The sequence below is a fragment of the Streptomyces dioscori genome (assembly GCF_003024195.1).
In the GTDB taxonomy this organism is placed as follows: Bacteria; Actinomycetota; Actinomycetes; order Streptomycetales; family Streptomycetaceae; genus Streptomyces; species Streptomyces dioscori.
The window spans coordinates 1-114,523 of record NZ_KZ679051.1; the positions used below are offsets into that span (position 1 = coordinate 1).

The following is a 114,523-nucleotide window of genomic DNA, read 5'->3' on the forward strand; positions in this document are numbered from 1 at the left end:
GGGGAACTGCGCAGCTTTTCAGGGGCGCGGGGAACTGCGCGGCCAGCCACAACCGACCCGCACCCGACAACCGCCCCGCCCCGCCTCACCCCACCCCCACCCCCTCTCCACAACCCCAGCCCTATAGCCGCACCCCCCGGAGCGGTACCGTTCCCCCATGCCCGACTATCGCGATGACCTGCGCCTAGCCCACGTCCTGGCGGACGCCGCCGACGCCGCGACGATGGACCGGTTCAAGGCCCTCGACCTCAAGGTCGAGACCAAGCCGGACATGACCCCGGTCAGCGAGGCCGACAAGGCCGCCGAGGAACTGATCCGCGGCCACCTCGGACGGGCACGGCCACGGGACGCGATCCTGGGCGAGGAGTACGGGGTCGAGGGCACGGGCCCCCGCCGCTGGGTGATCGACCCGATCGACGGCACCAAGAACTACGTACGCGGAGTCCCCGTCTGGGCCACCCTGATCGCGCTGATGGAGGCGGGCGAGGGCGGCTACCAGCCGGTCGTCGGCGTGGTCTCCGCACCCGCGCTCGCCCGCCGCTGGTGGGCCTCGAAGGGCCACGGCGCCTTCACCGGCCGCAGCCTGTCGTCCGCGTCCCGCCTGAAGGTCTCCCAGGTCTCGCAGATGAAGGACGCCTCTTTCGCGTACTCCTCGCTGAGCGGCTGGGAGGAACGCAGCCTGCTGGACGGCTTCCTGGACCTGTCCCGGGAGGTGTGGCGCACGCGCGCGTACGGCGACTTCTGGCCCTACATGATGGTCGCCGAGGGCTCGGTCGACATCTGCGCGGAGCCCGAACTCTCGCTCTGGGACATGGCGGCCACCGCGATCGTGGTGACCGAGGCGGGCGGCTCCTTCACGGGACTCGACGGCCGCCCGGGCCCGCACAGCGGCAACGCGGCGGCCTCGAACGGCATCCTCCACGACGAACTGCTGGGCTACTTGAACCAGCGGTACTAGCGGTACTGGCAGTACTGGCAGTACTGGCAGTACTGGCAGTACCGGCAGTACCGGCAGTACCGGCAGTACTGGCAGTACCGGCAGTACTGGTCGACGTACCCGCTCGGCGCTCGTGGGGCGCGTGGGATCGTCCGGGTCACGGAGGGCCCGCCACGCGCCCCGAACCGGCCCCGTACGCCCTCTTGTTGACCCTCCCTTTAACTGCGACTCTGAGAGTCCCCCCACTTGTGAACTTGTGAATTCGTTAACGAACGGATTCGTAGGAGGTGGCTCCGTCCATGCTCGTCCGCGACGCCATGAGCACGGTGGTCCTCACCATCGGCCCCGCCCACACCCTCCGGAAGGCCTCCACCCTGATGGCCGCGCGCCGCATCGGGGCGGCCGTGGTCCTCGATCCCGACGGCATCGGGATCGGCATCCTCACCGAGCGCGACATCCTCAACTCCGTAGGCCTGGGCCAGAACCCGGACACCGAGCGGGCGCACGCGCACACGACCACCGACGTGGTCTTCGCGGCCCCGACCTGGACGCTGGACGAGGCCGCCAGGGCGATGGCCCACGGCGGCTTCCGTCACCTCATCGTCCTCGACCGGGGCGAACCGGTCGGCATCGTGTCGGTCCGCGACATCATCCGCTGCTGGGCACCACTGCGTCAGCCCGCTCCCGCCTGAGAAAAGGTGAGCGGGCCGGCTCCCCGGTACGAGGGAATCCGGCCCGCTCTCTACGGCAAGCGATCCAGTGCTGGTGTCAGCCGCGCAGGGCCTGGACCGCGGCGTCCAGCCGCTTGCCGAAGTCTTCGTCGGCCTGCCGGAAGTTGCCGATCGCCCGCGCGGCGATGTCGTCGCGCGAGACCTGGGCGATGAAGCCCGCCAGGTTGCCGATCAGCCGCTCCTGCTCGCCCTCGGACATCAGACGGTAGAGGTTGCCCGCCTGTACGAAGTCGTTGTCCTCGGCGTGGACGGGCGCCTCGCCGTTGCCGGTGACGCCGGTGACGGGGAGGGGCTGCCACAGCGGCCGGTCCGTCTGGACGGGCCCGCCGAAGCTGTTCGGCTCGTAGTTCTTCGCCCCCTTGTGACGGCCGTCGTACAGGAAGCCGTCACGGGAGTTGGTACGCGCCTCGGTGGCGTGCGGACGGTTCACCGGCAGGTGGTCGGCGTTGACGCCGACGCGGTAGCGGTGGGCGTCCCCGTACGCGAAGAGGCGGCCTTGGAGCATCTTGTCGGGCGAGGGCCCGATGCCCGGCACGAAGTGCGCGGGGCTGAAGACGCTCTGCTCGACCTCGGCGAAGATGTTCTCCGGGTTGCGGTCGAGCTCCAGCTTCCCGATCTCGATCGGCGGGTAGTCCTCGTGCGGCCACACCTTGGTGAGGTCGAACGGGTTGAAGCGGTAGCCCGCCGCGTCGGCCGCCGGCATGATCTGCACCTGCACGGTCCAGGACGGGAAGTCGCCGCGCTCGATCGACTCGCGCAGGTCACGCTGGTGCGAGTCGGGGTCGAGCCCCGAGACCTTCACCGCTTCCTCTGTGGTCAGGTTCTTGATGCCCTGGTCGGTCTTGAAGTGGTACTTGACCCAGAAGACCTCGCCGGCCTCGTTGTTCCACTGGTAGGTGTGCGAGCCGTACCCGTTCATGTGACGGTACGAGGCCGGGATGCCGCGGTCACCGAAAAGCCAGGTCACCTGATGTGTGCTCTCGGGGCTCAGCCCCCAGAAGTCCCACACGTTGTCGGCTTCCTGCGAGCCCGTGTAGGGGTCGCGCTTCTGCGTGTGGATGAAGTCGGGGAACTTGATGGCGTCCTTGACGAAGAACACCGGGGTGTTGTTGCCGACGAGGTCGTAGTTGCCCTCCTCGGTGTAGAACTTCAGCGCCCAGCCGCGCGGGTCACGGACGGCGTCGGCCGAGCCGAGGTTGCCGGCCACGGTGGAGAAGCGCAGGAAGGTCTCGGTCTGCTTGCCGACCTCCGAGAGGAACCCGGCGCGCGTGTACCCGGTGACATCGGCGGTGACGGTGAACGTGCCGTAGGCGCCGGCGCCACGGGCGTGCACGACCCGCTCCGGGATGCGCTCGCGGTTGAAGTGCGCGAGCTTCTCCAGCAGGAGCTGGTCCTGGACGAGGACCGGGCCGCCGATGCCCGCGGTCTCGCTGTTCTGGTTGTCGGCCACCGGCGCGCCGGCCTCCGTCGTAAGCGGTCCCTGCGTCACGTGCGCCTCCTGCGTCATTCCTTGCCAGTCCTGTCTCTCGGCCCGACCCTGAGCCAGAGCCGAGCTCGATCCTACAATAGACTTTGTCTAAGTCAATCCAAGCTCCAAAGTCACACCTGTTCGGGTTCTGGTCCAGCAGGCTGTTAAGCTGTGCGTATGAGCGACCTGTTGGAACGACTGCGCGGACGCGGCTGGCGCATGACCGCGCAGCGGCGCGTCGTGGCCGAGGTCCTGAACGGGGACCACGTCCACCTGACGGCCGACGAGGTACACGCGCGCGCCGTGGTGCGGCTCCCGGAGATCTCCCGGGCGACCGTCTACAACACCCTGGGCGAGCTGGTCTCGCTCGGCGAGGTGCTGGAGGTCGCCACGGACAAGCGCGCCAAGCGGTACGACCCGAACGCCCACCGGCCGCACCACCACCTGGTCTGCGCCCAGTGCGGAGCGATCAAGGACGTGCACCCGGACGGCAACCCGCTGGCGGACCTCCCCGACTCCGAGCGCTTCGGCTTCACGGTCTCGAACGTAGAGGTGACATACCGAGGCCTCTGCCCGAACTGCGCGGCAGCCGCCTGACGACTCCGTCCTCCGCGTGACTCCCGGAGCCACGCACAACACCGAGGGCCCGGAACCAATGATCTGGTTCCGGGCCCTCGGTCTTCAGTAGCGGGGACAGGATTTGAACCTGCGACCTCTGGGTTATGAGCCCAGCGAGCTACCGAGCTGCTCCACCCCGCGGCGATGACTGAACAGTACGTCACCCCACCCGACCAGCGCAAATCACTATTCCAACGACTCCCCACCAGGCCACCGGCACCCTTTCAGCCCGCCCGCGAACCTTCCAGCCCGTCCGCGAGTCTTCAGCCCGTCCGGCGCTTGAGGACGAGCGCGAAGCGCGATACGGGGGCGAGGGGCGCAGCCCCCTACATGGACGGGAACGGGTAGGGGCGGCCGGGGCGAAACCCCACCACCCCACCCGCCCCCTCCCCCGCCCCCCCGGAGGGTTACGCCGACAACTCCTGCCGCAAAGCGTCCCGCAACCGAGCAGCCCGCTCAGAAACCTCCCCCGGCCCGAGGGACACCGCCCGATCGGCCCACCGCTGCCCCTCCGCCAGCTCCCCCCGACGCGCGTAGACAAGGGCGAGCCGCAACGCCGCCCGCCCATGCCCCGCATCGGCGGCCCGGGTCCACCACAGCGCGGCCTCGGGCTCACTCCCCTCCCGCGCCAGCAGCAGCCCCAGGTTGAACGCCCCGTTCCGTGACCCCGCCTCCGCCGCCTCCCGGTACCACCTGGCCGCTTCCACGACGTCCCCGCGCGCGGACGCGAGCATGCCCACCCGCACCTGGGCCCGCCGGTGCCCCTGGGACGCGGCCCGCTCGTACCACTCCTCGCACTCGCTCTTCTCGGTGGCCGGCTCGCCCAGCTCGTGTTCGGGCGCGGGCGGGCGCCGCGCGTCGAGCACGGTCGCCAGCCGGTACGCCCCTTCCGCGCTGCCGCCTCCCGCGGCGCACCGCAGGTGCCGCTCGGCGGCCGACTCGTCGCCGTCCCGCAGCCTGGCGATGCCGACCTGGAGCGCGGCCTCGGTGTGACCGGCCGCGGCGGCCCGCTCGTAGCACCGCAGCGCCGCCGCGTCCTCACCTCGGCCGGCGTGCAGGATGCCGAGGTTGAACGCCGCGTCGACGCTGCCGGCCTCCGCGGCCTTGGAGAACCACGGCTCGGCCCCGGCGGCGTCACCGACCTGCAGCAGCAGGATGGCCAGGGCGTTCGACGCCTCGCGGTGCCCCGCGTACGCAGCCCGCCGGTACCACTGCTCGGCCTGGGCGGTCCGCGACTGCTCGGAGCAGAGCAGCCCGAGGTTGTACGCGCCGTTCACGTCGCCCGCGTCCATCGCGGCCCGGTACCACCGCTCGGCGGTCTGCGTCTCGCCACGCTCGGCGTGCAGCGCGCCCAGGGCGTTGGCGGCGTTCCCGTCGCCGTCCTGGGCTGCGCGCAGCCACCACACGGCCGCGCTCTCGGTGTCGCCCGCGTCCCGCAGCAGGAATCCCAGCGCGCAGGCGGCCCGCGCCTCGCCGTCCTTGGCGGAGGTGAGATACCAGCGCCCCGCCTCCTTGAGCTCGCCGCGCCTCTCCAGGATCGCCCCGAGGTGCAGCGCGGCCCGGCGGTGACCGCGCGCGGCGGCCTGCCTGTACCACTGTTCGGCGGCTTCACCCGCGGACCCCACGGTCTCGGCGACACCGCTGCCGGGAGCGGCCCCGTCCGCCTGCCCGGCCGTACGGTCCAGTGCCCGCGCGAGCCGGTAGGCGGCCTCGCGGTGTCCTCGCTCGGCGGCGGCCCGCATCCAGTCCGCGGCGCGGGGGTCGCCACGGTGCTCCAGGAGGTCGGCGAGCGCGTAGGCGCCCAGGGCGTGGCCCTGCTCGGCGGACTGGCGCAGCCAGTACTCGGCGGCGGGCTCGTCGCCGCGCTCACGGTGGTGGCGGCCCAGTGCGTGCGCGGCGGCCGCGGAGCCGGCGACGGCGGCGATCCGCCACCATCCGGCGGCCTCCTCCGCGTAGCCGCGCTGGTGCAGGAGGACACCGAGGTTGTTGGCGGCGGCCCGGTCACCGGCCGCGGTGGCAGCGCGCAGCTGCGGCTCGGCTCCGTCAAGATCACCACGGCGGAGCAGCATGGCTCCGAGGACACTCATCGCCTCGGCGTCGCCCTGTTCCGCGGCGAGCCGTTGACGAGCCTCCTCCACAGCCTCACCGGTCTCGTCCCGGTCGGAAGGCTGCACAAACCGCCCTGTATCCAACAGAGTTGCCTTGTCCCCCATAACGTCCATCGTCGCACCACCTGCAACCTGGGTACACCTGGTATACCGCAGCCAGTGAGGTCACTTCAGCGTTTTGTCGACATGCCCACAGAGAGACAAGTGAAACACAGTTCACCCAACTCCCTCCGTCCGGCGCGGCCTTCACCGCGGCAGCACTGGTGAACGAGGGGCGTCTTCGCACACCGGGCTGACCGTCCGCACACGCAGAAGGACCCGGATCCTGTGAGGATCCGGGTCCTTCGACATCAGTAGCGGGGACAGGATTTGAACCTGCGACCTCTGGGTTATGAGCCCAGCGAGCTACCGAGCTGCTCCACCCCGCGCCGTTGTGTTCAAACCGTACCACGGCGCGAGGGTGGCTCCTGACTCACCTCTGCTCAGCTGCTGTCCGGACTCTTGCTGCTGCTCGGACTGCTGCTGGGCTTGGCGCTCTCCTCGGTCTTCTTGTCGCCCGAGTCGCCGGCCTTGTCGCTGCCGCCCGCCTTCTTGTCGGCCGCGGCCTGTGCGTCCTCAGCCTTCTTGAGCGCGTCCTCCAGGTCCTTCTGCGCCGTTCCGTACGCCTCCCAGTCGCCCTTCTTGAGGGCTTCCTGGCCGTCGTCGAAGGCCTTCTGGGCGTCGTCGAGCGCTTCCTGGACCGTCGGATCACTGGATGTCGGCGGCGGTTTCGTCTCGTCCTCGTCCGGCGGTTCGACGGTCGAACCCTCCGCTCCGAAGACCTTGTCGAGCGCCTCACCCAGCGTGTCCTCGAAGGCCGTCGCGCCTCCGTAGGTCACCAGCACCTTCCGCAGCAGCGGGTACTTCAGTCCACCACCGCGTACGTAGACCGGCTCCACATAGAGCAGTCCGCCGTCGAGCGGCACCGTCAGCAGGTTGCCGTACTCGACTTCCGAGTCACCACCTCTGAGGAGCCTGATGGACTCGGCGATGGACGGTTCGGAGTTGAACTGGCTCTGCACCCGTTTCGGCCCGTCGACCGTTCTGCCGGTCGGCAGCTTCAGGATGTTGATCTTGCCGTAGTCGCTCGTGCCGGCTTCGGCGTTGACCGACATGAAGGCGCTGAGGTTGTCCCGGCCGTTCGGAGTGAGCGTCGTCGTCAGGGAGAACGCCTGCGACTGCTCACCCGGCATCTTCATGCTGAGGTAGTACGGCGGTACCGCGTTGCCCGACTTGTTGGTCGGGTCGTCCGGCACCTGCCACACCTCGCTGCCGCTGAGGAACGTCTCGGCGTCCTTCACGTGGTAGCGGGTCAGCAGCTCGCGCTGGACCTTGAACAGGTCCTGCGGGTACCGCAGATGGTCCATGAGGGCCTGCGGGATGTCGCCCTTCGGCTTCACCGTCCCGGGGAAGGCCTTCTTCCAGGTCTTCAGGACCGGGTCCTTGGTGTCCCACTCGTAGAGCGTGACCTTGCCGGTGTACGCGTCGACGGTCGCCTTCACCGAGTTGCGGATGTAGTTGACCTGGTTCTGCTGGGCCACCACCGCCCGCTGGTTGTTGGCCGCGGTGAGCGAGTCGGCCGTCGTGTCCCCGAGCGTGGTGCGCGAGGCGTACGGGTAGCCGTTCGTCGTCGTGTACGCGTCGACGATCCACTCGATCTTGTCGCCGACGACCGCGGGATAGGCGTCGCCGTCGATGGTCAGCCAGGGGGCCACCGCCTCGACGCGCTCCTTGGGCGTGCGGTTGTAGAGGATCCGCGAGCCCTCACCGATCGCGCCGGAGTAGAGGATCTGCGGCTCGCTGAACGCCACCGCGTACGCCGCCCGGTTGACCGGGCTGGAGAGGTTGACGCCGCTCTTGCCCTTGTAACTGGTCGTCTTCTCACCGGTGTCGTCGGAGTAGTCGATCTCCTTCTGGGGACCGCCGACGATCGAGTACTGGCTGGTCTTCTCGCCGTAGTAGATCCGCTGCTGGTACTCGCCGAGGTCGCCCTTGGACGGCAGGTCGTACTCGGTGAACTCCGGGCGTCCCTCGGCGTCGGCGTTGGTGCCCTTGGCCGCGACCACTCCGAAGCCGTGCGTGTAACGGAAGTGGTTGTTGATCCAGTTGCTCTTCGGGATGCCCTGCAGGTTCAGCTCGCGCAGACCGATGACGGTGTCCTGGTCCTTGCCGTCCTTGCTGTAGCGGTCGACGTCGAGGTTCGACGGGAACGCGTAGTAATTACGGACCTGCTGGAGCTGCTGGAACGTGGGCGAGACGACGTTCGGGTCCAGGAGCCTGATGCTCGCGGCGCCGTCGGCGTCGTCGCGCAACTTGGTCTTGTCCTTGGTCGTGCTCGTGCCCGCGTACTCGGTGACCTCGGTGCCCGTGATGCCGTACGCGTCGCGGGTCGCCTTGAGGTTCTTCTCGACGTACGGCGCTTCCTTGGCCTGCTCGTTCGGCTGGACCTGGAACTTCTGCACGATCGCCGGGTACAGACCGCCGATGAGGATCGCGGAGAGCACCATCAGGCCGAAGCCGATGACGGGCAGCTGCCAGGTGCGCCGCCACAGGGTGGCGAAGAACAGCAGGGCGCAGATGACCGCGATGCAGAAGAGGATCGTCTTGGCCGGCAGGTAGGCGTTGGCGTCGACGTACCTCAGGCCCGTCCAGTTGCCGGTCGCCTTGAAGTCACTGGACTTCACCGCGAGGCCGTACCGGTCGAGCCAGTACGCCACCGCCTTCAGTGCGACGAAGATGCCCAGCAGCACCGACAGATGGCCGGTGGCCGCCGCCGTGGCGCGCGCTCCGGGACTGGTGACGCGCAGTCCGCCGTACAGGTAGTGCGTCAGCGCCGCGGCGATCAGGGAGAGGATCGCGGCCGCGAAGCCGAAGCCCAGCATGAAGCGGTACCAGGGCAGGTCGAACGCGTAGAAGGACACGTCGAGGTGGAACTGGGGGTCCTTCTGGTTGAAGGGCACTCCGTTCACCCACATGAGCCACGTACGCCACTGGCCGGCCGCGGAGGCTCCCGCGATCAGCCCGACCAGCGAGGTGATCCCGAGAAGAATCCACTTCTTGTACGGGGCCACGCTCATCCGGTACCGGTCGAGGCTCTGCTGCTCCATCGACATGGCGCTGAGCGGCGGCCTCAGACGGTGGGCCAGCCAGATGTTCACACCGACGGCCACGGCCATCAGCAGTCCGAAGACGAAGAACAGACCGATCTTGGTCCACAGCGTGGTCGTGAAGACCGACGAGTACTTCACCGACCGGTACCAGAGCCAGTCCGTCCAGAACCCCGCGAACATGACGAAGGCCATGGCCAGCACGGCCAGTACGCCCAGTGTCATGAGCAGGGTCCGGACGCGCCGGGACGGTCGGCCCACTCTCATCCGCGGCCCTGTCGGGCCTCCGCCGCGGTCCGGCATCTGGAAAGCCAAGGTGCGCACCTCGAAGTTCGCTGTTGGAATCCGGGGGCCCTGCAAACGCCGGACCCCATCTATGCAACTTACTAATGCTTTACTCGGTTCCCGGTTCGGGGGCCGAACGAGGCAGGATTGTGACCATGTCCAACACCGCCTCCTCAGGCACCCCCATGGCGGCCGGTCCGCTCACCCGCGCCGCACTCGAAATCGACGAGTACGTCGCGGGCCTCGGCTGGGATCAGCCCGCCCGGCTCTTCGCCCTCGTCGACACCGGCCGTCTGCGTTCTCAGGAACCCGGACTCGCCGAGCGGCTGGGTCTGACCGAAGACGTGCCCGACGGCACCCTCACCCCTATCGAGCAGGAGGAGATTCCCGCGGGCAGCCCGCTGGACGAGTTCCTGGGCACCATCGCCTGGCCGGACTCGGTGGTCGGCTGCGCGCTGTCCGTGGAGCGGCTGATGCTGCCGCCGTCCGCGGAGGCGTCCGTACCGGACGGCCTCGACGAGAAGCGGCTGGCCAAATGGGTCGCCGAGCACCCCGAGCGCCAGGAGGTCCGGATGACCGTCGCGGTACTGCGGGGCGGGAAGCGTGATTCAGCACTGCGGCTGCGCGAGAAGGACTCGGCGAACGACGTGCTCACCGGCTCCGACCTGGTGCCGGGGCTGGCCGACGCGCTCACGGCGACGTTCGCGGAGTAGTCCGGGCGTGCACGGCCTGCCGGTGCGCCCGGACCTGGTGTCCTAGGCGCATTTCGGCAGGTCGTCCGTGTCGCCGGCACGGATGTCCTTGAGGGCGCCCACCGCGTCGTCGATGGTGTCGACCTTGACGAGCGTGAGCCCGTCGGGGATGTCACGGGCGGCGGCCGCGCAGTTGTCCTTCGGCGTCAGGAAGTACTGGGCCCCCTTGGCGCGGGCGCCGACGGTCTTCATCTCGATACCGCCGATCGGGCCCACCTTGCCCTCGTCGGTGATCGTGCCGGTGCCGGCGACGAACTTGCCGCCGGTGAGGGTCCCCGGGGTCAGTTTGTCGACGATGCCGAGGGCGAACATCAGACCGGCGCTGGGGCCGCCGACGTCGGCGAGCTTGATGTCGATGGTGAACGGGAAGCTGTGGTCGGTCCCCGCCTCGATGCCGACGATCGCGCGGTCCTCGCCGCTGTCGTGGGACTTGGCGGTGGTGAGCGTGATCTCCTCGGTCCTGGTCGCCGTCTTCTTCTCTTTCAGAGCGGCGGCCTGTTCCTTGGCGGGCACTATCGTGAAGACGACCTTTTCGCCGGCCTTGTGCTTGGTGACCAGCTTCGCGACGTCGCCGAACGCCTTCACCTGCGTGCCGTCGACGGCCTTGATCACGTCACCGGCGTGCAGCCTGCCCTCGGCGGGGGTGTCCTTGACGACGGTGGAGACGATCACCCAGGACTTCACCGGGATGCCGACCTCCTTGAGCGCGGCGACCTTGGCGCTCTCCTGGGACTGGCTGAACTCCTCGGCGTTCTCCTGCGTCGACTGCTCCTCCGTCTTGCCGTCGGGGTAGAGCGTGTCGTGCGGAACCACCTTGTTGTCGTGTGCCAGCCAGCCGTACACGGCTTCGACGAGGTTCATGTTGTAGTCGGCGCTGGTGACCCGGACGGTGGTCATGTTCAGATGACCGCTCGTCGGGTAGGTCTTTCGGCCGGTGATCCGGAGCACAGGCTCGCCGTCGTGCTCGCCGAGCGTGTTCACCGTCGGACCCGGTGACATCTCCGAATACGGCACATTGATGAAGACTCCCGCGCACAGGAGCGCGATCAGCATCAGGGTGGAGGCGAGCATCGTCGCGGTGCGGCGTGGCATGGAACGACAGTACGGGACAGCACTGTCAACGGACCGTCGGGGCCGCCCGTCCGGGGGCCCGACGGCCGGTCAGGCGTCGGAGTGCGACTTCTCCATGGCCTCGCGGAAGCGGGTGTAGCCGGCGAGCTCGTGGCCGTCACCGATGGTCTTGCGGTTCCGTCCCGCCCAACTGCCCCAGGCTCCGGCACCGATCGCGGCGAAAAGCGGAATCAGCAACCAGGCGAGCGCTGCCATGCCGACCTCCCAACCCCATGAACCACCACAACTGACTGATCAGCAGATTAACCATCCGCTTGTCCAACGCTCACGGCAGGGGTCGGGTTACGCAACCGGAGCGGTCAGCAGGCCCCGACCCATTCCTCCGTGCCGTCGGAGAACTTCTGGTGCTTCCAGATCGGGACTTCGTGCTTCAGGTCGTCGATCAGCTTCCGGCAGGCCTCGAAGGCCTCACCCCGGTGCGGGCAGGAGACGGCGACGACCACGGCGAGATCACCCACCCGCAGGTCACCGACGCGGTGGACCGCGGCGAGCGCCCGCACGGGGTACTCCGCGACGACCTTCTCCGCGACCCGCCTCATCTCGGCCTCGGCGCTCGGGTGGCTGGAGTATCCGAGGGCGTCGACGTCCGCTCCCCCGTCGTGGTTGCGCACGGTCCCCACGAAGAGCGCGGTCCCTCCGGAGGCGTCGTCACCGACGGCCCGGAAGACCTCGTCCAGGGAGAGGTCGGTCTCCCGGATCGCCAGAAGCTTGATGGGGTCCTGCGCCGCCTGCTCACCGGGATGGTCGCTCATGGGTGCCATGCCCCCATCGTGCCCCACCCCGTCGGCCCCGTGAAACGGCTCTTTCACACGTACACGCGCGCAGGCGGTCGGAGCCTTCCACAAGACCGCACACGAGCTGCCGGCCGCAACGCCTCCCGTTGCGGCACCACCTAGGAACCGGCACCGGTACCGGTTCGCGTCCGGCAGCGCCGTCGCCCCGGCAGGTGCCGCGGATCCGGCACCAGGTCAGATCCGCCGCCGGGCCTTCCGCGCCCGCCGCACCAGCGCGGCCGTGCCCAGCAGGGCGACCGTCGCTCCCGCGGCTCCCGCCGCCGTGGCGTCCTTGCGGCCCAGCCGCCGTCCGGCGAGGGTGTGCCGCCCAGCGACCTCGCCCAGGAGCTCGGCGAGAACCTCCTCGTTGGTCCACCGGGGGCGCCACCCGGCATCGTGCAGCCGGCTCCCGCTGACCACCCAGGGATACATCGTGTAGGCGAGGTCCCCGGCCGGCGACGGGGTGAGCCCGATGCGGTGGAGCCGGGCCGCCGCGCCCAGGGCGACGGCGGACGGCAGTTCCATGCGCCGGATCCCACTGAGCTCCTCGACCTCCTCCTGCTCCAGCCAACCGTCGCACCCGACGGCAAGCTCTCCGTCGACCTTCTCCAGGGCCGCGTACTCCAGAGCGGCGCACAGGTCCTCGACGTGGCAGAACTGCCAGACCGGCCGGGAACCAGCGACGACCAGGAGGCGAGGAGACTCGAAGTACCTGGTCAGCGCGGTATCGGTGCCTCCGACGAGCACGGCGGGGCGTACGACGGTGACATTGAGCCCGGGATGCGCGCGGGGCGCCCGCCGGGCGAGCCGCTCGACCTCCAGCAGGTCCCCGACCCCCGTGGCCTCGGCGGTCGCCCGCAGTTCGGCGTCCTCGGAGAGGGGCAGTTCGTTGTCGGGCAGCGCTCCGTAGACCATGGCCGACGTGCACAGCACGACGCGGTGGACCCCGGCAGCGGCGGCGGCCGTGAGCACGGTCTGGGTACCCCGCACGTTGTACGCCGTACGTGCCGCCGGATCCGTCTCAAGATCGAGGTCGAGGGCCAGGTGCACCACGACGTCCGCCCCGCGCAGCTTCTCGGCGATGGCCGGGTCCCGGACGTCGAGGATGTGCCACTGCGCGCCCGCGCACTCGCCGCGCCGCTCGTCGATGGCGATGACCTGCTTGATCTCGTCGCAGGCGACGAGCCGCTCGGTGAGCATCGCGCCGATCCCGGCCGCGGCACCGGTGATCGCCACGACGGGGCCGCGCACGGCGGATGTCCCGTCGGCGCGCTGCGACGCAGGTGAGGGCCGATGTTCGGGTGACGGGTGGGTTGAGAGGTTTCGCGCTGCGCGAACCTGTGGATCTGGGGAACTCACCAGGCGTCTCCAGCGGTTGTCTTCAGTAAGAACGCGAGTGACGCGTACGTACCAGGTGGCATCCATCCTGCCGCAGCCGTCGAGTCGGCGACGCACCGAGGCCCGAACCGGTTGTGGTGTCTACGCTGGGTGGTGATGCAGGGCAGCCGCCGTCGGAGCGAACCGGCGGCCTTAACAGCCGAGGAATCCCGTGAGTGACACCCCATTCGGATTCGGCCTTCCGCCGGAGGAGCCGGACGACGGCGACGAGGGCAAGAAGAAGGACCAGCAGAGCGGTGGTGGTCAGGGACCTGCCAACCCGTTCGGTTTCGGGCCCGGCGGCCCTGGAGGCGACAACCCGCTCGCCGCCATGTTCGGTTCGCTGAACCCCAACGACCTGGGCGCCGCGTTCCAGCAACTGGGCCAGATGCTCTCGTACGAGGGCGGCCCGGTGAACTGGGACATGGCCAAGCAGATCGCCCGCCAGACGGTCTCCCAGGGCACCTCCGACGGCACGAAGGACGCCAGCGTCGGCCCCTCCGAGCGTGCCGCGGTCCTGGACGCGGTGCGGCTGGCCGACCTGTGGCTGGACGACGCGACGTCACTGCCGTCCGGCGCCACCTCCGCGGTGGCCTGGAGCCGCGCGGAGTGGGTCGAGGCGACCCTGCCGGTGTGGAAGGAGCTCGTCGACCCGGTCGCCGAGCGCGTCGGCGCGGCCATGGGCGACGTCCTGCCCGAGGAGATGCAGGCTATGGCGGGCCCGCTGCTCGGCATGATGCGCTCCATGGGCGGCGCCATGTTCGGTACGCAGATCGGCCAGGCCGTCGGCGTGCTCGCGGGCGAGGTCGTCGGCTCGTCCGACGTCGGCCTGCCGCTCGGCCCGGCCGGCAAGGCCGCGCTGCTCCCGCTGAACATCGAGGCCTTCGGCAAGGACCTGGGGATCGCCCAGGACGAGGTGCGCCTCTACATCGCCCTGCGCGAGGCCGCCCACCAGCGGCTCTTCGCCCACGTGCCGTGGCTGCGCTCGCATCTGTTCGGCGCGGTCGAGGGGTACGCACGCGGGATCAAGGTCGACACGGCGAAGCTGGAGGACGTGGTCGGCCAGTTCGACCCGCAGAACCCCGAGGAGCTGCAGCAGGCCCTCCAGCAGGGCATGTTCCAGCCGGAGGACACGCCGGAGCAGAAGGCCGCGCTGGCCCGTCTGGAGACCGCTCTCGCGCTCGTCGAGGGCTGGGTCGACGCGGTGGTCCACTCGGCCGCCAAGCCTCGTCTGTCGTCCGCCGACGCGCTGCGCGAGACGCTGCGCCGCCGCCGCGCCACGGGCGGTCCGGCCGAGCAGACCTTCGCCACGCTGATCGGCCTGGAGCTGCGTCCGCGCCGACTGCGGGACGCCTCGCGCCTGTGGGCCTCGCTCACGGACGCGCGCGGGGTCGACGGCCGGGACAACCTGTGGGAGCACCCGGACATGCTGCCGACCGCCTCCGACCTGGACGACCCGGACGGCTTCGTGCACCGGGAGCAGCTGGACTTCTCCGAACTCGACAAGATGCTCGGCGAGGCAGCGGGCGGTTCACCCGAAAAGCCCAACCTCACCAAGGACGAGAGCGAGCCCCGCGACAAGAACGACGAGGACAAGAACGACGACAAGGGCGACAGCGACAAGTGAGCCTGTACGACGACGCCGTCCTGGTCCTGAAGGACATCGAGGGCCAGGAGGAACTGCGCCAGGCCTACCTCGACCATCTCCAGGCCCATCCGGACGGCATGTGGAAGGCCTGCACGGCAGGACACGTCACGGCGAGCGCCCTCGTGATCGACCCCGAGCAGGGCAGGGTGCTGCTGACGCTCCACAGGAAGCTGCGGATGTGGCTCCAGATGGGCGGCCACTGCGAGCCCGGGGACACCACCCTGGAGGCCGCGGCCCTGCGTGAGGCCGCGGAGGAGTCGGGCATCGCGGGTCTGAAGCCGCTCCCGGGCGGACCCGTCCGGCTCGACCGGCATCCCATCCCGGCGCCCTGCCACTGGCATTTCGACGTCCAGTACGCGGCCGTGGCCGAGCCGGGCGCCGTCCAGGAGATCAGCGACGAGTCCCTGGACCTGCGCTGGTTCGCCTACGACGAGGTGACACAGGTGGCGGACGACTCGGTCGTACGTCTCCTCGACGCGACACGGGCGAGGCTCTGAAGATGGACGGGTAAGGGGCGGTTGCCGTGGCAACCGCCCCTTACACAGTGCCTCGTCAGGGGCGCGGGGAACTGCGCGACAAGCCCCCACCGGACCGGCACCCGTCCACCGGCCCCTCCCCGCGCCCCCCGGAGGGCCTAGCTCCAGACATTCCCCTGATTCTGCCCCCGAGCGCCTTGCTGCCCCACTCCGTACTGGGCCCCGATCCCGGACCCGATGACGGCGTTCTGCGGCGGCAGCATCTCGCTGGGCTGCACGAGCGCGTACCCCTGCCCCATGAAGCTGAGCTCCCAGCCCTCCCCCGTGTTGCCACGGCGGCGGAACACTCCGGAGGAATGCGTCTGGGCCTGCATCTGTACGCGCAGACTCGTCGACCAGGCGACGATCGCGTCCGCGTCGCAGTTGACGTACTTGTCCGGCGTGACCTGCAGCATCAGGGGCATGCCCGACGTCATCAGGGCGACCTTGCCGCGCCCGGTGATGTTGAGCTGGTACTTGCCGGAGCCGGAGATGCCGTACTGGCTGTCCACGGCGATCACCTCGTGGTGCAGCGCGGAGTCCATCGCCAGGACGTAACTGCTGTCCACGGTGAGGCCGTCCTGGTCGACGTCCACCACATGGATGTGCTGGGCGAGGTTGGCCAGGAAGACGGTGCCCTGTCCGTGGCAGCGCATCAGGTCGAGGCCCTCACCGGTGTGGGCACGCGACCGCTGCTGGCCGGAGTTCTGGTACTCGGCGTCGAACTCCACGAGGCCCTGGTAGGCGACCATGGTGCCCTTGCGGGCGAGCACGTCGTCGTGGCCCTCCAGAAGGACGCGCAGCATCTGCTTGTTCTGCAGGCTGTAGCGGTCCTGGGACTGCTGGTCGTTGTAGGCGAAAAGCGAACTCTGCATGGTGTGTGTCCCCCCTCAGCCCCGTACCCGGAGGCGGTCGGTGCTGTCCTCGCTGGGCTGGACGACGACGATGCCCTGTCCGGAGAAGGCCATCTGGAAGGCCTCGCCGCTGCCTCGCCCTATCAGCGACTGTGCCTTGAAGCTGCGCTTGCCCTTCACCTTGAGGTTCGGGGACCAGGCGACGAGCGCGTCCGGGTCGACGTACGTCTCGTCCTCGCCGCCGCCGCAGTCGACGACGATGGGCTTGCCCCGGGAGGTCAGCGCGACCCAGCCCTGTCCGGAGATCTTGGTGTTCCACAGGCCCTGGCCCGCGAACTTCGCCAGTCCCTTGACCCGCTCGACACCCCACGTGAGGTGGGCGTCGAAAGCGAGCAGGTTGGTGGCGTTGACGGAGATCGCGTCGCCGTTGAGGTTGATGACGACGACGTTCGCCCCGTAGTCGGAGAGGTAGAGCAGGCCGTCTCCGGAGCACTTCATCAGCGGAGCGCCCTCGCCGGTCATCCAGTCCTTGGCGATTTGGCGCACGGCCGGCGGATTGGGCTCGTACTGGACGAACCCTTCGTAGGCGACCATCGACCCCACGCGCGCGAGGAGGTCGTTTCCGGTCTGCATGGCGACCTTGAGCATGTGATTGCCGTGGTTCTCCATGCGCGCGGCAACGGGTGCCGGGGCGAAGCCCGCGAGTTGCTGAATCATGAAACGGGCTCCCTCAGACCTCGTACGGCTGGACGACGATGAAATTGCCTGGCGCACCGCGGAACTGCAGGTTCACGCTCTCCCCGGTGTCGCCCGGATAGGCGTTGCGGCGCATCCGCACCTGGCTGGAAACGATCACCTGGGAGGCGGCTGACCAGGCGACGACGGCGTTGCAGTCGGCGAACGTCGTCGGTGTCACGGGCAGGACCACGGGCACGCCACGCGTCTTGACGACGATCGTGCCGGTCCCCTGGAACTGCATCGTGAACAGGGCGCCTCCGGGAATGCCGTGCCCCTCGACGCGACGGACCTCGTACTGCAGCGTCTCGTCGAAGGCCAGGACGTTCTCCGCGGAGACGCAGACGGCGTCTCCCTGCAGCTCGATGGGGTGCAGCATGGCGCCGTTCTCCGCGAGGAAGACCTGGCCACGGCCCGAACAGCGCATGAGCTGCATCTCCTGGCCGGTCGCGTTGCCCACGAGCCGGCCGGCGAACCCGGCGCCCTTGTAGCTGAAGTCGACCTTGCCCTGGTAGAGCACCATGCTGCCCTGACGGGCCAGGACGGCCTGGTCGCCGCCCATGCCGAGGTCGACACGGACCATCTTCTTGTTCTGCTGGGTCCAGCGCTGCCCGGTGGGCGTCTCCTTGTAGGCCTGGAGCGCCGCGGTGACACCGGCAGCGCCCTGGGGAGCGCCCTGCGGCACTCCGTATCCACCGGGCGCGCCCGGTGCGCCGGGCGGACCCGGCACCTGACCGAACGGCGGCTGCTGTCCGTAGCCCGGAGGCGGAGCCGGCTGGCCGCCGTAGCCGGGTGGCGGGGCGGGCGCCTGAGGTGCCTGGGGCTGTCCGTAACCGGACGGCAGGGGTGCGGTCTGGCCGGGGGCCTGGCCGTACGGGGCCTGCTGGCCCGGCTGTCCGTACGGCGCCGGCGCGGGTGCCGGCGGCGGTACGGGGGCGCCACCGGGCGGAGTCAGGGGCGCGATGATGGTCGGCGCGGCGTGCACCGGAGGCGCGGGCGCCGGTGGCGGCGTCTGGCCCGGAGGTGGCGCGAAACCCTGAGCGGGCTGCGGCGCCGGAGGGGTGGGCGCGGGCGCGGCGTGGCCCGCGGGGGCACCGAACGCGGGCGGCGCGGCGGCCTGGGCCGGCGGCGCGAACGACGGGGCACCGGCCTGCGGCGCGGGCTCGGCGGCCGGCTCCTCCTCGGCGACCTCGCCGCCGAAGTTCAGCAGCAGCGCGTCGAGGCCGCCGTCGAAGCCCTGCCCGACCGCGGCGAACCGCCAGACGTCCTTCAGGTAGAAGTCACCCAGCATCACGGCACGCTCGGTGGAGAACTCGGCGCCGGTGAACGAGTACCGGGCCACCTCCTCGCCGCCCGCCACGATCCGGATGTACCCGGGCGCGGCCTGGGACATCTGCCCCACGCCGTCGACGGTCGCCGTGAACGACAGTTTCTGGATCCGCGGAGGGATCTTGTCGAGGGTGACGCGGAAGGACTCCGTGTCGCCCGCCTGCGCGCCGAGGAGCTGAATGGACTCCTCGGGGGACTTCGGCTGGTTGAAGAAGATGAAGTACCGGTCGTCCGAAAGCCGTTCGTCGGCGTCCAGACCGAAGCAGCTGATGTCGAAGGTCAGCCCCGGGCCGGTGATCTGCACACCCACGTACAGATCGGTGCCCGCGGTGAGGTCACTGATCCTGGCCTTGTGGCCGCGTTGGAATTCCCTGGCCATGCGTAACGACCGTCCCCCATCCCGAATACAAGTGCGTCGCGTTAGGCTAACGGCAAAATCCAGCCGTGGCGGAAGCCGGTACAGACCCGGTACACAAACCCGCTTCCGGTGGTCCGGGCAAGGGGTTCGACGCCGGGCCGTCGGACGTCTTCGGCGTCAGGCCGTCAGCCGTGCCTCATTCGCCGCGCGCCGCGGGCAGGTGGGGCAGCCGGTCGGCTGCCACGACTCCTTCGAGGTAGCCACGGGCCCGCTCGGTGCGCGGGTAGGCCTCCAGGAGCCGCCAGAAATCGGCTCCGTGGCCCGGTACGAGCAGATGCGCCAGCTCATGGACGAGTACGTAGTCGACCACGTACTCGGGCATGCCCTGCAGGCGGTGCGAGAGTCGGATACTGCCCTCGGCAGGGGTGCACGAACCCCAGCGCGTGTTCTGATTGGTGACCCAGCGCACCGACGTGGGCCGGGCCCGGCCGCCGAAGTACAGCTCGGAGAGCCGTGCGGCACGCTCGGACAGTTCCGTGTCGCCGAGCACCCGCTTGTTCTCCTGGGCGGCCAGCTTGTCGAGCATGACGGTGACCCAGCGCTGCTCCTCCGCCTCGGACATCCGGGCGGGAATGAGCACGACGGTGCGATCGCCCTCACGGTACGCGGAGACCGTTCTACGCCGTCGCGCGCTCCTGCGGACCTCGATCGCGCTCGCCCCCGAGCCGCTCGGCGGCTGGCTCGTCGTGCTGCGCTGTGGGTTTCCGGCACGGTGCAGTGGGTCGGCGGGCACGCCCCGACGTTACCGGTTGCGCATGGTGGAAGTCCCGTCTCCGGTACGCATCGATGCCGAACCGCACCCCACGCGCTCGATTTGTATGACGAACATCCACCACCTGTGGATAACTTTCGGCACGCCTCGGGCAATGCGGGCATCCTGGCATTCGACCGACGGAGCAGGACGAACTCCGCCGGCCTACCGCCACACCGGAGCACCGGGACACCGGGACACCGGGACACCAGAACGACCAATGGGGACGTACGGGGGGGCGCTGCATGCATCCGATGGTGAAGCCCGCGCTGCGGCGCGGCTGGCGGGATCTGAACACCGTGCAGTTCGGGATGGCGCCCGCGCACGCGATGGTGCTGAGCCCGGTGGACACGGCGACGGGCAGCTTTCTGACCTTGCTCGACGGAACCCGCGGGCTGCCTCTGCTGCGCGACGAGGGGCGCCGGATGGGACTGCCCGACGGCCATGTCGACGGTCTGGTGGAGCGGCTGTCCCGGGCCGGACTGCTGGACGACGCGACGGGCGGCGGCCCGGCCGCCGACGCCCTGCGCGGAAGACCGGCCGTCCTGGACCGGCTCCGGCCCGATGCCGCCTCCCTCTCCCTCGTCGCTCCCGATCCGGGCGACGCCATGCGCCGGCTTGCGGCCCGCCACGCACTGCGCGTACAGGTGCGGGGCGTGGGCAGAGTCGGAGCCGTCCTGGCCACGGCGCTGGCGGGCGCGGGCGTGGGCCGGGTCGACGTACAGGACGGCGGCTGCGTCGAGCCGTGGGACGTGGCGCCCGGCGGACTGCCCGTGGAGTCCGTCGGCGAGCGCAGGGACGAGGCCGCACGGCGCGCGGTGCGCAGAGCGGCCCCCGGTCGCCCGCCCCGCCATGGAGGCGCCCGGTCCGCTTCCGGGCACGACGACCCGGGTCTCTCACTGGTGATCGTCGCGCCCCGGGACGGCCTGGCCGTCCACGCGCCCGACCCAGCGGCCTTCGAGCCACTGATCCACTCCGGTACGCCGCATCTCTTCGCCGGGGTCGTGGAGGGGACGGGTGTCGTCGGCCCGCTGGTCCTGCCCGGAGAGACGGCCTGCGTGGGCTGTCTCGATCGCGGACGCACCGACCGGGACCCGGCCTGGCCCCGCCTTCTCGCACAGTGGCGCTCCGGGCGGCCCCGCCAGGTTCCGGCGTGCGATCTGACCCTGGCGGCCACGGTCGCGGGGCTGGCCGCGGGGCACGCGCTGGCCTTCCTGGACGGGGGGCTACCGTCGAGTGCGGGAACCCGCTGGGAGGTCTCGGTCCCCGGTTTCGACTGGCACGCCCGCCCGGTGTGGCAGCATCCCGCATGCCCCTGCGGGCCCGGGGAGAAAGGTAAGGGGGAGCAGACCTCGGAAGACGAAGGGCCGCACGAGACAATGGCCGGGCAACAGCCGCACGCGGCACGGCTGTCCGGTACTTGGAGGGCGCATGTCTGATCTTCCCCGGAAGGCGGTCACCCGGACCGCCAAGCTCGCCGCGCTACCGCTCGGCTTCGCCGGGCGCGCCACCTGGGGACTCGGCAAACGGATCGGCGGCAAGTCCGCGGAGCTCGTGGGCCGCGAGCTGCAGCAGCGCACGGCCGAGCAGCTGTTCAAGGTGCTCGGCGAGCTCAAGGGCGGCGCCATGAAGTTCGGGCAGGCCATGTCCGTCTTCGAGTCGGCTCTCCCCGAGGAGGTCGCGGGGCCCTATCGCGCCGCGCTCACCAAGCTCCAGGAAGCGGCCCCGCCGATGCCGACGCGCACGGTGCACACCGTGCTGGCCGAGCGGCTGGGCGAGGACTGGCAGGAGCTGTTCCTGGAATTCGAGGACAAACCCGCCGCAGCGGCCTCGATCGGACAGGTGCACCGGGCGGTCTGGCACGACGGCCGGCAGGTCGCGGTCAAGGTCCAGTACCCGGGGGCGGGCGAAGCCCTGCTGTCCGATCTGAACCAGCTGAGCCGTTTCGCCCGGCTGCTGGGGCCGCTGATCCCGGGCATGGACATCAAGCCGCTCATCGCGGAGCTGCGCGACCGGGTGTCCGAGGAGCTCGACTACGGCCTGGAGGCACAGGCGCAGCAGGCGCACGCGGAGGAGTTCGCGGACGACCCGGATGTGCTGGTGCCGGCGGTGGTCCACCAGCGCGAACAGGTGCTGGTGACGGAGTGGATCGACGGAACGCCGCTGTCCGAGGTGATAACCGACGGCACTCCGGAGGAGCGGGACCGGGCCGGTCAGCTCCTCGCCCGCTTCCTCTTCTCAGGCCCCTCCCGCACCGGCCTGCTGCACGCCGACCCGCATCCGGGGAACTTCCGCCTCGTGCCGGACGACAGTTCCGGCAGCTCCGACGACTCCGAGAGCCCCGCCGACAGGAGCGGCTGGCGGCTGGGTGTTCTGGACTTCGGCACGGTGGACCGCCTTCCGGACGGGCTGCCGTCGACGATCGGCGCATCTCTCCGCATGACCCTCGACGGCGAGGCGGAGGCCGTCTACGAACTGCTCCGCGAGGAGGGGTTCGTCAAGGAGTCCATAGAACTGGATCCGGACGCAGTCCTCGACTACCTGCTCCCCATCATCGAGCCGGCGCAGCTCGACGAGTTCACTTTCAGCCGGGGCTGGATGCGCAACCAGGCGGCCCGGGTCGCCGATCCCCGCTCACCCGCACACCAACTGGGCAAGCAGCTCAATCTGCCGCCGGCGTATCTGCTGATCCACCGGGTGACCCTGAGCACGATCGGTGTGCTGTGCCAGCTGGGAGCGACCGTCCGGCTACGGCAGGAACTGGAGGAATGGCTTCCTGGTTTCCTGCCGGACGACGCGGAGCCCGAACCGGAGCTGGAACTGGAACCGGACGAGAAGGACTCGGCCGCTGGAGCGTGAGGCACGACGCACCGCGGGGGCCGGTCCGATCGGACCGGCCCCCGCGATCAGCGGTTGTTCGTGTCGCCTGGGCCAGTGGGCCTTACTGCATGACCGCCATGGCCAGGGCGCGGCGGGCACGCAGCGACGCGCGCTCGGCCCGGCGCTGCATACGGCGGGCAGTCACCAGGCGCATGGCCCGGCGTTCCCTCTCCGCCTCCTGGATGCGCTCGTGCATATGCGCACGGGCGAGGGCTTCTGGAATGAGTTGCATCTCGCGGGTCCTGTTCTGACGCGAGTCGTTCGCGCCGGTGGCAGTGAAGTCTGGGGTCGCGGAGCCGGTGGGCTCGCCGGTGGACGGCTTCATCGGGGCCTGTTTCTTGGGGTCGTGCGTCAGGGGGCGATCGATCGTTCCTGTGATGTTCATGCCGCAACCGGGTTCTTGCGCGGGCGGCCACGCGGCCGCTTCCGGGCGACAACGACACCCTGGACGAAGAGCTCGCCGCCCCAGACACCCCAGGGCTCACGCCGCTCCTTGGCGCCGGCGAGGCAGGCCTCGATCAGCGGGCAGGTGCGGCAGAGGGACTTGGCGTACTCGACATCGGCCGGCGACTCGGCGAAGAAGACCTCCGGGTCGTACGAACGGCAGGGGACGGGCACGCCGAGGTTCTCGATGGCGTCGTCGAGCGCGGTCAGCGCAGTGAGCGGGGTCAAGGTGGAGTCCTCCGTGGAGCCGGGCGGGGTGATCGTTTCGGAAGGCGGTACGGACGGGGCGTGCGCTTCGAGTTGCACGGTTGGTCTTCCTCGTCTGGTCGTGCCGGCCGGGTCGGCCGGTTGGCGGCTGGTACCGGGGTTTTGTCTTGTCCCGAGGCCCCTTCACTCCGCCGTCCCCGGTCGGGGACAAACAGAAGGGCCGCGGATCCCGGGTGGGGTTCCGCGGCCCTGAAGGCGCCGGCCTGATCATCGGATCAGGCTGGATCACTCCAGGGGTCAGGCCCACGGAAGGCCCACATCGTGTGATGCGTCTGCTTTTCGGCTCCGGCACCGGCCGCCTCAAAGGCATAGGCCTTCGCCTGTGCCTCTACTGCTTCCAGTGCCTTCATCGGTCGCTCATTGCGCTCGCGGACAGGGAGTGCCGCGAGAGACACGGGGGACGCCGGCCGGATGGCAGCGATGCCGGACAGACCGGTGCCCAGGTTCGAGAAGCCGAGCAGGCAGGTGGAGACGACCGAGCGATCGGTCATTTTGGCGGTGCTGGCGGAGCTGGTGGTGATGCTGATCACTGGAATCGCCTCCTCTCGGCGTCTCTGGGACCGGGCGAGCCGGTCCGTCGGTTGTTAAGTACAGCACGAAACCTGGGCCTTCGAGAAGGCCGCCGTTTCCGTGCTCTAGAACTTATGGGGATTGCTGGGGCATGCGCAAACTATTTTCTCGACGAGTTTGAATCATTCCTCGTCTTCACCGGTATCAGGCTCTTGACCTGCACAGATGGCCAGTACGTCGGTTCCGTAGCGGTTGAGCTTGCGGGCTCGGACGCCGGGGATGCGAGCCAGCTCAACCGGAGTGGACGGCACCGCTTCCGCGATGGCCATCAGCGTCTTGTCCGTGAAGACGCAGAAATCCGGTTGCCCGCTCCCCTGGGCCTGGACCGCACGCCAGTCACGCAGCCGTTCGTAGAGCCCTTCGTCCATGTCGGAGGGGCAGTCCTCGCAGCGCATCAGCTTCATCTCGCCGGCGTCGTTGAGCGTGCGACCGCATACCCGGCAGCGGGCGGGGGTGCGGCTGGTCCGCCGGGGCGCGTCGGGGGCACTGCCCTGGGCTCCGCGCTCGATGCCGCCGGATCCGCCCGGGCCGGTCGCGCCCCTGCGGCCCGCGGTGGTGACGGAGCCGGGCCGCAGGCCGTCGAGAAAGCGGCTGGGCCGCCGGTTGGGGCGGCCGCCGGGTGAGCGGGACTGCGACCAGGAGACGTTCAGATGCTGTCTGGCGCGGGTGACACCGACGTAGAGGAGGCGGCGCTCCTCCTCGATCTGGTAGTCGGTCTTGGCGTAGGAGATCGGCATCATGCCCTCGGCGACGCCGACCAGGAAGACGACGTCCCACTCCAGGCCCTTGGCGGAGTGGAGGGAGGCGAGGGTGACGCCCTGGACGGTCGGGGCGTGCTGGGCGCCGGCGCGCTCTTCGAGTTCGGTTACGAGGTCGCCGAGGGTGGCGCCGGCTCTGGCGGCGGCGAAGTCCTGAGCGAGGTTCGCCAGGGCGGCGAGGGACTCCCAGCGCTCCCTGACGGCGCCGGAGCCGGCCGGCGGCTGGTGGGTCCAGCCGTCCCCGGACAGCACCGCCCGTACCTGCGAGGGCAGGTCGGGGGCGTCGTCGAGCAGTGAGTCGTTGCCCCCGAAACGGGCCGCGCCCCGCAGGGCGTGGATGGCCCGCTTGACCTCGGGGCGGTCGAAGAAGCGCTCGGCTCCGCGCAACTGATAGGGCACGGCGACATCGGCAAGGGCCTGTTCGTAGATCTCGGACTGCGAGTTCGTACGGAAGAGGATCGCGATCTCGCTCGCGGGCGTCCCGGAGGCCATGAGGTCGCGGATGCGGCGGGCGGCGCCTTCGGCCTCGGCGGGCTCGTCGGCGTACTCCGCGTAGCCGGGCTCGGGGCCTGCTGCGCGCTGGGAGATCAGCTCCAGCCGGTGGTCGGCGGCGCGGCCGCGGGCCTGGGCGAGCAGGCCGTTCGCGAGGTGGACGACCTGGGGGGTGGAGCGGTAGTCGCGGACGAGTTTGACGACTGTGGCGCCGGGGTGGCGGGTGCGGAAGTCGAGGAGGTGGTCGGGGGTGGCGCCGGTGAACGAGTAGATGGTCTGGCTGGCGTCACCGACGACGCAGAGGCTGTCACGTTCGCCCAGCCACAGCTCCAGGAGGCGTTGCTGCAGGGGGCTGACGTCCTGGTACTCGTCGACCACGAAGTGCTGGTACTGGGCGCGGACCGCTTCCGCGATGTGGTGCTGATCCTGAAGGATGCCGACGGTCAGCAGCAGGACGTCCTCGAAGTCGATGACGCCGCGGCCGCGTTTGATGTCCTCGTACGCGGCGTAGAGCTGTGCGATCTCGGCGCGGTCGCGGGGGGCCTCGCGGCCGGCCTTCACGGCCGCCGCCGCGTAGTCGGCGGGGATGGTCTGGGTGACCTTGGACCATTCGATCTCGGCGGTGACGTCCCGCAGTTCGCCGCGGTCGAGACGGATGCGGGAGGCGGCCGCGGCGTCGGCGACGAGCTGGATCTTGCGGTCGACGATGCGGGGCAGGCTGCCACCGACTGCTTTCGGCCAGAAGTACTGGAGCTGGCGCAGGGCCGCGGAGTGGAAGGTGCGGGCCTGGACCCCGGAGGCGCCGAGCTGGCGGAGACGGCCGCGCATCTCGCCCGCGGCCCGTGCGGTGAAGGTGACGGCGAGCACGCTGGAGGGCTGCAGGATCCCTGCCCGCACGCCGTAGGCGATGCGGTGGGTGATGGCGCGGGTCTTGCCCGTACCGGCTCCGGCGAGCACGCAGACCGGACCGTGCAGGGCGGTGGCGACCTCGCGCTGCTCGGGGTCGAGCCCTTCGAGCACCGCGTCGGCCCCACTCGGCGGTGCCGAATACTGAGAGCCGTGGGTGCCCTGCGGGAAAAGGGTGGAATGCGATGCTGCTGTCACCCCGCCATGCTGCCAGGTCGGCCGGGACGGATGCGCCGGTTGTCCACAGGGAGCCGCTTGCAGTCGTACTAATACGGCAGGCGCCGCCCGTCCTCGCGTCGCCCCCGCCCGCCCGCGCACGGGAATGGCAGCCCGGTCACATACGTTCCCCTCACTGCGAACACGCACCTCCCTGCAGCGAAGGAGCATGAGAGACATGCCGGGCACTGTGACGATGTACAGCACCACGTGGTGCGGCTACTGCCGTCGGCTCAAGAGCCAGATGGACCGTGAGGGCATCACGTACGACGAGATCAACATCGAGCACGACCCGGCGTCCGCGGCGTTCGTGGAGAAGGCGAACGGCGGAAACCAGACAGTTCCCACCGTCCTCTTCCCGGACGGTTCGACGCTGACGAACCCTTCGCTGGCCCAGGTGAAGCAGAAGATCGGCGCCTAGGACCCGTCCCCGGTCCCGGGCGGCGGCTGCCTCAGGTGGCCGCTCCGCGCGTCGGCAGGGGCTTGCCGTACCAGAGCTCGATCAGACGGGCCGCAATCGAGATGCCGTAGGGAGGCAGGACCTCCCCGGACTCGAAGGCGGCCCGCAGGTCTTCGCGGGAGAACCAGCGTGCTTCCTCGATCTCCTCGCCGTCGACGTTGATCTCCGCCGAGGTCGCGCGGGCCATGAAGCCCAGCATGAGGCTGGAGGGGAACGGCCAGGGCTGGCTGGCGACGTACTCGACCTCGCCGACGGTGATGCCGGCCTCCTCGAACACCTCGCGGCGGACCGACTGCTCGATGGACTCGCCGGGCTCGACGAAGCCCGCGAGGGTGGAGAAGCGGCCTTCGGGCCAGTGCACCTGGCGGCCGAGCAGGATGCGGTCCTCGTTGTCCGTCACGGCCATGATCACGGCCGGGTCGGTGCGGGGGTAGTGCTCTGCGCCGCAGGCGGGGCAGCGGCGGATGTGACCGGCGGCGGCGATCACCGTGCGTTCACCGCAGCGGGAGCAGAAGCGGTGCAGGCGCTGCCAGTTCTCCAGGGCGACCGCGTGCACCATGAGGCCCGCGTCGCGGGGTGACAGGAGCAGGCCGGCCTCGCGCAGACCCGCCGCGCGCGCGGACTGGTCCATGCGGCCGGGCAGGGTGTCCTTCTGGAGGGCGAAGTAGCTCACGCCGTCGTCGTCGGTACCGAGGAAGTAGCGGTGCGCCTCGGTGAGGGGCGCTTCGAAGGACGGGGTCATGACGAGTTCGGTGGTGCCGTCGGGCGTCTCGTCGATGAGGACCTGACCGCCGGAGACCACGAAGGCGCGGGTGGTGGGGTGGCTCCACGCCGCGGCGAGCCAGGCCTCGTCGAGCCGGTGGTGGGCGGCCCGGTCGATGCCGCTCGGGGCGGTGAGCGAGATGGGACGGTCGGCGGTGCGGTCGGTCCAGGTGGTCACGGGTGCTTCCAACTCCCCCGGTGAAACGGTTGGTTCGGCGGGCTGTTCAGCCGGATGTCCGGTTGTACGGCAGGACGTGTGCGGCGGGATCTCTTCAGTGTGCATCTCGCCAGTTCCGGGCCAGATCGCCCCACAGGTAGGCGGAGGTCTCGACGCCTTTGAGGAGGAGGTCGAGTTCGACCTTCTCGTTCGGGGCGTGCCAGCCGTCGGACGGGACCGAGATGCCGAGGAACAGCACCGGGGCGGCGAGGACGTCCTGGAGGTCCGCTGCGGGCCCCGATCCGCCTTCACGGGTGAACCGGATCTCCTTCTCGAAGGCGCGGCCCATGGCGCGCACGACGGACTGCAGGGCGGGGTGGTCGAGCGGTGTCAGACACGGGCGCGTGGCGGCGCCGAAGGTGATCTCGTGGCGGATTCCGGCGGGCAGCTGCTCGGCGGCCCAGGTGCGCACGGCCTTCTCGATGTGGTCGGGGTCCTGTCCGGCGACGAGCCGGAAGGAGAGTTTGACCATCGCCGAGGACGGGACGATCGTCTTGTTGCCGGGGCCCTGGTAGCCGCCGCCGATGCCGTTGACCTCGGCGGTCGGGCGGGCCCAGATGCGCTCCAGGGTGGTGTGGCCGCTCTCTCCGTAGGTGGCCGTGGACCGGGCGGTGCTCAGCCAGCGGTCCTCGTCGAAGGGCAGCTCCGCGAAGAGTTCCCGCTCCCGGTCGGTGAGTTCGGTGATGCCTTCGTAGAAGCCGGGGATCGCCACGCGCGCGTGCTCGTCGTGCAGGGCGGCGACGAGGCGGGCGACGGCGGTGGCCGGATTGGGCACGGCGCCGCCGAAGGAGCCGGAGTGGATGTCCTGGTCGGGCCCGTACAGCTGGATCTCGCACTCGGCGAGGCCGCGCATGCCCGTGCACACCGTGGGGGTGTCCTCGGACCACATGCCGGTGTCGGAGACGATGACCGCGTCGGCCGTCAGCCGGTCCCTGCGGGCTTCGACGAGGTCGCGGAAGTGCGGGGAGCCGGACTCCTCCTCGCCCTCGATCAGCAGCTTCAGGTGGACCGCGGGAGTGGTGCGGCCGGTCGCGGCGAGGTGGGCCCGGACGCCGAGTGTGTGGAAGAACACCTGCCCCTTGTCGTCGGCGGCCCCGCGCGCGTGGAGCCGGTTGCCGCGGACGACGGGTTCGAAGGGGTCGGTGTCCCAGCCGTCCTCGCGGGCGGCGGGCTGTACGTCGTGGTGGCCGTAGACGAGGACAGTGGGCGCCTGAGGGTCGTCCGAGGGCCATTCGGCGAAGACCGCGGGCGCGCCGGGGGTCGCCCAGACCTCGCAGGTCGGGAAGCCCGTCTCGCGCAGTTTCGCGGCGAGCCAGTCGGCGCTGCGCCGTACGTCCGCGGCGTGCTCGGGCTGGGCCGAGACGGACGGGATGCGCAGCCATTCGGCGAGGTCGTCGAGGAAGGCTGCGCGGTGCTGCTCGGTGTACGCGCGGACGGCGCTGTCCGGAGTCTTGCTCATGGTCACGAGCCTATCCGTCCACGCGCGCGTGCCGGTCCGGCGGTTCGTCGGGAACCCCTTCGGGTGGTTCTTCCAGGAGGAGGCGTTCCAGCGCGGCCCGGTCCGGGAGGTTCCTGGGACGTACGACCTCGCCGCTGCGCACGTACAGGAAAGCGGCCTGTACGGATTCCAGGGGGACGCCGCGCTGCTCGGCCCAGGCGAGCCGGTAGACCGCGAGCTGGAGGGGATCGGCGGTGCGGGTGCGGCTGGTCTTCCAGTCGACGATCTCGTACGTCGTCGTCGCCGACCCCTCTCCGTGCTCGTCGGCCCCCTCCTTGTGGACCCCTTCCGCGTGGACCTCTTCCTTGTAGACCGCGTCGATCCGGCCCCGTACGACACGGCCGGCGATGGCGAGCTGGAAGGGCGTCTCGACCCGGTAGGGCGTGCGATGGGCGTAGGGGGTGCGCTCGAAGGCGTCCTTGAGGGCTTCCAGGTCGCGTTCGTCGGCGATCTCGGCCTCGCTGCCGGGCAGGTCCTCCGGCTCCAGCATCGGGAGCCGCAGCTCTTCGAAGCGGGCTTCGACCCAGGCGTGGAAGCGGGTGCCCCGGCGGGCGGCGGGCTGGGGCGGGCGCGGCATGGGGCGCGCCAGTTCCTGGGCGAACCCTTCCGGGTCCGCGGCAAGACGCAGCAGCTGGGACGCGGTCAGGGAGGCCGGCAGAGGGACGTCCGTGACGCTCTCACGGGCACGCAGGAGTTCCCCGGTGAGGGCGTCCAGGTCGCGGTCCCAGGAGGCGAGGGTGCGGGCTTCCTCGGGAGTGAGGCGCGTGGTCTCAGGGGGGTGCGGACGGGCGTCCGGGGCGGGGCTGGGGTGCGGAACCGACGGGGGGTGCGGGGCCGGGCTGCCGGGGGTCTCCGGGCGGTTCGGCGTCCACGCGTCCCAGTCGTCCGGGGCCGCGTCCATGAAATCGGCCTCTTCGTAAGGAGGCTCGTCCTCCTCCGGCGGTGGCCAGTCCGGGTCGTCGTAAGAGCCCGGGTCGTCGGGGGCCGAGGGGTGGCCGGTCTCGTGGGAGTGGCCGGACTCCAGGTGGGCCAGTACCGTCTGTGCGGCCTCACGGCGGCGGGCCATCGCCAGGTCGTCGAGCGGGAGCGGCCAGGCGTGGTCGCCGCCGGCCGCCAGCAGCGCGGGGTTCTCCTCGTCCTCCGCGGGCTCGTCCTCCCAGGCCTCGATCTCTCCGTGCCCGGCCGCGCAGTGGTCGTACAGGGCGTGCAGGAAGTCGGAGGGGCCGCGGGGCTTCTTCTGGGAGGGGCCCCACCAGTGGCCGGAACCGAGCAGCAGGGAGCGGGGGCGGGTGAAGGTGACGTAGCCGAGGCGCAGTTCTTCGGTGTGCTGGTGCTCCTTCATGGCCTCGTGGAAGGCCTTCATGCTGCGGGAGTCCCAGGCGTCGATGTCAGGTAGCGTCTCGGCGTCGCCGCGCAGTTCGTGCGGGAGGACCTTGCCCTGGGCGGTCCATTTCTCGCGGCCCTGGCCGCTGGGGAACGTGCCGGTGACGAGCCCAGGGACCACGACGACGTCCCATTCGAGGCCCTTGGACTTGTGGGCGGTGAGCACCTTGACGGTGTTCTCGCCGCCCGGCAGGGCGTTGTCGAGGCCCTTCTCGTACTGGGCCGCGGTGCGCAGGAAGCCGAGGAAGGCGAGGAGGCTGGCCTCGCCCTCGTTAGCGGCGAAGGAGGCGGCGACGTCGAGGAAGTTGGACAGAGTCTCGCGGCGGCGGGCGGCCAGCGCGTGCGGGGACGCGGAGAGCTCCACCTCAAGGCCGGTGGTGGCCAGGACCCGGTGCAGGACGTCCATGAGCGGGTCGGCGAGCGAGCGGCGCAGATCGCGCAGTTCGGTGGCCAGGCGCGCGAACCGTACGCGCGCGTCGGCCGAGAAGGGCAGCCCGTCGTCGTCCCCGTCAGCGCCGAGGGGCGTCTCCAGGAAGGTGTCGAGCGCGTCCGCGAGGGAGATCACCTCCGCCGGGTCGACGCCTTCGACGGCTGCGGCGAGCCGCAGGTCGGGGTCGTCGTCGGCGTTCACGCGCGCGTGGGACACGAGCAGCCGGGCCCGGCGGCCCAGGAGGGCGAGGTCGCGGGGCCCGATGCGCCAGCGCGGGCCGGTGAGCAGACGGACCAGTGAGGCGTTGGCCCCGGGGTCCTGGAGGACCTCGCAGACGGCGACCAGGTCGGCGACCTCGGGCAGGTGCAGCAGCCCGGAGAGCCCGACGACCTCGACAGGTACGTCCCGGGCCACGAGCGCGCCCTGGATCTGGGCGAAGTCGGTCGCGGTACGGCACAGGACGGCGATCTCGCCGGGGGCCTTGCCGGTGCGTACGAGATGGGCGATGGAGTCGGCGAGCCAGTCCATCTCCTCGGCGTGGGTACGCAGCAGCGCGCAGCGGACCATGCCGTCGCGCTCGGCGCCGGGGGCGGGGCGCAGGGCCTCCACGCCCGCGTGCATGGCGCGCAGGGGCTCCGCGAGCCCGTTGGCGAGGTCGAGGAGGCGGCCGCCGCTGCGGCGGTTCTCGCTCAGCGACTGGCGGGTCGCCGGGCGGCCGTCGGCGTGCGCGAAGTGCTCGGGGAAGTCGTCGAGGTTGGCCACGGAGGCGCCGCGCCAGCCGTAGATGGCCTGGCAGGGGTCGCCGACGGCGGTCACCGGGTGGCCCGTGCCGCCGCCGAACAGGCCGGCCAGGAGGATGCGCTGGGCCACGGACGTGTCCTGGTACTCGTCCAGGAGGACCACCCGGAACTCGTCGCGCAGGATGCCGCCGACCTCGGATCGGGTGCGGGCGAGGGTCGCCGAGAGGGCGATCTGGTCGCCGAAGTCGAGGAGGTCGCGCTCGCGCTTGGCCTTCCGGTAGCGGCTCACCAGCTCGGTCAGTTCACGCCGGGCGGCGGCGGCCTCCGGCACCTTGCGCAGGTCGGCGTTGCTGAGCTTGGCGCCCTCCAGCTCGTGCAGCAGCCGGGCGTCGTACGCGCGCAGTTCCTCAGGCTGTACGAGGTGTTCCGCCAGCTCCGAGTCGAGGGTGAGGAGGTCGCCGACCAGGTCGGGGAAGGAACGGGTGAGCGCGGGGTAGGGGCCCGGTGCCTCGCGCAGGACCCGGGCGGCGAGCTGGTAGCGCGTGGCGTCGGCGAGGAGGCGCGCGGTGGGTTCGAGTCCGATGCGCAGCCCGTGATCGGTCAGGAGCCGGCCGGCGAAGGCGTGGTAGGTGGAGATCACCGGTTCGCCCGGCGGGTTGTCCGGGTCGATCACGTCCGGGTCGGTGACTCCGGCCTTGATCAGTGCCTTCCGGACGCGCTCGGCGAGCTCACCCGCCGCCTTGTTGGTGAACGTCAGGCCCAGGACCTGCTCGGGGGCGACCCGTCCGGTGCCGACCAGCCACACCACGCGCGCGGCCATCACCGTGGTCTTGCCGGAACCGGCTCCGGCCACGATCACCTGCGGGGCGGGCGGGGCGACGATGCAGGCCGTCTGCTCCGGGGTGAACGGGATGCCGAGGAGCTCCTTGAGCTGCTCGGGATCGGAGATACGGGCTGGCACGTCAGAGAGGCTAGCCTCGCCCACTGACAGTCGGTGCCGATTCGACGGCAGGGCCGAAGGATGCGCAGGTCAGCACACGTGGTGCTGTATGTCACTTCGCGCCGCTTCGTACCCGGCAGACATCTTTTGCCCCGCACCGCCGCACACGTGGCGGACGTGCGGCTGACGTGCGGCGGACACCTGGCGGACGGCTGCCCGGGGCGGTGCCAGGCCGTTCGTCGTGCCCGGTCATTCGACGACGTGACGTCCCTCCGGGCGGGCGCTGCACGAGGCCCGGAACGCGCAGTGCGTGCAGTGCTGGCCGGTCGTCGGCGTGAACCGTTCGTCGAGGACCTTGCCCGCGGCGGTGGCGAGGAGATCGCCGACCCACTCGCCCTCCAGCGGCTGCTGGGCCTGCACCTTGGGCAGGGTCTCGCCGCCGTCCTTCTTGGGGGCACCCTGGCGCAGCTGGACGAGTTCGGCCCCGCCGGGCTCGGGGCGTTCGCCGTCGAAGGCCTCGTCCACGGCGCCCTCGTTGACCGCGAGCTGGTAGACGGCGAGCTGCGGGTGATGCGCCACGTCGGCGGCGCTGGGTGCCTGCTTGCCGGTCTTGAAGTCGACCACGTAGGCGCGGCCTTCGGCGTCCCGCTCGACGCGGTCCATGGAGCCGCGGATGCGGACTTCGTAGGAGCCCGCTTCGAGGGTGACGTCGAAGTCGTGCTCGCTGGCCACCGGAGTGCGTTCGGCACGGTCCATGACATGCCACTTCAGGAAGCGTTCGAGCGCCACGCGCGCGTGCTCCTTCTCCTGGGCCGACTTCCAGGGCGCGTCGAAGGCGAGCGCCTCCCACACCGAGTCCAGGCGCTCCATGAGGACGGCGAGGTCGGCGGGCGTACGGCCGGAGGCGACCTCGTCCGCCAGGACGTGCACCACGTTGCCGAAGCCCTGGGCGGCGGTCGCGGGGGCGTCCGCCTTCACCTCGCGGCCCAGGAACCACTGCAGGGCGCAGGTGTTGGCGAGCTGGTCGAGGGCGCTGCCGGAGAGCACGACGGGATGGTCGCGGTCGCGCAGCGGCACCTTGCTCTCGGTGGGTTCGTACATGCCCCACCAGCGGTAGGGGTGCGCGGACGGCACCAGGGGGCGGCCGTCCTCGTCGCCGAGCGCGGCAAGTCTGCCCAGGCGGCGGGCCGCCGCCTCCCTGAGTGTCGCCGAGACGCGGGGGTCGACCGTGGTGGAGCGCAGTTCCGCGACGAGCGCGGCGACGGACAGGGGGCGGCGGGGGCGGCCCGTTATGTCCTTGGGCTCCGTGCCGAGTTCGGTGAGGAAGCGGGACGGCTGGTCGCCGTCGTCCGCGGGTGCCTTCACGGCGGTGACGACGAGCCGCTCACGCGCGCGCGTGGCGGCCACGTAGAACAGGCGGCGCTCTTCGGAGAGGAGCGCTCCGGGGGTGAGCGGCTCCGCGAGTCCGTCCCGTCCGATGCGGTCGGCCTCCAGAAGGGAGCCGCGACGGCGCAGGTCGGGCCACAGACCCTCCTGGACGCCCGCGACGACGACCAGGCGCCACTCCAGGCCCTTGGAGCGGTGCGCGGTCATCAGACGTACGGCGTCGGGGCGCACGGCCCTTCGGGTGAGCGTGTCGGCGGCGATGTCCTGGGCGTCGACCTCCTCCAGGAAGTTGAGGGCGCCGCGACCGCCGGTGCGTTCCTCTGCGCGGGCCGCGGTCGCGAACAGCGCGCACACGGCGTCGAGGTCGCGGTCCGCGTTGCGGCCGGCCGCGCCGCCGCGCCGGGCGGCCCGCTCCAGACGCTGGGGCCAGGGTGTGCCGTCCCACAGCTCCCAGAGCGCCTCCTCGGCCGTGCCGCCCCCTGCCAGGCGCTCCCGTGCCTTGCACAGGAGGGCGCCCAGGCGCTGGGCCCCGCGCGCGTACGAGGGGTCGTGGGCGACCAGCCGCTCCGGCTCGGCCAGGGCCCGTGCCAGCAACTCGTCGGAGGGCGGCGGCACGTGGTTGCCCGCGGCGCGCTCCTCCTCACGCAGGGCACGGCCCAGACGGCGCAGGTCCGCGGCGTCCATACCGGCCAGCGGGGACGCGAGGAGGGTGAGCGCGGTCTCGACATCGAGCCACGGCCTCTCCTCGACATGCGGCTCCCCCTGGACGCCCTGTTCTTCGACGGCGGACGGCTTGTCCGGGACGGCCCGTTCTTCCAGGACGGACGGCTTGTCCGCACCGGCCCGCTCCTCCTGTACGGACGGCTCCTCCTGAAGGGGCTGCTCCTCCTGGAGGGGCTGCTCCTGCGGAGCGGGTCGAGGCGCCTCACCCGAGGCGGGCTCCCCCAGTTCCGCCACGGCCACCGCCTTGAGAGCCGTCAGCAGAGGCGTCACCGCCGGCTCGTGGCGCAGTGGCAGGTCGTCGCCGTCGATGTCGAGGGGGACGCCGGCCGCGGTGAGCGTGCGGCGGATCGTCGGGATGGTGCGGGAGCCGGCACGTACCAGGACGGCCATGTCCTTCCACGGAACGCCGTCCTCCAGATGGGCGCGGCGCAGGATGTCCGCGATGTTGTCCAGCTCCGTGCCCGGGGTCGGGTACGTGTAGACCTCCACCTGGCCGCCGTCCCGTGCGGAGGCGAGTTCCCTGTGGGCGCGTACCTTCTCCGACGGAAGGCGGGTCAGGGGCATGCGCTGGGTCAGCAGCCTGGTGGCCGCCAGCAGGCCCGCGCCCGACCTGCGGGACGTCCTCAGGACCTCGACCGGCGCCGGTGTGCCGTCCACGCGCGGGAAGACGTCCGGGAACTCCAGGATGCCGTTCACGTCGGCGCCCCGGAACGCGTAGATCGACTGGTCGGGGTCGCCGAAGGCCACCAGGGTGCGGCCGCCGCCCGCGAGCGCGTCCAGGAGTCGCAGCTGCGCCGGGTCGGTGTCCTGGTACTCGTCGACGAAGACGGCGTCGTACCGCTGGGCGAGCCATTCGGCCACGTCAGGACGCCGGGCGAGCAGCACCGCGCGGTGCACCAGTTCCGCGTAGTCGAGCACTCCCTGCATGTCGAGCACGTCGAGGTACTCGGCGAGGAAGGCGGAGGCGGCCTGCCAGTCGGGGCGGCCGATGCGCCGGGCGAAGGTCTGCAGGGCGTCGGGGCCGAGGCCCAGTTCGCGGCTGCGGGCGAGGACCGCGCGGACCTCGTCCGCGAAGCCGCGCGTCGTCAGGCACGCGCGCAGTTCGTCCGGCCAGCGCACATGGGCGAGGCCGAGCCGCTCCAGGCCGGGCTGGCCCGCGAGCAGTTCCCGTACCGCCACGTCCTGTTCGGGGCCGGAGAGCAGCCGCATCGGTTCCACGAACAGGTCGGTGTCCTGGTGCGCCCGCACCAGGGCGTAGCAGAAGGAGTGGAAGGTCGTCGCCCGGGGCGCGCGGGCCGCTCCTATGCGCAGCGCCATGCGGTCGCGCAGTTCCACGGCGGCCTTGCGGCTGAACGTCAGTACCAGGATGCGCTCGGGGTCCGTGCCGCGGGCGATCCGGGCCGCCACGGACTCGACGAGCGTGGTCGTCTTGCCGGTCCCCGGACCTGCGAGGACGAGCAGCGGGCCGGCCTCGTGGTCAACCGCCGCGCGCTGGGCTGCGTCCAGCACAGGGGGAGCCACCCGCACCGGCGGGGTACGCACCAGCCGGTAAGCGCCACGGGTCCCCTGTCGACCCTGGGGGTACGACAGGCGCCTGGTGGAGGAAGAGGAGCTCACGTGGTTCGCCGGTCCTGGTGGGTGTGCTGGGGATTGTCACGGTCGGCGCGGGACGCCGTCGGTGAGGGATCGTGCTCGGGCGACGGGTGGGAGATCGGCGGCGCGGGACGGGCGGTGGCCGCGGGATGAACGGGACGCGTGCCGTCGACGCTACGCCGGTGGATGCCGTGGAAGCGGCGCTTCCCCGTGTTCCCTCCCGGCACCGGTGTCTCCCGCATCACGAACGTACGGCATGTCCCGGGAGTGCCCGCGTTCCCCCGTACGGGTCACCCGTCCCCCTCGTGGCGGTGCGATGCCGGAAGCTGTCGGGTGTGACCCTCCGTGCGATCACCGCCGTCCCATCTGGCCTGTTTCATGTCGATGCGCGGAACGTGACCCTCGGAGGCCCTGCTCGCCGCCTTGAGGGGCGTGCCTTCGGCCCGGTAGTTCTCCAGTGCCCGCAGTTCGTGGCCGGGGAGCAGCGCCCCGTCCGCGCGGACGACCCGCCACCACGGAACGGCTCCTCCGTAGAGGGCCATCACCCGTCCGACCTGTCGCGGACCGCCCTCCTCCAGCCATTCCGCGACATCTCCGTACGTCATGACGCGCCCGGGCGGGATCTGCTCGGCGACGTCGAGGACCCGCTCCGCGTACTCCGGCAAGGCGTCCGCCGGGAGGCTCTGCTCGCTCATCCGGTCCATCCTGCACCACCCCTCCGACAACGTGACGCGGCGGCGACTGTGTGTATCCCTCGCCCCGGAACAGCGCTTCGGGCAGACTGTGCGCCCCCGCATTGCACCCTGATGCCCCCCTGTGTCAGCGGGGCATGCCACCATCGTGCGGGCGGTTACTGGTGATACGAGACCAAGAAGAGACGATGAAACAGCAGGGTGTGCACCCCGAAGACGCGGAGGGCACCTCTGAGGTTTCGTCGCGCCCTGATTCCGGCGACGATACGGACGAGAGCCTTCCGGAGAAGACAGAGGCGTCCGTGACGCCAGGGACGGACGCCTCGCCCGAGACAGGCGTGACGTCCGGGAGTCCGGACACGTCCCGGAAGAAGGACATGCGCAAGGAGAGCGGAGCCGCGGAGACCGACGGCGTGGCCTGCGACGAAGCCCCGGCCGAGGCGGTCGAGGGCGACGAACCGCTGCTCCCCGCGCGCGTGCACCGTCCCTCCGACCTGATGCGCCTGCTGGTGGGCGTTCTCGCGGTCGCCGTGCTGCTGTCGATCGCCGCGTTCGCGCACGGCACGACGTCGGGGCTGGCGCAGGACATCAACAAGGGCACCGACGAGGCACCCGACCTGTTGATCAAGATCGCCGGGCTCGCGTCAAGCATCGCGATCCTCCTGGTGCCGGTCGCCTTCGCCATCGAGCGGCTGATCAAGCGGGACGGGCTGCGGATCGCCGACGGTGTGCTGGCCGCGGTCCTCGCCCACGGTGTGACGCTCGCCACTGACCTGTGGGTCGCCAAAGGCGCTCCGGACTCGATCCAGAAAGCCCTCACGCAGCCCTCCCCCGGAGACATCCACGCCCTGACCGACCCGGTGCACGGTTACCTCGCGCCGGTCATCGCCTACATGACGGCCGTCGGCATGTCGCGACGGCCGCGCTGGCGTGCGGTCCTGTGGGTCGTGCTGATGCTGGACGCCTTCTCCATGCTGGTCACCGGCTACACGACCCCGTTCTCGATCATCCTCACGGTGCTGATCGGCTGGAGCGTGGCCTACGGGACGCTGTACGCGGTCGGCTCACCGAACGTACGGCCCACCGGCCGCACCCTGATGGCCGGCCTGCGGCACGTCGGCTTCCACCCGGTGAGCGCGGCGCGGGACGAGACCCCGGAGGCCGCGGACGGCGACCGGGGCCGCCGGTACTTCGTGACGCTCCAGGACGGCGCCCCACTGGACGTCACGGTGGTGGACCGGGAACAGCAGGCGCAGGGGTTCTTCTATCGCGTGTGGCGCCGGCTGACCCTGCGCGGCATCACCACGCGCCGTAGCCTCCAGTCGCTGCGCCAGGCCCTGGAACAGGAAGCGCTCCTCGCGTACGCGGCCATCGCGGCCGGTGCCAACGCGCCGAAACTGATCGCGACCTCCGAGCTCGGTCCGGACGCCGTGATGCTGGTCTACGAGCACATCGGCGGGCGCACCCTCGACGCGCTGCCGGACGAGGAGATCACCGACGACCTGCTGCGCGAGACCTGGCACCAGGTGCAGGCGCTGCAGTCGCGGCGCATCGCGCACCGCAGGCTGGCCGGTGACGCCATTCTGGTGGATCGTTCCGGCACGGTGATCCTCACTGACCTGCGCAACGGCGAGATCGCGGCCGGCGAGCTGATGCTGCGCATGGACGTCGCCCAGTTGGTGACCACGCTCGGCCTGCGCGTCGGCGCGGAGCGCGCGGTGGCCTCGGCCGTCGGCGTGCTCGGCCCGGACGCGGTCGCCGACTGCCTGCCCATGCTGCAGCCCATCGCACTCACCCGCTCCCACCGCGCCACCTTGCGCAAACTGGCCCGGGAACGCGCGGAGCGCGAGCGCGAGGCGGTCCTGGAGGCCTCCCGGCAGGCCAAGCTGGCCCGCGCCGAGGAGCACGAGGCCACGCCCGAGGAGACCAGACCGGTCCTGGAGAAGCCCGACAAGAAAACCGTACGGGCCGAGCAGCGGGCCGAGAAGCGAGCGATCGACGAGGCGCTGGACGAGGCCCGTGAGGAGGACCTGCTCACCCAGATCCGGCACCAGGTGCTGCTGATCAGGCCGCAGGCACCGGTCGAGCCGGCCCGACTTGAGCGCATCCGTCCGCGCACGCTGATCAGTTTCATCGCGGGCGCGTTCGGCGCGTACTTCCTGCTGACACAGCTCACGCACATCGAGTTCGGCACGCTCTTCGAGAGCGCCCAGTGGGGCTGGGTCGCCGCGGCGGCGCTCTTCTCGATGCTGAGCTACTTCGCCGCGGCCATGAGCCTGCTGGGCTTCGTGCCCGAGCGGGTGCCGTTCATGCGGGCCGTGGCGGCACAGGTCGCCGGGTCCTTCGTGAAGATCGTGGCGCCTGCGGCGGTGGGCGGTGTCGCGCTCAACACGCGCTTCCTCCAGCGTGCGGGAGTACGGCCGGGACTCGCGGTGGCGAGCGTCGGCGCGTCGCAGCTGTTCGGGCTCGGCTGCCACATCCTGATGCTGCTGTCGTTCGGCTATCTGACCGGTACCGAGAAGACGCCCTCCTTGTCTCCGTCCCGGACCGTCATCGCGGGTCTGCTGACCGTCGCGGTCCTCGTCCTCGTCGTGACCTCGGTGCCGTTCCTGCGGAAATTCGTCGTCACGCGCGTGCGGTCACTTTTCGCGGGTGTCATCCCGCGCATGCTGGACGTCCTCCAGCGGCCGCAGAAGCTGATCACCGGCATCGGCGGCATGCTTCTGCTCACCGCCTGCTTCGTGATGTGCCTCGACGCGTCGATCCGGGCGTTCGGCAGCGAGGACATGCCCGCGATCAGCATCGCGAGTGTGGCCGTCGTCTTCCTCGCCGGGAACGCGCTCGGCTCCGCCGCGCCCACCCCGGGCGGGGTGGGCGCCGTCGAGGCCACCCTGACGGTCGGTCTGATCGCCGTCGGCCTCCCCAAAGAGGTCGCGGCGCCCGCCGTGCTCCTGTACCGCCTTCTCACGCTGTGGCTGCCCGTGCTGCCGGGATGGCTGTTCTTCAACCACCTGACACGCAAGGGCGCGCTCTAGGTCAGTTCCGGGACCTGTCCGGCGATCCACCGAGCGCCGGACGGGCGGCGACGGCCCACAGGGGCGGACGCGGGATCCTCACCCGCACGGCCCGCGCCCCGAGCGGCCCGTCCTGTACGACCTCAGGATGGGTCTATGCCGAACCCTTCCCCGCCGCGTGCCGCCGTTCTGACCGCCACCGCCCTCCTGCTGCTGGCGGCCCTCGCCGGATGCGGCGACGACGGCGGCTCCGCGGACGAGGACCTGTCGGCGCAGAAGCTCAGCTGGAAGGACTGCCCGGAACCGTCCGAGTCCGAGGGTGGCGGGGACGCGCCGTCGCCCCTGCCGGACGGCGACGACTGGAAGTGCGCGACCCTGAAGGCGCCCCTGGACTGGGAGAGGCCCAAGGGGGACACCATCGGTATCGCGCTGATCCGCGCGCAGGCGAGCGGCGCCGAGGACCGGCGCATCGGTTCGCTGCTCTTCAACTTCGGCGGTCCCGGCGGCTCGGGCGTCACCACGCTCCCCGCGTTCGGCAAGGACTACGACGGGCTGCGTACCCGCTACGACCTCGTCAGCTTCGACCCGCGCGGTGTCGGCCGCAGCGCCGGCGTGACATGCGAGGACAGCGAACAGCTCGACGAGTACTTCCAGCAGGACGCCACCCCGGACGACGAAGCCGAGCAGCGGACCCTGCTCGACAGCACGAAGGACTTCAACAAGGCCTGCGAGAAGAACTCCGGGAAGCTCCTCCCCCACGTACGCACCACCGACGCGGCCCGCGACATGGACCTGATCCGCCAGGTCCTCGGCGACGACGAGCTGCACTACTTCGGCATCTCGTACGGCACCGAACTGGGCGGCGTGTACGCGCATCTGTTCCCCGAAAAGGTCGGGCGGGCCGTCTTCGACGCGGTCGTGGACCCGACGCAGAACTCCGAACAGGGCTCCCTCGGGCAGGCCAAGGGCTTCCAGTTGGCGCTGGACAACTTCGCCGAGGACTGTGCGTCCAAAGCCGAGGAGTGCCCGCTCGGCGACAGCGCGCAGGACGTCAAGGACCGGATCGCCACACTGCTCAAGGACCTCGACGGCAAGCCGATCCCGGGCATCTTCCCGCGCCGGCTCACCCAGACCGCCGCCACGAGCGGCATCGCGCAGTCCCTGTACTCCAAGGAGTTCTGGGAGTACCTCACCGAAGGACTCCAGCAGGCGTACGACGGTGACGGCAAGGTTCTGATGCTGCTGTCCGACTCGATGAACGGGCGCAACCAGGACGGCGAGTACAGCAACATCAGCGCCGCCAACGTCTCCATCAACTGCGCCGACGACAAACCGCGTTACACCGCCGCCGACGTGACCGCGAAGCTCCCGGAGTTCCGGAAGGCCTCTGCCGTCTTCGGCGACTATCTGGCGTGGGGCATGGTCGGCTGCACCGACTGGGCGGTGGCGGGCGCCGCCGACCACCCCGATGTGAGCGCGCCCGGTTCCGCTCCGATCCTCGTGGTCGGGAACACCGGCGACCCGGCGACCCCGTACGAGGGCGCCCGGAAGATGGTGGATTCACTGGGCAAGGGGGTCGGTGTCGAGCTGACGTACAAAGGTCAGGGGCACGGGGCGTACGACAGCGGGAACACGTGCGTGCGCGACGCGGTGAACGGCTATCTGCTGAACGGAAAGGTCCCGCCGACCGGAACGGTCTGCTCCTGACGAACCTCACAAAGCAGCAGGTCAGAGGGTTATCCACAGGACTCCGCGGTGCTCGCGGAGATCTGCCTACTATGGCCTGACTGTCATCCGCGACATCGGCGGACGACGATGCGAGGGGGGAAGTTCATGGCGCGTATCGCACGGTGGACGGCACTGGCCGCCGCCGCGTTGCTGGTGGCCGGCTGCAGCGGCTCGTCCGGGGACGACGGAGGGAACGACAAGAACGACGACGCGGGCAGGACGCCGGGCGCGACCTCCTCCGACGTCATGCCGGGGCTGCCCGCCTCACTCACCTCGCAGAAGCTCGACTGGGGCAGGTGCAAGGCCACCGAAACCGGCCCAGCGCCGGGCGGGGACTGGCGCTGTTCGACGCTCAAGGTGCCACTGGACTGGGCCGAGCCGGCGGGCGAAACCATCGGACTGGCCCTGATCCGCAGCGAGTCGAGCGGCTCCTCGGACGACCGCATCGGCTCGCTGCTGTTCAACTTCGGCGGCCCCGGCGGCTCGGGCGTCGACTATCTGCCGCCGTACGGGCCGACGTTCGCGAAACTCCACGAGCGGTACGACCTGGTCAGCTGGGACCCGCGCGGGGTGGCCGCCAGTGAGGGCGTGCGCTGTCGCAGCGACAAGGAGGTCCAGGCGGCCGAGGCTGTCGACACCACACCGGACACCTCCGCCGAGGAGACCGCGTTCCTCAAGGACGCCACGGACTTCGGCAAGGGCTGCCAGAAGTCCGCGGGCAAGCTCCTGGGACATGTCTCGACGACCGACACGGCCCGGGACATGGACCTGATGCGGCATGTCCTCGGCGACCGGAAGATGCACTACTTCGGCATCTCGTACGGCACCGAACTGGGCGGCGTGTACGCCCACTTGTTCCCCAAGAACGCGGGGCGGCTGGTCCTGGACGCGGTCGTCGACCCGAGCGCCGGCACGGTGGGTCACGCGGAGAACCAGGCCAGGGGTTTCCAGCGCGCTCTGGAGGACTACCTCGAATCCACGGGCCAGGACCCCGAGGAGGGCTCCCGGGAGATCGCGGCCCTGCTCAAGCGGATCGACTCCAAGCCGCTGACGACCACGAGCGGCCGCGATCTGACACAGCAGCTCGCCCTCACCGGCATCGTCTACCCGCTCTACAGCAAGTCGTCCTGGCCTGCCCTCACCAGCGCGCTCGAAGCGGCCGAGGACGGCGACGGCACGGAACTGCTCGCACAGGCCGACAGCTACAACGACCGTGACGCCTCGGGCAGCTACGGCACGACCACGCATTCCCAACGGGTCATATCGTGCTTGGACGACAAGGAGCGGCCGACGCCGGCGGAGGCGAAGAAGCGGCTCCCCGAGTTCCGGAAGATCTCGCCCGTGTTCGGGGAGTCGATGGGCTGGGACACGGCCGGCTGGTGCCACGACTGGCCGGTGGCCGGGCAGTACGAGACACCGGAAGTGAGCGCGCCCGGCGCGGACCCCGTCCTGGTGGTGGGCAACACCGGCGACCCGGCGACGCCGTACGAGGGTGCGCGCAAGATGGCGGACGAGCTGGGCAAGGGCGTCGGTGTGCAGCTGACCTGGAAGGGCGAGGGACACGGGGCGTACGGGAGCGGGAGCGACTGCGTCGACACCACGGTGGACGACTACCTGCTGGACGGATCGGTACCGGACGACGGCAAGGTCTGCGGTTCGTAGCGGCCCCGGCCGCCCCCGCCCGGACGACGGGAAGGGGCCCGGCACACGCGGTGCCGAGCCCCTCTCCGTACCAGGTCCGTCCCTACGAGGTCTGTCTCTACGGGATCCGTCCCCACGGGGTGCGTCCCCAGGAGGTACGGCTAGTAGATCGGCTTCTGCGGCTCGATCTGGTTGACCCAGCCGATCACGCCGCCGCCCACGTGCACGGCGTCGGAGAATCCGGCCGACTTGAGGACCGCGAGGACCTCCGCACTGCGGACACCGGTCTTGCAGTGCAGGACGATCTTCTTGTCCTGCGGCAGCGTCGCCAGGGCGGTGCCCATGAGGAACTCGTTCTTCGGGATCAGCTTGGCGCCGGGGATCGAGACGATCTCGTACTCGTTGATCTCGCGGACGTCGATGATCTCGATGTTCTCGCCGTCGTCGATCCACTCCTTGAGCTGCTTGGGAGTGATCGTCGAGCCGGCGGCCGCCTCCTGCGCCTCTTCGGAGACGACGCCGCAGAAGGCTTCGTAGTCGATGAGCTCGGTGACGGTCGGGTTCTCGCCGCAGACCGCGCAGTTCGGGTCCTTGCGGACCTTGACCTGGCGGTACTGCATCTCCAGGGCGTCGTAGATCATCAGGCGGCCGAGGAGCGGCTCGCCGATGCCCGCGAGGAGCTTGATGGCCTCGTTGACCTGGATGGAGCCGATGGACGCGCACAGCACGCCCAGGACACCGCCCTCGGCGCAGGAGGGAACCATGCCGGGGGGCGGGGGCTCCGGGTAGAGGCAGCGGTAGCACGGCCCGTGCTCGGACCAGAAGACGGAGGCCTGGCCGTCGAAGCGGTAGATCGAGCCCCAGACGTACGGCTTGTTGAGCAGCACGCACGCGTCGTTGACCAGGTAGCGGGTCGCGAAGTTGTCCGTGCCGTCGACGATCAGGTCGTACTGGCTGAAGATGTCCATCACGTTCTCGGCTTCGAGCCGCTCTTCGTGAAGGACCACGTTCACATAGGGGTTGATGCCGAGCACGCTGTCGCGGGCCGACGCCGCCTTGGAGCGGCCGATGTCCGCCTGGCTGTGGATGATCTGGCGCTGCAGGTTCGACTCGTCGACCTCGTCGAACTCCACGATGCCGAGGGTGCCCACGCCCGCGGCGGCCAGGTACATCAGCGCCGGCGAGCCCAGGCCGCCGGCGCCCACACAGAGCACCTTGGCGTTCTTCAGCCGCTTCTGCCCGTCCATGCCCACGTCGGGGATGATCAGGTGGCGGGAGTACCTGCGGACCTCGTCTACGGTGAGCTCAGCAGCTGGCTCGACCAGGGGTGGCAGCGACACGGGGACTCCGTTGGTCGGTCAATCACTACAGTTGTTCTCCCCGTAACACTGCCACGCCCTTCTTCATTCCGAGACACCCGTTCCGATCCGCGAGACGAGTTCGTCCCAGTAGCCGGGCAGGCTCTCCCAGGGGTCGGCCGAACCTCCGCGGTCCGTGCGGTCGGTGAAGTAGATCGTCGAGGCCCCCTGCCAGCGGGCGATGCGCAGAGCCTCGTCGAGATGTCCTCGGGGCATGCCGTGGACGAAGTGGCAGAAGCGCTCCGGCGGGTATTCGGCGGTCCACTCCGCCACCTGCGACCAGCGGTAGTCGCTCCAGGGTCCGGAGAAGGTCACCAGCTGGTCGGCGGTCTCGGCGTACCCGGGATACGGGTGGGTGCCGTGGCCGAGGACGAGGTGGCCGTCGCCGAGGAGCGACCGCAGGGTGTCGGTGGTGCGCCGGATCTCCGGGAGCGCTGTCCGCTCCGTGGGACAGCGGTCCAGGAGGAAGCCGTCGACCTGGTACCAGTCGAGATAGCGGTGTGCCTCGGAGACGAGTTCACCGAAGGCGCGGGCGCCGTAGGTCACGTCCAGGTGGCCGAGCACGCGGACGCCCGCGTTGCGCAGGCGTCCGGCGGCCTCCAGGCAGTGGGGGTCGGGGCGGGCGCCGGGGCCGTCGGAGACGTTCAGGACGACCCAGTGCAGGGGGGTCCCGGGGCGGGTGAGGCCGCCCCATTCGACGGGGGCGACCAGGGGGTGCGCATAGCCGGGGATTCCGAAGCCGATCCTCAGGTCCGTGCTCGCGGTGCCCGTCGGTGTACTGGTCAGATACGGCATGCGGCCTCCATCCAGATGTCGGCGAGGGATTCCTCAAGGTTGATCCGGGGCCGCCAGCCGAGCCGGTCACGTGCGGTGCGCACGTCGGCCTGCTGCCAGCTGCCGCAGCCGTCCGGGTAGGGGTACGCGGCGGGGGCCGTGTGCTCTGTTTCGGAGCGGGGGTGGCCGATGGATGGCCGGGCGGGGCCGGGAACTCCGTCGAGTTCGTGGAGGGCTCCCCCGTAGCCGGCGACGCGTGCGAGGACGGAGGCGGCGTCGCGCAGACGTACGGCACGACCGGATCCGATGTTGATGACGCCCTGTGCGGCGGAGAGGGAGGCGGCATGGACGGCACGGGCGACATCGCGTACGTCGATGAAGTCGCGCTGGACACCGAGGCCGGCGAGTTTGAGGTCGCCGTCGCCGGACTGCATGGCGCGGCGCATGGCTTCGGCGAGGCGTCCGAGCGGGGAGCCCGCCGGGGTGCCGGGCCCGCACGGCGAGAACACCCGCAGGACGACGGCGTCCAGGCCGGAGCCGAGGACCAGCTCGGTGGCGGCGAGCTTGCTCACGCCGTAGGGGCCACCGGGGCGGGGGACGGCGTCCTCGGCCGTGGAGGAACCGGGCTGGCTGGGCCCGTACTCCGCGCCGCAGCCGATCTGTACGAGGCGTGCCCCGCACCCGCTGCGGCGCAGCGCCTCGCAGACGGTGGCGACGGCGACGGTGTTGTGCCGGGTGAGCTCGCGGGCGCCGCCGCGGGTGGCACCGGCGCAGTTGACGACGACCCCGGGGTGCACCGCGTCCAGGAAGCGGGTGAGCGCTCCCGGGCTGCCGCTGGCGAGGTCGAAGCGCACGTCCGCGTCGTCACCCCGGCCGAGCGCGGTGAGCTGCACGGCCGGGTCGGCGAGGAGACGGTCGGCGACGAAGCGGCCCAGGTATCCGTTGGCTCCGATCAGCAGCACCCTCATCGGGCGGCTCCCGGGGCGGACTCTCCGATGCGGAGGGTGATCATCTGGCGTTCTCCTTCAGGGTGGTGCCATGGGTCGTACGGAAGGCCCGCGGTGTCGGCCCCGCGGGAAGGGGTGCGCCCGGTGCGGAGATCCATCACGAACCTCCTGGGGCCGGGGGTCGGTGGCGGGTCACGGCGTGTCTCCGTGTGCCGCGTGGGCGGAGGCCCGGGTGAGGGTCCTGGTCGCGTGGAGCAGGAGGACGAGCGCCGCGGCCCCGCACACGAGAGCCGGGATCGCGCCCGCCCCCCAGGCGTCGGTCACGGTCTCGACGGGCACGGCCAGCGCCTCGCAGCCGGGGAGGCGGCTTCCGAAAACGCTCAGGAGGGCCGCCGCCTCGGCCACACCCGCGCCCGCGAGCATGACGGCGGGGGCGTGCCTGAAGCCGTGCACGGTGAGGAGCCGGGCGAGCAGGAGGAGCGCGCCGAGGGTGCCGGCCCCGGCGTAGGCGGGCTGCTCGTCCAGTACCGCTCCGCTCAGGGCGAGCAGGCCGCCGAGGACGCAGAGGAACAGGGCGAACACGCCCAGGAGCAGGGGTTTCACGGAGGACGCGAACTCCTCCAGGGCGCGGCTGGTGGCGAGGCGGCGGCGGGCGCGCACCGTGAAGAGGTGGGCGCACCAGGCCGCGGGTGCGCAGGCCGCGCTCAGAGCCAGGACGGACGCGAGGCCGATCGGCCAGGAGCTGCCGGAGCTGCCGGTGGGCGGTCCGTCGGGGCCGCCTTCGACGGCGGCGGCGAGCAGGCCGTCGCCGAGGAGGGCGTAGGCGACGAGCCAGTAGGTCCACGCGCGCGTGGACGGTGTCGGGGACCAGGGCCGCGTGGCGTGCAGGGGGCCGCGACTGCGGGCCGCGCGCACGGCGAGGGCCACGGCGAGTACGCCGACGACGGTCACCGCGAGGCGCGGCCGGCCCTCGGTGTACCGCAGTCCGGTGATGACCGCCGCGCACAGGGCGCCCGGCAGCAGGGTGAGTACGGCCCAGTCGGCGCGCGCCTTGGGGGTGCCGGGTGTCTCGGGCCGGGGTGCGGTGTCGCCGGCGCGGGGCACTCGCGCGTACATCTCCTCCGCGAGGGAGAAGACGTCCCGGTGCCGGAAGTGGGTGGCGGTCCGGTCGGTCACCCCGTGCGCCTCAAGGGCCGCCGCGATCTCCAGTGGGTCCACCGCGCGCTCGCACAGCTCCCGATGGCGGTGCATCAGGGCCTTCACCGGGTCGGCGGCGGCGCGAGGGGCAGGTGGCGTGCGGTCGTCGGCGACCGGCTCGTCGCGCTGTTCGCCGGCTCGGTCGTGGACCGGTCCGGAGGCCGGGCCGGGGGCCGCGCCGGTGTCCACCGGACCGGGAACCTGCCGGTCGGAGATCTGCCCGTCGGAAACCTGCCGGTCCGCAGCCGAGGAGGAAGCCTCCGCCGTGACCGTCACGGCGTCCCACGCCAGCCGGGCGTACGTCGCCGTCGAGGACCCTTGCTGCGGTCCTTGTCGCGAGCCCTGCGGCGGTCCCTGCTGGGACTCCGGCCGGGGCCCGGACCAGAACTCCTGCTGCGGTCCCTGCGGCGTACGCGCGACGCGTGTCCCGTCAGGCCCCGTGGCCGACGAGTCCTTCGCCCAACTGGGCCGCGAGAGTGCCGATTCCGGTTCGCCCGTGCGTGGGTGTGCGTCAGCGATGCGCGACTCGCCCAGCTGGACGTCGACCACGCGGGTCTCGCCGGGCTGGATGTCCACGACCTTGATCTCGCCCACCTCGGCGTTCATGTGCCGCGCGTCCCCGAGGTCCCCCGGCTGCCCGGCCTCCGTGTCCCCGACTGCGCCGGTGGCGCCGGTGGCGCCGGTGGTCCGGTCCGCCGCTCCGATCCGTCGCGCGCTCACCACGCCCCCTCCCCCGCGGGCACCGGCTCGCCCGGAGCGAGTCCCAGCGGGACGCCCCGTACCGGCGGTCCCGCCGCCCAGCCCGGGCCCGGTCTCGCGGCCACCGGCCGCGCCCCCGCCCCCGGTTCCGGCCACCGGCCCGGCATCTGCGCCTCGACGGGTATGGCGAACGGAAGGGGCTCGCCCGACGCGTCGACCACGTCCCGTCGTACCGGACAGTGCGAGACGATATCGAGGTAAATGCTGTGAAATGCCATGATGTTCTGCTCGACGGTGAACAGTTCGAGGGCCCTGGCGCGGGCCGCGGCGCCGAGGCGCGACCGGCGCTCGGGGTCGCGCAGCAGGGCGACGCAGGCCTCGGCGAGCGCGCGCGGATTACGCGGCGGGACCACGAGCCCCGTACCGCCGATGACCTCGACGACCGCGCCGACGTCCGTGGACACCGTGGCACGGCCGGCGAACATCGCTTCGACGAGGCTGATGGGAAAGCCCTCGACGACGCTGGACAGGACGACGAGGGCGCCCGCCGCGTAGGCCTCGGGAAGAGTGGGGACGTCCGCTCCCCCGATCTCCTCGAACGAGACCGGGTGGTCGCCGACGGCGCGCACACCGGCGGCCCCGTCGGGGAAGAGCTGGGCGGCCAGGGCCCTGCACTGCGCCAGGTAGGTCGCACCCTCCGGCCCCTCGGCGGGCGCACCGACGATCCGCAGCCGCGCCTTCGGTTCCTCCTTGCGGATCTCCGCGAAGGCGTGCAGAAGCGAGACCAGGTCCTTGGCGGGCTCGATGCGTCCGACCCACACGAGGGTGTACGGGTCGGCGTGGTCGGCACTCTCGCCCACCTCGGAGAAGCGGGACGCCTCCATGCCGGGGTAGACGGTACGGATCCTGGTCCGGTCGGCGCCGCAGCGCTCCTGCCAGCGGCGGGCGTGCGTGTTGCCGGGCGTGATGACCGTGGCCTGCCGGTAGGCCTCCGCGGCGAGCCGGCCGTGGAACGCAGCGAGCAGAGCCCGCGCCGGCGCCGACGCGGCGTGTCCCCGAAGATCCTCGCGCGGGCCGAGATAGTGCGCCCGCAGCTGCACTCCGTACTCCGTGACCAGCAGGGGTACGCCCGAGAAGTGGCGGGCGAGCAGCCCCGGCAGGGCCGCGGCGCCGCCGGACGTGGCGTGGCACAGGTCGACCGAGCCGAGCCCGTCGTCGCCGTACCAGTCGAGGGAGAGGGGGCGCAGCGCGCGTTCCACCTGGGCGGCGACGGTGAGCAGATCCGGCACGTGCGCGGTGCGCGCGGCGCGCAGGGCGCCGGGCGCGCGGCAGGCGCGTTCGAGGGCGCGCACCGCCACCTCGGAGCGCAGGGCGGCGACCATGCCGCCCTCGTCCCGGGCCAGTTCGGCGAGCCCGTACAACGCACTGCCGAAACGGTCCGCCGTACCGGCCGAGGCACCCTCGCCCTGGCCCTCGCCCCGACCCTCACCTCGCCCCTCGTCGGACCTCTTGGCTCCGGCGAAACCCCCGGACTCCGCACCGGATGCCGAATCGACCCCCGCACGGGACCCGGCACCGGCTCCGGCAACGGATCCCGCACCGGCTCCCGCACGGGACACCGCATCAGGTACGGCGCCGCCGAGCGCGTCGGGTGCGCACATGGCCGCCGCCAACTCGCCGTAGGCCTCGGCGAATCGGCGACGGGCCCGTCTCCCGTAGGCGACGCCGTCCTCGTTCGCCGTCCAGAGCGGGGCGGTGCGCACCCGGCTCACCTGGGAGGGGAGCTGGATCCAGCCCTCGTCCTCCTGCTGCTCACTGCGGCTCAGCGCGTAGATGTCGAACTCGTGCTGTCCGAGCCCGCGCACGAGCCGGTCGCACCAGAGCCTGGCCTCACCGCTCACATACGGATAGCCACCCTCCGTAAGCAGTCCTATGCGCACGACCGCACTCCCGATCTCCCGTGTGGGGAGCCGCCGTTGACCCGGCGGCTCGCAGCGGGACGAACGTATGCGGACATGGCGGTGGTGCGATGGACGGTTGTCCATCGCACCACCAAAAGGGGTGAACGGTCGTAACTTTCCCGTGCGGGTCGCGTTCCGTCGCGCTAAGAGATCAACCGAACACGTTTCGTCATACGGCGGCCAGTTGTTGGCGGGCGGCTCGGCGGGTCGCGCGACGGGCGGCGGCGACCGCCGGATCCAGCGCGGGGACGGCGGCCAGCAGCTGCCGGGTGTACGGGTTCCGCGGCGACTCGTAGACCTCGTCGACGGGTCCGTACTCGACGATCCGGCCGCCCCGCATCACCGCCACCCGGTCGCTGACCTGGCGTACGACGGCGAGGTCGTGGGCCACGAAGACCAGGGCGAGGCCGAGTTCGCGCCGCAGTTCGCCGAGCAGGGCGACCACCTGGGCCTGGGTGGTGACGTCCAGCGCGGAGACCGGTTCGTCGCACACGATGACCCGCGGGTCGGCTGCCAGGGCCCGCGCGATACCGACGCGCTGACGCTGGCCGCCGCTGAACTCGTGCGGGTAGCGGTCGTAGTGCGCCCCTTCGAGCCCCACGCGCTCCAACAGCTCCCGCACGCGCTCCCGTATGCCCCCTTCGTCCCGTTCGCCGCGCGCCCGAAGGGGGTCGGCGATCGACTCGCCCACGCTGCGGCGGGGGTTGAGGGAGGAGACGGGGTCCTGGAAGACCATCTGCACGTCGGGGCGTACCCCGCCGCCGGGGCTGATGCGCCCCGCCGTCGGTTCCAGCAGGCCGACCAGCATGCGGCCCAGCGTCGTCTTGCCGCTGCCGCTCTCGCCCACGATGCCGAGCGTCTCGCCCCGGTGGACCGTGAGCGACACGTCGTCGACGGCCGCGAACGCGCGTTTCCCACGCCCGAATTCGCGCCGCAGCCCGACCGCTTCCAGCACGACCTCGCCGGTCGCGGCGACCGGCGGTGTGTCCTTCGCCGTGAGCGGCAGGGCGCCGGACACACCGACCGATGACGCACTCCCGGCAGCCGCCGCGCCCGACACGTCCACCCCCAGCACCTTCCCGCCCGACACGTCCACCCGTGGCGCGTCCACCCTCGGCACCGCGCCCAGCAGTTCGCGCGTGTAGGGATGCGCGGGCGCTCCGAGAACCGTGGCGACGGGGCCGTGCTCGACCACGCGGCCGTGCCGCATGACCAGGATCTCGTCGACGCTCCCGGCGGCGACGCCCACGTCGTGCGTGACGAGCAGGAGACCCATTCCGGTCTCCTCCCGCAGCGTGTGGAGCAGGTCGAGGATCTGGGCCTGGACGGTCACGTCCAGCGCGGTGGTCGGCTCGTCGGCGATCAGCAGGTCGGGCTCGCAGGCCAGCGCCATCGCGATCAGGGCACGCTGACGCATCCCGCCGCTGAACTCGTGCGGGCGCGAACGGGACCGCCGGACCGCGTCCGGAATCCCGACACGGTCCAGCACCTCCACGGCACGCGCGCGTGCCGCCCGCCGCGACGCACGCGTGTGTACGCGGTACACCTCGGCGATCTGGTCCCCGATCGCGTAGTACGGGTCGAGCGACGACAGCGGGTCCTGGAAGACCATCGCGGCCCGCGCGCCGCGCAGCCGCCGCAGTTCGTCGTCCGACGCCTCCTGTACGTCGGTCCCGGCGACCACGACCGAACCGCCGACGTACGCGCCCGTGCCACGGTGCAGTCCCAGCAGGGCCGAGGCGACCGTGGACTTGCCCGAGCCGGACTCGCCGACCAGCGCGAGCGCGGCGCCCCGAGCAAGCCGGAAGGAGAGCCCGTCCACGGCCCGCAGTTCACCGAACCCGACGGTGAGACCGGTTACTTCGACCAGGCCCATGCCGATACCACCAGGCTCACGCCAATACCAGCCGTACTCATGCCAAGACCACCCATATGCCAAGACCACCCGTACTCATGCCAGTACCACCCGTCGGTCGGCCACCGCGTAGAGCACGTCCGCGAGGGCGTTGGCGATGACGACGAAGAAGCCGACGACCAGGACCATCCCGACGACCACGGGGAGGTCGACGACGTCGACGGCGTGGACCAGTTCCCTTCCGATGCCGGGCAGTCCGAAGAGCGTCTCGGTGAGGACCGCGCCGCCGACGGCCGATCCGACGTTGTTGGCGTTCAGCGCGATGACCGGCGCGAACGCCCCGCGCAACGCGTGCCGCCAGATGACCGAGCGCTCGCCGACGCCGTACGCGCGGAAGGTCCGGATGTGGTCCTCGGCCAGTGTCTCCAGCATCGACGACCTGGTCAGCCGGGCGAACGCGGCGGCCTCGATGAGCGCGAGGGAGAGCCAGGGCAGCAGCAGGTTCCACGCCCACTGCTCGGGGTCGTCGGTGAGCTTCACGTACTGCGGGAAGGGCAGAAGTTCCAGTTCTCCGCAGACGACGATCATCAGGACCAGGCCGATGACGAAGACGGGTGTGGCCACGCCCACGAGCGTGATGCCGGTCAGCACCCGCTCGGTGAGCCGCCCGCGCCGCCACGCCGAGAGCACGCCGGTGCCGACGCCGAGGATCAGCCAGATCACCATCGACCCGAACACGAGCGACAGGCTGACCGGCAGTTTCGTGAGGATCAGCTGGGTGACCTGCTGGTCGCTCTGGTACGACAGCCCGAGGCAGGGCGCCGGGCAGTGCTGCACCGCGGTGCCGGTCGAGTAGTCCTGGCCGGCGACGAGCCCTTCGAGGAAGTGCCAGTAGCGCACGTACAGCGGGTCGTCGAGGCGCAGTTGGTCGGCGACCTGCTGGACCTGGGCGGGCGAGCAGCGCGGGCCGCAGGTGATCTGGGCGACGTTGCCGGGGGTGACGTAGAAGACGACGTAGATGATCACCGAAATGGCGAGCAGGGTGATCAGGACGCCGACGACCCGGCGCAGGACGAACCCTGTGAACCCACTCACGAGACACCTCCCCGTCCGGACCCACCGGACACGCCGGACCCACCGGACCCACCGGAGCCAGCAGACCCACCAGGCCCACCAGGCCCACCAGAGCCTCCAACCCCCTCAGTCGCCGCCGCAAGCGACTGCCCCACCTTCGTCTCCCGTCTCCGCCCCGTCCCCACCCGCAGCCGTGAGGCCGCGCGCGGGTCGAGGGCCGTGCGCACGCCGTCGCCGAGGACGGTCAGCGCGAGGACGGTCAGGAAGAGCGCGCCCGCCGGCAGCAGCAGGTACTGCGGCGCGGCCTGGTACCAGACGTCGGCGGCGGTGAGCATCTGCCCCCACGACGGGGTCGGCGGCTTCACGCCGACGCCGAGGAAGGACAGGGCGGCCTCGACGGTGATGTTCTGCGGGATGAGGATCGCGGCGTACGTGATGACGGGCGCCGCGAGCCCCGGCAGGAGCTCGCGCCGGGCGATCCGCCAGGTGCCCCAGCCGCTGAGCCGGGCGGCGGAGACGTAGTCCAGCCCCTTGAGGGTGAGCGTCTGCGCGCGGACGATCTTCGCGATGTTGCCCCAGGCGATCAGGCCGATGACACCCGCGACCAGGACGGGCCGCGGGAAACCCGACGGCACGATCGCCAGCAGCGCGAGGGACATGATCATCAGTGGCAGGGCGACGATGATGTCGGTGAACCGGCTCAGCAACTGGTCCACCCAGCGCGTTCCGAGCGCGGCCGCGACACCGACCACCACCCCGATGACGATCTGCACGACGGTCGCGGCCAGCGCGACACCCAGCGAGACGCGGGCCCCGTACACGAGCCGTGCGAACAGGTCGCGGCCGGTCTGCGGCTCGACGCCGAGCCAGTGGTCACCGCTCATGCCACCGAACGATCCGACCGGCACACCGCCGCGCGCGGAATCGATCAGATCCGGGTGGTACGTGGTCGGATCCTGTCCTTCGATCGCGGTGAGCAGCGGAGCGGCGAGGGCGACCAGGACGAGCAGGGCGACGACGGCCGCCGCGGCGAGGGCGGCGCGCTGTGCGCGCAGCCGCCGCCAGAACTGACGAGCCCCCGAGGCCCCCGGCACAACGGAGAGGTCCGTTCCGCCGGGGGCCTGGGAGGCGACAAGTACGTCGCTCACGGCGCTACTTCACCGAGACCTGCGAGATGTCCAGCACCCCGGTCCAGTCGCTGATCACGATGTTCTTGATGTCCTTGCCGTACAGCCGCTTGTAGACCGGGTGGAACAGCGGCACGGTCAGCGCCTGCTCGCCGATCTTCTTGTCGAGGGCGCCCCAGCGGGTGGCGGCCTCGTCGAGGTCGGTCAGCTTGTTGATGGCGTCGATCTCGGCGTTGACCGACTTGTCGTCGAGGAAGCCGGTGTTGAAGTTGGCGCCGTCCTTGACGATCTGGCGGCCGTCGAAGATCGGGGCCAGGAAGGGACCGCCGGAGGGCCAGTCGGCACCCCAGTGCGCGAGGAAGAAGCCGGGCTCGGTCTTGGCACTGTGGATCTTGTCGCTGTAGTCGTTGTCCTCCAGGCCCTGGAGCTTGACGGTGATCCCGGCCTTCTTCAGGGCGTCCTGGATCGCGGTCGCTATCTCGGGGCTGGTCTCGAAGTCCTTGGCGTTGGAATGGGTGAGCGTGACGGTCAGGCCCTTCGCGTGCCCGGCCTCCTTCAGCAGTTCCTCGGCCTTGGCCGCGTTGCCGGACTTTCCGGCCGGGAAGTGGTCGTACGCGGTGTAGCCGAAGGACTTCTGGTTGGGCAGGTACGTCGTCGCGGCCTCGGCCAGCGAGGACCCGCCCGCCGCGTTGATCACGGAGCTGCGGTCGATGGCGTACGAGATCGCCTGGCGGACCTTCGGGTCGTCGAACGGCTTCACCTTCGGGTTGAAGGCGATGTAGTTCGTGTAGCCGAAGTGCCCGGTGCCGACCCGCGCGGCCAGCTCCTTGTCACCGCTGACCTTGGCGAGTTCGGCGGGTCCGAGGTTCGTGTCGGTGGTCACGGCGGCGGCGTCAGCGCCCTGCGAGGAGGACAGCCGCTGGTTGATGACGGACGAGTCGAGCCCGGAGCGTACGTCGATCGTGTCGGGGTAGGCCTTGCGCTCGGCGTCCGTCGACGCGGACCAGTGCGTATTGCGCTCCAGGGTCAGCCGCTCGCCGTCGTTCTCGTTCTTGACGACCTTGTACGGGCCGGACGAGACCGGGTGCTCCTCGTACTTCGTGCCGGTGTCCTTGGCCTTGGGCACGGGCGCGAACTGCGTCTGTGTGGCGAGGTACGGGAACTCGCCCTCGGGCTTGTTCAGGCGGAACACGATGGTCTGCTCGTCGGGCGTCTCGATGGAGTCGAGGCCCTTCTTGTCCTTGTAGGGCCCCTGGTAGTCGGCCCCGCCGATCAGCCAGTCCCGCAGGTAGGGCGCGCCACCGGAGAGTTCGGCCGCGAAGGACCGCTCGATGCCGTACTTGATGTCGGCCGAGGTGATCGCGCTGCCATCCTCGTAGTTGAGGCCCTTCTTCAGCGTGTACGTCCACACGGTCGCGTTCTTGCTGGGTCTGCCGGTGTCCGTGGCGAGGTCGGGGACGACCTTGGCGCCCTCGGCCCCGTCCTCACGGTTGCGCGTGGTGAGCGTACGGAAGACGAGCGAGGGGACGTTGCCGCCGCCGGAGGTGTAGAGCCGGGCGGGGTCGAAGTCCTGCTGCGGGTTGGAATTCAGGACGGTGAGGGTGCCGCCCTTGGCCGGCTTGGCGTCCGCGCCGCCGGACGTGGCCTTGGCATCGTTGTCCTCCGGCCCGCAGGCGACTGCACCCGCTGCCACGGCGAGGCTGACGGATACGGCGGCCAGACGGCGCGCTGTGACGGACGATTGACGCATGGGAGGAAACCCCTCGGAGAATTCGGCGAGCACCGCGCGCGAACAGGGCACGGCGTGAGGAAGTAATCGCGGAAATCGCCCCGAGGGCACACCGGCGCATCAGTACGAGGGCACTCCGGAGAACACCCGGCACCATTGTTCTGGTGCCGGTGAGATGACGAGAGAAGGCCGACGCGCGCCAGGGGCGAGGGTCAGCGACAGTGAATGTCGGCCACGCAGAGCGCGGTCACGCCGAACAGCGCCAGCTCAAGGGCTGCGCGTGCGGAGATGTGACGAGGCGACATGCGAGAAAATATGAACGAACTTTCCCCGCCTGTCAATGTGAGCCGTCCGTCCCCCGGCCGTCCCCGCGCCACGCCCGCGACACGCCCGCTCAACTCGACGGGAAGGGCCAGGGGTTGGGCAGGCACTTGATCCCGTCGTGGTTCAGGAACTTGGTCTGCTGCTGCATGACGGGGGCGAGCCCGCCGTCGACACTGCAGCTCACATGCCCGTACCCGAGCCGGTGCCCGACCTCGTGATTGATCAGCATCTGCCGGTACGAGTACATCTTGTCCCCGTATGTCTCCGAGCCCTGCGCCCAGCGGTACGCGTTGATCATCACGCGGTCGGTGGCGGCCGAGTCGCAGGAGACATTGTCCTGAGTGGTGTCGAGACCCGACTTGGCGCACCAGAACGCGGTGGTGCCGGGACTGGCGAGCGTGATGACGAAGTCGGGCTTTCCGGAGGAAATCCGCTCGAAGGTACGACCGCCGCCGTGCGCCCAACTCCGCTTGTCGTTCAGGGTCTTCTGCACCGCCTGCGCGAAGACCTTTCCGTCGAGGCCGAGGGATTTCTCCACATCGACGCGGTAGGTGAATTTCTGCCCGGTCCCCGGCGCCTTGTCGAAGCCGGTGATCGCGTCGAATTTCCCGCCGCCCTTGAGTTTGGCGTCCAGGGGGTATTTCGCCGCCATCTGCTGGGCGTACGACAGCGTCACCGCGCGCGGTTTCGTGGAGGGCGCGGGCCGCTTGTCGGTGCGCGACGCGGAGTCCTTGACCTCCCGGTCGGCGCCGCCGGCCGCCTGCGTGCCCGCGGAGTCGTCCTTGCCGCCGTCGGCGACCTGGCCCGCCACGACGACGGCGAGCACGGTGGTGACAGCCGCCGCCGCGATGCCGGTGAAGGCCCGGCCCTTGCCGCCCTTGGCCTTGTCCGGCGCGGTGTCCGGTGTCTTCGGCCCCCGGGGCGGCGGGGTCTTGTGCTCGACCTCCTCGTCCCGGTCGGCGGCCGGGGCGAAGGGGTCCGCGCGCAGCGCCGCCGCCGCGGGTGTGGCGGCACGCGGTGCGAACTGGTCGTCGCCACCCTTGCCACTTGCTCCGTCCGTGCCGAACGCGTCGACGTAGGCCTGGCGCGGGCCGCCGGCTCCCGCCGCGCCGGGCCCGTAACGCTGCCCGGGGATCGGCACTCCCGGCCGGTCTCGCGGCACGCCCTGGCCCGGACCGCGCAACGGCCCTTGCGGGGACCCCTGCGGTACGCCTACGCCTACGCCTGCGCCGGATCCGTACCCGGTGGCCGTCCTCGCCGCGCCCCAGCCGCCGCCCGCCTCGCGCTGTTCGGGGTGACCGCCGCGGACGCGGGGCATGCCGTGGGCCGGGGTACCGCCGGTGTCGAGCGGCGCGCCCTGCGCCGGACCGCCGCCGCTGCCGTCGCCGGGCAGCCGCGGAAAACCATGAGCCGGGGTCCCGTCCTGGAGACGCGGGAACCCGTGCGCCGGGGTGCCGTCCGGCAGTCGGGGGAATCCATGGGCGGGGGTGCCGTCCTGGAGACGCGGGAACCCGTGCGCGGGCGTCCCGTCGGGCAGCCGCGGGAATCCATGGGCCGGAGTCCCGTCGGGCAGCCGCGGCCCTCCGCCCTGCTGCGGCCCTCCACCCGGCTGCGGCCCGCCCCGGTACTGGTCCGCGTACGCGGGAGCCCCACCGGCGTACCGGGGGTCCCCGCCCGCGGCCGGCCGGCCGCCGGAACGCGGAACACCGGGTCCGGACGGGCCACCCTGACCAGGCAGACCCCCCTGCGGGGCTCCCTGCGGGCCGCCCTGTCCGGGCACGCCTCCGGGCCCTTGCGGAACCCATCCTTCAGGCAGCCGGGGCACGCCCCGAGCAGGTTGCGAGGCCTGCGGGTTCGCGGACTGCGGCCCGCCCGGGGGCCGTCGGCGCCCCGCCGCCTGTCCGGTGGTCCCCGTCTGCGGCCGGGCAGCCGGAGCAGCGGGAGGGTCGGCGGTCTCGCCCTTGGGGGCGGGCCCGCGCCGGCTGTGACGTCCCACGTCCCGCTTCAGCTCCTCGCGCCGGTAGCGCCGGTGTCGGTCAACTTGCCTGTGTCCGCGAGGAGTTCGCGGAAGGCCGTGGCCATGGTCTCCGGGTACTCCATCATCGCCACATGCCCCGCGTCAGGCAATGTCAGCAACCGCGAGTCCCTGAACGCACGCGCAGCGCGCTGGGCCATACGGTACGAGACGAGCTGATCGCGGCCTCCGTAGACGAGAAGTGTAGGGGCGAGCACCCGCTCGGCCTGGCGCCACAGTCCGTGCTGGCCGCCCAGCGTGTACGCGTTCACGATGCCGCGTGCCGAGCGTGCCATGACGTCCCAGAAGTAGGGAAGGGCGAGCCGCCGCTCCATCTCCTCGACCGCGTTGCGGAACCCTTCCGGCGTCACCATGCCGGGATCCCCGTAACAGAGCGCGGTGACCCCCTTCACCCGCTGCTCGGCGGTCCAGCCCTTGGTGAAACTGGTGAACAGGGCCGCCACCCCCGGCAGCGCGAGCAACGCCGTCGGCACCGCGCTGCGCTGCACCCGCAGTTCGGGGAGCGCCGGGGAGACGAGCGTGAGCGTGCGGACGAGATCGGGACGTACGGCGGCCACTCGCGTCGAGACGGCGCCGCCCAGCGAGTTCCCGAAGAGGTGCACGGGCCCGCGCTCGGCCGCGTCGAGATAGCGGATGACCGCACGGGCGTGTCCGGTCACCGAGTAGTCGCCGTCGTCTGGCGGCGGCGAGTCGCCGAAGCCCGGCAGGTCGAGGGCCTCACTGTCCACGAGGCCGTCCAGGAGCGGCATCAGCGCCGACCAGTTCTGCGAGGAACCGCCCAGCCCGTGCACGTACAGCGCGGGCGGCAGTCCCTCTCTGGCCGGCGGCCTCGAACGGACCGTCAGCGTGATCCCGGGGAGCCCGACCGTGCGCAGCCGCTCCCCCGCCGCCACCCTGACGGAACTGACCTTCGGCGCGACGGAGGTGGCCAGCACTGACGGCAGTTCGGTCGAAGACATGCAGCAATGTTACGAGACGATCACGCGCTGGATCGTGTGTTCGCCGTCACAGGAACAAGCCGCGGCCCAGCCGGATCGCGTAGCGCCCCCCTCCCAGGTCTCATAGGCTTCGTGAACGAGGGCACTCGTACCAGCGCAAGAGCGCACTCGCACCGCTCGGGAAGAGGACTCATGACTGTCGACCCCACCGACCCCGAGGCATTCGAGGACACGGACGACACCGGCGCGACCGAGATCGACGTGGAGGCCCCCGAGGCCGACGCCGCCGAGCAGCAGACGGATCTCGCGCCCCGGCGGGACGACCCGCTGACCGACGCGGATCCGGACAACGCCAGCGAGGGAGACCTCGCCGAACAGGCGAGAGTCGTGGAACTCGACGAGGACGACTATCGGTGAACCGGCCCCGGGCGGTCCCGACGACCGCCCGGACCCCCCGGACCCCCGGACTCCGGACCGCGACACCCGGACCGCCGCGCCAGGGACACTCGGACCGCCGTGCCAGGACACATGAGCACCCGCTCGCGGGCCCGGCACCGGGAACCCCACGAGCCCGCCATGACCCCCTATGGCGCGATCTGCACGGTTTCACCGGCGTCCGGTCCGTGAAATTCTCCGCTCGCACCGCGCACACCACGGTTACCGAAAAGTACGATGGCCGCGCGGCGCTCACCGCATGTGGACGACTTTGGGAGGCGGCGTGACAGCCATCGAGCAGACAGAGGCGGCACGCCCGCGGGGCACACGCCTGCCGCGCCGTGCCCGACGCAACCAGCTCCTCGGCGCCGCCCAGGAAGTGTTCGTTGCGCAGGGATATCACTCGGCCGCGATGGACGACATCGCCGAACGCGCGGGCGTCAGCAAGCCGGTTCTCTACCAGCACTTCCCCGGCAAGCTGGATCTGTATCTCGCACTGCTCGACCAGCACTGCGAGTCACTGCTGGTCTCCGTGCGGACCGCGCTGGCGTCCACCTCGGACAACAGCCTGCGCGTACGGGCCACCATGGACGCCTACTTCGCGTACGTGGAGGACGAGGGCGGCGCCTTCCGGCTGGTCTTCGAGTCGGACCTGACGAACGAGCCCGCGGTGCGCGAGCGGGTCGACAAGGTCACGTTCGAGTGCGCCGAGGCGATCTGCGAGGTGATCGCGGAGGACACCGGCCTGTCGAAGGCCGAGTCCATGCTGCTCGCCTCGGGTCTGGGCGGACTCGCCCAGGTGGTGGCCCGTTCCTGGCTGCACAGCGACCGCAGCGTGCCGCGCGAGCAGGCGGTGCAGCTGCTGACCTCGCTGGCGTGGCGGGGCATCGCGGGATTCCCCCTGCACGGCAGTGAGCACCACTGACCGCGGTGGGCCGGCCGCGGCCGACTGATCGCGGCGGCCTCGGCTCATCAGCGCGCCGACCGCCACTTTGTTCCCACAAGGTGTTCGCTCCTGGCGTTCTCGGGCGGAGCATGTACGTCCCCTCACCGGGCTAATGTGTGCTGCGTACGGCGCGGAGACACGCGCACATCAGTGACCGTCGGAGGGACATAGCCGTGGAGGTCAAGATCGGCGTGCAGCACGCGCCCCGCGAGATCGTTCTGGAGAGCGGTCAGACCCCGGAAGAGGTCGAGCGCGCGGTGTCCGAGGCGCTGGCAGGCAAGTCGCAGCTGCTCAGCCTCGTGGACGACCACGGCCGCAAGGTCCTGGTACCGGCGGACCGCCTCGCCTACGTGGAGCTCGGTGAGCCCACGACCCGCAAGGTGGGCTTCAGCGCGCTGTAGGTCGCAGGACGCCGCAGAACACGGAAGAGGGGCTCGGAGGCCGATGGCCGCCGGGCCCCTTTTTTCATGCCGTTCTCCCTGTCCGGGCCGCTTGTCCGCGTTTCACAGACGGAGCACAACTCATACACACGGGAGGGTTGCATTCCGCAGGTCACGGGTATGACGGGCTACGACCGAAGTGCACACAGCCGTGCGGAAGGGACCCCCCTCATGTTCTTGGAAGCGCTCGGCTCGGCCATCCTCGGTCTGGCACTCGCCCTGGCAGCGGCATACCGCCTGCCGCACCGCCTGCCGGTCCGCAGGATCGTCCTCCCGACGGGCATCGCGGGCAGCCTCTTCGGCGCCTTTCTGACCCACACCGCGCTGGGATCCGTCGGCTTCCTGCCGGTGATGCTGGGCGCCGCAGCGGTGGCCGCGGCCTCCCTCTCCCTGCTCCTGCGCCCCGCGGGAAGACTCCGTCACCACCACGGGGCGACGGTCTGAGCAACAGCCCGGACGACAGCTGAGGAGGCGCGGGCGCAGCCCCGCCTCCGAGGGGCGCGGGGAACGGCGCGACGGGCCCCCACCGAGCCGCAGCCGAACACAACAGGCCCGATGGGCCTTTCAGGGGCGCGGGGAACGGCGCGACCGGCCCCCACGGACCCGCGGCGACGACGAACCGTCACCACTCAAAGCTCAGGCGGCCAGCCCCAGCGCAGCCATCCTCTTCGTGTGCGCCTCGGTGATCCGCGAGAACATCCGCCCCACCTCCGCGAGATCGAACCCGTCCGCGACCCCGCCGACGAGCATCGTCGACAGCGCGTCCCGGTCGGCGACCACCCGCTGGGACTGCGACAGCGCCTCCCCCATCAGCCGCCGCGCCCACAGCGCGAGCCGCCCGCCCACACGCGGATCCGCGTCGATGGCGGCCCGCACCTTCTCGATGGCGAACGACGCGTGCCCCGTGTCGTCGAGGACGGCCAGCACGAGCTTGCGCGTATCGGCGTCGAGCCGCGCCGCGACCTCCCGGTAGAAGTCACTGGCGATCGAGTCGCCGACGTACGCCTTCACGAGGCCTTCCAGCCAGTCGGACGGCGCGGTCTGCTTGTGGAACCCGTCGAGCGCGGCGACGAACGGCTCCATCGCCTGCGTCGGCTCCGCCCCGATCTCGGTCAGCCGGGCCCGCAACTGCTCGAAGTGGTGGAACTCGGCCGAGGCCATCTTCGCCAACTCCGCCTTGTCCCCGAGCGTCGGCGCCAGTTTCGCGTCCTCCGCGAGCCGCTCGAACGCCGCCAGCTCCCCGTACGCGAGCGCGCCGATCAGATCCACGACCGCGGCACGGTACTGGGGGTCCACGGAGGCCGTGGCCCAGTCCTGGGCGGCGACTCCGGTGGGTTCGGCGGGTGCGTCGGAAGGTTTGGCAGGCGTCGTCATGAAGCGCACAATAGCCCGCTCGCCGCACGGCGTAAGGCCCTGGTCAATCAGTGTGACGACGACTACGTGACCAAATCGGCCATCGCATATGCGCGGATCCGGGGTATGGTGGTAATGCGCTCGCTGAGTTGATCTACGTAACCCGGCGGGTCCGCACGAATGAGGATGCCCGGTCGGTGGCCCGATCGGCTCCGACCCGACAGCCCTCTCAGCCCGTACGACACAGTGCGTACGGCATCCGGAGGGACCCTCAGCGGTACGAACGCTTGAGCGTCGGCAGTGGTCCCATGCCACCCCGGCCGCTGGTCAATAGCGGCCGACGTCCCCGGCACGGTCCCCGACACGACCCCCGCGCTCGCCTCGCACCGCGTACACAGAAGAGGCAGCACCCTGACTACTTTCCGAGACCTCGGGATCCTTCCCGAGACTGCCGAGGCCCTTGAGGCCGTCGGCATCACGAGTCCCTTTCCCATCCAGGAGATGACGCTCCCCGTCGCCCTCGCGGGCAACGACGTCATCGGCCAGGCCAAGACCGGCACCGGCAAGACGCTGGGCTTCGGTCTCCCGCTCCTTGAGCGGGTGACCGTCCCCGCGGACGTCGAGGCGGGCCGGGCGCAGCCCGAGCAGCTCACCGACGCCCCGCAGGCCCTCGTCGTCGTCCCGACGCGCGAGCTGTGCACCCAGGTCACCAACGACCTGCTGACGGCCGGCAAGGTCCGTAACGTGCGCGTGCTCGCCATCTACGGCGGCCGGGCGTACGAGCCGCAGGTCGAGGCCCTCAAGAAGGGCATCGACGTCGTCGTCGGCACCCCGGGCCGGCTCCTCGACCTCGCGGGCCAGAAGAAGCTCAACCTCAAGCACGTGCGCGCCCTCGTCCTCGACGAGGCCGACGAGATGCTCGACCTGGGCTTCCTGCCCGACGTCGAGAAGATCATGAACATGCTGCCGGTCCGCCGTCAGACGATGCTGTTCTCGGCGACCATGCCGGGCGCGGTCATCGGTCTCGCGCGCCGCTACATGTCGCAGCCCACGCACATCCGCGCCTCGGAGCCGGACGACGCGGGCGCGACCGTCAGGAACACCGCGCAGTTCATCTACCGCGCGCACAACATGGACAAGCCCGAGCTGGTCTCGCGGATACTGCAGGCCGACGGCCGCGGTCTCGCTATGGTCTTCTGCCGTACGAAGCGCACGGCGGCCGACCTGGCCGACCAGCTGCAGCAGCGCGGGTTCGCCTCCGGCGCGGTCCACGGCGACCTCGGCCAGGGCGCCCGCGAGCAGGCGCTGCGCGCGTTCCGCAACGGCAAGGTCGACGTGCTCGTCTGCACCGACGTGGCCGCGCGCGGCATCGACGTCGAGGGCGTGACGCACGTCATCAACTACCAGTCCCCCGAGGACGAGAAGACGTACCTGCACCGCATCGGCCGTACGGGCCGCGCGGGCGCCAAGGGCATCGCCGTCACGCTCGTCGACTGGGACGACATCCCGCGCTGGCAGCTGATCAACAAGGCGCTGGACCTCGGCTTCCCGGACCCGCCGGAGACGTACTCCACGTCCGCGCACCTCTTCGAGGAGCTGAACATCCCGGCCGGCACCAAGGGTGTCCTGCCGCGTTCCGAGCGCACCCGTGCCGGTCTGTCGGCCGAGGTCGTCGAGGACCTCGGCGAGACCGGTGGTCGTGGCGCACGCGGTGGCCGTGGTGGCCGTCCCGCGGCCGGTCCGGCCCCGGTCGCCGAGCGCGACCGGGATCGCGGTCGCGACCGTGATCGTGACCGTTCGGAGCGCACCCCGCGCCGCCGTCGACGTACGCGCAACGGCACGGCGCTCGACGCCGCGGAGCCGCAGAACACGTCGCAGAACACGTCGCAGACGGCAGCGCAGTCCGCGCCGGAGGCCGTGGCCGACAGCACCGAGCCGGGCCAGGCGACGGAGTCGCGCAGCGCCCGCCGGCGTCGTCGTACGCGTGCCGCGAGCGGGTCGGAGGCAGCCGCGAACGCGGTCACCACGGCCGAGGGCACGGCTGTCGAGATCCCCGAGCCGGCCCTCGTACCGGCTGCCGTACCGGCCGTCGCGCCCGTCGCCGAGCCGGTGGCGGACGCCGAGGCCAAGCCGCGCCGCCGTCGCACGCGTCGTACGGCGGAGGCCGCACAGCCCGAGGTCACCGTCGTCCCCGACATCACCGTCTTCGAGGAGGCTCCCAAGGCCGAGCCGACCGTCGAGACCGAGGCCGTCGAGGCGGCCGAGGCCGTGGTGACCAAGCCCCGCCGCCGCACCCGTAAGGCCTCGGCCACGGTCGCCGAGGCAGCCGTGACCGCGGTGGAAGCCGTGGCCGACCCGGTCGAGGCCGTCGAGGCCAAGCCGCGCCGCACCCGCAAGGTCGCGGCCACACCCGCCGCCGAGACGGTCCTCGACACCGCGGAGGCCGCTGAGGCCAAGCCGCGCCGCCGGACCCGTAAGGCCGCCGTGGCCACCGAGACCGCCGAGACCGCCGAGGTCACCGCGGTCGCCGAGGCCGGTATCCCGGCGCAGGCGACCGAGGAGCCCGAGGCCAAGCCGCGCCGCCGCACCCGCAAGGCCGCCGCGACCACCGAGACGGCTCCCGTCGCCCCGGTTGCCCCGGTGGAGGAGGCGCCCGTCGAGGAGGCCAAGCCGCGTCGGCGTACGCGCAAGGCCGCCGTCGCCGCCGAGACCGCGGTGGACACCGCCGAAGGCGCGTCGGTCGAGGCACCGGCGGCCGCGGTCACCAAGCCGCGTCGCACCCGCAAGGCCGCCGCGCCCGTGGAGGCGGCGGAGAGCACCGTGGACACGGCCGAGGCCACCGAGGCGAAGCCCCGCCGCCGCACCCGTAAGGCCGCGGTCGCCGAGGCCGACATCCCGGCCCAGGCCACCGAGGCCGTGGCGGACGCCGCCGAGGCGCCGGTCAAGCCGCGCCGCACCCGCAAGACGGCCGCCAAGGCGACCGCCGGCGACGTGGTGACGGACGCGGTCACGGAGTCGGCCGCGACCGAGGTCGCGTCCGAGACCAAGCCGCGTCGCCGGACGCGCAAGGCCGCTGCGGCCGTCGAGCCCACGGAGGGCTGAGTTCCGCACCCGGACGGCCCGGCTCCCCTCGTGGGGGCCGGGCCGTCGGCGTTCCCGCGAAAGCAGCGCGGTGCCATCGCCCGGTAGGCCGCTCGGTATGCCGCCCGGTATGCCGCCCGTCGGGCTGCCCGGATAGCCTCCTTCTCATGAGCAGGCCCTTCACCTTCGTCCCGCCCTCCGGAGCCCGCGCGTACCGCCTCGGCACCGCGCGCGGGGAGTTCGCCGTGATCGACGCGGGCAGCCCCGCGAAGGGAACCGTGCTGCTGCTGCCGGGGTTCACCGGCAGCAAGGAGGACTTCATCTCCCTGCACGAACCCCTGGCGGCGGCCGGCTACCGGACCGTCGCGGTGGACGGCCGGGGCCAGTACGAGTCACCGGGCCCCCGCGACGACGAAACCCCTTACGCACAGGGCGAGTTGGCACTGGACGTGCTCGCGCAACTCGACGCGCTCGCAGCCGGCTCCGGCATCGTTTCCGGCGTTTCCGGCGGCTCCGGCGGCTCCGGCGGCTCCGGCGGCTCCGGCGGCTCCGAGGAGCGGTTCCATCTCCTGGGCCATTCGTTCGGCGGACAGGTCGCCCGCGCGGCCGTTCTCCTGGCACCGGCCCGCTTCCGGTCCCTCACCCTGGTGTCCTCCGGGCCCGCGGAGATCTCCCCCGGTCAGCAGCAGCGGGTGAAGCTGCTGCGGGACGCGCTGGCCGTGATGGACATGGCGCAGGTGTGGGAGGCGATCCGGGCGCTGGACCCGCCGGAGGACGCCGAGGGCGAACTGGACGCCGGCTTGGACGACCAGCAGGACCTCAGACGACGCTGGCTGGGCAACAGCCCTGCTCAGCTCACCGCGGCGGGGCGGCAGCTGTGCGAGGAGTCCGACCGCGTGGCCGAACTGGCGGCCCTGCGCCTGCCCGTGCACGTCCTGTCGGGCGAGAGCGACGACACGTGGCCGGTCCCGCTCCTCGACGACATGGCGATACGCCTGGAGGCACACCGCACGATCGTCCACGGAGCCGAGCACTCCCCGAACGCGGACCGCCCTCTGGAGACGGCGAAGGCGCTGGCCGCTTTCTGGGACAGCCTGGGTCAGGAGGGCCCACTCCGCGGGCGCGGTGAGTGACCTGCGGGCCCGGTGGGGGCTGGTCGCGCAGTTCCCCGCGCCCCTTACGGGGCCCTGCGGCGGACCCCTCAGTACTGGCCCTGCAGGTGCTCCCAGAACCCGTCCCGCAACGCCCGCCGCAGATCCGCCTGCCCGCGCAGCGAGTACTGCAACAGCCCCTCGGACTCCACGAGCAGCTCCTGGTCGACGGGCCCGGGCAGATACGGATGACCGGGCAGCAGCTCGGCCAGGGACTCCCGCCCCCGTGCGGCCAGCCACTTCGCCGCGATCTGCGCCCCCACGAACCGCACGTCCTCCCGGCTCGGGCGGGCCACCGCCGACGTCTCGTAGGAGGCGGTCGTGCGCCGGGCCACGTACGGCTTGAAGAAGTCGAGGTCGAACGTGCGCTGGCTGTCGACCTCCCAGAGCAGCGGCTCCGCCTGGTTGCGGCCCTCCGGGGCCTCGATGCCCCAGAGGTGGACCCTGGCTCCGTACCCCTGCGCCGCCTCCACGGCCGAGACCAGGTCCTCGTCGCCGCCGATGAGCGCCGCGTCGCTGATGGCGCGGTGCCGGGCCAGTGACTCCAGGTCGGAACGGATCAGGGAGTCGACGCCCTTCTGCTGGTTGTTGGCGTTGAGGTTGCCGAGCCGGACCTTGACGTCGGGCAGCTCGGCGATGGACTGCTGCTCCGCGGTGTGGATGCGGCGCCGCGCCCCGTCGTACCAGTAGACGCGCAGCAGCCTGCTGTCCGCGAAGATCGTGCGCGCCCGGTCGATGAGCGCGTCGATGAGTCCCTCGGCGTCCAGCTCGAAGGCCCGGCGGTCCTCAGTGCCGGCCACGAGCCGTCCCGCGGCCGCGTAGAGGTACCCGGCGTCGACGAAGATCGCGTGCGTCGACGGCGTCTTCGCCACCTCGGCCAGCATGCGCTGCAGCAGCTCGTTGGAGCGGTCGATGCGCGCGGCGAGAGCGGCGAAGTCGTCGGAGCCCTCGGGGTCGTCGGGGTCGTCGGCTGCCGCGAAGTCGTCATTCATATGCGCCTCATTGTCGCAGGACGTCACTGTGTGTACACAGGTGGTCCCGATACTCACAAGTAATTAGACGTTCGAAAGTTTTCTTTAGCGTAGGGAATGTTCGTAACAAACATCCCGTTGACTCCTATGGGAACGCGGGACACAGATGACCCGCTCACCCACCTCACCAGTAGTTCTCCTTCAGGAGGATGACCAGACGAAGGGAGAAGCCCTTGCGCTTCGAAATCATGCGACTCGACGACGTCGACGGCACGCCCGTGGACAGCACCGTCGTGGACGCCGCCTCCGTCAACCGGATCGTTCAGCAGGCCGCCGCCATCGGGCAGCGCCTCTGGATCCGCCCGGCCGACACCTCGGCCTCATAACAGCGGTTGTTCGACAGTCTTCACAGACAGTCTTCGAAACCCCCGTCCGGCACGATGCCGGGCGGGGGTTTCGCGTTCGGTCACGCCCCTCCCAGCCGCACGTCAGCTGTTCCGGACGACCTGGGTGACGCCGTTGATGATCTGCTGCACGGCGATCGCGGAGAGCATCATGCCCGCGAGGCGCGTCACGAGCACGACTCCGCCGTCCTTGATGACCCGGATGATCAGCAGCGAGTACCGCATCACGATCCACAGCACAACGTGGATGGCGAGGATCGCCGTCCACACCGAGACCTGGGTCGTCACGCTGTCGGCCTTCTGCACGGCGAGGATGACGGACACGATCGCGCCGGGGCCCGCGAGCAACGGCATGCCCAGGGGTACGAGGGCGACGTTGACGTCCTTGGTCTGCTTGGGCTCGTCGGTCTTGCCGGTGAGCAGGTCGAGCGCGATGAGCAGGAGCAGGAGGCCGCCGGCGATCATCAGGGCGGGGACCGACACGTGCAGGTAGTTCAGGATCTGGTGCCCGAGCAGGCCGAAGACGGTGATGACGCCGCCGGCGACGCAGACGGCCTGGAGGGCCATGCGCTTCTGCACCTTGGCGGGGCGGCCGGAGGTGAGCGCGAGGAAGATCGGGGTGATCCCCGGGGGATCCATGATGACGAAGAGGGTGAGGAAGAGGGAGCCGAAGACGGCGAGGTCGAACATGAGCAGTTGAGCCTTGCTGGGTGTTGAGGGGGGTGAGGTGAGTGGGGGTGCACGTGAGTGTGCCGGGTGCGGGTGCGTCGTGGCTGGTCGCGCAGTTCCCCGCGCCCCTGACCAGTTGCGGTGAGCCGGGCCCTAAGGCGGGGCAAGTTACCGGGCCGTCGGCGAATACGACGACGCCCGGCCGACGGACGGGCGCCCGAGCGGGTCCGGCAGCGGTTGCCGGGAGCTAGGCGCTCGTCGGTCCACCCGCGCCCGGGACGGGGAACGCGCCCGTCGGTCCGCCCGTGCCCGGGACGGGAAACGCGCCCGTCGCACGGCGGGTGATCTCGGCGTAGATCTCGGGGTCCGTCGTGTACTCGCCGAGTTCGCACGCCTTGCGGTGGCCGTGGTAGTCGCTCGAACCGGTGGTCAGCAGTCCCAGTTCGCCCGCGAGTCCGCGCAGCCGGGCCCGGGTGGCCGCGTCGTGGTCCATGTGGTCGACCTCGATGCCGTCGAGCCCGGCCGCGGCCAGCTCGGCGATCGCGGACTCCGGTACGGTCCGGCCCCGCTTGGCGGCGGCGGGGTGCGCGAAGACGGTCACGCCGCCCGCGGCCTTGACCAGCCGGATCATCTCGAAGGGGTCGGACTCGTGCTTCTGGATGTGCGCCCGGCCGCCGTCGGCGAGCCACTCGCTCGTGAACGCGTCCGAGACGGTCGGCACCACACCCAGCTCGACCAGCGCGGTGGCGATGTGCGGGCGGCCCACGGACCCGCCGGAGGCGATCCGCTCCACGTGCTCCCAGGTGATGGGCACGCCCAGTTCGCGCAGGCTGCCGATCATCGCCTGGGCCCGGGGCACCCGGTCGTCGCGTACGAGCTCGCGCTCGCGCAGCAGGTCCGGCTCCTCGGGGTCGAAGAGGTACGCCAGCATGTGCAGGCCGACACCGTCGAGGCGGCAGGACAGCTCGGCGCCGGTCACGAGGGTGAGCCCGGCGGGCACGGCCGCGATGGCCTCGGCGTAGCCGCGGGTGGTGTCGTGGTCGGTCAGCGCGACGACGTCGAGACCGGCCGCGGCGGCGTTCCGGACGAGTTCAGCGGGGGTGTCCGTACCGTCGGATGCCTTGGAGTGGCAGTGCAGATCGATGCGCACGAACGGACTCCAGACAAGACCAGGACAAAGGGAACGGTCCAAGGATAACGGGCTCAGAACCAACGCCTGTCATACCCAGCGCCGACGGTCGCCCCCTACAGAACCTGGACCTGCCGACACGGGCCCACCCCCACCACCCAAGGGGCGCGGGGAACTGCGCGACCAGCCCCCACCGGCCCCGCACCCGACAACCCACGCCCCCCGGGAGGGGCTACGGCTCCAGGATCCGCGGCGACAACGCCCCGCAGGGCAACAGATCCGCCTCCGCACCGGCGTCCCGCAGATCCGTCAGCACCAGCTCGTCGTACATCATCATCCCCGACTGCTCCGGCCACACGACCGCCCACAGCCACAGTCCGAGCGCCTCACCGGCGAAGACGGCACGGTCGCCGGGCGCCACGGGGACGTGCCAGAGCGGCGTCGGCCGCCCCGCGGCCAGCACCTTCACCTGAGGGGGCTTGTCGACGTTCATGTACGGGCCCGGGTCGAGCCCCTCGATGCCCGCGTACCGCGCGCCGAGACCGACGCCCAGTTCCTCGGCGACGAGCATCAGCTCCCCGAATCCGCCGAGCGGTCCGGGCCCCGAGCAGGCGACGGCGGTCGCGCGACCGCCGCTGCGGTCGTCGCCGGCGAACGCCGCACCCGTGAAGAGCCAGCCGACGGGCAGCGGCCACGGCATCCACACCGGTACGCGCGCACGGTGCACGACGACACCGAGGGCTTCCACGCTGGGCGGGATCACGGGCTGCAGCGGATGCACGATGCCGTGCACATCGCACTGCCAGGAGTCGGCAAAGAGGCCGGGAGCCCTGACCCGGCCACCACACTTCGGGCAACTGGGTTCGCCCCTCATAAGGCACAACGGTCCTCCCCGTCGTTCGTCGCGTCAAGGACGATCACCCGTCCGGCGCGCGCCTGTCACCTCCCCGCCACGGCCCACCACCGGGGGAAACTAGATGTAGCTTGCATTCATTAGCCGATCTAACTTATTATGTGTATACGCCAACCATCTACGAGCATCTCTCCGCGAGCAGCGTGAAGGAGCGGGCATGAACAGCAGCACGGGAGGCCCCACCGAAGGGGACACCTTCGACGCGGGGGCCACGAGCCTCCTGCGTCAGCCGAAGGCGGTCTGGGCGACCGCCGGGGCATCCGTCGTCGCCTTCATGGGCATCGGCCTCGTCGACCCGATCCTGCCGTCCATCGCCAAGGGCCTGGACGCCACCGCCGGCCAGGTCTCGCTGCTCTTCACCTCGTACTTCCTGATCACCGCACTCGCGATGCTGGTCACGGGCTTCGTCTCCAGCCGGATCGGCGGCCGTCGCACCCTGCTGCTCGGCCTCGCGCTGGTCGTGGTCTTCGCCGGGCTCTCCGGCACCTCCGGCTCGGTCGGCGAACTCGTCGGCTTCCGCGCGGGCTGGGGACTCGGCAACGCCCTGTTCGTCTCCACCGCCCTCGCCGTCATCGTCGGCGCGGCGGCCGGCGGAAGCGCGGCGGCCATCCTGCTGTACGAGTCGGCCCTGGGCCTCGGCATGGCCTGCGGACCCCTGCTGGGCGCGCTGCTCGGTGACGCCAGCTGGCGCTACCCGTTCTTCGGCACCGCGTTCCTGATGGCGATCGGGTTCCTGTGCATCACCGCGTTCCTGAAGGAGCAGCCGAAGCCCGCGCGCAAGACGGGCCTGCTCGACCCGGTCAAGGCTCTCGGCCACGGCGGCCTCGCCTCGGTGGCGGGCTCGGCGTTCTTCTACAACTACACGTTCTTCACCGTGCTGGCCTTCACCCCGTTCGTGCTCGACATGAGCCCGTACAAGTCGGGCGCGGTCTTCTTCGCCTGGGGTGTGCTGCTCGCCGTGTTCTCGGTGCTCGTGGCACCGCGCATGCAGGCCCGGTTCGGCTCGCTGAAGGTGCTCGGCGGCTCGCTGGTGCTGCTCGCGGCCGACGTCCTCGTCCTCGGCTACGGCAGTCACACCACCGCCGTCGTCTGCACGATCCTCTCCGGTGCCTTCATCGGCGTGAACAACACCGTCTACACGGAGCTCGCCCTCGGCGTGTCGGACGCGCCGCGCCCGGTGGCGAGCGCCGGCTACAACTTCGTCCGCTGGTTCGCCGCCGCGGCGGCGCCCTTCTTCGCGCCGAGGATCGAGGAGTGGACCGACATCCACATCCCGTTCGTGGTCGCGGCGGTCACGGCGGCGCTGGGCGCGCTCGTGGTCCTCGTACGCCGGGACGCGCTGACGCACGAGGCCGAGGAACTGGAGGAGCGGCACGCGGCGGAGGACGGGGTCACCGTCTTCGCGAACTGACGCCCCGCCCCCCGGCCAGGAGGCCTCACCTCCCCGGCTGCCACTTCCCGGCCTCACGGAGTGTGAGATAGCCAACTGGCCGACCCGGGTCGGCTGTTGAGGGTCAGTCCAGGGAAACGGACTTGCGTGCGGGATCGCGCAGGTCCGTTCCGCTTGCCAGCCAGCGCTCCTGGAGCGCCCCCGCGCCGTGCACCCGCTTCCACGCGGCCTCGTTCGGCGTCATGGGCAGCAGCGGCAGGAAACGTACGGGATCCAGGGGTGCGTCGAGTTCCAGGTCCTCGACCAGGCCGCCCGGCTCGGCGACCAGGACGGAGGTGAAGGGGGCGCCCGGCCACAGCGGATCGCCCACGTCCAGCGAGGCGCCCGGGGCCACCATCAGACCCTCCACCTGCGGGGACGCGGCCAGTACGGCGAGAGGGCGGAGCACCTTGTCGGTGTCGGCGGTACCTGCCCGTACCGACAGGACCAGTTCGGCGCGCGGGCCCGCGACCGGGTCGGCGAGGACCGCCGTGGGGTCCGCCATCGGCTGGGCGGACATGCCGAGCGTGGCGTAACGGACGATGCCGGTGGGGGCCGTACCGGAAGTGTCCAGGTCCGTGAAACGGAGCACCTCGACGCGGTCCGTACCCAGGAACGTCACCGCGGCGCGCGCGTCCGGTTCGCCCAGGGCGGTACGCAAACGGGCTTCCACCAGAGCAAGAACATCAACCATGCGCCGAGCATAGAACTCGTCAGCAGCGGGCAAAGCGACGGCTTGACACTTCAGTCGGCTGATAGTCTTGGCCGCTGGCCGGGGCAGCACGCAGAAGCGTCGCTCTCAAGTCCCGGCCCACGTCTCGACGCATGAGACTCCCCTACGGGGGATGGACCTCCCCTACGGGGGACCGGCCGGAGGAGGTGGGGCTCCATGGATCGAAGTCGACCAGGCAGTACCACCCGCTCTTCCGGCTGCTGAGTTCCTCTCAGCTTCCCGAGCTCACGCTCCGCCGGCTGCCACCTCTCGCACACGCACTCGTTTTCCGCGCTCGCGTCGTGGCCGGTCCGGTACACAACGGAAGAGCACTTCGTTTTCCCTGATCTGTCTGAATTTTTCTGATCTGTATCAGTAGCGAAGCCGCCACCGTGACGGTGCGGTGCTCCCCGCTTTGTGGACGTGCCAAACATCCGCAGTCAGGACGTCCCCATTCCGGGCAGTTCCAGCCGTCGTCGGCGGCCTTCGTTCGCGAAGGAGCCACCCATGTCGATGATCCACAACCTGCGTGCCGCGGTCCGCCCCTCGCTCCGCAAGGACGGCGGCGCGTACGACACCACCCGCTCGGCCGCGGAGAGTTCGGCCGTCGTGGACTGCGCGGTCTACCGCGACGGCGTCCGCCTCCCGTCCGACGACAGCCTCACACCGCGCACGGCGATCCGTCAGGTGCGGCGCGACGGCGGATTCGCGTGGATCGGCCTGCACGAGCCCACCGAGGACGAATTCGCGGGCGTGGCAGCCGAGTTCGGGCTGCACCCGCTCGCCGTCGAGGACGCCGTCCACGCCCACCAGCGGCCCAAGCTAGAGCGGTACGACGACACGCTGTTCGCCGTCTTCAAGACCATCCACTACGTCGAGCACGACGAACTCACCGCCACCAGCGAAGTCGTGGAGACCGGCGAGGTGATGTGCTTCACCGGGCGGGACTTCTTCATCACCGTGCGGCACGGAGGGCAGGGCTCGCTGCGGGCGCTGCGGCACCGGCTGCAGGACGACCCGGAACTGCTCGCCAAAGGGCCCTCCGCCGTGCTGCACTCCATCGCCGACCATGTCGTGGACGGCTACATCGCGGTCGCGGACGCCATGCAGGACGACATCGACGACGTCGAGACCGAGGTGTTCTCGCCCGGCCGCCGGGGCGGGGTGTCGCGCGGTGTCGACTCGGCGCGGATCTACCAGCTCAAGCGTGAGGTACTGGAGTTCAAGCGTGCGGTGTCGCCGCTGCTGCGGCCCATGCAGCTGCTGAGCGAGCGGCCCATGCGGCTGGTCGACCCCGACATCCAGAAGTACTTCCGGGATGTCGCCGACCACCTGGCGCGGGTGCACGAGCAGGTCGTCGCCTTCGACGAGCTGCTCAACTCGATCCTGCAGGCCAACCTCGCGCAGGCGTCCGTCGCGCAGAACGAGGACATGCGCAAGATCACGTCCTGGGCCGCGATCATCGCCGTGCCGACGATGGTGTGCGGGGTGTACGGCATGAACTTCGAGCACATGCCGGAGCTGCACTGGCGGTACGGGTACCCCTCGATCATGGGCATCACGGTGGTGCTCTGCCTGGGGATCCACCGCACGCTCAAGCGCAACGGCTGGCTCTGAGGGGCCCTGCGAGGGCGGCGCTAGGGTGGCCCCCATGACGGATCAGGCTCTTGCCGAACAGGCCCTCGTCGAGGAGGCCACGAAGAAGTCCGGACTCATCTGGGTACGGGGCGCCTCTGTCCCGACGCTGGATCCCCAGGACGTCGGCGCGCCGACCCGCCCGCTGTGGCACGTGTGGCACGACGGGGCGGTGTACGTGGTCGGGGACGGGCCCGGTGAGCAGCCGCTGCCCGGGCTCGTGGACGGGCGGGAGGCGGCCGTCACGGTCCGCAGCAAGGACAAGGGCGGGCGGCTGGTGTCCTGGACTGCGTCCGTGGCGGAGCTGGCTCCGGGGTCCGAGGAGTGGGGGGTTGCCGTCGGCGAGCTGAAGGGGAAGCGGTTGAACGCGCCCGACGGTGAGGCGATGACGGAGCGGTGGGCTCGCGAGTGCCGGGTTGTACGGCTGGCGCCGACGGGGTCGACTGCGTCTTTGCCTTCGGGGTCGTTGGCGGCACCGCCTGTGCCTACGTCGGCGACTACGCGGTTGCCGGTGCCGGCGGCTTTGCCACACCTGCTCTTCCGTCGCCGTCGGCGTTCCTGAGTGCTCCGCGGGTCGAATATCACCTGCGGCCCCGGTGGGGGTCACCCGCGCAGTTCCCCGCACCCGACCGCCGACCTCCAGCCCCCAAGGGGCGCGGGGAACGGCGCAATCTTTTGTCTTTGAGGGGCGCGGGGAACTGCGCGGGCGACCCCCACCGGGGCCGCAGACGGTCGTGGGTGGGTCGCGTCAGGACGACGGGAGCTGCTGGCCGTAGTCGACCGTGTCCGCCTTGTCCGGGGCCCGCAACACGAAGTCGCGGCCCCAGTCCGTCAGACGGATCGTCCCCGCGTCCCCGGCCCGGACCAGGAGCAGTGGATACGGCTTCCCTTCGAGGGAGACGTCGATCCGCCCCCCGGACCCCTCGTCACTGGTGAGCCGGATCGTACGGACGCCGTTGAGTTCATGGTGGCCGTCCGTCGCCAGCTCACCCTGCAGGGACAGCAGCCCGTCCAGCAGCACGTCCTTGTCGGTGAAGACACTGAGCTGCTGGTACGCGGGGTCCCCCTTCGGAACCTTCACGTACATCCCCTCAAGCTTGCCCGCCGCAGCCGTGTCCGACGTACTGTCGTCGCTCTTGCCGTCCTGGTGGTTCCAGAAGTCCGCGTCGGCCTTGATGAACAGGTGCTCGTCCACCCGCAGCAGGCGGAACGTCACGCCGTCCGAGGTGACCGACCCCGTACCGCCGTCCTTCTTGAGCTGCATGTCCAGCTTGTAGGTGCGTTTGTTGCTGACCACGGCCCCGGACAGCCGTACCGTCCCGGCGGCCTCCGCGGCCGACTGCGTTCGGCTCTGGATCTTCGCGGGCGGAAGTTTCCCGACCCCGTTCGTCCCCGCGTCCGGGTCCTCACCGCCGCACCCCGTCACCCCTGCCCCCGCCACGAAGAGCGCGCACACGGCCCTCGCCAACGCGGCCTTACGGGTTCGTCCCCGGGGAATCGCAGTCACAGGTGGCGCTGCCTCTCGTGCGGTCGTCCTCAACGGCGTACCGCAGCGTACCGGGGCCCGCTACGCCACTCGGAGTCAGTCCGTCCGCACCGCTCACCAGGGCGTATCCGACCGGGACGGGCTAGCCTGAAGCCCACCCGAGCGGACATGACACTCCATAACGTCCGAAGCAGAGCACGTACACCACAGCCGGTGGACCGAAGCCCGTACGAAGAAGGAGGCGCCCGGATGGCGGCAGGCGCCCCCAGGATCTTCGTTTCGCATCTCTCCGGCATCGCCGTCTTCGACCCCAACGGCGACCAGGTGGGACGCGTGCGCGACCTCGTCGCCATGCTGCGCGTGGGACGGCGGCCCCCACGACTGCTCGGCCTCGTCGTCGAACTGTCCACCCGGCGCCGCATCTTCCTGCCCATGACCCGGGTGACGGGCATCGAGTCGGGCCAGGTCATCACCACCGGCGTACTGAACGTCCGCCGGTTCGAGCAGCGCCCCACCGAGCGGCTCGTCCTCGGCGAACTCCTCGACCGCCGCGTCACCCTCGTGGAGAGCGGCGAACCGCCCGAGACGGTCACCGTCCTGGACATCGCCATCCAGCAGCTGCCCGCGCGCCGCGACTGGGAGATCGACCGGGTCTTCGTACGGAAGGGGCGGACCGGCGGCGCGTTCCGGCGGGCCAAGGGCGAGACGCTGACCGTCGAGTGGTCGGCCGTCACCGGGTTCTCGCTGGAGGAGCACGGACAGGGCGCCGAGAACCTGCTCGCCACCTTCGAGCAGCTGCGCCCCGCCGACCTCGCGAACGTCCTGCACCACCTGTCCGCGAAGCGGCGCGCTGAGGTCGCGGCGGCCCTGGACGACGACCGGCTCGCCGACGTCCTGGAGGAGCTGCCCGAGGACGACCAGATCGAGATCCTCGGCAAGCTCAAGGAGGAGCGCGCCGCGGACGTCCTGGAGGCCATGGACCCCGACGACGCGGCCGACCTGCTCGGCGAGCTGCCGGAGGAGGACAAGGAGCGGCTGCTCGCGCTGATGCGCCCGGACGACGCGGCGGACGTACGGCGGCTGATGGCGTACGAGGAACGCACCGCGGGCGGTCTGATGACGACCGAGCCGATCGTGCTGCGGCCCGACGCGACCGTCGCGGACGCCCTCGCCCGGGTGCGCAACGCCGACCTCTCCCCCGCGCTGGCCGCCCAGGTGTACGTGTGCCGCCCGCCGGACGAGACCCCGACCGGCAAGTACCTCGGCACGGTCCACTTCCAGCGGCTGCTGCGCGATCCGCCGTACACGCTGGTGGGCTCGATCATCGACGACGACCTGCGACCGCTCGACCCGGAGGCCGTGCTGCCCGTCGTGGCCGGCTTCTTCGCGACGTACGACATGGTCGCGGCGCCCGTCGTCGACGAGAGCGGTTCGCTGCTCGGCGCGGTCACCGTGGACGACGTACTCGACCACATGCTGCCGGAGGACTGGCGGGAGAGAGAGTTCCACCTGGACGAGGAAGCGGTCGGGTCCGGCATCGAGGAGGCCCCCTGATGGCCCCTGAGCGCGAGGGCAGGGAACGGGCCACCGGCGGGGCGAGCGCCACCACGCGGCCGCGCCTGCGGCTCGACCAGCCGCAGCCGCCGCGGCGCAGATTCCTGCCCGAGTACGACCCGGAGGCCTTCGGACGGCTCTCGGAGCGGATCGCGCGGTTCCTGGGCACGGGCCGGTTCATCGTCTGGATGACGTTCGTCATCATCCTGTGGGTGGTGTGGAACGTGTCCGCGCCGCGTGATCTGCGCTTCGACAACTACCCGTTCATCTTCCTCACCCTGATGCTCTCGCTCCAGGCCTCGTACGCCGCCCCGCTGATCCTCCTCGCGCAGAACCGGCAGGACGACCGCGACAAGGTCAACCTCGAACAGGACCGCAAGCAGAACGAGCGGTCGATCGCGGACACCGAATATCTGACCCGGGAGATCGCCGCGCTGCGCGTGGGCCTGGGCGAGGTCGCCACCCGCGACTGGATCCGCTCCGAGCTGGAGGATCTGGTCAAGGAGCTGGAGGAACGGCGCCGCGACGGCGACGGGCACGGACCGGGTGACCGGCGTCATGACCTGCCCGGCGACCGCCCCGCCAACCGGCCTGGCGACCGGCCCGGCGACCGGCGTGGCCTATTCCCGGCAGAACACCCCCGGGGACGTGACGTAGACGACCGGTGACGGGGCTTTCCGGCCCCCGGGCCGGGCGCCGTACCATCGACCCCATGGCTACGGAAGACGCGGTGCGTGAAGCACTGTCGACGGTGAACGACCCCGAGATCCAGCGACCCATCACCGAGCTGGGGATGGTCAAATCGGTGGAGATCGGTGCGGACGGTTCGGTCGCGGTCGCGGTGTACCTGACCGTCTCCGGGTGCCCGATGCGCGACACCATCACGAAGAACGTCACCGAGGCGGTCGCACGCGTCGAGGGCGTCACGCACGTCGACGTCACGCTGGACGTGATGAGCGACGAGCAGCGCAAGGACCTGGCGTCCGCGCTGCGCGGCGGCCAGGCCGAGCGCGAGGTGCCCTTCGCCAAGCCGGGCTCCCTCACGCGCGTGTACGCGGTCGCCTCCGGCAAGGGCGGCGTCGGCAAGTCGTCCGTGACGGTCAACCTCGCGGCGGCGATGGCCGCGGACGGGCTGAAGGTCGGGGTCGTGGACGCCGACATCTACGGCCACTCCGTGCCGCGCATGCTCGGTGCCGACGGCCACCCCACCCAGGTCGAGAACATGATCATGCCGCCGTCGGCGAACGGCGTGAAGGTCATCTCGATCGGCATGTTCACCCCCGGCAACGCGCCGGTCGTGTGGCGCGGCCCGATGCTCCACCGCGCCCTGCAGCAGTTCCTCGCGGACGTGTACTGGGGCGACCTGGACGTGCTGCTCCTGGACCTGCCGCCGGGTACGGGCGACATCGCGATCTCGGTCGCACAGCTCGTCCCGAACGCGGAGATCCTGGTCGTGACGACCCCTCAGCAGGCCGCCGCGGAGGTCGCCGAGCGAGCCGGGTCGATCGCCGTGCAGACCCACCAGAAGATCGTCGGTGTGGTCGAGAACATGGCCGGCATGCCGTGCCCCCACTGCGACGAGATGGTCGACATCTTCGGTACGGGGGGTGGGCAGTCGGTGGCCGACGGGCTGACGCGGACGACGGGCGCCACCGTGCCCGTCCTCGGCTCCATCCCGATCGACGTGCGGCTGCGCGAGGGGGGCGACGACGGGCGTCCGGTCGTCCTGACGGACCCCGACTCCCCGGCGGGGTCGGCCCTGCGCGCCATCGCCGGCAAGCTCGGTGGTCGTCAGCGGGGGCTGTCGGGCATGTCCTTGGGCATCACCCCACGGAACAAGTTCTAGAACTACGCGGGCGCCCCCGCGGGGTTCTGTTCCCGGGCGACTGCGGGCGCGTCGTGGCCGGCCGCGCCGTTCCCCGCGCCCCTTATCGGGCCTCCGCCGGATTGTCTCGTGCGGGTCGGTGGGGGTTGCTCGCGCAGTTCCCCGCGCCCCCAAGACGAAGGACCAGGGGCGTAGCCCCGTCTTTCAGGGGCGCGGGGAACTGCGCGGCCGACCCCCACCGACCCCCACCGGCCCGCACCAGACGGTCCGGCGGAGGCCACGCGCCCTGGAAGGGGCGCGGGGAACGGCGCGAGCAACCCCCACCGGCCCGCACCCGAACAAGCGCGCGGCCCGCCGCCTAGGCGTACGTGCCGATGTCCTTGATCATCGCGAAAGCCACCCCGTACGCGCTCATCCCCCGCCCGTACGCGCCCACATGAACCCCTTCCTGCGTGGACCCCGCGAGGACCCAGCCGAACTCGGATTCTCTGTAGTGGAACGGCGTCGGCACCCCGTCCACGGGAAGGGACAGCGTCGACCAGTCGGCCCCGTCCAGATCGTCCGCGAGGACCCACGCCGTCTCGGTCTGCTGGTCCAGCCAGTCGTCGCGCAGGGTGTGGTCCATCTGACCGGGCCAGGTGAAGGACAGCAGCCCCACCCCGGCCAGCCAGGCCGCGGAGGACACCGAAGTGGCCTCCAGCAGCCCCGTACCGTCGGCACTGCGCCGCACGGGGTTGCCCGCGACGGTCACCACGACCGCGAATCGCTCCTTGTCCTCGGTGGACTCACTGCGCACCGACGGCTCGTCACCGTGTCCGATCGAGCCGTGTTCGATGGCTCCGTCGGCTGCGGCGCCGACCTGCATCAGCCAGCGCGGCCCCGTGAAGGCCTCGTCGAGGCCGTACCACGGGAAGGGCGCCAGCAGGTAGCCGTCGACCGTGCGCCGGGCGGAGGGGAGCTGTTGTCCACCCTCCGCTGCCGGCGCCTGCGCGCCTACCCGACTTGTCGTCTCCATCTGCCCGGACGCCTCCTCGCTCTCGTCGGACCGGGTGACCCGCCCCCCTTCGGGCGTCCGTCCGGTCCGCACAACAACTAGGCAGGATAGCCACAGCTCCGCCGAAGGCCGGAAAACCGGTCGGCACATGGCTCACATACGCACCTGATCCGGCGCATCCCGAACGGATGGAACCCCAAGTGGGGTACGGGGTACCGGACGGCGTTCGACTGAAAGTGAAGCGTTTTCCGGACGGCGGGCGCGCCGCCCGGGGCCAGGCCGCGTCGGACCGTTTCAGACCGCTTCAGACCGCGTCGGGTCGCCTCAGGTCGCGTCCGCGTCGAACGGCGGGCGCTCTTCCGGCGCCGGCGTCTCGCGCTTCTTCGTCATGTCCACGGTGCCGCCTGCGGAGCCCGCCGCCGAGGACGAGGACGTCGGGGACGAGGACGTCGACTCGGACTCGCGGCCGTGCACGGCGTCCGTGACCTCGGCCATCTCCTTCTTCAGGTCGAAGCCGTTACGGATCTCCTTGAGCCCCAGCTCGTCGTTGTCCAGCTGCTTGCGGATGAACGTCTTGGGGTTGAGGTCCTCGAACTCGAAGTCCTTGAACTCCGGTCCCAGCTCCTCGCGGATGTCCGCCTTGGCGCTCTCCGAGAACTCACGGATCTTGCGGATGGTCCGCGTGACGTCCTGGATCATCTTTGGGAGCTTCTCCGGACCGAAGACGAGCACGGCAAGGACAACGATCGTGACCAGCTCAAGCGGTCCTATGTCATTGAACACCTTGCAGCTCCTTGCGATGTCCTCGGCGCTCGGCAGTTCGTCCGTGGTCCGGGCCGGGTCCACGGTACCCGGCGTTCCTGTCCGACCGGTACTGTCCCGGCGCCCCGGACCGCGTGTACACGGCGGGTTTTCCCGGTTGTTTGCCTTGTGACACAAGGGGGTGGACGGATTTCTGTGACCTTCCTGTCAGTCCCCGTCGGCCGAGCCGAGGACGAGGGTGACCTTCCGTTCCCTGCCGTCCCGCTCCAGCGTCAGCTCCAGCCGGTCGCCGGGCCGGTGGGAGCGCGTCTTGACGATGAGCTCCTCGCCGGAGTGCACCCGCTGCCCGTCGACCTCGGTGATGACGTCTCCGGCCTCGATGCCGGCCCGGGCGCCGGGGCCGCCCCGGGTGACCGCCGAGCCGCCGTCGTTGCCCTTGGTGCCGACGCGGGCGCCGTCACCGGAGTACTCCATGTCGAGGGTCACGCCGATCACCGGATGGGTCGCCTTGCCGGTGTTGATCAGCTCCTCGGCGACGCGCCTGCCCTGGTTGATGGGTATGGCGAAGCCGAGGCCGATCGAACCGGACTGGCCGCCCTCCAGGTCGGAGCCGCTGTCGGCGGAGCGGATGGCGCTGTTGATGCCGATGACACGGGCCTTGGAGTCGACCAGGGGGCCGCCGGAGTTGCCGGGGTTTATCGGGGCGTCCGTCTGCAGCGCGTCCACGTACGAGATGTCGCTGCCGTCGCCCTCCTCGCCGCCCGCCGTGATGGGGCGCTCCTTGGCGCTGATGATGCCCGCGGTGACGGTGTTCTCCAGGTCGAAGGGCGCTCCGATGGCCACCACCGGGTCGCCGACCTGGACGTTGTCGGAGTTGCCGAGCGAGAGGGGCTTCAGCCCGCTGACGTGGGCGACCTTGACCACGGCGAGGTCGTAGCCGCTGTCGTGGCCCACGACCTCGGCCTTGGCGGTCTCGCCGCCGCTGAACGTCACGGTGATCTCGCCGCTGCCGTCCGCCGGTTCCACGACGTGGTTGTTGGTGAGGATGTGGCCGCGCCGGTCGAGGACGAACCCCGTGCCGGTGCCCTGTGCGTCCGAACCGCTCACGTGCAGGGTCACCACGCCGGGCAGCGCGCTGGCCGCGATACCGGCCACGCTGTCCGGTGCCCGTCCCTCGGCCTCCACCCCGGCCTGCGGCAGCTCGACGTCGTCGATCCCCCCGGTGCGCTCCAGATAGGCGCCCACGGCCCCGCCCACGCCTCCGGAGACCAGGGCGAGCAGGGCGGCGCCGAGGACCAGCGCCCGTCCCGTACGCCCGCGACGCCCGCCCGGCGCCTCGGCGGCGGCCCCGTGGTGCTGGAGGGGCGCGGCGGCCCAGGGGTCGTAGTTCTGCCAGGGGGTGCTGGGAGCGGGGGCGGGGGCGCCGTTCTCGCCGGCCCCGGGGGAGGCCCCGGGCGCCTGCCGGCCGCCGGGCGGCTCCGGGCCGAGCACGCCCTGCGTCTGCGGGACGGGAGTGCCCGAGGCGGGCGTCTCCGGAAAAGGGGTCTCGGAGAAGCGGGTCTCAGGGAAGTGGGCCCCAGGGACGGCCGGCCGCGGCGCAGGCAGGTGCGGGGCAGGCGTCTGCGGGGAGTTCGGATGCGCGGCGGGCGCATGCGGGGCAGGCGTCTGCGGGGCACGCGCGCTCGACGCGGGTGCGTGCGACGCGGGTGCGGACGGGGCAGATGCGCGCGGCGCGGGTGCGGACGGGGTGGGTGTCCCGGAGACGGCCTCGCCCGGAGTGTCCTGGGGCTGGGGCGGGGCGTCCTGGGGCGGAGCCGCCGCCTCCACCGTCGTGCCGTGCGCGGGTGTCGTCGCGGGGTGCTGCACCGGCGGCGCGGGCGCCCAGGGGCCCGGTCCGCCGTACGGCGGTGTGCTGTAGGGGTCCGGATCGTGCAGAGGCCCGGTCCGCCGACCGGGGGCGGGCGCGCTCACGCCGTCGCCCACCTCACCCGCGGCCTGCGCGACGGTCGAGCCCGCACCGGTGCCGGCGTCTCCGACAGCGGTCGGGCCCGCACCTGCGCCGGCGTCACCGACAGCGGTCGCAGCCGTACCCGGACCCGTACCCGGACCCGTACCCGCGGGCTTCTCCAGCTCGAAGTCGCCGTCCATGTCAGCCCCGTGGACCCCGCTCGCGCCGTCCCCCGTGGAAACCGGGTCCGCCGGAGCGGAATCCGGCCCATGGGTGCGTGGCCGGCTCCACCACTTCGGCTTCGTGGGCTTCCCCTCGTCCATGCTCTCCCCACACCTGACCCGCGGCACGGCATGTCGGCGCTCACCGCGTCGTCTCGACCTCCGCGCCCGGATCACTGCGGCGGGCGCGGCCCATCCCTGGATTCAACCAGGTTCGCGGGCCGCCGCGCAGAGGGCCGGTTCAGCCGGAGGAGGAAGGAGCGGGTGAGGCGGACGGGTCGAACGACGGCACGGCCGACAGGACGGACGCCTCGAACTCCGGGCCCGACGACCACGCGGTCAGCGTGACCCGTGGGGCCGGCGCGAACGGACGTATCAGCGGGGACATCGCGGCGGCACCGGCCACCACGGGGGTGGTGAGCGCGTGCACCGAGCCCGAGCCCTTGTTCTGCTGGCCGGCCGCGGGCAGTCCGGGCGCCGGCACGCCGGGCAGCAGCGGCGCGGACATCTCGGTCTGCGCGCCCCCTTCGTTGCCGAAGGAACGCTGGCCCTGGGCGAGCAGCGGTGCGAGGGAGCGGCGGCGCTGCGTCTCGGAGCCCGTGGCGCCGGTCGTGCTCGTCGTGCGCATCGGGGTCACGTTGCTTCCGTTGCCCGAGCCGCCGCGCGCGTCCGCGGTGTCGGTCGGGACGCCGGTCGAGACCCCGCCGAGCGCGATCGCGGCGAGCGAGACGGCACCGGCCGCGGCGGCGGCGAAGCGCAGTCCCCGGGAGGCGGTGCGCTCGGCCTCGCGCCGGCTGATGTCATGGATGCGGAATCCGCGCTGCTCCGAGGGGAGCGCGGTCGCATGGGGGCCGGAGGGCAGGTAACCGAAGGAGTCCGGCGTCATGTCGAAGACTCCGGACGCTCCGAACGCTCCCCGGCCCAGTCGCGGGCTGTCGCCGTCCGAGTCACCTCCTCCGGGGAGCCCCTGCAGTCTGGCCAGGAAACTCTCGGACGGGGGCGGCGGGGCGACCTCCGCGAACACGTTCTTCAGTCGTCGCTGCTCGTCGGCCTCCGACTTGCACTTCGCACAGGTGGCGAGGTGGGCCAGGACGCGCTCGCGCGCCTCGTGGCCGAGTTCACCGTCCACCAGGGCGGAGAGTCGGTCGCCGAGATGCTGCTCGGCCAGAGGTCCGTCGGCAGGGTTCAGCCGTGATCCGCTCACGCGCTCGTGCCCCCTCCTCCCAGGGCGGGCACACCGGTGACCGCGAAACCGCGGCGCTCGGCACGGGCCTCGGGAGAACGGTGGGCGAGCGCCTTACGGAGCTGGGAGCGACCGCGGTGGATCCGGCTGCGGACCGTACCGAGCTTGACGCCCAGGGTCGCGGCGATCTCCTCGTACGAAAGTCCCTCGATGTCACACAGGACGACCGCGGCGCGGAACTCCGGCGCCAGGGTGTCGAGAGCCTGCTGGACGTCCGCGTCAAAGTGCGTGTCGTTGAAGACCTGCTGCGGGGAGGGCTCGCGGCTGGGCAGGCGCTCGGCCGCGTCGTCGCCGAGGGCGTCGAAACGGATGCGCTGCTTGCGGCGGACCATGTCCAGGAAGAGGTTGGTGGTGATGCGGTGGAGCCAGCCCTCGAACGTACCGGGCGTGTAGGTCGACAAGGAGCGGAAGACCCGGACGAAGACTTCCTGCGTCAGGTCCTCGGCGTCGTGCTGGTTGCCCGTCAGGCGGTAGGCGAGCCGGTACACCCGGCCGCTGTGCGTGCTGACGATCTCCTCCCACGTGGGGGGAGTCCACGCCTGCGAGTCCGCGTCGGACGTGAAGGTCGCGGTCTGAGCGGAGTCAGCGATGCGGGATCGGTCAGCAGTGTTGTTCACGGATTTCGGCTCCCCCGACGATCTGAGCAGGCGCCGGAGCACCCCTCCTCGATCCACAGGTTCAGCCGCACCTCCCCTGTCGGCTCTGGTGGTGTCCAGTGGAGCCCCTACCATAGCCACCTCGCCCGTTAGCTCCGGATAAGCGGTTTTACGAGAAATTGATACGCGCTCATAAGGCTGCGCGAGCACTTGCCGGCCGTCCCGCTTCATCCGCCACCCCCGTGCAGTTCCCGACCCTTGTTCCCCACCCTCTCTAAACGCCTGGTCCCATCTGCGGGTTCCCGGCGGCAACGGATACAGTCACGCCCAGGCAACCACGGGGACAGGAGAGGGCCATTACCGGCAACCGGCTGACGAGCTGGGCGTTCGCCGACGCCTTTGTCGCCGAGGACGAGGCACTGCACTGGGCCCGGGACCGGGCCCGGGAGGCAGGCCTGCGCTCGGTGTCGCCCGGCACGGGCGCCGCGCTGCGACTGCTCGCTGCCACCGTGGACGCCAAGGCGGTCGCGGAGATCGGTACCGGAACCGGAGTCTCCGGTATTCATCTGCTGCACGGGATGCGGCCGGACGGCGTACTGACGACGGTGGATCCCGAGCCGGAACACCAGCAGTTCGCCCGCCAGGCCTTCCGCGCGTCGGGCTTCGCCAGCAACCGGGCCCGCTTCATCCCGGGCCGCGCGCTGGACGTCCTGCCCAGGCTCGCCGACGCGGGCTATGACCTGGTGTTCTGCGACGGCGACCGGCTGGAGTCCCTCGACTACCTCGCTGAATCGTTGCGCCTGCTGCGGGTGGGCGGCGTGGTCGTCTTCGAGGGCGTGTTCGCGAACGGGCGCACGGTGGAGTCGGGTCCGCAGCCCACGGAGGTACTGCGGCTGCGCGAGCTGCTGCGCGCGATCCGTGAGAGCCAGGAGCTGGTCCCCTCGCTGCTGCCGGTGGGCGACGGCCTGCTGTGCGCGGTCAAGCGCTGATCCCCGCCCCGGCCCAGCACGCACGCACACCCGCACACCCGCACACCCGCGCCGAAGCCCCCGGAGCCTCCCGGAGCTTCCTGGAACCCCCGAAATCCCCGTGATCCCCGTGACCCCCGGAGACACCACTGCCCCGGCATCGCGTCGATGCCGGGGCAGTGGAAGGGTATGGTCGCGTTCCGCGTCAGCCGACGACCTTCTTGAGGGCGTCGCCGAGCGCGTCAGCCTCGTCGGGGGTCAGCTCTACGACGAGCCGTCCGCCGCCTTCGAGCGGAACGCGCATGACGATGCCCCGCCCCTCCTTTGTCACCTCGAGCGGGCCATCGCCCGTCCGCGGCTTCATGGCCGCCATGCTCGTTCCCCTTCCTGAAACCAGCTCATCGTCGCCGACGGCCCCGTTGAAGGGCACGCGTCCTCTCGTCGGACACGCGTCACCGGCATCGAACACATTGCTTCCAAGCCATTATCCCGCATCTCAGGACCCGATGACCAACATCAGTCGGCATCGCTTGCGCAACGCGCTCGATCAAAACCACCCATTTCGGCGGTGTGACTGCGATACTGCGCCACTGCATGGACTTTCGGACACCGGAATTCTTTGACGCAGGTCACATGTACGAACCCCGCCGCCCACCATGATCTCCGCCATGCTGTCCTCGGAAGCAGTGCGTACCGACGGGTACGACCAATCCGCGACACCTGAGGGGACCATCATGGCCGACACCGTGCTCTACGAGGTGAGCGACGGACTCGCGACGATCACGCTGAACCGCCCCGAGGCGATGAACGCGATGAACACCGGGACCAAGGTCGCCTTCCGCGAGGCGGCACAGGCGGCCGCGGCGGACGAGTCCGTACGGGCCGTGCTCCTCACCGCCGCCGGTGACCGGGCGTTCTGTGTGGGCCAGGACCTCAAGGAGCATGTCGGCGGGCTGCTGACGGCGCGCGAGTCGGGCGCGGGCGAGGGTGTCATGAGCACGGTCCAGGAGCACTACAACCCGATCGTGCGGGCCCTGACGGGCGCGGCGAAGCCGGTGGTGGCGGCCGTCAACGGTGTCGCGGCCGGCGCGGGATTCGGCTTCGCGCTCGCCGCGGACTACCGCATCGTCGCCGACACGGCCGCGTTCAACACGTCGTTCGCCGGGGTCGCGCTCACCGCCGACTCCGGGATCTCCTGGACGCTGCCCCGGGTCGTCGGGCCCTCCCGCGCCGCCGACCTGCTGCTCTTCCCGCGCAGCATCACCGCGCAGGAGGCGTACGAGCTGGGGATCGCGAATCGGATCGTGCCGTCCGCGGAGCTGGCCGTCGAGGCCGTGAAGGTCGCCCGCGCGCTGGCCGAGGGGCCGACTCTCGCGTACGCCGCGCTCAAGGAGTCCCTCGCGTTCGGGCTGACGCACTCCCTGGACGAGACCTTGGAGAAGGAGGACGAGCTGCAGTCGCGGGCGGGGGAATCCGAGGATCACCTGATCGCTGTGCAGGCGTTCGTCAACAAGGAGAAGCCGAAGTATCTGGGGCGGTGAGGGTTCGCCTTCGGGGGCGGTCCGGTGTCTGGTGCCGGTCCGGTGGGGGCTGGGCGCGCAGTTTCCCGCGCCCCTGAAGAGCGCCCCTGCGGGGCGGCTCCATCGGGCGGCTCTACCGGGTGGCCCTGGACGCGCAGTCCGCCAAGTGGTCGTTCACCAGGCCGCACGCCTGCATCAGGGCGTACGCCGTGGTCGGGCCCACGAAGCGGATGCCCCGCTTCTTGAGGGTCTTGGAGAGGGCCGTCGACTCGTCGGTCACGGCCGGGACGTCGGACAGCGACTTCGGGGCCGGGCGCGAGGCCGGGTCGGGGGCGAAGGACCAGATCAGCTCGTCCAGTTCGCCCGGCGCCCAGTCGACGAGCACGCGCGCGTTGGCGACCGTCGCCTCGATCTTGGCGCGGTTGCGGATGATCCCCGTGTAGGCGAGGAGGCGCTCCTTGTCGGCGTCCGTGAAGGCCGCCACCTCGGCGATCCGGAACGCCGCGAAGGCGGCCCGGAAGCCCTCGCGGCGACGCAGGATCGTGATCCAGGAGAGACCGGACTGGAAGGCCTCCAGGCACAGCCGCTCGTACAGTGCGTCGTCGCCGTGGACCGGGCGCCCCCACTCCTCGTCGTGGTACGCCACGTAGTCGTCGGTGGACAGCGCCCAGGGGCAGCGCAGGGCTCCGTCGGCACCCTTCAGGGCGTCGCTCACCGGTGGTCCTCCTCCGCGGGCTTCTCCAGGGAGGTGGCCGGGGAGGTGGCCGGTGAGGCGGTCGAGGTGATGGGCGAGGAGGTGGTCGTCACCGGGCGGGCGCCGGACAGCGCGGCCTCCAGGTCGGCGATACGGGCGTCACGCTCGGCCAGTTCGGCGCCGAGGCGGCCCAGGGCGTCGTCCACGTCCGCCATGCGGTAGCCGCGCAGGGTCAACGGGAAGCGCAGTGCCTCCACGTCACCGCGGTGCACGGGGCGGTCCGGGGGAAGCGGGTCCCGCAGACGCTCCGGCAGCGCCTCGGGGAGGGCGGCGCTGTCACCGCCTCCGACGACGGAGAGGGTCACCGCGCCGACCACGACGACGAGGGCGACGACCAGGAACAGGAACATGAACATCTCTGAGGTCCCCACGCTCTGATGCCGACGCGGGGCGCGTCGGCACGGAAAGTGTCAGGCACCGATCGTGCCATGCGACTCTGACCGTTAGGGTCGCAGGCGGCCCGACGGCGACAACTACTGGGAGAGGTCACAGGGGATGCTCAGGCTGGGCAGGCGCGAGTTCGACGCGCACGAGCCGGTGATCATGGCGATCGTGAACCGGACCCCGGACTCCTTCTACGACCAGGGAGCCACCTTCCGCGACGAGCCGGCGCTCGCACGCGTGGAGCAGGCGGTGTCCGAGGGAGCCGCCGTCATCGACATCGGCGGGGTCAAGGCCGGACCGGGCGAGGAGGTGACGGCCGAGGAGGAGGCGCGGCGGACCGTCGGGTTCGTCGCCGAGGTGCGGCGCCGCTTCCCCGACGTGATCATCAGCGTCGACACCTGGCGGCACGAGGTCGGCGAGGCCGTCTGCGAGGCCGGCGCGGACCTGCTGAACGACGCCTGGGGCGGGGTCGATCCGCGGCTCGCCGAGGTCGCCGGGCGGTACGGGGTCGGGATCGTGTGCACGCACGCGGGCGGTACGCAGCCTCGTACGCGGCCGCATCGCATCGCGTACGACGACGTCATGGCCGACATCCTGGAGGTGACCGTGGGGCTGGCCGAGCGGGCCGTGTCCCTCGGGGTGCCCCGGGAGTCCGTGCTGATCGATCCCGGGCACGACTTCGGGAAGAACACGCGGCACTCGCTGGAGGCGACGCGGCGGCTCGGGGAGATGGTGTCCACGGGGTGGCCGGTGCTGGTGTCGTTGTCCAACAAGGACTTCGTGGGCGAGACGCTCGACCGGCCGGTCAAGGAGCGGGTGGTGGGGACGCTCGCGACCACCGCCGTGTCGGCGTGGCTGGGGGCTCAGGTGTATCGGGTGCACGAGGTCGCGGAGACGCGGCAGGTCTTGGACATGGTGGCGTCGATCGCGGGCCACCGGCCGCCGGCGGTCGCCCGGCGGGGGTTGGCGTAGGGGGATTCCGCCCCCGCCGCCCCTACCCGTTCCCGTCCACGTATGGGGGCTGCGCCCCCTCGCCCCCCTTTGTCCTCAAACGCCGGACGGGCTGAAAGATATCCGCCGGTCCGGCAACATCTCAGCCCGTCCGGCGTTTGAGGACCGGGGGTTCGGGGGCTGGCCCCCGCCCTATCTCCCCGCCTCCTTCGACACCAACGCCACCGCCTCGTCCACGTCGTCCGTGAGGTGGAACAGGAGCAGGTCCTTCTCCGAGGCCTTGCCCTGGGCGATCAGGGTGTTCTTGAGCCAGTCGACCAGCCCGCCCCAGTACTCCGTACCGAAGAGCACGATCGGGAAGCGCGTCACCTTCTGCGTCTGCACGAGCGTGAGCGCCTCGAAGAGCTCGTCGAGCGTGCCGAGACCGCCGGGCAGCACCACGAACCCCTGCGCGTACTTGACGAACATCATCTTGCGCACGAAGAAGTAGCGGAAGTTCAGGCCGATGTCGACGTACTCGTTGAGCCCCTGCTCGAAGGGCAGCTCGATGCCGAGGCCGACGGAGATGCCCTTCGCCTCGCAGGCACCCTTGTTGGCCGCCTCCATGGCCCCGGGACCACCGCCGGTGATCACCGCGAAGCCCGCCTCGACCAGGCCCCGGCCGAGCGCGACCCCCGCCTCGTACTCCGGCGAGCCCGCCGGTGTGCGCGCCGAGCCGAACACGCTGATGGCGGCCGGGAGTTCGGCCAGCGTGCCGAAGCCCTCGATGAACTCCGACTGGATGCGCAGCACGCGCCAGGGATCGGTGTGCACCCAGTCCGACGGCCCGCCGGCGTCCAGCAGCCGCTGGTCCGTCGTGCTCGCCTGCACCTGCCCCCGCCTGCGCAGCACGGGGCCCAGCTGCTGCTCCTCCGGTGGCTGCTTGCTGCCCTCGGGGTTGCCGGTAGCCATGTCCGCTCCCTCCGCTTGCCGATCGTTCTTCCTCAGCGTAGATCTCCACGGGTCAAGGAGGGGGGACGCCGACATGTCCGCCTCGGATCGGGACGCGGATCGAGTTGCGGATCGGGCCGCGGGCCGGGACGCGGGCCGGACGGCCGGTCAGGCCGTCAGCCAGGCCCTCAGCCGCTCCTCGCCTGCCAGGATCTTGGCGGTTTCGACCCGTTCATCCCGCTTGTGCGCCAAGTGCGGGTTGCCGGGGCCGTAGTTGACCGCCGGGACGCCGAGCGCGCTGAAGCGGGAGACGTCCGTCCAGCCGTACTTGGGCTGCGGGGTGCCTCCGACGGCCTCGATGAAGGCCGCCGCGGCCGGGTGCGAGAGGCCGGGCAGCGCCGCCCCGCTGTGGTCGTCGACGACGAACTCGGCCACGCCGCAGTCGGCGAAGACCTCGCGGACATGCGCGAGGGCCTCCTCCTCGCTGCGGTCGGGCGCGTAACGGAAGTTGACGCTCACCACGCACTCGTCGGGGATCACGTTGCCCGCCACCCCGCCCGAGATCCCGACGGCGTTCAGGCCCTCGCGGTATTCGAGGCCGTCGATGACCGGGTAGCGCGGCTCGTAGGAGGCGAGGCGGGCGAGGATCGGGGAGGCCGCGTGGATGGCGTTGGAGCCCATCCAGCTGCGCGCGGAGTGGGCCCGCTCCCCCGTGGTCTTCAGGAGCACCCGCAGGGTCCCCTGGCAGCCGCCCTCGACCTGGCCGTCGGAGGGCTCCAGGAGGACCGCGAAGTCGCCCTCCAGCCACTCCGGGTGGGCCTCGGCCACGTGCTTGAGGCCGTTCAGGTCGGCGGCGACCTCTTCGTTGTCGTAGAAGATGAAGGTGAGGTCGCGGTTGGGGGCGGGCACGGTGGCCGCGATCCGCAGCTGCACCGCGACGCCCGACTTCATGTCGCAGGTGCCGCAGCCCCACAGCACGCCGTCCTCGTCCAGGCGCGACGGCACGTTGTCCGCGATGGGGACGGTGTCGATGTGCCCGGCCAGGATCACGCGCTCGGCCCGGCCCAGGTTCGTCCGCGCGACGACGTTGTTGCCGTACCGGTCCACGGTGAGGTGCGGAAGGGCGCGCAGGGCGGTCTCGACGGCGTCCGCGAGGGGCTTCTCCGTGCCGCTCTCCGACGGGAAGTCGACGAGCCGCGCGGTGAGCCGGGCGGCGTCCAGCGTGAGGTCAAGCGGGGTGTCGGCCATGCCGTCGACCCTAACGCGCCCGGTCCCCGCGGCCTCCCCGGAGGCTTGCCCACGCAGGCTTGTCCACGGGCCGGTGAATCTCCGGAACCTCACACGGCCCCGACAGTACTCTCCAGTACCTTGTACGCGTGCCTGAGCCGTCCCCCACTTCCGTCGCTCCCGTACGCCGTGGCCGCTTCCTGCGTTTCGGAGCGGCACTCGTCGTACTGCTCGGCGTCGCGGCGTATCTCACCGTGCAGTACCTGACCGGCGGGAGCGGAGTGCCCAAGTGCACGGTCGTCTCCGCCGAGGGCGACGGCACCTCGTACGAGTTCACGGCGGAACAGGCGGTGAACGCGGCGACGATCTCGGCGGTCGGCACCAACCGCGGCATGCCCGAGCGGGCCGTCACGATCGCTCTCGCGACCGCCCTCCAGGAGTCCGCCCTGCGCAACCTCGGCCATGGCGACCGGGATTCGCTGGGCCTCTTCCAGCAGCGGCCCTCGCAGGGCTGGGGCACCGAGCAGGAGATCCTGGATCCGGCGTACGCGGCGGGCGAGTTCTACGAGCATCTGGACAAGGTGCCCGACTACAAGCGGCTGCCGCTCACCGTCGCCGCGCAGCGCGTCCAGCGCAGCGGCTACCCGGAGGCGTACGCGAAGCACGAACCGGACGCGACGCTCCTCGCGGCGGCCCTGACCGGCCGCGCCGCCGCCACGCTGACCTGCGAGGGCCGCCCGGACACACGCCCCGGCGGCCCGGAGTCGGTACGCACCGCGCTGGTACGGGACTTCGGGCGCGGTGTCTTCCAGGAGGCGGGCGCCACGGTGGCCGCTAGCCCCTCGGCCGATTCGCCGACCGGCTCGGCGGCCGGCTCTTCGACCGATTCGTCGACCGGCTCTTCGACCGGCCCGTCGGCAGACTCCTCGCTCGCGCCGTCCGCCTCGGTGAGCGGATCCGGGGGAAGGCGCACGGTGACCGTGCCCGTGCCGAAGACCGCGGACACCGGGGGCGGGCAGCGGCAGCGCGGATGGGCCCTCGCGCACTGGGCCGTCGCCAACTCGTCCGCTCTGCACGTCGAACGGGTCTCCTACGCGGGTCGCGTATGGACGGCGGGCAGCACGCGGAGCGAGTGGCGCGACGACGGTCAGGCCGGCCGCAACGCCACGCGCGAGGTTCGCATCGTCACCGGGCAGTAGTACGGACCCTCACCCTTTGGTGGCACTCACGGCGTGCCATGTCGACAGGCCGCCGCACTTTTCTGCGGCCCTTCTGCCCGCTCGTCCCCCACCTGCCCCGTGGACTTCAAAACCCTTGCCGGCAAAGGGCTGTGAGGATTCTGCGGGCTGCGCGGCCAGGCCTTCTTTGCCCGGGTTTCTCCGCAGCCGATAATGCGACGCATTACCAACTCTTTACTTCGGGTCACCGCAACCTTCGCGGGCTTCGAGCGGTAGTCACTGCGTCCGAGCCCGGAACGATCAACACCGGTCGACAGCCGGTCGACACCCAGTCGGCAGCCAGTCGGCGGCGAGTCGGTCAACTGCCGGGCGCGGCGGAAGATTTCATCGTTCTCTCCCCGTCAAAGGAGCACCATGTCCCTCCCCCTGACCCGTCGGATCGCCCGTGTCGCGCTGCTCATCGCAGCGGGAGCGGCACCCGTGGTCGGTGCGGCCGGCTCCGCGAGCGCGGCCGAACTGCCGGCCACCCCCGACCTCGGCGGCCTGAGCGCGCTGGACAACGCGGGCACCACCGTCGACGGCGCCACGCAGAACGCCACCGGGGCGGCCGGCGAAACGGGCAGCAAGGCCGTCAAGAAGGCCGTGCCGGCCGCGGGCAAGACGAGCGGCAAGGCCGTCAAGACGGCGACGCCCGCGGCGCAGAAGACCGCCGGGGATGTTGCCGGGACCACGGGTGACGTCCTCGGTGACACCGCGGGGTCGGCTACCGGTGGTGGGCTGCCGACCGATGCGGTGTCCAAGGGTGGGCTGCCCACTGAGGGGCTGCCGCTGCAGGGGCTGCCGCTCGGCTGATCGGCTTGCTGCCGGCCTGGCTGTGGTGAAGGGGTTCAGGGGATTTCCCCTGGGCCCCTTCGCCTTTTTGCGCCTGCGCGCGCGTTCGCCTGCGGGTTCGCCTGCGGGTTCGCCTGCGGCGGGCTGGTGGGGTTTCGGGTGCGGGTGCGTCGTGGCTGGGCGCGCAGTTCCCCGCGCCCCTTATGGGGCCGGCTGGCCCCGGGGGGTTTCGGGTGCGGGTGCGTCGTGGCTGGGCGCGCAGTTCCCCGCGCCCCTGGAAGGCTGCCCCTGCGGGGCGCCTTCAGGGGGTCAGCTCGCCGTCAGGCGGGATGTTGCCGCTTGGACTCTTTCGTCCGTGGCCGTTAGGGCTACTCGTACGAAACTGGCGCCTGCCGGGCCGTAGAAGTCGCCCGGGGCCACCAGGATGCCGAGGGTGGCCAGGTGGGACACCGTGTCCCAGCAGGATTCGTCTCGGGTCGCCCAGAGGTACAGGCTTGCTTCGCTGTGTTCGATGCGGAAGCCGTGGTGGACCAGGGCGTCGCGGAGGGCGGCGCGGCGGGCCGCGTACCGCTCGCGCTGCTCCTGGACGTGCGTGTCGTCCGAGAGGGCGGCCACCGTGGCGGCCTGCGTCGGCGCGGACGTCATCATTCCGCCGTGCTTGCGGATCTGGAGCAGGTCGCCCAGGACCGCGGGGTCACCGGCGAGGAACGCGGAGCGGTAGCCCGCGAGGTTCGACCGCTTCGACAGCGAGTGGACCGCGACGATCCCCTCGTACGAGCCGCCGCACACCTCGGGGTGCAGGACCGAGACCGGGTCGGCCTCCCAGCCCAGTTCGATGTAGCACTCGTCGGCGAGGACGAGGATGCCGTGCTCGCGCGCCCAGGCGACGATCCGGGTGAGTTCCTGCTGGGAGAGCACCCGGCCCGTGGGGTTGGACGGGGAGTTGAGCCACAGCAGCTTCAGGCCGGTGGGGTCCAGGTCCGTCGGGTCGTCGTACGCGATGTGGTCCGCGCGGGCGAGGCGGGCGCCGACCTCGTACGTCGGGTACGCAAGGCGCGGGTAGGCCACCTTGTCCCCCGGGCCGAGGCCCAGCTGGGTCGGCAGCCAGGCGACCAGTTCCTTGGAACCGACCACCGGCAGGACGTTGCGGTGGGTGAGGTCCCGGGCGCCCAGTCGCCGCCCGCACCAGCCGACCAGCGCGTCCCGCAGTTCCGGTGTGCCCCACACCGTCGGATAGCCGGGCGAGTCGGCGGCGGCGACCAGAGCTTTCTGGATCAGCTCGGGCACCGGGTCGACCGGGGTGCCGACGGAGAGGTCGACGATGCCGTCCGGATGAGCGGCGGCCTTCGCCTTGAAGGGCTCCAGCTTGTCCCAGGGAAAGGCGGGAAGCCGGTCGGAGACTGCGGACACGGGTTCTGGCTCACTTTCTGCACGGCAGGCACGGCACGCACGGCAGGCACAGCAGACACGGCAAACACGGCGGCCCCGCACGGCGGCGGGCCGTACGGGACCGAGGCGGCCCCCACGGCATCCGCCGGGCGGGGCCGCCGGCGCACGGGCCGCTTACTGGTTCTGCGGCGGCAGCGCTGCGACGAAGGGGTGGTCGCGCTCGATGAGCCCCAGCTTGCTGGCGCCACCGGGCGAACCCAGCTCGTCGAAGAACTCGACGTTCGCCTTGTAGTAGTCCTTCCACTCCTCGGGAGTGTCGTCCTCGTAGAAGATCGCCTCGACCGGGCAGACCGGCTCACAGGCACCACAGTCGACGCATTCGTCCGGGTGGATGTACAAGGACCGGGAGCCCTCGTAGATGCAGTCGACCGGGCACTCCTCGATGCACGCCTTGTCCTTGACGTCGACACAAGGCTGCGCGATGACGTAGGTCACGCTGTCGTTCCTCCTCGATAGGGCGCTGGCGAGCCGTCTTCAGGCTCCGCCACCTGGCGCGCGGGAGCGCGGCGTCGTCGATGCCCGCACCTAGTATCTCCGTTCTTGGGCATGATCCGAACAGGAGGGTTGGACTGAGCTGTGGATTTCTCACCACACTTCCGGCTTGAGGTCCGTGTCACCCCCGCTGACGTGGGCAAACGCGTATCGGTGCGACGGTTGCGCGAAGAGGCCCCCGAGGGTGAGAAGTTCACCGACACGGTCGGTGTTCTCACATCATGGGACGACGGTGTGCTGCTGATCACACGCCGGACCGGGGAAAGCGTCCGCATTTCGGAGGCGACGCTGGTCGCGGGCAAGGTCGTGCCGTCCGCGCCGGCCCGCCGACGGGGCCCGGCGGCGTCGTACGAGGAACTGGCGCGGGTCGCCGCACGGGCCTGGCAGCCGGTGGAGCGCGAACGGCTCGGCGAGTGGGAGCTGCGGGCCGCGTCCGGCTTCACGCGGCGCGCCAACTCGGTCCTGCCCCTCGGCGACCCGGGCGTACCGCTGGACGAGGCGCTGTCGCTCGTACGGGAGTGGTACGCGGCCCGTGGGCTGCCCGCCTACACGCAGACCGCCACGGGGGCGCAGGGCACGCAGGAGGCGCTGTGCGCGGAGCTGGAGGCGCGGGGGTGGGTGCGTGAGGTGTCGGCGGAGCTGTGGACCGGCGCGCTGGCGCCGGTGGCCGACCTTCCGGATCCCGGGCCCGACCGGACGGTCACGCTGTCGCGCGAGGCCGACGAGGGGTGGCTGGGCCGCTACCAGCGCAAGGGTGTGAGCGAGGTGGCGCTGAAGGTGCTGGGCAGCGGCCCCTCGGTGTGGTTCGCGACCGTGCCCGGCAGCGAGCCGGGGGTGCCCGCGGCGATCGGCCGGTGCGTGGTCGACGGCCGCTGGGCCGGTTTCGCCGCGGTGGAGGTGGACCCGGCCCTGCGCCGCCAGGGCCTGGCCACCACGGTCATGACGGCCCTGGCCCGCCAGGCCCTGACGGAGGGCGCCTCGGCGGCCTGGCTCCAGGTGGAATCGGACAACACGGGCGCCCGATCCCTCTACTCCCGCCTGACCTTCACCCCCCACCACGCCTACCACCACTACAGAGCCCCGGCCCCGGACAGGGGCGCGGGGAACTGCGCGCGCAACCACAACGAACCCGCACCCGACCACACGCCTACACCACCCCCCACCTGGGGCGCGGGGAACGGCGCGACCAGCCACGACGAGCCCGCACCCGACAACGCCTCCCGGCTGGGCCCCGCAAGGGGCGCGGGGAACGGCGCGACCAGCCACAACGCGCCCGCACCCGACGACCCCACCGGCGCCGCCCGAACCCCCCACACAGAACCGCGCGGAGCGCACCGGTATCGATCGGCGTGAAAGGGCACGAAGCAGCTATGCGTCCACTACACCCCCCAGACCCGGCGCGAAGCGCCGAATGGCGGCGGCGCTTCGGCGAAGAGGCCCGAGCCGAGCGCCCCGACCTCTCGGCCCTGTGCCTGCTGGTGGGCGCCCAGGCGGACGGCGAACTGACCGAGGCGGGGATGGACGCGGCCCAGATCGAGCTGGACCGGCTGGCCGGAGAGCTGCCGTTCCGCCCCGGCGGCCCCCGGTCCTGGGCCACCGCGCTCTCCGAGCACCTGGGCACCGGCCTCGGCTACCGCGGTACACCGGGCGACTACCAGCGACTGGAGTCGTCCCTGCTGGACAAGGTGCTGAAGCGGCGCCGCGGACTGCCCATCCTGCTCTCCGTGGTGTGGATGGAGGTCGCGAGAAGGGCGGGAGCGCCCGTGTACGGAGTGGCCCTGCCAGGTCACTTCGTCGTCGGCTTCGGCCCGCCCGAGCAGCAGGTCCTCGTGGACCCCTTCGTCGGCGGCCGGGTACTGACCGGCACCGACGCGGAACTGCTGGTGGCCGGTGCGACCGGCTCCCCCCTCGACCCGTCCATGCTCTCGCCCGCCGACCCGCTCGACGTCGTCCTGCGCATCCTGAACAACATCCGTGCCTGGGCCGCCGCCCGTCCCGAACGCTCCGACGTGGCCCTGTGGGCGGTCGACTTCTCGCTCCTGCTGCCCTCGCATCCGGCCCGCCTGCGCTACGAGCGCGCCCAGCTCCTCGTACAGCGCGGCGACTTCCTCACGGGCGCCACGGAGCTCGACGCGTACGCGGAGATCGTGGCCGCCGTCGACGAACAGGCGGCGGCGCGCGTACGGAGCCAGGCGCACGCGGCCCGCGCGATGCTCAACTGACCCCCGGCCGCCCGTTTCAGCGCTCCTTGGCGGCCAGTTCCCGCAGCGCCCCCGCCACCGACCCGATGAAGTCCGCGTACGCCCGCGCGCTGCACGGCAGTTCCGGGTTCCAGGGGGCGACTGTCGCGGCCGAGGTCAGGGCACGCCAGGCCGGTACGGACTCCAACTCGGCCGCCGGAGCGGCGTTTGCGCGGACGTCCGCGAGGACCAGGTCGGGAGCGAGCTCCACCGCCCGCTCCCAGGGGGTCGTGGCCCAGTTCGCGCCGCCCTCGCCCGGCTCGATGAACTCCACGCCCAGTCCGGCCAGATGACGCAGCTCGGGCCAGGCCCGGGGACGGGCGAGATGCGCCTGGCCGGGCCCGGCGGCCGACAGTGCGAGCACCTTGGCCGGCACCTCCGCCCGTACCGCCGACCGGACGGCGTCCTGCGCGGCTGCCAACTCGCGCCCGTGCCCTGCCGGTTCACCGCCCAGCGCGTCGGCCAGCTCGGCGAAGCGCGCCAGGATGCGGGGCAGCGAGGTGTCCGCGCCGACCGCGAGGGCGAGCACAGGCGCGCCCGCCCGGCCGGCCGCCGGCTCCGTGACCGCGTACGGCTGCTTCCCGTCGTAGGTGACGTCCACGACCAGGTCCGGCCGTACGGAACCCAGCGTCGCGTGGTCGAGGGTTCTGCCCGCGCCCAGGTACGGGACGTCCGCGAGGAAGCCGGACTTGGCGCGGTCGGGCTCGTCCCCGTCGTGTCCTGACCCGTACACCGCGACGGGCCGCACCCCCAGGTCCCACAGGCCCGCACCCGCGCGTACGTACGCGGCGACGCGCTCGGGCCGTCCGGCGAGCCGGACCGTGACTCCCCGGTCGTCCGTGAACTCCCAGCCCATACGGCACCCGCACCTTCGGCACCCGCCCAGCGCGGCCCACCCGGCAACGATGCGGCGGACGTCCGGACAGGGCAAGAGGGCACCCGGCCATCACCAGGTGCCCTCTCGACCTCAGCCTCGACCTTCGCAACCTTCGCAACCTTCGCGAAGCGAACAGCTGTTACGTGGGGTTGGTCTCGATCACTCCGACGCGGTCCGTCGCCGACTTGCCGAGGAGTGCCTGGCGCAGGGCGCCGACCACGTCCTGCGGGGTCACGGCGGTCTTCTTGCCGTTGCCCCGGGCGATCGTCACACCGTCGAACGCGCCGCCGTACAGCTCCTTGAGAGCGGGCAGGTCGTAGTAGTCGACCAGTTTGCCCTCGGGGGTCGCCTTGACGCCGAGGAACTTCCACAGGGAGTTCTCGGGGCTGAACTGGACCACCGCGGTGCCCGCCTTGACGGTCACGAGTCCGGACATCGCGGGCTGCGCGAACTCCTTCATCATGCGGTCGACCTCGGCCTTGGAGACCTTGGGCTCCTTCGCCGTGGTCGGCACCTTCACGGGAGCCGACTTCCCGGTCTCCACCTGGGTGCGGTACGCGTCCTCGACGGCCTGGGTCGACCGGTCGATGTCGATGCCCTGGCCCGCCTTGCCGTAGACGGCGACGGCCTTGCCCGACTGGAACTTGATCGTGCCCTCGGTCGCCGAACCGGAGCCGCCCGCGGCCCCTTCGAGTGCGGCGGCGAGCTTCTCCTCGTCGACGGGCATCACGGGGGCGACGACGCGCTCCTGGCCGATCAGCGAGCCGATCACCGAGACGGGGTTGTAGTCGCTGCCCGCGGCGGCCCGCACCGTGGCCTGGCTGTCGAGCTGGAGCCCGGCCTGGTCCGGCTTGAGCGCGACGGTGTCGCCGTCGACCGACAGCTGGAGCGGCTTGGCGGCCGACGCCTTGAAGGCGTCGTCGAGCTTCTGGACGGCCTCGTCGCGCGTACCGCCGCCGATGTCCACACCGAGCACGCTGGTGCCCTTGGGGACGTCGGAGTGGTTCATGAGCAGTCCGGCGCCGTACGCGAGGCCGCCCAGGGTCACCACACCGGTGACCAGGAGCACCAGCTTGTTGCGGCCCTTCTTCTTCTTGGGCCGCGCGGCGGCGGGCGCGGCCGGTGAGACCGGTTCCGGCAGCTTCGGGGGCTGGTGCGGCAGCGGTCCGTCGGTGTGCGCGCCCGGTCCGAACGGCGAGTTCGGGGCGGGGGGCACGACGGGGATGCCGCTGGTGAGGGTGTGTCCGGAGACGTTCTCACCGGCGCCGCCGTAGCCCGGCGCGCCCGGTTCGGGCGCGGGGACCTGCGGAGTGAGGATCGCGGTGTCGTCGCTCAGCCCGCCACCGGGGCGACCGGCGCCCGCGGGGGCACCGGAGAACGCGGAGCCGCTCTGGGCCCCCTTGCCACCGGGGAAGCCGGAGGCGTCCGGGGCGCCGGGAGCGCCCTGGCCGCCGGGGGCACGGTGGCTGCCGGGGCCCGCGGGCGCGCCGGGGTTGCCGGGAGCGCCCTGCCCGCCGGGAGCACGGTGGCCGCCGGAGCCCGCAGGAGCGCCGGAGCTGCCGGGGCCGCCAGGGCCGCCGAGAGCACGGTGACCGCCGGGCCCTGCCGGACCGCCGGGGAAGCCTTGACCGCCCTGACCGCCCTGACCGCCCGGGGCGCCGGGTGCCGCCAGGGGCGTGTCGCCGCTGACCGGGCCGCCGGTCGGACCAGTGGGCCCGCCCTGACCGTTCTGGCCGCCGTCGGAGAAGTACGGGAGTCCGTCGCGGCGCGGTTCGGCGCCGCCGTTGTCGCCCGCCTGGGCACCCGTCGGATACGGGGATCCGCCCGGCCCGGTGCCCAGCGGCCCCGCCGCCAGCGCCCGGGAGACGTCGAAGGAGCCGGTGCCGCCGCCGTGGCCGGGGGCCACGGGTCCGGTGCCGCCCGCGCCGGGCAGCCCCGCGCCGTTGGTACCGCCGCCGGGCCGTGCCCCGGGTGTGGCCGCGCCGCCGGGCCGCGCCGCGGGCGCGCCGGAGGGGCCAACTCCCCCACCGGCACCGGTCGCCGGGCCCTGGGCGCCCGAACCGGCGGCCATTCCGGCGCCGTTGGCGTTGCCGCCGCCCGGTCCGCCCTTGGGCGCACCGGCCTTGCGGGGGGCGAACCAGTCGCTCCGCTTCTCCTCGCCACCACCACCGCCGCCGGCACCACCGGCGCCGGGCATCGGGTGGGACCCCGTGTCGGAGTCCACGGGCCGGGTCGGAAGCGCGGCCGGTCCGGGCTCCGGGGCCGCGGACCCGGACGCACCTGTGGCGTCGGAGGACTCCGCGTTGGCCACGGGCGTGCGCACGACGACCGGCGGAATCGGCCGGGATCCGGGGATGTTGATGCGGATCCGCGTCGTCAGCGTGGTCTCGGTCTTGGGCTGTTCCGGCCGGTCACCGGCACTGCGCCCCGCGTCGGCGGCGCCGTCGGAAGCCATCGGCGTTCCGTACGGCGGAGTCCCCGACGGGTATGCGGTTCCCCCGCGCCCGTTGGGCCCGGAGGACGAACTGTCAGTTTCACGACTCAAGGCAGGTTCTCCTGGTTGGCTCCACCGCCCGGTTACTCGACCTCGACCTCGACCTCGATTCGGGCGGCTCGGCGGCGCGCTCCACCATACTGGCCACTTGTCCCCCTCATTTTGCGGCCGTCGGGGAAACCCACACCGGACGTGCACCTGCGCGCTGTGGCGAAGTGGTACGTCACTTGCCAAGTCGGGCGGCGGCGCCGCCCGGTTGCCGTCCCTGGCCAAGGGTGGCGCACATCACAGCCACGGCCATCCCGCCCAGCAGGAAGAGATAGGAGCCCGCTCCCGCGGCGAAGAGGAAGTCGCCCTCGGGGCGGCTGGCGGTGAGCAGGACGACCGCGATCATCCAGCCTGCGGCGGGTGCGACCGCCCCGGCCCGGCCGCCGGTCGCACGCGAGCCCCCGAGGAACAGGCCCGCCGCACCGGCCAGCGCGAGCAGCAGCCCGCCCGGGAACCAGCCCGACTGGACCAGCGCCCCGGCCACCGCGACCACGGCGCCGAGGACGAAGAGGCCCAGGTGGACGACGATCCGGACGGCCGAGGGCGGGCTCAGGGGCTGGGTGAGCATGGTGCCCGCGTTCGACCGGTCCGCGTACGAACGGTTCGCGTTCGACCTGTTCGCCGCGTTCATCGGGTACCGCCCTCGGTGGTTGCTTCTGTGATCTCTGCGAATGCGCTGTCCGTGAAGGTGCTCTCCGCGGACAGGTCCGTGATGCCCGCGAACAGATCGGTCTCCCGGCCCGTCCCGGCACGTTCGCCGCGCACCAACTCGTAGTACTCCACAAGGAAGAGGGGCTGCGCGAGCCGGTTGGAGAGGGCGAACCATGGTTCGGCGACCTCGATCTGGGTGGCGTGCGCGCGCATCGCGGCGGCCTTGGCCGCCGCCCGGTCGGTGCCGTCGATCTCCGTGGTGACCACCGGGTCGTCCACCACACCCGGCACGTCGTCGAGTGTCGCGGCGGCGGGGAACGGCAGCTCGTCGAGTACGTCCTTCAGGCGGGCGAAGCCCTCCTCGGCGACGGAACGCGGCACGCGGTTCCAGTAGATCTTCGCGATCGTCCACGGTGCGCCGAGGTCGGTCCTGAAGTCCGGCTCGGCCGCCAGATCGGCGGCGCGCATGGCGACGCGGTGGGCCTGGATGTGATCCGGGTGGCCGTATCCGCCGTCCGGGTCGTAGGTGACGAGCACGTGGGGGCGTACCTCACGGATCACGCCGACCAGATGCGCGGCGGCCTCGTCCACGTCCGCGCGCCAGAAGCAGCGCGGGTTGTCGTTGTCCGGGAGGCCCATCATCCCGGAGTCCTCGTAGCGGCCGGCGCCGCCGAGCGAACGGGCGTCCCGCACACCCAGCTCATGCATCGCCTCGGCGAGCTCCGCCAGGCGGTGCTCGCCGAGGCGTTCTCCCGACAGATGCGCGAGTCCGGGCGGAATGACCTCGCCCAGTTCGCCCCGTGTGCAGGTCACGAGGGTGACCTGGGCGCCCGTGGCCGCGTACCTGGCCATGGTGGCGCCGTTGTTGATCGCCTCGTCGTCCGGGTGCGCGTGCACCAGGAGCAGACGCCCGGCGGGCAGTTCCGTCATGCCCTCACCCTACGAGGCACGCACGCCGGAACGGCACGTGCCCGGCGGTCCGCCCGTCACTCGTTGTCGTCGAGGACGGGGGGCGACGGCGAGCGCGATCCGGTCGACACGGTCGACCCGGACGCTCCAGCCGGGCGGCGGCACCGAGGACGGCACCGGGGGCGGGGCGGGCGGGGTCGCGGGCGCAGAGAAGAAGGCCGTTGCCGTGTGCCTCAGGCTCCCGCAGGGCGGCGGCTACACGGTGCCCCTGTCACCGCACCCCGCGCGGTCGGGTTCCGGTGACGGATTCAGCTCCGCCCAGACCGTCTTCCGGGGATGCGGACCCCGGGTGACGCCCCAACGGTCGGCGAGGGCCTCCACGAGGACGAGTCCCCGGCCCGACTCGCTGTCGGGGTCGAGGCCCTGCGGTCGCGGCAGCAACTCTCCGCACGTGTCGGTCACCTCGATGCGCAGGGTCTCCGCGACGACAGCGAGCGTGAGCCGGAAGTCCCGGCCGTTCACGCGGCCGTGGGTGGCCGCGTTGGCGGCGAGTTCGGCGACGAGGTGGCGTGCCGGGTCCAACGGGAGTTGCCAGGCACGCAGTTGCTCCGTGGCGAGCAGGCGGGCGAGGCGGGCCCCGCGGGGCGTGGGAGACAGCTGCACGCTGAAGGTGCGGGTGGGGCGGGCGAGTCCAGCCTCGGCGGCGGCGGTTTCTTGGATCACGTCACTCAGAGTGGCCGCACGCGCCTACCGTGAACAGTGACGACGTCGATACGTACGGTGACTGTCCGGAGCTTGTCCGGCGCTGTCCGGGCTGTCGAGGCCACCCGTGCGGGTAGGGCGCGTTGAGCAGTGGAGGACCGTCGGAGAGGCGCGCTATGCACGTGGACAGTGGCGAAGGTCGGCTCAGGACCGAGGCGGACGAGCCGGGCTGGGAGGTCGACCCGGACGACGACTGGGGCGTGGCGGTCGTGGCCACCGTCGGTCGGCAGCTGAAGCTGCGGCGGGAGGCGGTGGGGATGCGGGCCGCCGACTTCGGCATCGCCGTCGGGTACGGCGAGGACATGGTCTACAAGATCGAGGGCGGGAAGCGGATTCCGCAGCCCGAGTACCTGGACAGGGCGGACGAGGTGCTGGGGGCGGGCGGGTTGCTCTCGGCGATGAAGGAGGACGTGAGGAAGGTCCGGTACCCCAAGAAGGTGCGTGAGCTGGGGAAGCTGGAGAGCAAGGCGATCGAGATCGGCGTGTACGAGTGCAACATCATCGCGGGACTGTTGCAGACGCCGGAACATGCGCGGGCCGTGATCGGCGCGGCTCAGCCTCCGTACTCGCCGGATGACGTGGAGCGCATGGTGGCCGCACGCCTGGCCCGGCAGTCGGTCTTCGAACGCGATCCGGCCCCGTCGATCCACTTCGTGTTGGAGGAGGCGGTGTTGCGGCGGCCCATCGGAGGCACAATGGTTAAGCGACAGCAGCTCGAACACCTGCGTGAGGTCGCTCAGCGCCACAACGTCGTGCTTCAGGTGATGCCGATGAACTGCGAGGTCCATTCCGGCTTGGACGGACGCGTCGAGGTTCTGAAGTTCCCGGACGGTTCCGCCGTTGGGAGATCTGACGGCACGTTCAACGGCCGCCCGACCTCAGATCCGAAGCAGTTGCGCGTCCTTGAGCTGCGGTATGGCACCATCCGGGCCCAGGCTCTCTCTCCGCGAGAGTCACTGGCCTTCATCGAGCAACTGCTGGGAGAAACATGATCCGCAGGGCCCCCGCAGGGGACGCCTCCGAGCTGGCGTGGTTCAAAAGCAGCTACAGCGGCGGCAACGACGGCGAGTCGTGCGTCGAACTCGCCACCACCCCCGGCACCATCCACGTCCGCGACTCCAAGGACATGGACGGCCCCCGCCTGGCCTTCTCCCCCGACACGTGGTCGGCCTTCGTGCCGTACGCGTCCGAAGGCTGACCCGAAGGGTCGGTCGCACAACCGCTGGGAGAAACATGATCCGCAAGGCCCCCGCAGGGGACGCCTCCGAGCTGGCGTGGTTCAAGAGCAGTCACAGCGGCGGCACCAACGGCGAGTCGTGCGTCGAACTCGCCGTTACCCCCGGCACCGTCCACGTCCGCGACTCCAAGGACATCGCAGGCCCCCGGCTGGCCCTCACGCCGGAAGCGTGGGCCCGCTTCGTACCGTACGCGGCTACGGGCTGACACGGCCCGGCCGGCACGGCCGCCCGGCGTGGAACGCCAGAAGTGGGCCCCGGCCTCCCGCGGCCCAGAGCCCACTCCCGAACCGGGGTCAGAACTTGATGTCCCCGATCATGCCGGCGATGTTCGTGGTCAGCTCGTTGATCGTCGGGGCGATCGTCGAGCTCGCCAGGTAGAAGCCGAGCAGGACACAGACGATGGCGTGAGGCGCCTTCAGACCTGATTTCTTGACCAGGATGAAGACGATGATCGCCAGTAGCACCACCGCCGAAATCGAAAGTGCCACGGCGGCTCACCTCCAAAGATCCCAGGGACAACGGGGGGTGGGGTCGAACATTGGGGGGCAACAAATCCGTGCAACGGTCAGCAGGTTGATACCCACACAGCGCTAGTGATCATAACTATTCGTGCGTGCGCATTGATCGGCGCACGGCCGCACAAGGGGGCGCATGGCCAATATGGTCGGAGCATGACGACCGAGCCTCTCTCCTTCCCGCGCCGGCAGGCGCGCACCCTGCGTTTCACGCTGGGCGCGCCCCGCGCGTTCACCGTGGCGCCCGATGGTTCCCGTGTGGTGTTCCTGCGGTCCTCGTCCGGCACGGACCGGGCGAACCAGCTGTGGGTCCTCGACGTGGCGAGCGGCAAGGAGCGCCCGGCGGCCGACCCGGGGGCGCTCCTCGGGGGCTCCTCCGAGCGGCTCCCGGCGGCGGAACGGGCCCGGCGCGAGCGCAGCCGTGAGGGGGGCGCGGGCATCGTCGGCTATGCCACGGACGCCGCCGTGGAGGTCGCGTCCTTCGCCCTGTCGGGGCGGCTCTTCACCGCCGAGCTGAGGGCCGGAACCGCCCGTGAACTGCGGGTTCGCGGACCGGTGATCGACCCCCGCCCGTCCCCCGACGGACGGCTCGTCGCGTACGTCGCCGGGGGCACCCTGCGCGTCGTCGGCGCCGAGGGCGAGGACGACCGGGCGCTCGCGGAGCCGGAGTCGGACACGGTGACCTACGGGCTCGCCGAGTTCGTCGCGGCCGAGGAGATGGGCCGCTCGCGGGGCTTCTGGTGGTCGCCGGAGTCGGACCGGCTGCTGGTGGCGCGGGCCGACGACGCCCCCGTACGCCGCTGGTGGATCTCCGACCCCGCGCATCCCGGGCGGGAGCCGCAGCAGGTCGCGTATCCGGCGGCGGGCACCGACAACGCGGAGGTCCGGCTTTTCGTACTGGGGCTCGACGGGGCACGTACGGAGGTCCGGTGGGACCGGGCCCGCTACCCGTATCTGGCGCGAGTGCACTGGTCGGCCGCCGGGGCCCCGCTGCTGCTGGTCCAGGCGCGCGACCAGGCGAGTCAGCTCTATCTGGCCGTCGATCCGGACTCCGGGACGACCAGGATGGTGCACGCGGACGAAGATCCGATTTGGCTTGATCTTTTCCCTGGGGTGCCGAGCTGGAGCCCGAGCGGACAGCTCGTGCGGATCGCCGACGAGGGAGGGGCGCGTGTGCTGGCCGTGGGCGAACGCCCCCTCACGGGACCGCAGTTGCACGTGCGCGCCGTGCTCGACGTGTCCGACGACGACGTGCTCGTGTCTGCGTCGGCCGGCGCGGACGCGGCCGACCCCGAGATCGGGGAGGTGCACGTCTACCGGGTCAACGACCTCGGCATGGAGCGGATCTCCCAGGAGCCCGGCGTGCACTCGGCGGTGCGGGCGGGCGGTGTGACCGTCCTCGTGTCGGCCGTGCCCGACCGGCCCGGGGCGCAGGTCAAGGTGGTCCGCGACGGGGGCCGGAAGGCGGCGGGGAGCGGCCGGGCCGGCGGTCGTACGGAGGCGGTGACCGTGGCCTCGTACGCCGAACATCCCGGAATGAGCCCGCGCGTGCACCTCACGGAAGCCGGTGAGCGCCGGGTACCGTGCGCCGTCGTGCTCCCCACGGGCTACACCGAGGGTCCGCTGCCGGTGCTCATGGATCCCTACGGCGGGCCGCACGGGCAGCGGGTCCTGGCGGCGCACAACGCGTACCTCGCGCCCCAGTGGTTCGCCGATCAGGGCTTCGCCGTGATCGTGGCGGACGGGCGCGGCATGCCGGGCCGCTCACCGGCCTGGGAGAAGGCGGTCAAGGACGATCTGGCGACGGTCGTCCTCGACGACCAGATCCACGCGCTCCACGCCCTCGCCGAGCGCTTCCCCCTGGACCTGACCCGGGTGGCGATCCGCGGCTGGTCGTTCGGCGGCTATCTCGCGGGGCTCGCGGCGCTGCGCCGCCCCGACGTCTTCCACGCGGCCGTGGTGGGCGCGCCCGTCACCGACCAGCGGCTGTACGACACGCACTACACGGAGCGGTACCTGGGCGATCCCAACCGGCAGCCCGAGGTGTACGCGGCGAACTCGCTGATCGACGACGACGGTCTGGTCGGGGCGGTCGAACCGGCGCGGCCCATGATGATCGTGCACGGTCTCGCCGACGACAACGTGGTGGTCGCGCACTCCCTGCGGCTGTCCTCCGCGCTGCTGGCCGCGGGCCGTCCGCACGAGGTGCTGCCGCTGTCCGGGGTCACGCACATGACCCCGCAGGAAGAGGTCGCGGAGAATCTGCTGCTGCTCCAGGTGGACTTCCTGAAGCGGTCGCTGGGCCTGCGGTAGGACCGGCGCACCGGGCGGCCGGGGTCCGGACGGCCGGGGTCCGGACGGCCGGGGTCCGGACGGCCGTACCGCCCTGCCGCCCTGCCGCCATGCGGCTGCGGCTGCGGCCCGCACGGCTCCTATCGCAGACCTCGCACGAGCAGGTCGATGAGCCGCCGGTAGGTGTCCTGCGAGCCGGACACCTGCCCGATCCCGCCCAGCTCCAGGTGGACCGCGCCGTGCAGGGCCGTCCAGACGACCTGCGCGGCCTCCCCCACGTCGGCGAACCCCTGGGGTGTGCGGCCTCCGGCGAGGTCCTGGACCAGCTCGATCAGGACCTCGAAGACCGCGTGGCCGTACACCGACGCCTTGGAGCCCGTCCGGGCGACCGGTCCGCCGCCGCCGAAGATGAGCGCGTAGCGCCGCGGATGCGCGAGCGCGAAGTGCCGGTATCCGTCGCAGGCCTGACGGAAGCGCGGCTCGGGGTCCACCGACCGGTCCACGTCGACCGCGTGCCAGAGGCCGTGCAGAGCCCGGACGGCCAGCGCGCCGAGCAGTCCCTCCTTGTTGCCGAACCGGTTGTACACCCCCATGGGCGCGACCTGCGCCTCACGGGCGACCGCGCGCACGGTGACACCGGCCAGACCCTCGCGGTCGAGCACGTCCTGCGCCGCGTCCAGCAGTACGTCATGCAGCCGTTCGCTCGCCGTACGGCGTCTGGACGGCGGACCCGCTGCTCCGGCACTCATCCGTCCCGCTCCTCCCGTTCGGCCCGCCCGGCCAGGCACGCTGTATAACATCGTTCTACAGCGTGCCTCACCGTGCCCGCCCTGCAGCAACCGGAGTGATCACTCGTGCGATCCGACGCATGGACGCGATCCGACGCGTGGAAGCGATCCGATCCATGGGCGGCCGGCGGCACGCTCGCCGTGGTGGTCGCACTGGCCGTGGGCGCGGCGTCCGCGGTCCTCGGCGACCATGCCGGTTCGGCGACGCTGTGGGTGATCGTCGCCCTGGGAGCGGCCGGCCTCGTCCTGGCCGTGCGGGCGTGGACTGCCGCCGTCGTCGTCGCCGCCCTGCTGGCCGCCCTGGAGATCCGCGATCCGGCGCCGTGGGGAACCTGGGCGGTGGCCGGAGGGCTGCTGTTCCTGTTCGCCCTGCGCCGCCCCCGTTTCGACGCGATCGCCGCCGGCGCGGTGGTCGCGGGCGGCACGATGCTCGCCGCGTACAACCCGTACGCCTCATGGCAGGACAGCGGCGGCGTCGGAGCGTTCGGGATCGTCACTCTCGCCGCCGCCATGGTCGGGGTGGGGCAGTGGGTGCAGGCGCAACGGCGCTATGTCGTCGCGGAGCTGGGGCGGCGGCGCCAGGAAGCCGAACGCCGGCGGGAGGAGGTGGCCCGCCACGTGGCGGAGGAACGGCTGCGGATCGCCCGCGAACTCCACGACAGCGTGGCCCATCACCTCGCGGTGGTCAGCGTCCACACCAATGTCGCCAAGGCCAGTCTCGACTCCTCGCCGGAAGCGTCCCGACGCGCCCTGGACGAGGTGCAGGCCGCCACCCGGTCGGTGCTGGAGGAACTGGGAGTCGTCCTGGGCGTCCTGCGCGCGTCGGAGTCCGAGGTCGCCCCGGCAGCCCCCGTGGACGCCGCCGTGGTCGGCGAACTCCTGGAGAGCTTCGAGGGCATCGGGCTGAAGGTCGGGGCCGAGGGGCTGGACCACCTGCTCGCCCTCGCGCCGGTCGCCCGGACCGCTGCCCGGCGCATCCTCCAGGAATCGCTCACCAACGCCCAGCGGTACGGCGACGGCGGCGCCACCGTGACAGTCGACCCACCGGCCGGCGGCTACGTCACCCTGTCCGTCCGCAACCCCTGGGTACCGCGCGAGACCGGGTCCGCCGGAAGCGGGCTGGGACTCGTGGGCATGGAGGAGCGGGTCCACGCGCTCGGCGGCACCTTCCACGCGGGCCCGGACCCGAAGGGATTCCTGGTGACCGCACAACTCCCGGCCGCCGCGCCGCGAAGAACGCGAAGAACAGCGAAGGAGACATCCGGATGAGCGTCGTACGCGTCCTCGTCGTCGACGACCAGGTCATGATCCGCTCCGGTATACGGGCCCTTCTGGAGACCGGCACCGGAGTCGACGTCGTCGGCGAGGCGGCCGACGGGAGCCGGGCCGTCGACATGGCGCGGGCCCTGGTGCCCGACGTCATCCTCATGGACCTGCGGATGCCGGTGCTCGACGGAGTGGGAGCGATCACCCGGCTGCGGGCCGACGCCGTCACCGCGGACATCGGGATCCTGGTATTGACCACCTTCGACACCGACCAGGACATCCTGGCCGCCCTCCAGGCCGGGGCCAACGGCTTCCTCGGCAAGTCGGCGGACCACGAGGAGCTCCTGCGGGCCGTCGAGCGGGTCGCCGCGGGCGGCTCCTCCCTGTCCGCCGTCGCGACGGACACCGTCGTCGGGCACCTCACCCGCACGGCACGCGAGCAGCGGCCTGCGGACCCGGTCTCCCCCGAGGATCTGCGCAAGGCCGAGTCCCTGACCTCCCGCGAACGGGAGGTCACCGTGCTGGTCTCCCAGGGGCTGACCAACGACGCCATCGCGGAGCGCCTGTTCATCTCGCCGCTGACGGTGAAGACCCATGTGAACCGGGCCATGAGCAAACTGCACGTCAGGGACCGGGCGCAACTCGTGGTCGCGGCCCTCCGGGCTGGCCTGCGCGCGGACTGACCGCTGCGGGTGGCGGCCCGCCGCGGGTGGCGAATCACCGCAGGTGACGCGCCACCGCGGGTCACCGACCACCGCGGGCGGAGGAGAAGCACGGGACCGGAAGTACACCAGCGGCGGTAGTTCCGCTACCGCCGCTGTGCGACGACCGTCCGGCACCTCCCGGCGGAGGCTGGGCACCGGCCGCACGAGCGGCCCGCGCACCGCATTCCGCGTGCCGCATGCCGCATTCCGCAGGAGTCCCGATGTCCCGATTGTTGTCCAGGATCGGCGCGTTCAGCGCCGGTCACCGGCTCGTCGTCGCCGGAGCATGGTTCGTACTCACCGTGGTCCTCACCGTCGTCACGATCAGCGGCGCCAAGTTCTCCGACGCCGAATTCAGCATCTCGGGCGCCGAGTCGACCACCGCGCTCGCCACGATGGCGAAGGCGTTTCCCGAGGCCGACCCCGAGGCCGGCGAGCTGATGCTGGTCGTGGAGGCACCCGACGGCACCTCCCTGACCCGGCCGGCCGACCGGGAACTGGTCGCGGGCCTCGTCTCGCGCGCCACCGGCGTCCCCGACGTGAAGTCCGCCGCGGACCCCTACGCCGAGAACCGCCCCTATGTGTCGAAGGACGGTTCGGTCGCCGTCTCGACACTCACCGTCGACCTGGAGGCGGACCAGGCCGTCGTCGAGGACGGCCTCCGGGCAGCAGCGGCTCCCCTGACGGACAAGGGATACCGCGTCGAACTCGGCGGGACCCTGGACGACGGGCCGCCCGAGATCGCCGGCGTCACCGAGATCGTCGGCGTCGTGGTCGCCTTCGTCGTGCTGCTGCTGACCTTCGGCTCGCTGGCCGCCGCCGGGGCGAACATGCTGACCGCCCTGAGCGGGGTCGTCGTCGGCGTCCTGGGCATTCTCGCGTGGTCCGCCACGGGTGAGGGCATCCAGTCCACCACGCTGATCATCGCGGTGATGCTCGGGCTCGCGGTCGGCATCGACTACGCCCTGCTGATCCTCTCGCGGTTCCGTGACGAGCTCCGCCGGGGCGTGGGCGTCGACGCCGCCGTGGCCCGCGCCGCCGGCACGGCCGGCACCTCCGTGGTGGTGGCCGGGACCACCGTGGTCATCGCCCTGACGGGGCTGGCGATCGTTCGCATCGCGTTCATCACCGAGATGGGACTCGGCGCGGCACTCGCCGTGATCGTGGCCGTGGCAGCCTCGCTCACCGTCGTACCGGCCGTGCTCAAGACCCTCGGCCACCGGGCACTGCCGCGCAGGGAGCGCCCGGTGGCGGGCGCGGTGTACACGGCACCGGCGACCGGGGCACCGGCCGCAACGGACGCACCGGCCGCGGAGACGGCAGCGGCAGCGGCAGCGGCAGCGGCAGCGGGGACGGGGTCGGGGTCGGCGTCCGCCGCGCCGGAGCCGGGCAGCCGCCGCGGGACGGGCCTGCTGGGCCGCTGGGCGCAGGTCGTGGTCGACCGGCCCGTCCTCACCATGCTGGGCAGCATCGTCCTCGTCGCCCTGCTCGCCGTCCCGGCCCTCTCCCTCAAGACCGAACTCGATCCCCCGGGCGGCCCCGACCCGGCCAGTTCCCAGCGTGCGGCCTACACGACGGTGAGCGACGCGTTCGGCGCCGGCGAACAGAACCCCCTGGTGGTGCTCTTCGAAGGCCCGGACGCGGCGGACACCGCGGCCGGCACGGCCAAGCGGATCACCGCGCTGAACGGTGTGGCCGACGTCAGCCCGGTCCAGCGCGCCGAGGACACGGGCATCGCCTTCCTCGCGGTCACACCCGACCACGGCCCGACCGACTCACGTACGAGCGACCTGGTGAACTCGCTGCGCACGGCGATGGACGACGTGGCGGGCGCCGAGGTCTCGGTGACGGGCCAGACCGCCGTCGACGTGGACGTCAACGCGGCACTCTCGTCCGGCCTGATCATCTATCTGGTCGCCGTGGTCGGTCTCTCGCTGCTCCTGCTCACGCTCGTGTTCCGTTCCGTCATGGTGCCGCTGCTGGCCACCGCCGGGTTCCTCATGTCGCTGGCCGCGGGCCTCGGCGTGACCGTGGCGGTGTTCCAGTGGGGCTGGGCCGGCACGCTGGTCAGCCTCGACGAGGCCCGGCCGCTGGCGAGCCTGACACCGCTGATCGTGGTGGGCGTGCTGTTCGGCCTCGCCATGGACTACCAGGTGTTCCTGGTGGCCCGGATGCACGAGGCGCACCGCGCCGGACTCCCCACCCGGGCGGCCATCGTGCGGGGCTTCGGGCAGGCCTCACCCGTCGTCGTCGCGGCGGCCGCGATCATGGCGGCGGTGTTCGCCGGCTTCGCCTTCAGCGGCGGCGACCAGATGGTCGCGTCCATCGGACTGGCCCTGACCGTCGGGGTGCTGGTCGACGCGCTCGTCGTCCGCATGCTCCTCGTACCGGCGGCCCTGCGGCTCCTCGGTGAGGCGAGCTGGTGGATGCCCCGCGCGCTGGACCGCGTACTGCCGGACATCGACACGGAGGGGGCGTCCCTGGACCGGGAGGAGCCGTCGGCGGGCGACGGCCCACGCCAGGAACTGGCCGGATCGGCCCGGGTCTAGGGAAACGGCACTCGCCCCCGCCGCCCCTACCCGTTCCCGTCAACGACTCGGGGGCCAGCCCCCGAACCCCCGCTCCTCAAACGCCGGAGGGGCTGAAAATTCAGCCCGTCCGGCGTTTGAGGACGAGCGCGCAGCGCGATCAGCGAGGGCGAGGGGGCGCAGCCCCCATACGGGACGGGAACGGCGACCGGCCGGGGAGACATGGCGCTCCCCGGCCGGTCTACGGCACCCGCACGGCCGTACGGTGTTCACAGTGCCGCGTCCGTATATCGGTGCCGGGTCGGCCAAGTTGCCTGCATGTTAACGCAGTTGCTCCCTGTTTGTCGGCTTACGCGGACCCGTCCGTCGGTTCGCCCGGCGGCTCCACCGGTTCCTGCGGCACGACCTGCTTCTCCTCCGCGAAGTGGCAGGCCGAGTCATGGGCGGCGGGACCGGCCTCGTACCGGAACTCCGCGGGGACCGCGAGCAGCGGGACCTCCATCGCGCAGCGCTCCGCGGCCTTCCAGCAGCGGGTGCGGAAGCGGCAGCCGGAGGGGATGTTCGCGGGCGAGGGCACGTCGCCGAAGAGGATGATCCGCTCCCGGTGTTCGCGGGCCTCCGGGTCCGGGACGGGCACGGCGGACAGCAGCGCCTGGGTGTACGGGTGTGTCGGGTGGTCGTAGATCTCGGCGTCCCGGCCGGTCTCCACGATCCGGCCGAGGTACATCACCCCGACCCGGTCGGAGATGTGCCGCACGATCGACAGGTCGTGCGCGATGAAGACGTAGGAGAGGGCGAACTCGGTCTGCAGGCGGTCCATCAGGTTGATCACCTGCGCCTGCACGGACACGTCGAGCGCCGACACCGGCTCGTCCGCGACGATGATCTCGGGGCGCAGGGCGAGGCCGCGCGCGATGCCGATGCGCTGGCGCTGGCCGCCGGAGAACTGGTGCGGATAGCGGTTGATGTACTCCGGGTTGAGCCCCACCACGTCCAGCAGGTCCTGCACCTGCCGCCGCCGGTCGCCCTTCGGCGCGACCTCGGGGTGGATCTCGTACGGCTCCCCGATGATGTCGCCGACGGTCATCCGGGGGTTGAGCGAGGTGTACGGGTCCTGGAAGACCATCTGGATGTTGCGGCGGACGGCCTTGAGGGCGCGGCCGGACAGCTTGGTGATGTCGTCGCCCTTGTACCTGATCTCGCCCGCGGTCGGCCGCTCCAGGTTGACCAGCATCTTGGCGACGGTCGACTTGCCGCAGCCGGACTCGCCGACGATGCCGAGGGTTTCCCCCGCGC

Annotated in this window: 97 protein-coding genes, 2 tRNA genes and 1 pseudogene (1 of these 100 cut by a window edge); 39 read left to right on the forward strand and 61 right to left on the reverse strand. The window is 71.3% G+C overall.

The genetic code is table 11. The features are described 5' to 3' along the window. Positions 1–157: 157 nt before the first annotated feature. Together hisN and C6Y14_RS30630 are read left to right on the forward strand one after the other, a co-directional pair. The gene (gene hisN, locus C6Y14_RS30625) at positions 158–958 is read left to right on the forward strand and encodes a histidinol-phosphatase (protein ID WP_107020124.1); all 801 of its coding nucleotides are present in this window, start codon (positions 158–160) and stop codon (positions 956–958) included. Positions 959–1,236: 278 nt separating this feature from the next. Beyond that, positions 1,237–1,629: a CBS domain-containing protein gene (locus C6Y14_RS30630; protein WP_107020125.1), complete on the forward strand. Its 393-nt coding sequence runs from the start codon at positions 1,237–1,239 to the stop codon at positions 1,627–1,629. Positions 1,630–1,705: 76 nt separating this feature from the next. Here the strand turns inward: C6Y14_RS30630 and C6Y14_RS30635 are convergent, their stop codons facing one another. Continuing rightward, positions 1,706–3,157, reverse strand: coding sequence for a catalase (locus C6Y14_RS30635; RefSeq protein WP_213084359.1), 1,452 nt, complete (start codon positions 3,155–3,157; stop codon positions 1,706–1,708). Positions 3,158–3,313: 156 nt separating this feature from the next. Here C6Y14_RS30635 and C6Y14_RS30640 point away from each other — a divergent pair, with 156 nt between their 5' ends. Continuing rightward, entirely contained in the window at positions 3,314–3,733 is a 420-nt protein-coding gene (locus C6Y14_RS30640) for a Fur family transcriptional regulator (protein ID WP_107020127.1), read from the forward strand. Between the two features lie 88 nt (positions 3,734–3,821). Here the strand turns inward: C6Y14_RS30640 and C6Y14_RS30645 are convergent. From C6Y14_RS30645 to C6Y14_RS30660, 4 genes are all read right to left on the reverse strand, one after another. After that, positions 3,822–3,895: transfer RNA gene (locus tag C6Y14_RS30645), tRNA-Met, on the reverse strand. A gap of 266 nt (positions 3,896–4,161) precedes the next feature. Further along, the gene (locus C6Y14_RS30650; protein WP_107020128.1) at positions 4,162–5,976 is read right to left on the reverse strand and encodes an SEL1-like repeat protein; all 1,815 of its coding nucleotides are present in this window, start codon (positions 5,974–5,976) and stop codon (positions 4,162–4,164) included. 240 nt (positions 5,977–6,216) lie between these two features. Beyond that, positions 6,217–6,290, reverse strand: a tRNA-Met gene (locus C6Y14_RS30655). A gap of 54 nt (positions 6,291–6,344) precedes the next feature. Beyond that, positions 6,345–9,311 (reverse strand): UPF0182 family membrane protein, encoded by a 2,967-nt coding sequence (locus C6Y14_RS30660; RefSeq protein ID WP_107020129.1) that lies wholly within the window; start codon positions 9,309–9,311, stop codon positions 6,345–6,347. A 137-nt stretch (positions 9,312–9,448) separates the two neighbouring features. Here C6Y14_RS30660 and C6Y14_RS30665 point away from each other — a divergent pair, with 137 nt between their 5' ends. Beyond that, positions 9,449–10,006: a PPA1309 family protein gene (locus C6Y14_RS30665; protein WP_199854920.1), complete on the forward strand. Its 558-nt coding sequence runs from the start codon at positions 9,449–9,451 to the stop codon at positions 10,004–10,006. Between the two features lie 42 nt (positions 10,007–10,048). Here C6Y14_RS30665 and C6Y14_RS30670 read toward each other — a convergent pair whose 3' ends face one another. From C6Y14_RS30670 to C6Y14_RS30680, 4 genes are all read right to left on the reverse strand, one after another. Further along, the gene (locus C6Y14_RS30670) at positions 10,049–11,137 is read right to left on the reverse strand and encodes a YlbL family protein (protein ID WP_107020131.1); all 1,089 of its coding nucleotides are present in this window, start codon (positions 11,135–11,137) and stop codon (positions 10,049–10,051) included. Positions 11,138–11,206: 69 nt separating this feature from the next. Next, positions 11,207–11,371, reverse strand: coding sequence for a hypothetical protein (locus tag C6Y14_RS44665; protein WP_189773698.1), 165 nt, complete (start codon positions 11,369–11,371; stop codon positions 11,207–11,209). A 104-nt stretch (positions 11,372–11,475) separates the two neighbouring features. Continuing rightward, positions 11,476–11,937: a molybdenum cofactor biosynthesis protein MoaE gene (locus C6Y14_RS30675; protein ID WP_107020132.1), complete on the reverse strand. Its 462-nt coding sequence runs from the start codon at positions 11,935–11,937 to the stop codon at positions 11,476–11,478. Positions 11,938–12,144: 207 nt separating this feature from the next. Continuing rightward, positions 12,145–13,308: an SDR family oxidoreductase gene (locus C6Y14_RS30680; RefSeq protein ID WP_107020133.1), complete on the reverse strand. Its 1,164-nt coding sequence runs from the start codon at positions 13,306–13,308 to the stop codon at positions 12,145–12,147. Between the two features lie 190 nt (positions 13,309–13,498). On the opposite strand from C6Y14_RS30680, the gene C6Y14_RS30685 reads away from it, so the two are divergent. Beyond that, the gene (locus C6Y14_RS30685; RefSeq protein ID WP_107020134.1) at positions 13,499–14,953 is read left to right on the forward strand and encodes a zinc-dependent metalloprotease; all 1,455 of its coding nucleotides are present in this window, start codon (positions 13,499–13,501) and stop codon (positions 14,951–14,953) included. Continuing rightward, a complete protein-coding gene (locus tag C6Y14_RS30690; protein ID WP_107020135.1) occupies positions 14,950–15,471 on the forward strand; it encodes an NUDIX hydrolase in 522 nt (173 codons plus the stop codon). Before C6Y14_RS30685 ends, C6Y14_RS30690 begins: the two co-directional genes overlap by 4 nt. A 137-nt stretch (positions 15,472–15,608) precedes the next feature. Here the strand turns inward: C6Y14_RS30690 and C6Y14_RS30695 are convergent, their stop codons facing one another. From C6Y14_RS30695 to C6Y14_RS30710, 4 genes are all read right to left on the reverse strand, one after another. After that, on the reverse strand, positions 15,609–16,364 hold the full coding sequence (locus tag C6Y14_RS30695) for an AIM24 family protein (RefSeq protein ID WP_107020136.1): 756 nt from the start codon (positions 16,362–16,364) through the stop codon (positions 15,609–15,611). Between the two features lie 15 nt (positions 16,365–16,379). Then, entirely contained in the window at positions 16,380–17,060 is a 681-nt protein-coding gene (locus C6Y14_RS30700; RefSeq protein ID WP_107020137.1) for an AIM24 family protein, read from the reverse strand. 13 nt (positions 17,061–17,073) lie between these two features. Continuing rightward, on the reverse strand, positions 17,074–18,786 hold the full coding sequence (locus C6Y14_RS30705) for a TerD family protein (protein WP_107020138.1): 1,713 nt from the start codon (positions 18,784–18,786) through the stop codon (positions 17,074–17,076). Between the two features lie 175 nt (positions 18,787–18,961). After that, positions 18,962–19,558, reverse strand: a complete 597-nt coding sequence (locus tag C6Y14_RS30710) for a M48 metallopeptidase family protein (RefSeq protein ID WP_107020139.1) — start codon at positions 19,556–19,558, stop codon at positions 18,962–18,964. A 263-nt stretch (positions 19,559–19,821) separates the two neighbouring features. On the opposite strand from C6Y14_RS30710, the gene C6Y14_RS30715 reads away from it, so the two are divergent. Further along, the gene (locus C6Y14_RS30715) at positions 19,822–21,015 is read left to right on the forward strand and encodes a TOMM precursor leader peptide-binding protein (protein WP_107020140.1); all 1,194 of its coding nucleotides are present in this window, start codon (positions 19,822–19,824) and stop codon (positions 21,013–21,015) included. Continuing rightward, entirely contained in the window at positions 21,008–22,435 is a 1,428-nt protein-coding gene (locus tag C6Y14_RS30720) for an ABC1 kinase family protein (RefSeq protein ID WP_107020141.1), read from the forward strand. The genes C6Y14_RS30715 and C6Y14_RS30720 overlap by 8 nt, the downstream gene beginning before the upstream one ends. An 82-nt stretch (positions 22,436–22,517) precedes the next feature. On the opposite strand, the gene C6Y14_RS30725 is transcribed toward C6Y14_RS30720, so the two are convergent. From C6Y14_RS30725 to C6Y14_RS30740, 4 genes are all read right to left on the reverse strand, one after another. Beyond that, positions 22,518–22,841, reverse strand: a complete 324-nt coding sequence (locus tag C6Y14_RS30725) for a hypothetical protein (protein ID WP_107020142.1) — start codon at positions 22,839–22,841, stop codon at positions 22,518–22,520. Then, positions 22,838–23,206, reverse strand: coding sequence for a WhiB family transcriptional regulator (locus tag C6Y14_RS30730; RefSeq protein WP_107020143.1), 369 nt, complete (start codon positions 23,204–23,206; stop codon positions 22,838–22,840). Before C6Y14_RS30730 ends, C6Y14_RS30725 begins: the two co-directional genes overlap by 4 nt. A 176-nt stretch (positions 23,207–23,382) precedes the next feature. Further along, complete coding sequence (locus C6Y14_RS30735) at positions 23,383–23,697, reverse strand: hypothetical protein (protein ID WP_107020144.1); 315 nt, start codon at positions 23,695–23,697, stop codon at positions 23,383–23,385. 162 nt (positions 23,698–23,859) lie between these two features. Next, positions 23,860–26,091: an ATP-dependent DNA helicase UvrD2 gene (locus tag C6Y14_RS30740; protein ID WP_199854921.1), complete on the reverse strand. Its 2,232-nt coding sequence runs from the start codon at positions 26,089–26,091 to the stop codon at positions 23,860–23,862. Positions 26,092–26,287: 196 nt separating this feature from the next. Between C6Y14_RS30740 and C6Y14_RS30745 the strand changes: the two genes are divergently transcribed. After that, complete coding sequence (locus tag C6Y14_RS30745; protein WP_107020145.1) at positions 26,288–26,530, forward strand: mycoredoxin; 243 nt, start codon at positions 26,288–26,290, stop codon at positions 26,528–26,530. Positions 26,531–26,561: 31 nt separating this feature from the next. Here the strand turns inward: C6Y14_RS30745 and nudC are convergent, their stop codons facing one another. The 5 genes from nudC to C6Y14_RS30775 form a co-directional block, all read right to left on the reverse strand. Next, positions 26,562–27,509: an NAD(+) diphosphatase gene (gene nudC / locus C6Y14_RS30750; RefSeq protein ID WP_199854922.1), complete on the reverse strand. Its 948-nt coding sequence runs from the start codon at positions 27,507–27,509 to the stop codon at positions 26,562–26,564. A gap of 94 nt (positions 27,510–27,603) precedes the next feature. Further along, positions 27,604–29,007 carry a dipeptidase gene (locus C6Y14_RS30755; RefSeq protein WP_107020377.1) on the reverse strand — a complete coding sequence of 468 codons (1,404 nt, stop codon included), beginning with the start codon at positions 29,005–29,007 and terminating at the stop codon, positions 27,604–27,606. 10 nt (positions 29,008–29,017) lie between these two features. Then, entirely contained in the window at positions 29,018–32,560 is a 3,543-nt protein-coding gene (locus tag C6Y14_RS30760) for a UvrD-helicase domain-containing protein (RefSeq protein WP_107020146.1), read from the reverse strand. 228 nt (positions 32,561–32,788) lie between these two features. After that, positions 32,789–36,265, reverse strand: a complete 3,477-nt coding sequence (locus tag C6Y14_RS30765) for an ATP-dependent helicase (protein ID WP_107020147.1) — start codon at positions 36,263–36,265, stop codon at positions 32,789–32,791. Positions 36,266–36,531: 266 nt separating this feature from the next. Beyond that, the gene (locus C6Y14_RS30775) at positions 36,532–36,936 is read right to left on the reverse strand and encodes an MGMT family protein (RefSeq protein ID WP_199854923.1); all 405 of its coding nucleotides are present in this window, start codon (positions 36,934–36,936) and stop codon (positions 36,532–36,534) included. A gap of 185 nt (positions 36,937–37,121) precedes the next feature. Between C6Y14_RS30775 and C6Y14_RS30780 the strand changes: the two genes are divergently transcribed. From C6Y14_RS30780 to C6Y14_RS30790, 3 genes are all read left to right on the forward strand, one after another. Next, the gene (locus C6Y14_RS30780) at positions 37,122–39,968 is read left to right on the forward strand and encodes a lysylphosphatidylglycerol synthase transmembrane domain-containing protein (protein WP_107020150.1); all 2,847 of its coding nucleotides are present in this window, start codon (positions 37,122–37,124) and stop codon (positions 39,966–39,968) included. Between the two features lie 135 nt (positions 39,969–40,103). Further along, positions 40,104–41,654 carry an alpha/beta hydrolase gene (locus C6Y14_RS30785; RefSeq protein ID WP_107020151.1) on the forward strand — a complete coding sequence of 517 codons (1,551 nt, stop codon included), beginning with the start codon at positions 40,104–40,106 and terminating at the stop codon, positions 41,652–41,654. Between the two features lie 126 nt (positions 41,655–41,780). Beyond that, complete coding sequence (locus tag C6Y14_RS30790; protein WP_107020152.1) at positions 41,781–43,337, forward strand: alpha/beta hydrolase; 1,557 nt, start codon at positions 41,781–41,783, stop codon at positions 43,335–43,337. A 140-nt stretch (positions 43,338–43,477) separates the two neighbouring features. Here C6Y14_RS30790 and moeZ read toward each other — a convergent pair whose 3' ends face one another. The 12 genes from moeZ to C6Y14_RS30850 all read right to left on the reverse strand — a co-directional run bounded on the left by moeZ (position 43,478) and on the right by C6Y14_RS30850 (position 59,355). Continuing rightward, positions 43,478–44,656 carry an adenylyltransferase/sulfurtransferase MoeZ gene (gene moeZ / locus C6Y14_RS30795; protein ID WP_107020153.1) on the reverse strand — a complete coding sequence of 393 codons (1,179 nt, stop codon included), beginning with the start codon at positions 44,654–44,656 and terminating at the stop codon, positions 43,478–43,480. Between the two features lie 63 nt (positions 44,657–44,719). Then, complete coding sequence (locus C6Y14_RS30800; protein WP_107020154.1) at positions 44,720–45,469, reverse strand: spherulation-specific family 4 protein; 750 nt, start codon at positions 45,467–45,469, stop codon at positions 44,720–44,722. Further along, complete coding sequence (locus tag C6Y14_RS30805; RefSeq protein ID WP_107020155.1) at positions 45,457–46,416, reverse strand: NAD-dependent epimerase/dehydratase family protein; 960 nt, start codon at positions 46,414–46,416, stop codon at positions 45,457–45,459. The genes C6Y14_RS30800 and C6Y14_RS30805 overlap by 13 nt, the downstream gene beginning before the upstream one ends. A 171-nt stretch (positions 46,417–46,587) precedes the next feature. Then, positions 46,588–48,312 carry a hypothetical protein gene (locus tag C6Y14_RS30810; RefSeq protein WP_404828847.1) on the reverse strand — a complete coding sequence of 575 codons (1,725 nt, stop codon included), beginning with the start codon at positions 48,310–48,312 and terminating at the stop codon, positions 46,588–46,590. After that, positions 48,309–50,231, reverse strand: coding sequence for a DUF3492 domain-containing protein (locus tag C6Y14_RS30815; protein WP_107020156.1), 1,923 nt, complete (start codon positions 50,229–50,231; stop codon positions 48,309–48,311). Before C6Y14_RS30815 ends, C6Y14_RS30810 begins: the two co-directional genes overlap by 4 nt. 190 nt (positions 50,232–50,421) lie before the next feature. Then, the gene (locus C6Y14_RS30820; protein ID WP_107020157.1) at positions 50,422–52,128 is read right to left on the reverse strand and encodes a dipeptide ABC transporter ATP-binding protein; all 1,707 of its coding nucleotides are present in this window, start codon (positions 52,126–52,128) and stop codon (positions 50,422–50,424) included. A 75-nt stretch (positions 52,129–52,203) separates the two neighbouring features. Next, on the reverse strand, positions 52,204–53,202 hold the full coding sequence (locus C6Y14_RS30825) for an ABC transporter permease (RefSeq protein ID WP_107020158.1): 999 nt from the start codon (positions 53,200–53,202) through the stop codon (positions 52,204–52,206). Continuing rightward, the gene (locus tag C6Y14_RS30835) at positions 53,199–54,329 is read right to left on the reverse strand and encodes an ABC transporter permease (protein WP_225891365.1); all 1,131 of its coding nucleotides are present in this window, start codon (positions 54,327–54,329) and stop codon (positions 53,199–53,201) included. The genes C6Y14_RS30825 and C6Y14_RS30835 overlap by 4 nt, the downstream gene beginning before the upstream one ends. Positions 54,330–54,333: 4 nt before the next feature. Then, entirely contained in the window at positions 54,334–56,058 is a 1,725-nt protein-coding gene (locus C6Y14_RS30840) for an ABC transporter substrate-binding protein (RefSeq protein ID WP_107020159.1), read from the reverse strand. A 191-nt stretch (positions 56,059–56,249) separates the two neighbouring features. Next, complete coding sequence (locus C6Y14_RS45735) at positions 56,250–56,342, reverse strand: Ms4533A family Cys-rich leader peptide (RefSeq protein ID WP_318658070.1); 93 nt, start codon at positions 56,340–56,342, stop codon at positions 56,250–56,252. An 89-nt stretch (positions 56,343–56,431) separates the two neighbouring features. Further along, the gene (locus C6Y14_RS30845) at positions 56,432–58,141 is read right to left on the reverse strand and encodes a DUF3152 domain-containing protein (protein WP_450152397.1); all 1,710 of its coding nucleotides are present in this window, start codon (positions 58,139–58,141) and stop codon (positions 56,432–56,434) included. A gap of 224 nt (positions 58,142–58,365) precedes the next feature. Beyond that, positions 58,366–59,355, reverse strand: coding sequence for an alpha/beta fold hydrolase (locus C6Y14_RS30850; protein WP_107020161.1), 990 nt, complete (start codon positions 59,353–59,355; stop codon positions 58,366–58,368). 171 nt (positions 59,356–59,526) lie between these two features. On the opposite strand from C6Y14_RS30850, the gene C6Y14_RS30855 reads away from it, so the two are divergent. From C6Y14_RS30855 to C6Y14_RS30875, 4 genes are all read left to right on the forward strand, one after another. After that, positions 59,527–59,751: a hypothetical protein gene (locus C6Y14_RS30855; RefSeq protein ID WP_107020162.1), complete on the forward strand. Its 225-nt coding sequence runs from the start codon at positions 59,527–59,529 to the stop codon at positions 59,749–59,751. Between the two features lie 301 nt (positions 59,752–60,052). After that, positions 60,053–60,694, forward strand: a complete 642-nt coding sequence (locus tag C6Y14_RS30865) for a TetR/AcrR family transcriptional regulator (protein ID WP_107020164.1) — start codon at positions 60,053–60,055, stop codon at positions 60,692–60,694. A 194-nt stretch (positions 60,695–60,888) separates the two neighbouring features. Further along, positions 60,889–61,116 carry a DUF3107 domain-containing protein gene (locus C6Y14_RS30870; RefSeq protein WP_055610545.1) on the forward strand — a complete coding sequence of 76 codons (228 nt, stop codon included), beginning with the start codon at positions 60,889–60,891 and terminating at the stop codon, positions 61,114–61,116. 210 nt (positions 61,117–61,326) lie between these two features. Beyond that, a complete protein-coding gene (locus C6Y14_RS30875) occupies positions 61,327–61,599 on the forward strand; it encodes a hypothetical protein (protein ID WP_107020165.1) in 273 nt (90 codons plus the stop codon). A gap of 192 nt (positions 61,600–61,791) precedes the next feature. Here C6Y14_RS30875 and C6Y14_RS30880 read toward each other — a convergent pair whose 3' ends face one another. Then, the gene (locus C6Y14_RS30880; RefSeq protein WP_404828848.1) at positions 61,792–62,529 is read right to left on the reverse strand and encodes a ferritin-like fold-containing protein; all 738 of its coding nucleotides are present in this window, start codon (positions 62,527–62,529) and stop codon (positions 61,792–61,794) included. A 480-nt stretch (positions 62,530–63,009) separates the two neighbouring features. On the opposite strand from C6Y14_RS30880, the gene C6Y14_RS30885 reads away from it, so the two are divergent. Beyond that, complete coding sequence (locus C6Y14_RS30885; protein ID WP_225891366.1) at positions 63,010–65,610, forward strand: DEAD/DEAH box helicase; 2,601 nt, start codon at positions 63,010–63,012, stop codon at positions 65,608–65,610. Between the two features lie 146 nt (positions 65,611–65,756). Beyond that, the gene (locus C6Y14_RS30890) at positions 65,757–66,722 is read left to right on the forward strand and encodes an alpha/beta fold hydrolase (RefSeq protein ID WP_107020167.1); all 966 of its coding nucleotides are present in this window, start codon (positions 65,757–65,759) and stop codon (positions 66,720–66,722) included. A gap of 68 nt (positions 66,723–66,790) precedes the next feature. Here the strand turns inward: C6Y14_RS30890 and C6Y14_RS30895 are convergent, their stop codons facing one another. Beyond that, positions 66,791–67,732, reverse strand: a complete 942-nt coding sequence (locus C6Y14_RS30895; RefSeq protein WP_107020168.1) for an NYN domain-containing protein — start codon at positions 67,730–67,732, stop codon at positions 66,791–66,793. 212 nt (positions 67,733–67,944) lie between these two features. Here C6Y14_RS30895 and C6Y14_RS30900 point away from each other — a divergent pair, with 212 nt between their 5' ends. Then, positions 67,945–68,097 (forward strand): hypothetical protein, encoded by a 153-nt coding sequence (locus tag C6Y14_RS30900; protein ID WP_007384531.1) that lies wholly within the window; start codon positions 67,945–67,947, stop codon positions 68,095–68,097. Positions 68,098–68,199: 102 nt separating this feature from the next. Here the strand turns inward: C6Y14_RS30900 and C6Y14_RS30905 are convergent, their stop codons facing one another. From C6Y14_RS30905 to C6Y14_RS30915, 3 genes are all read right to left on the reverse strand, one after another. Continuing rightward, positions 68,200–68,805: a MarC family protein gene (locus C6Y14_RS30905; protein ID WP_107020169.1), complete on the reverse strand. Its 606-nt coding sequence runs from the start codon at positions 68,803–68,805 to the stop codon at positions 68,200–68,202. A 226-nt stretch (positions 68,806–69,031) separates the two neighbouring features. After that, the gene (locus tag C6Y14_RS30910; protein WP_107020170.1) at positions 69,032–69,934 is read right to left on the reverse strand and encodes a PHP domain-containing protein; all 903 of its coding nucleotides are present in this window, start codon (positions 69,932–69,934) and stop codon (positions 69,032–69,034) included. Positions 69,935–70,145: 211 nt separating this feature from the next. Then, entirely contained in the window at positions 70,146–70,787 is a 642-nt protein-coding gene (locus C6Y14_RS30915) for a DUF6758 family protein (protein WP_107020171.1), read from the reverse strand. 196 nt (positions 70,788–70,983) lie between these two features. On the opposite strand from C6Y14_RS30915, the gene C6Y14_RS30920 reads away from it, so the two are divergent. Continuing rightward, positions 70,984–72,237 (forward strand): MFS transporter, encoded by a 1,254-nt coding sequence (locus C6Y14_RS30920; RefSeq protein WP_107020172.1) that lies wholly within the window; start codon positions 70,984–70,986, stop codon positions 72,235–72,237. Between the two features lie 103 nt (positions 72,238–72,340). Here the strand turns inward: C6Y14_RS30920 and C6Y14_RS30925 are convergent, their stop codons facing one another. Then, a complete protein-coding gene (locus tag C6Y14_RS30925) occupies positions 72,341–72,949 on the reverse strand; it encodes a suppressor of fused domain protein (protein ID WP_107020173.1) in 609 nt (202 codons plus the stop codon). Between the two features lie 525 nt (positions 72,950–73,474). Between C6Y14_RS30925 and C6Y14_RS30930 the strand changes: the two genes are divergently transcribed. Beyond that, positions 73,475–74,584, forward strand: a complete 1,110-nt coding sequence (locus tag C6Y14_RS30930) for a magnesium and cobalt transport protein CorA (protein ID WP_107020174.1) — start codon at positions 73,475–73,477, stop codon at positions 74,582–74,584. A 34-nt stretch (positions 74,585–74,618) separates the two neighbouring features. Beyond that, positions 74,619–75,164, forward strand: a complete 546-nt coding sequence (locus C6Y14_RS30935; protein ID WP_107020175.1) for a hypothetical protein — start codon at positions 74,619–74,621, stop codon at positions 75,162–75,164. A gap of 186 nt (positions 75,165–75,350) precedes the next feature. On the opposite strand, the gene C6Y14_RS30940 is transcribed toward C6Y14_RS30935, so the two are convergent. Further along, positions 75,351–76,109 (reverse strand): hypothetical protein, encoded by a 759-nt coding sequence (locus C6Y14_RS30940; RefSeq protein WP_199854925.1) that lies wholly within the window; start codon positions 76,107–76,109, stop codon positions 75,351–75,353. A gap of 228 nt (positions 76,110–76,337) precedes the next feature. Between C6Y14_RS30940 and C6Y14_RS30945 the strand changes: the two genes are divergently transcribed. From C6Y14_RS30945 to C6Y14_RS30955, 3 genes are read left to right on the forward strand one after another with little or no spacing between them, the layout of a single operon-like run. Continuing rightward, positions 76,338–77,642 carry a magnesium transporter MgtE N-terminal domain-containing protein gene (locus C6Y14_RS30945; RefSeq protein WP_107020176.1) on the forward strand — a complete coding sequence of 435 codons (1,305 nt, stop codon included), beginning with the start codon at positions 76,338–76,340 and terminating at the stop codon, positions 77,640–77,642. Further along, the gene (locus C6Y14_RS30950) at positions 77,642–78,310 is read left to right on the forward strand and encodes a DUF1003 domain-containing protein (protein ID WP_107020177.1); all 669 of its coding nucleotides are present in this window, start codon (positions 77,642–77,644) and stop codon (positions 78,308–78,310) included. The genes C6Y14_RS30945 and C6Y14_RS30950 overlap by 1 nt, the downstream gene beginning before the upstream one ends. 44 nt (positions 78,311–78,354) lie before the next feature. Continuing rightward, a complete protein-coding gene (locus C6Y14_RS30955; RefSeq protein ID WP_107020178.1) occupies positions 78,355–79,488 on the forward strand; it encodes an Mrp/NBP35 family ATP-binding protein in 1,134 nt (377 codons plus the stop codon). A 337-nt stretch (positions 79,489–79,825) separates the two neighbouring features. Here C6Y14_RS30955 and C6Y14_RS30960 read toward each other — a convergent pair whose 3' ends face one another. From C6Y14_RS30960 to sigE, 5 genes are all read right to left on the reverse strand, one after another. Next, positions 79,826–80,482 carry a hypothetical protein gene (locus C6Y14_RS30960; RefSeq protein ID WP_199854926.1) on the reverse strand — a complete coding sequence of 219 codons (657 nt, stop codon included), beginning with the start codon at positions 80,480–80,482 and terminating at the stop codon, positions 79,826–79,828. Between the two features lie 303 nt (positions 80,483–80,785). Then, entirely contained in the window at positions 80,786–81,244 is a 459-nt protein-coding gene (locus C6Y14_RS30965) for a sec-independent translocase (RefSeq protein ID WP_107020381.1), read from the reverse strand. A gap of 186 nt (positions 81,245–81,430) precedes the next feature. Beyond that, positions 81,431–83,494, reverse strand: coding sequence for a S1C family serine protease (locus C6Y14_RS30970; protein ID WP_107020180.1), 2,064 nt, complete (start codon positions 83,492–83,494; stop codon positions 81,431–81,433). Between the two features lie 139 nt (positions 83,495–83,633). Continuing rightward, a complete protein-coding gene (locus C6Y14_RS30975; RefSeq protein WP_107020181.1) occupies positions 83,634–84,596 on the reverse strand; it encodes an anti-sigma factor family protein in 963 nt (320 codons plus the stop codon). Continuing rightward, a complete protein-coding gene (sigE, locus tag C6Y14_RS30980; RefSeq protein WP_107020182.1) occupies positions 84,593–85,294 on the reverse strand; it encodes an RNA polymerase sigma factor SigE in 702 nt (233 codons plus the stop codon). Before sigE ends, C6Y14_RS30975 begins: the two co-directional genes overlap by 4 nt. A gap of 227 nt (positions 85,295–85,521) precedes the next feature. Here sigE and C6Y14_RS30985 point away from each other — a divergent pair, with 227 nt between their 5' ends. Next, positions 85,522–86,220 (forward strand): O-methyltransferase, encoded by a 699-nt coding sequence (locus C6Y14_RS30985; protein ID WP_318658074.1) that lies wholly within the window; start codon positions 85,522–85,524, stop codon positions 86,218–86,220. A gap of 184 nt (positions 86,221–86,404) precedes the next feature. Here the strand turns inward: C6Y14_RS30985 and C6Y14_RS30990 are convergent, their stop codons facing one another. Beyond that, the gene (locus C6Y14_RS30990) at positions 86,405–86,572 is read right to left on the reverse strand and encodes a DUF3117 domain-containing protein (RefSeq protein WP_003966491.1); all 168 of its coding nucleotides are present in this window, start codon (positions 86,570–86,572) and stop codon (positions 86,405–86,407) included. Positions 86,573–86,933: 361 nt separating this feature from the next. On the opposite strand from C6Y14_RS30990, the gene chcB reads away from it, so the two are divergent. After that, entirely contained in the window at positions 86,934–87,740 is an 807-nt protein-coding gene (gene chcB / locus C6Y14_RS30995; RefSeq protein WP_107020382.1) for a 2-cyclohexenylcarbonyl CoA isomerase, read from the forward strand. Between the two features lie 112 nt (positions 87,741–87,852). Here chcB and C6Y14_RS31000 read toward each other — a convergent pair whose 3' ends face one another. Beyond that, a complete protein-coding gene (locus tag C6Y14_RS31000; protein ID WP_107020184.1) occupies positions 87,853–88,434 on the reverse strand; it encodes a DNA-3-methyladenine glycosylase I in 582 nt (193 codons plus the stop codon). Beyond that, positions 88,431–88,829 (reverse strand): DivIVA domain-containing protein, encoded by a 399-nt coding sequence (locus C6Y14_RS31005; RefSeq protein ID WP_107020185.1) that lies wholly within the window; start codon positions 88,827–88,829, stop codon positions 88,431–88,433. The genes C6Y14_RS31000 and C6Y14_RS31005 overlap by 4 nt, the downstream gene beginning before the upstream one ends. A 139-nt stretch (positions 88,830–88,968) precedes the next feature. Between C6Y14_RS31005 and folP the strand changes: the two genes are divergently transcribed. Next, the gene (gene folP / locus C6Y14_RS31010; RefSeq protein ID WP_107020186.1) at positions 88,969–89,829 is read left to right on the forward strand and encodes a dihydropteroate synthase; all 861 of its coding nucleotides are present in this window, start codon (positions 88,969–88,971) and stop codon (positions 89,827–89,829) included. Between the two features lie 171 nt (positions 89,830–90,000). On the opposite strand, the gene C6Y14_RS31015 is transcribed toward folP, so the two are convergent. Together C6Y14_RS31015 and dapE are read right to left on the reverse strand one after the other, a co-directional pair. Next, complete coding sequence (locus tag C6Y14_RS31015; protein WP_107020187.1) at positions 90,001–90,759, reverse strand: LOG family protein; 759 nt, start codon at positions 90,757–90,759, stop codon at positions 90,001–90,003. A gap of 147 nt (positions 90,760–90,906) precedes the next feature. Continuing rightward, positions 90,907–91,986, reverse strand: coding sequence for a succinyl-diaminopimelate desuccinylase (gene dapE / locus C6Y14_RS31020; RefSeq protein WP_107020188.1), 1,080 nt, complete (start codon positions 91,984–91,986; stop codon positions 90,907–90,909). A gap of 128 nt (positions 91,987–92,114) precedes the next feature. Here dapE and C6Y14_RS31025 point away from each other — a divergent pair, with 128 nt between their 5' ends. Next, positions 92,115–93,164, forward strand: a complete 1,050-nt coding sequence (locus C6Y14_RS31025) for a heavy metal transporter (RefSeq protein ID WP_199854927.1) — start codon at positions 92,115–92,117, stop codon at positions 93,162–93,164. A 393-nt stretch (positions 93,165–93,557) separates the two neighbouring features. Continuing rightward, the gene (locus tag C6Y14_RS31030; protein ID WP_107020189.1) at positions 93,558–93,995 is read left to right on the forward strand and encodes an ATP-binding protein; all 438 of its coding nucleotides are present in this window, start codon (positions 93,558–93,560) and stop codon (positions 93,993–93,995) included. 288 nt (positions 93,996–94,283) lie between these two features. Here C6Y14_RS31030 and C6Y14_RS31035 read toward each other — a convergent pair whose 3' ends face one another. Both C6Y14_RS31035 and fdxA read right to left on the reverse strand, forming a co-directional pair. Continuing rightward, on the reverse strand, positions 94,284–95,384 hold the full coding sequence (locus C6Y14_RS31035; protein ID WP_107020190.1) for a bifunctional succinyldiaminopimelate transaminase/glutamate-prephenate aminotransferase: 1,101 nt from the start codon (positions 95,382–95,384) through the stop codon (positions 94,284–94,286). Positions 95,385–95,537: 153 nt separating this feature from the next. Continuing rightward, entirely contained in the window at positions 95,538–95,858 is a 321-nt protein-coding gene (gene fdxA, locus C6Y14_RS31040; protein ID WP_019058397.1) for a ferredoxin, read from the reverse strand. 141 nt (positions 95,859–95,999) lie between these two features. On the opposite strand from fdxA, the pseudogene C6Y14_RS31045 reads away from it, so the two are divergent. Continuing rightward, positions 96,000–97,001 (forward strand): annotated as a pseudogene (locus tag C6Y14_RS31045) (GNAT family N-acetyltransferase); the annotation flags it as partial. Positions 97,002–97,285: 284 nt separating this feature from the next. Next, on the forward strand, positions 97,286–98,137 hold the full coding sequence (locus C6Y14_RS31050; protein ID WP_107020191.1) for a transglutaminase family protein: 852 nt from the start codon (positions 97,286–97,288) through the stop codon (positions 98,135–98,137). 16 nt (positions 98,138–98,153) lie between these two features. On the opposite strand, the gene C6Y14_RS31055 is transcribed toward C6Y14_RS31050, so the two are convergent. The 5 genes from C6Y14_RS31055 to C6Y14_RS31075 all read right to left on the reverse strand — a co-directional run bounded on the left by C6Y14_RS31055 (position 98,154) and on the right by C6Y14_RS31075 (position 103,857). Continuing rightward, a complete protein-coding gene (locus tag C6Y14_RS31055) occupies positions 98,154–99,011 on the reverse strand; it encodes a substrate-binding domain-containing protein (protein ID WP_107020192.1) in 858 nt (285 codons plus the stop codon). Between the two features lie 160 nt (positions 99,012–99,171). Then, entirely contained in the window at positions 99,172–101,577 is a 2,406-nt protein-coding gene (locus tag C6Y14_RS31060; protein ID WP_107020193.1) for a hypothetical protein, read from the reverse strand. Positions 101,578–101,749: 172 nt separating this feature from the next. Then, on the reverse strand, positions 101,750–102,142 hold the full coding sequence (locus C6Y14_RS31065) for a DUF6113 family protein (RefSeq protein WP_107020384.1): 393 nt from the start codon (positions 102,140–102,142) through the stop codon (positions 101,750–101,752). Positions 102,143–102,201: 59 nt separating this feature from the next. Next, positions 102,202–103,155, reverse strand: a complete 954-nt coding sequence (gene mshB, locus C6Y14_RS31070) for an N-acetyl-1-D-myo-inositol-2-amino-2-deoxy-alpha-D-glucopyranoside deacetylase (RefSeq protein WP_107020194.1) — start codon at positions 103,153–103,155, stop codon at positions 102,202–102,204. A gap of 234 nt (positions 103,156–103,389) precedes the next feature. Next, positions 103,390–103,857, reverse strand: a complete 468-nt coding sequence (locus C6Y14_RS31075; protein WP_107020195.1) for an ATP-binding protein — start codon at positions 103,855–103,857, stop codon at positions 103,390–103,392. A 155-nt stretch (positions 103,858–104,012) separates the two neighbouring features. Here C6Y14_RS31075 and C6Y14_RS31080 point away from each other — a divergent pair, with 155 nt between their 5' ends. From C6Y14_RS31080 to C6Y14_RS31090, 3 genes are read left to right on the forward strand one after another with little or no spacing between them, the layout of a single operon-like run. Then, entirely contained in the window at positions 104,013–104,888 is an 876-nt protein-coding gene (locus tag C6Y14_RS31080) for a helix-turn-helix domain-containing protein (RefSeq protein ID WP_107020196.1), read from the forward strand. Further along, a complete protein-coding gene (locus C6Y14_RS31085) occupies positions 104,885–105,094 on the forward strand; it encodes a DUF397 domain-containing protein (RefSeq protein WP_107020197.1) in 210 nt (69 codons plus the stop codon). The genes C6Y14_RS31080 and C6Y14_RS31085 overlap by 4 nt, the downstream gene beginning before the upstream one ends. A gap of 35 nt (positions 105,095–105,129) precedes the next feature. Beyond that, on the forward strand, positions 105,130–105,339 hold the full coding sequence (locus C6Y14_RS31090; protein WP_107020198.1) for a DUF397 domain-containing protein: 210 nt from the start codon (positions 105,130–105,132) through the stop codon (positions 105,337–105,339). An 88-nt stretch (positions 105,340–105,427) separates the two neighbouring features. Here the strand turns inward: C6Y14_RS31090 and C6Y14_RS31095 are convergent, their stop codons facing one another. Continuing rightward, positions 105,428–105,622, reverse strand: coding sequence for a hypothetical protein (locus C6Y14_RS31095; RefSeq protein ID WP_107020199.1), 195 nt, complete (start codon positions 105,620–105,622; stop codon positions 105,428–105,430). 183 nt (positions 105,623–105,805) lie between these two features. On the opposite strand from C6Y14_RS31095, the gene C6Y14_RS31100 reads away from it, so the two are divergent. Further along, the gene (locus tag C6Y14_RS31100; RefSeq protein WP_107020200.1) at positions 105,806–107,962 is read left to right on the forward strand and encodes a S9 family peptidase; all 2,157 of its coding nucleotides are present in this window, start codon (positions 105,806–105,808) and stop codon (positions 107,960–107,962) included. Positions 107,963–108,081: 119 nt separating this feature from the next. Here C6Y14_RS31100 and C6Y14_RS31105 read toward each other — a convergent pair whose 3' ends face one another. Further along, positions 108,082–108,690 (reverse strand): TetR/AcrR family transcriptional regulator, encoded by a 609-nt coding sequence (locus tag C6Y14_RS31105; protein ID WP_159074340.1) that lies wholly within the window; start codon positions 108,688–108,690, stop codon positions 108,082–108,084. A 105-nt stretch (positions 108,691–108,795) separates the two neighbouring features. Between C6Y14_RS31105 and C6Y14_RS31110 the strand changes: the two genes are divergently transcribed. The 3 genes from C6Y14_RS31110 (at position 108,796) to C6Y14_RS31120 (ending at position 113,248) form a co-directional block, all read left to right on the forward strand. Then, positions 108,796–109,998: a sensor histidine kinase gene (locus C6Y14_RS31110; RefSeq protein ID WP_107020202.1), complete on the forward strand. Its 1,203-nt coding sequence runs from the start codon at positions 108,796–108,798 to the stop codon at positions 109,996–109,998. After that, positions 109,995–110,678, forward strand: coding sequence for a response regulator (locus C6Y14_RS31115; protein WP_107020203.1), 684 nt, complete (start codon positions 109,995–109,997; stop codon positions 110,676–110,678). Before C6Y14_RS31110 ends, C6Y14_RS31115 begins: the two co-directional genes overlap by 4 nt. A gap of 242 nt (positions 110,679–110,920) precedes the next feature. Further along, the gene (locus C6Y14_RS31120; RefSeq protein WP_107020204.1) at positions 110,921–113,248 is read left to right on the forward strand and encodes an MMPL family transporter; all 2,328 of its coding nucleotides are present in this window, start codon (positions 110,921–110,923) and stop codon (positions 113,246–113,248) included. A 328-nt stretch (positions 113,249–113,576) separates the two neighbouring features. Here the strand turns inward: C6Y14_RS31120 and C6Y14_RS31125 are convergent, their stop codons facing one another. Beyond that, a protein-coding gene (locus C6Y14_RS31125; RefSeq protein WP_107020205.1) for an ABC transporter ATP-binding protein crosses the window boundary here: on the reverse strand, positions 113,577–114,523 show its 3' portion. The gene runs 169 nt beyond the window's last position; only the last 947 of its 1,116 coding nucleotides appear in the window; the start codon falls outside the window, past its right edge; it ends in the stop codon at positions 113,577–113,579.

Excerpts from the sequence above, each read along its gene's own strand:
- hisN (WP_107020124.1), top strand. The coding sequence starts at position 158 with ATGCCCGACTATCGCGATGACCTGCGCCTAGCCCACGTCCTGGCGGAC.
- C6Y14_RS30630 (WP_107020125.1), top strand. The coding sequence starts at position 1,237 with ATGCTCGTCCGCGACGCCATGAGCACGGTGGTCCTCACCATCGGCCCC.
- C6Y14_RS30640 (WP_107020127.1), top strand. The coding sequence starts at position 3,314 with ATGAGCGACCTGTTGGAACGACTGCGCGGACGCGGCTGGCGCATGACC.
- C6Y14_RS30650 (WP_107020128.1), bottom strand. The coding sequence starts at position 5,976 with ATGGACGTTATGGGGGACAAGGCAACTCTGTTGGATACAGGGCGGTTT.
- C6Y14_RS30660 (WP_107020129.1), bottom strand. The coding sequence starts at position 9,311 with ATGCCGGACCGCGGCGGAGGCCCGACAGGGCCGCGGATGAGAGTGGGC.
- C6Y14_RS30665 (WP_199854920.1), top strand. The coding sequence starts at position 9,449 with ATGTCCAACACCGCCTCCTCAGGCACCCCCATGGCGGCCGGTCCGCTC.
- C6Y14_RS30670 (WP_107020131.1), bottom strand. The coding sequence starts at position 11,137 with ATGCCACGCCGCACCGCGACGATGCTCGCCTCCACCCTGATGCTGATC.
- C6Y14_RS44665 (WP_189773698.1), bottom strand. The coding sequence starts at position 11,371 with ATGGCAGCGCTCGCCTGGTTGCTGATTCCGCTTTTCGCCGCGATCGGT.
- C6Y14_RS30675 (WP_107020132.1), bottom strand. The coding sequence starts at position 11,937 with ATGGCACCCATGAGCGACCATCCCGGTGAGCAGGCGGCGCAGGACCCC.
- C6Y14_RS30695 (WP_107020136.1), bottom strand. The coding sequence starts at position 16,364 with ATGCAGAGTTCGCTTTTCGCCTACAACGACCAGCAGTCCCAGGACCGC.
- C6Y14_RS30700 (WP_107020137.1), bottom strand. The coding sequence starts at position 17,060 with ATGATTCAGCAACTCGCGGGCTTCGCCCCGGCACCCGTTGCCGCGCGC.
- C6Y14_RS30705 (WP_107020138.1), bottom strand. The coding sequence starts at position 18,786 with ATGGCCAGGGAATTCCAACGCGGCCACAAGGCCAGGATCAGTGACCTC.
- C6Y14_RS30715 (WP_107020140.1), top strand. The coding sequence starts at position 19,822 with ATGCATCCGATGGTGAAGCCCGCGCTGCGGCGCGGCTGGCGGGATCTG.
- C6Y14_RS30720 (WP_107020141.1), top strand. The coding sequence starts at position 21,008 with ATGTCTGATCTTCCCCGGAAGGCGGTCACCCGGACCGCCAAGCTCGCC.
- C6Y14_RS30725 (WP_107020142.1), bottom strand. The coding sequence starts at position 22,841 with ATGAACATCACAGGAACGATCGATCGCCCCCTGACGCACGACCCCAAG.
- C6Y14_RS30745 (WP_107020145.1), top strand. The coding sequence starts at position 26,288 with ATGCCGGGCACTGTGACGATGTACAGCACCACGTGGTGCGGCTACTGC.
- C6Y14_RS30755 (WP_107020377.1), bottom strand. The coding sequence starts at position 29,007 with ATGAGCAAGACTCCGGACAGCGCCGTCCGCGCGTACACCGAGCAGCAC.
- C6Y14_RS30775 (WP_199854923.1), bottom strand. The coding sequence starts at position 36,936 with ATGAGCGAGCAGAGCCTCCCGGCGGACGCCTTGCCGGAGTACGCGGAG.
- C6Y14_RS30780 (WP_107020150.1), top strand. The coding sequence starts at position 37,122 with ATGAAACAGCAGGGTGTGCACCCCGAAGACGCGGAGGGCACCTCTGAG.
- C6Y14_RS30785 (WP_107020151.1), top strand. The coding sequence starts at position 40,104 with ATGCCGAACCCTTCCCCGCCGCGTGCCGCCGTTCTGACCGCCACCGCC.
- C6Y14_RS30790 (WP_107020152.1), top strand. The coding sequence starts at position 41,781 with ATGGCGCGTATCGCACGGTGGACGGCACTGGCCGCCGCCGCGTTGCTG.
- C6Y14_RS30800 (WP_107020154.1), bottom strand. The coding sequence starts at position 45,469 with ATGCCGTATCTGACCAGTACACCGACGGGCACCGCGAGCACGGACCTG.
- C6Y14_RS30805 (WP_107020155.1), bottom strand. The coding sequence starts at position 46,416 with ATGAGGGTGCTGCTGATCGGAGCCAACGGATACCTGGGCCGCTTCGTC.
- C6Y14_RS30820 (WP_107020157.1), bottom strand. The coding sequence starts at position 52,128 with ATGGGCCTGGTCGAAGTAACCGGTCTCACCGTCGGGTTCGGTGAACTG.
- C6Y14_RS30840 (WP_107020159.1), bottom strand. The coding sequence starts at position 56,058 with ATGCGTCAATCGTCCGTCACAGCGCGCCGTCTGGCCGCCGTATCCGTC.
- C6Y14_RS45735 (WP_318658070.1), bottom strand. The coding sequence starts at position 56,342 with ATGTCGCCTCGTCACATCTCCGCACGCGCAGCCCTTGAGCTGGCGCTG.
- C6Y14_RS30850 (WP_107020161.1), bottom strand. The coding sequence starts at position 59,355 with ATGTCTTCGACCGAACTGCCGTCAGTGCTGGCCACCTCCGTCGCGCCG.
- C6Y14_RS30855 (WP_107020162.1), top strand. The coding sequence starts at position 59,527 with ATGACTGTCGACCCCACCGACCCCGAGGCATTCGAGGACACGGACGAC.
- C6Y14_RS30875 (WP_107020165.1), top strand. The coding sequence starts at position 61,327 with ATGTTCTTGGAAGCGCTCGGCTCGGCCATCCTCGGTCTGGCACTCGCC.
- C6Y14_RS30880 (WP_404828848.1), bottom strand. The coding sequence starts at position 62,529 with ATGACGACGCCTGCCAAACCTTCCGACGCACCCGCCGAACCCACCGGA.
- C6Y14_RS30885 (WP_225891366.1), top strand. The coding sequence starts at position 63,010 with ATGACGCTCCCCGTCGCCCTCGCGGGCAACGACGTCATCGGCCAGGCC.
- C6Y14_RS30890 (WP_107020167.1), top strand. The coding sequence starts at position 65,757 with ATGAGCAGGCCCTTCACCTTCGTCCCGCCCTCCGGAGCCCGCGCGTAC.
- C6Y14_RS30895 (WP_107020168.1), bottom strand. The coding sequence starts at position 67,732 with ATGAATGACGACTTCGCGGCAGCCGACGACCCCGACGACCCCGAGGGC.
- C6Y14_RS30905 (WP_107020169.1), bottom strand. The coding sequence starts at position 68,805 with ATGTTCGACCTCGCCGTCTTCGGCTCCCTCTTCCTCACCCTCTTCGTC.
- C6Y14_RS30915 (WP_107020171.1), bottom strand. The coding sequence starts at position 70,787 with ATGAGGGGCGAACCCAGTTGCCCGAAGTGTGGTGGCCGGGTCAGGGCT.
- C6Y14_RS30920 (WP_107020172.1), top strand. The coding sequence starts at position 70,984 with ATGAACAGCAGCACGGGAGGCCCCACCGAAGGGGACACCTTCGACGCG.
- C6Y14_RS30925 (WP_107020173.1), bottom strand. The coding sequence starts at position 72,949 with ATGGTTGATGTTCTTGCTCTGGTGGAAGCCCGTTTGCGTACCGCCCTG.
- C6Y14_RS30930 (WP_107020174.1), top strand. The coding sequence starts at position 73,475 with ATGTCGATGATCCACAACCTGCGTGCCGCGGTCCGCCCCTCGCTCCGC.
- C6Y14_RS30935 (WP_107020175.1), top strand. The coding sequence starts at position 74,619 with ATGACGGATCAGGCTCTTGCCGAACAGGCCCTCGTCGAGGAGGCCACG.
- C6Y14_RS30945 (WP_107020176.1), top strand. The coding sequence starts at position 76,338 with ATGGCGGCAGGCGCCCCCAGGATCTTCGTTTCGCATCTCTCCGGCATC.
- C6Y14_RS30950 (WP_107020177.1), top strand. The coding sequence starts at position 77,642 with ATGGCCCCTGAGCGCGAGGGCAGGGAACGGGCCACCGGCGGGGCGAGC.
- C6Y14_RS30955 (WP_107020178.1), top strand. The coding sequence starts at position 78,355 with ATGGCTACGGAAGACGCGGTGCGTGAAGCACTGTCGACGGTGAACGAC.
- C6Y14_RS30960 (WP_199854926.1), bottom strand. The coding sequence starts at position 80,482 with ATGGAGACGACAAGTCGGGTAGGCGCGCAGGCGCCGGCAGCGGAGGGT.
- C6Y14_RS30970 (WP_107020180.1), bottom strand. The coding sequence starts at position 83,494 with ATGGACGAGGGGAAGCCCACGAAGCCGAAGTGGTGGAGCCGGCCACGC.
- C6Y14_RS30990 (WP_003966491.1), bottom strand. The coding sequence starts at position 86,572 with ATGGCGGCCATGAAGCCGCGGACGGGCGATGGCCCGCTCGAGGTGACA.
- chcB (WP_107020382.1), top strand. The coding sequence starts at position 86,934 with ATGGCCGACACCGTGCTCTACGAGGTGAGCGACGGACTCGCGACGATC.
- C6Y14_RS31005 (WP_107020185.1), bottom strand. The coding sequence starts at position 88,829 with ATGTTCATGTTCCTGTTCCTGGTCGTCGCCCTCGTCGTCGTGGTCGGC.
- folP (WP_107020186.1), top strand. The coding sequence starts at position 88,969 with ATGCTCAGGCTGGGCAGGCGCGAGTTCGACGCGCACGAGCCGGTGATC.
- C6Y14_RS31015 (WP_107020187.1), bottom strand. The coding sequence starts at position 90,759 with ATGGCTACCGGCAACCCCGAGGGCAGCAAGCAGCCACCGGAGGAGCAG.
- dapE (WP_107020188.1), bottom strand. The coding sequence starts at position 91,986 with ATGGCCGACACCCCGCTTGACCTCACGCTGGACGCCGCCCGGCTCACC.
- C6Y14_RS31030 (WP_107020189.1), top strand. The coding sequence starts at position 93,558 with ATGTCCCTCCCCCTGACCCGTCGGATCGCCCGTGTCGCGCTGCTCATC.
- C6Y14_RS31050 (WP_107020191.1), top strand. The coding sequence starts at position 97,286 with ATGCGTCCACTACACCCCCCAGACCCGGCGCGAAGCGCCGAATGGCGG.
- C6Y14_RS31055 (WP_107020192.1), bottom strand. The coding sequence starts at position 99,011 with ATGGGCTGGGAGTTCACGGACGACCGGGGAGTCACGGTCCGGCTCGCC.
- C6Y14_RS31065 (WP_107020384.1), bottom strand. The coding sequence starts at position 102,142 with ATGCTCACCCAGCCCCTGAGCCCGCCCTCGGCCGTCCGGATCGTCGTC.
- mshB (WP_107020194.1), bottom strand. The coding sequence starts at position 103,155 with ATGACGGAACTGCCCGCCGGGCGTCTGCTCCTGGTGCACGCGCACCCG.
- C6Y14_RS31080 (WP_107020196.1), top strand. The coding sequence starts at position 104,013 with ATGCACGTGGACAGTGGCGAAGGTCGGCTCAGGACCGAGGCGGACGAG.
- C6Y14_RS31085 (WP_107020197.1), top strand. The coding sequence starts at position 104,885 with ATGATCCGCAGGGCCCCCGCAGGGGACGCCTCCGAGCTGGCGTGGTTC.
- C6Y14_RS31090 (WP_107020198.1), top strand. The coding sequence starts at position 105,130 with ATGATCCGCAAGGCCCCCGCAGGGGACGCCTCCGAGCTGGCGTGGTTC.
- C6Y14_RS31100 (WP_107020200.1), top strand. The coding sequence starts at position 105,806 with ATGACGACCGAGCCTCTCTCCTTCCCGCGCCGGCAGGCGCGCACCCTG.
- C6Y14_RS31105 (WP_159074340.1), bottom strand. The coding sequence starts at position 108,690 with ATGAGTGCCGGAGCAGCGGGTCCGCCGTCCAGACGCCGTACGGCGAGC.
- C6Y14_RS31115 (WP_107020203.1), top strand. The coding sequence starts at position 109,995 with ATGAGCGTCGTACGCGTCCTCGTCGTCGACGACCAGGTCATGATCCGC.
- C6Y14_RS31120 (WP_107020204.1), top strand. The coding sequence starts at position 110,921 with ATGTCCCGATTGTTGTCCAGGATCGGCGCGTTCAGCGCCGGTCACCGG.